Annotated in this window: 102 protein-coding genes and 1 riboswitch (1 of these 103 only partly in view); of the genes, 48 read left to right on the top strand and 54 right to left on the bottom strand. The window is 70.6% G+C overall.

Annotated elements, in window-relative coordinates:
- The 3 genes from J2Y69_RS04660 to manA all read right to left on the bottom strand — a co-directional run.
- Positions 1-2744: the 5' portion of a glycosyltransferase gene (locus J2Y69_RS04660; RefSeq protein ID WP_310018065.1), read on the bottom strand. Its footprint begins 592 nt before the window's first position; 2744 of the gene's 3336 nt are visible here — the first part of the coding sequence; the start codon lies at positions 2742-2744; its stop codon lies beyond the left edge, outside the window.
- An 86-nt stretch (positions 2745-2830) separates the two neighbouring features.
- Positions 2831-3148: a WhiB family transcriptional regulator gene (locus J2Y69_RS04655; RefSeq protein WP_310018063.1), complete on the bottom strand. Its 318-nt coding sequence runs from the start codon at positions 3146-3148 to the stop codon at positions 2831-2833.
- Between the two features lie 168 nt (positions 3149-3316).
- Positions 3317-4441, bottom strand: a complete 1125-nt coding sequence (gene manA / locus J2Y69_RS04650; protein WP_310018062.1) for a mannose-6-phosphate isomerase, class I — start codon at positions 4439-4441, stop codon at positions 3317-3319.
- Positions 4442-4486: 45 nt separating this feature from the next.
- On the opposite strand from manA, the gene J2Y69_RS04645 reads away from it, so the two are divergent.
- On the top strand, positions 4487-5902 hold the full coding sequence (locus J2Y69_RS04645) for an O-antigen ligase family protein (RefSeq protein ID WP_310018060.1): 1416 nt from the start codon (positions 4487-4489) through the stop codon (positions 5900-5902).
- Complete coding sequence (locus tag J2Y69_RS04640) at positions 5899-7200, top strand: O-antigen ligase family protein (protein ID WP_310018058.1); 1302 nt, start codon at positions 5899-5901, stop codon at positions 7198-7200. Before J2Y69_RS04645 ends, J2Y69_RS04640 begins: the two co-directional genes overlap by 4 nt.
- 9 nt (positions 7201-7209) lie before the next feature.
- On the opposite strand, the gene galE is transcribed toward J2Y69_RS04640, so the two are convergent.
- Positions 7210-8214: a UDP-glucose 4-epimerase GalE gene (gene galE, locus J2Y69_RS04635; protein WP_310018056.1), complete on the bottom strand. Its 1005-nt coding sequence runs from the start codon at positions 8212-8214 to the stop codon at positions 7210-7212.
- A 98-nt stretch (positions 8215-8312) separates the two neighbouring features.
- Here galE and J2Y69_RS04630 point away from each other — a divergent pair, with 98 nt between their 5' ends.
- From J2Y69_RS04630 to J2Y69_RS04620, 3 genes are read left to right on the top strand one after another with little or no spacing between them, the layout of a single operon-like run.
- A complete protein-coding gene (locus tag J2Y69_RS04630) occupies positions 8313-10277 on the top strand; it encodes a glycosyltransferase (RefSeq protein ID WP_310018055.1) in 1965 nt (654 codons plus the stop codon).
- Positions 10274-11236 carry a glycosyltransferase family 2 protein gene (locus tag J2Y69_RS04625; RefSeq protein WP_310018052.1) on the top strand — a complete coding sequence of 321 codons (963 nt, stop codon included), beginning with the start codon at positions 10274-10276 and terminating at the stop codon, positions 11234-11236. The genes J2Y69_RS04630 and J2Y69_RS04625 overlap by 4 nt, the downstream gene beginning before the upstream one ends.
- A gap of 2 nt (positions 11237-11238) precedes the next feature.
- A complete protein-coding gene (locus J2Y69_RS04620) occupies positions 11239-11877 on the top strand; it encodes a hypothetical protein (RefSeq protein ID WP_310018050.1) in 639 nt (212 codons plus the stop codon).
- 17 nt (positions 11878-11894) lie between these two features.
- Here the strand turns inward: J2Y69_RS04620 and J2Y69_RS04615 are convergent, their stop codons facing one another.
- Positions 11895-12557, bottom strand: coding sequence for a helix-turn-helix domain-containing protein (locus J2Y69_RS04615; RefSeq protein ID WP_310018047.1), 663 nt, complete (start codon positions 12555-12557; stop codon positions 11895-11897).
- Positions 12558-12710: 153 nt separating this feature from the next.
- Between J2Y69_RS04615 and J2Y69_RS04610 the strand changes: the two genes are divergently transcribed.
- The gene (locus J2Y69_RS04610; RefSeq protein WP_310018046.1) at positions 12711-13922 is read left to right on the top strand and encodes a globin domain-containing protein; all 1212 of its coding nucleotides are present in this window, start codon (positions 12711-12713) and stop codon (positions 13920-13922) included.
- A 100-nt stretch (positions 13923-14022) separates the two neighbouring features.
- Here the strand turns inward: J2Y69_RS04610 and J2Y69_RS04605 are convergent, their stop codons facing one another.
- Entirely contained in the window at positions 14023-14937 is a 915-nt protein-coding gene (locus tag J2Y69_RS04605) for a helix-turn-helix domain-containing protein (RefSeq protein ID WP_310018044.1), read from the bottom strand.
- A gap of 236 nt (positions 14938-15173) precedes the next feature.
- Here J2Y69_RS04605 and J2Y69_RS04600 point away from each other — a divergent pair, with 236 nt between their 5' ends.
- Complete coding sequence (locus tag J2Y69_RS04600; protein WP_310018042.1) at positions 15174-16493, top strand: SMP-30/gluconolactonase/LRE family protein; 1320 nt, start codon at positions 15174-15176, stop codon at positions 16491-16493.
- Positions 16494-16554: 61 nt separating this feature from the next.
- Here J2Y69_RS04600 and J2Y69_RS04595 read toward each other — a convergent pair whose 3' ends face one another.
- The 8 genes from J2Y69_RS04595 to J2Y69_RS04560 all read right to left on the bottom strand — a co-directional run bounded on the left by J2Y69_RS04595 (position 16555) and on the right by J2Y69_RS04560 (position 26198).
- Complete coding sequence (locus J2Y69_RS04595) at positions 16555-17328, bottom strand: ABC transporter ATP-binding protein (RefSeq protein ID WP_310018040.1); 774 nt, start codon at positions 17326-17328, stop codon at positions 16555-16557.
- The gene (locus tag J2Y69_RS04590) at positions 17328-18119 is read right to left on the bottom strand and encodes an ABC transporter permease (RefSeq protein ID WP_310018038.1); all 792 of its coding nucleotides are present in this window, start codon (positions 18117-18119) and stop codon (positions 17328-17330) included. The genes J2Y69_RS04595 and J2Y69_RS04590 overlap by 1 nt, the downstream gene beginning before the upstream one ends.
- Positions 18120-18207: 88 nt before the next feature.
- On the bottom strand, positions 18208-20232 hold the full coding sequence (locus J2Y69_RS04585) for an acyltransferase family protein (RefSeq protein ID WP_310018035.1): 2025 nt from the start codon (positions 20230-20232) through the stop codon (positions 18208-18210).
- Positions 20229-21365: a UDP-galactopyranose mutase gene (gene glf / locus J2Y69_RS04580; protein ID WP_310018033.1), complete on the bottom strand. Its 1137-nt coding sequence runs from the start codon at positions 21363-21365 to the stop codon at positions 20229-20231. Before glf ends, J2Y69_RS04585 begins: the two co-directional genes overlap by 4 nt.
- 45 nt (positions 21366-21410) lie before the next feature.
- The gene (locus J2Y69_RS04575; protein ID WP_310018030.1) at positions 21411-22715 is read right to left on the bottom strand and encodes a nucleotide sugar dehydrogenase; all 1305 of its coding nucleotides are present in this window, start codon (positions 22713-22715) and stop codon (positions 21411-21413) included.
- A gap of 49 nt (positions 22716-22764) precedes the next feature.
- Entirely contained in the window at positions 22765-23835 is a 1071-nt protein-coding gene (gene wecB / locus J2Y69_RS04570; RefSeq protein ID WP_310018028.1) for a non-hydrolyzing UDP-N-acetylglucosamine 2-epimerase, read from the bottom strand.
- A gap of 40 nt (positions 23836-23875) precedes the next feature.
- Positions 23876-25054, bottom strand: a complete 1179-nt coding sequence (locus tag J2Y69_RS04565) for a hypothetical protein (protein ID WP_310018027.1) — start codon at positions 25052-25054, stop codon at positions 23876-23878.
- Entirely contained in the window at positions 25044-26198 is a 1155-nt protein-coding gene (locus J2Y69_RS04560; protein ID WP_310018025.1) for a glycosyltransferase family protein, read from the bottom strand. The genes J2Y69_RS04565 and J2Y69_RS04560 overlap by 11 nt, the downstream gene beginning before the upstream one ends.
- Positions 26199-26331: 133 nt before the next feature.
- Here J2Y69_RS04560 and J2Y69_RS04555 point away from each other — a divergent pair, with 133 nt between their 5' ends.
- On the top strand, positions 26332-27393 hold the full coding sequence (locus J2Y69_RS04555; RefSeq protein ID WP_310018023.1) for a glycosyltransferase family A protein: 1062 nt from the start codon (positions 26332-26334) through the stop codon (positions 27391-27393).
- 32 nt (positions 27394-27425) lie between these two features.
- Here the strand turns inward: J2Y69_RS04555 and J2Y69_RS04550 are convergent, their stop codons facing one another.
- From J2Y69_RS04550 to J2Y69_RS04535, 4 genes are all read right to left on the bottom strand, one after another.
- Positions 27426-28433: a 3-oxoacyl-ACP synthase III family protein gene (locus tag J2Y69_RS04550; protein ID WP_310018020.1), complete on the bottom strand. Its 1008-nt coding sequence runs from the start codon at positions 28431-28433 to the stop codon at positions 27426-27428.
- A gap of 25 nt (positions 28434-28458) precedes the next feature.
- Positions 28459-29220 carry an SDR family NAD(P)-dependent oxidoreductase gene (locus J2Y69_RS04545; protein ID WP_310018019.1) on the bottom strand — a complete coding sequence of 254 codons (762 nt, stop codon included), beginning with the start codon at positions 29218-29220 and terminating at the stop codon, positions 28459-28461.
- Positions 29213-29434: an acyl carrier protein gene (locus J2Y69_RS04540; RefSeq protein ID WP_310018017.1), complete on the bottom strand. Its 222-nt coding sequence runs from the start codon at positions 29432-29434 to the stop codon at positions 29213-29215. The genes J2Y69_RS04545 and J2Y69_RS04540 overlap by 8 nt, the downstream gene beginning before the upstream one ends.
- Positions 29435-29517: 83 nt before the next feature.
- On the bottom strand, positions 29518-30207 hold the full coding sequence (locus J2Y69_RS04535) for a GCN5 family acetyltransferase (protein WP_310018015.1): 690 nt from the start codon (positions 30205-30207) through the stop codon (positions 29518-29520).
- A 114-nt stretch (positions 30208-30321) separates the two neighbouring features.
- Here J2Y69_RS04535 and J2Y69_RS04530 point away from each other — a divergent pair, with 114 nt between their 5' ends.
- Positions 30322-31230 carry an LpxD N-terminal domain-containing protein gene (locus J2Y69_RS04530; RefSeq protein ID WP_310018013.1) on the top strand — a complete coding sequence of 303 codons (909 nt, stop codon included), beginning with the start codon at positions 30322-30324 and terminating at the stop codon, positions 31228-31230.
- 53 nt (positions 31231-31283) lie between these two features.
- On the top strand, positions 31284-32441 hold the full coding sequence (locus J2Y69_RS04525) for an acyltransferase family protein (RefSeq protein WP_310018011.1): 1158 nt from the start codon (positions 31284-31286) through the stop codon (positions 32439-32441).
- 49 nt (positions 32442-32490) lie between these two features.
- Here J2Y69_RS04525 and J2Y69_RS04520 read toward each other — a convergent pair whose 3' ends face one another.
- The 6 genes from J2Y69_RS04520 to J2Y69_RS04495 form a co-directional block, all read right to left on the bottom strand.
- Complete coding sequence (locus J2Y69_RS04520) at positions 32491-33783, bottom strand: VCBS repeat domain-containing M23 family metallopeptidase (RefSeq protein ID WP_310018010.1); 1293 nt, start codon at positions 33781-33783, stop codon at positions 32491-32493.
- A 75-nt stretch (positions 33784-33858) separates the two neighbouring features.
- Positions 33859-34353: a hypothetical protein gene (locus J2Y69_RS04515; protein ID WP_310018008.1), complete on the bottom strand. Its 495-nt coding sequence runs from the start codon at positions 34351-34353 to the stop codon at positions 33859-33861.
- Positions 34354-34417: 64 nt separating this feature from the next.
- Positions 34418-35647: a glycosyltransferase gene (locus J2Y69_RS04510; protein ID WP_310018006.1), complete on the bottom strand. Its 1230-nt coding sequence runs from the start codon at positions 35645-35647 to the stop codon at positions 34418-34420.
- Positions 35644-36804: a glycosyltransferase family 4 protein gene (locus tag J2Y69_RS04505; protein ID WP_310018004.1), complete on the bottom strand. Its 1161-nt coding sequence runs from the start codon at positions 36802-36804 to the stop codon at positions 35644-35646. The genes J2Y69_RS04510 and J2Y69_RS04505 overlap by 4 nt, the downstream gene beginning before the upstream one ends.
- Entirely contained in the window at positions 36804-37982 is a 1179-nt protein-coding gene (locus J2Y69_RS04500; protein ID WP_310018002.1) for a glycosyltransferase family protein, read from the bottom strand. The genes J2Y69_RS04505 and J2Y69_RS04500 overlap by 1 nt, the downstream gene beginning before the upstream one ends.
- Entirely contained in the window at positions 37979-39208 is a 1230-nt protein-coding gene (locus J2Y69_RS04495; protein WP_310018001.1) for a hypothetical protein, read from the bottom strand. The genes J2Y69_RS04500 and J2Y69_RS04495 overlap by 4 nt, the downstream gene beginning before the upstream one ends.
- Before the next feature lie 168 nt (positions 39209-39376).
- Between J2Y69_RS04495 and J2Y69_RS04490 the strand changes: the two genes are divergently transcribed.
- Together J2Y69_RS04490 and J2Y69_RS04485 are read left to right on the top strand one after the other, a co-directional pair.
- The gene (locus tag J2Y69_RS04490) at positions 39377-40483 is read left to right on the top strand and encodes a glycosyltransferase (protein ID WP_310017998.1); all 1107 of its coding nucleotides are present in this window, start codon (positions 39377-39379) and stop codon (positions 40481-40483) included.
- Positions 40484-40497: 14 nt separating this feature from the next.
- Positions 40498-41580 carry a glycosyltransferase family A protein gene (locus tag J2Y69_RS04485; RefSeq protein ID WP_310017995.1) on the top strand — a complete coding sequence of 361 codons (1083 nt, stop codon included), beginning with the start codon at positions 40498-40500 and terminating at the stop codon, positions 41578-41580.
- Between the two features lie 62 nt (positions 41581-41642).
- Here the strand turns inward: J2Y69_RS04485 and J2Y69_RS04480 are convergent, their stop codons facing one another.
- From J2Y69_RS04480 to J2Y69_RS04465, 4 genes are read right to left on the bottom strand one after another with little or no spacing between them, the layout of a single operon-like run.
- Entirely contained in the window at positions 41643-43439 is a 1797-nt protein-coding gene (locus J2Y69_RS04480; RefSeq protein WP_310017993.1) for an ABC transporter ATP-binding protein, read from the bottom strand.
- Between the two features lie 13 nt (positions 43440-43452).
- Complete coding sequence (locus J2Y69_RS04475; RefSeq protein ID WP_310017990.1) at positions 43453-44439, bottom strand: Gfo/Idh/MocA family oxidoreductase; 987 nt, start codon at positions 44437-44439, stop codon at positions 43453-43455.
- Positions 44439-45536 (bottom strand): DegT/DnrJ/EryC1/StrS family aminotransferase, encoded by a 1098-nt coding sequence (locus J2Y69_RS04470; RefSeq protein ID WP_310017988.1) that lies wholly within the window; start codon positions 45534-45536, stop codon positions 44439-44441. The genes J2Y69_RS04475 and J2Y69_RS04470 overlap by 1 nt, the downstream gene beginning before the upstream one ends.
- Positions 45533-46144, bottom strand: coding sequence for an acyltransferase (locus J2Y69_RS04465; RefSeq protein ID WP_310017986.1), 612 nt, complete (start codon positions 46142-46144; stop codon positions 45533-45535). The genes J2Y69_RS04470 and J2Y69_RS04465 overlap by 4 nt, the downstream gene beginning before the upstream one ends.
- Positions 46145-46225: 81 nt before the next feature.
- Here J2Y69_RS04465 and J2Y69_RS04460 point away from each other — a divergent pair, with 81 nt between their 5' ends.
- Together J2Y69_RS04460 and J2Y69_RS04455 are read left to right on the top strand one after the other, a co-directional pair.
- On the top strand, positions 46226-46912 hold the full coding sequence (locus J2Y69_RS04460) for a glycosyltransferase family 2 protein (RefSeq protein ID WP_310017984.1): 687 nt from the start codon (positions 46226-46228) through the stop codon (positions 46910-46912).
- Between the two features lie 5 nt (positions 46913-46917).
- Positions 46918-47271 carry a DUF2304 domain-containing protein gene (locus J2Y69_RS04455; RefSeq protein ID WP_310018312.1) on the top strand — a complete coding sequence of 118 codons (354 nt, stop codon included), beginning with the start codon at positions 46918-46920 and terminating at the stop codon, positions 47269-47271.
- A gap of 56 nt (positions 47272-47327) precedes the next feature.
- On the opposite strand, the gene J2Y69_RS04450 is transcribed toward J2Y69_RS04455, so the two are convergent.
- From J2Y69_RS04450 to J2Y69_RS04405, 10 genes are all read right to left on the bottom strand, one after another.
- Positions 47328-49295, bottom strand: coding sequence for a DUF6541 family protein (locus tag J2Y69_RS04450; protein ID WP_310017982.1), 1968 nt, complete (start codon positions 49293-49295; stop codon positions 47328-47330).
- Positions 49292-50029 carry an ABC transporter ATP-binding protein gene (locus tag J2Y69_RS04445; RefSeq protein WP_310017980.1) on the bottom strand — a complete coding sequence of 246 codons (738 nt, stop codon included), beginning with the start codon at positions 50027-50029 and terminating at the stop codon, positions 49292-49294. Before J2Y69_RS04445 ends, J2Y69_RS04450 begins: the two co-directional genes overlap by 4 nt.
- Positions 50026-50928, bottom strand: a complete 903-nt coding sequence (locus tag J2Y69_RS04440) for an ABC transporter permease (RefSeq protein ID WP_310017978.1) — start codon at positions 50926-50928, stop codon at positions 50026-50028. Before J2Y69_RS04440 ends, J2Y69_RS04445 begins: the two co-directional genes overlap by 4 nt.
- Positions 50929-51076: 148 nt before the next feature.
- A complete protein-coding gene (locus J2Y69_RS04435) occupies positions 51077-53518 on the bottom strand; it encodes an FG-GAP repeat domain-containing protein (protein ID WP_310017976.1) in 2442 nt (813 codons plus the stop codon).
- Between the two features lie 122 nt (positions 53519-53640).
- Entirely contained in the window at positions 53641-54723 is a 1083-nt protein-coding gene (locus J2Y69_RS04430) for a glycosyltransferase (RefSeq protein ID WP_310017975.1), read from the bottom strand.
- A gap of 84 nt (positions 54724-54807) precedes the next feature.
- A complete protein-coding gene (locus J2Y69_RS04425; RefSeq protein WP_310018310.1) occupies positions 54808-56259 on the bottom strand; it encodes an LCP family protein in 1452 nt (483 codons plus the stop codon).
- Positions 56260-56264: 5 nt separating this feature from the next.
- Positions 56265-56732 carry a 5-(carboxyamino)imidazole ribonucleotide mutase gene (gene purE, locus J2Y69_RS04420; protein WP_310018308.1) on the bottom strand — a complete coding sequence of 156 codons (468 nt, stop codon included), beginning with the start codon at positions 56730-56732 and terminating at the stop codon, positions 56265-56267.
- 121 nt (positions 56733-56853) lie between these two features.
- Positions 56854-57978, bottom strand: coding sequence for a 5-(carboxyamino)imidazole ribonucleotide synthase (locus tag J2Y69_RS04415; protein WP_310017972.1), 1125 nt, complete (start codon positions 57976-57978; stop codon positions 56854-56856).
- Between the two features lie 117 nt (positions 57979-58095).
- Positions 58096-58647 (bottom strand): PH domain-containing protein, encoded by a 552-nt coding sequence (locus J2Y69_RS04410; RefSeq protein WP_310017970.1) that lies wholly within the window; start codon positions 58645-58647, stop codon positions 58096-58098.
- 103 nt (positions 58648-58750) lie between these two features.
- Complete coding sequence (locus tag J2Y69_RS04405) at positions 58751-59518, bottom strand: biotin--[acetyl-CoA-carboxylase] ligase (protein ID WP_310017969.1); 768 nt, start codon at positions 59516-59518, stop codon at positions 58751-58753.
- 73 nt (positions 59519-59591) lie between these two features.
- Between J2Y69_RS04405 and J2Y69_RS04400 the strand changes: the two genes are divergently transcribed.
- Positions 59592-61190, top strand: a complete 1599-nt coding sequence (locus J2Y69_RS04400) for an acyl-CoA carboxylase subunit beta (RefSeq protein WP_396653042.1) — start codon at positions 59592-59594, stop codon at positions 61188-61190.
- Positions 61187-61426, top strand: coding sequence for an acyl-CoA carboxylase epsilon subunit (locus tag J2Y69_RS04395; RefSeq protein WP_310017965.1), 240 nt, complete (start codon positions 61187-61189; stop codon positions 61424-61426). The genes J2Y69_RS04400 and J2Y69_RS04395 overlap by 4 nt, the downstream gene beginning before the upstream one ends.
- Positions 61427-61752: 326 nt before the next feature.
- On the opposite strand, the gene J2Y69_RS04390 is transcribed toward J2Y69_RS04395, so the two are convergent.
- From J2Y69_RS04390 to J2Y69_RS04370, 5 genes are all read right to left on the bottom strand, one after another.
- Positions 61753-64455, bottom strand: a complete 2703-nt coding sequence (locus tag J2Y69_RS04390) for a DEAD/DEAH box helicase (protein ID WP_310017963.1) — start codon at positions 64453-64455, stop codon at positions 61753-61755.
- Positions 64456-64520: 65 nt separating this feature from the next.
- Positions 64521-65546: a hypothetical protein gene (locus tag J2Y69_RS04385; RefSeq protein ID WP_310017960.1), complete on the bottom strand. Its 1026-nt coding sequence runs from the start codon at positions 65544-65546 to the stop codon at positions 64521-64523.
- Positions 65543-66769, bottom strand: coding sequence for an ATP-binding protein (locus J2Y69_RS04380; protein WP_310017959.1), 1227 nt, complete (start codon positions 66767-66769; stop codon positions 65543-65545). Before J2Y69_RS04380 ends, J2Y69_RS04385 begins: the two co-directional genes overlap by 4 nt.
- Complete coding sequence (locus J2Y69_RS04375) at positions 66759-67424, bottom strand: response regulator transcription factor (RefSeq protein ID WP_310017957.1); 666 nt, start codon at positions 67422-67424, stop codon at positions 66759-66761. Before J2Y69_RS04375 ends, J2Y69_RS04380 begins: the two co-directional genes overlap by 11 nt.
- 13 nt (positions 67425-67437) lie before the next feature.
- Entirely contained in the window at positions 67438-68733 is a 1296-nt protein-coding gene (locus tag J2Y69_RS04370) for a class I SAM-dependent RNA methyltransferase (RefSeq protein ID WP_396653037.1), read from the bottom strand.
- Positions 68734-68767: 34 nt separating this feature from the next.
- On the opposite strand from J2Y69_RS04370, the gene J2Y69_RS04365 reads away from it, so the two are divergent.
- Together J2Y69_RS04365 and J2Y69_RS04360 are read left to right on the top strand one after the other, a co-directional pair.
- Entirely contained in the window at positions 68768-69418 is a 651-nt protein-coding gene (locus tag J2Y69_RS04365) for a Maf family protein (protein WP_310017955.1), read from the top strand.
- 115 nt (positions 69419-69533) lie between these two features.
- Positions 69534-71300 carry an ATP-binding protein gene (locus tag J2Y69_RS04360; protein WP_310017954.1) on the top strand — a complete coding sequence of 589 codons (1767 nt, stop codon included), beginning with the start codon at positions 69534-69536 and terminating at the stop codon, positions 71298-71300.
- A gap of 360 nt (positions 71301-71660) precedes the next feature.
- On the opposite strand, the gene J2Y69_RS04355 is transcribed toward J2Y69_RS04360, so the two are convergent.
- Positions 71661-73097: an NAD(P)H-quinone dehydrogenase gene (locus J2Y69_RS04355; protein ID WP_310017952.1), complete on the bottom strand. Its 1437-nt coding sequence runs from the start codon at positions 73095-73097 to the stop codon at positions 71661-71663.
- Positions 73098-73155: 58 nt separating this feature from the next.
- Here J2Y69_RS04355 and J2Y69_RS04350 point away from each other — a divergent pair, with 58 nt between their 5' ends.
- The 3 genes from J2Y69_RS04350 to J2Y69_RS04340 are packed head-to-tail and all read left to right on the top strand — an operon-like array spanning position 73156 to position 75928.
- Positions 73156-73989 carry a purine-nucleoside phosphorylase gene (locus tag J2Y69_RS04350; protein WP_310017949.1) on the top strand — a complete coding sequence of 278 codons (834 nt, stop codon included), beginning with the start codon at positions 73156-73158 and terminating at the stop codon, positions 73987-73989.
- Entirely contained in the window at positions 73986-75671 is a 1686-nt protein-coding gene (locus J2Y69_RS04345) for a phospho-sugar mutase (RefSeq protein WP_310017947.1), read from the top strand. Before J2Y69_RS04350 ends, J2Y69_RS04345 begins: the two co-directional genes overlap by 4 nt.
- A gap of 2 nt (positions 75672-75673) precedes the next feature.
- Positions 75674-75928 carry an HPr family phosphocarrier protein gene (locus tag J2Y69_RS04340; protein WP_310017945.1) on the top strand — a complete coding sequence of 85 codons (255 nt, stop codon included), beginning with the start codon at positions 75674-75676 and terminating at the stop codon, positions 75926-75928.
- Between the two features lie 47 nt (positions 75929-75975).
- Here J2Y69_RS04340 and J2Y69_RS04335 read toward each other — a convergent pair whose 3' ends face one another.
- Positions 75976-77946: a BglG family transcription antiterminator gene (locus J2Y69_RS04335; protein ID WP_310017943.1), complete on the bottom strand. Its 1971-nt coding sequence runs from the start codon at positions 77944-77946 to the stop codon at positions 75976-75978.
- Between the two features lie 115 nt (positions 77947-78061).
- Here J2Y69_RS04335 and J2Y69_RS04330 point away from each other — a divergent pair, with 115 nt between their 5' ends.
- From J2Y69_RS04330 to J2Y69_RS04285, 10 genes are all read left to right on the top strand, one after another.
- On the top strand, positions 78062-78361 hold the full coding sequence (locus J2Y69_RS04330; protein ID WP_310017941.1) for a PTS sugar transporter subunit IIB: 300 nt from the start codon (positions 78062-78064) through the stop codon (positions 78359-78361).
- Positions 78358-78639 (top strand): HPr family phosphocarrier protein, encoded by a 282-nt coding sequence (locus J2Y69_RS04325; protein WP_310017939.1) that lies wholly within the window; start codon positions 78358-78360, stop codon positions 78637-78639. The genes J2Y69_RS04330 and J2Y69_RS04325 overlap by 4 nt, the downstream gene beginning before the upstream one ends.
- A complete protein-coding gene (ptsP, locus tag J2Y69_RS04320; protein ID WP_310017938.1) occupies positions 78636-80294 on the top strand; it encodes a phosphoenolpyruvate--protein phosphotransferase in 1659 nt (552 codons plus the stop codon). Before J2Y69_RS04325 ends, ptsP begins: the two co-directional genes overlap by 4 nt.
- Positions 80295-80333: 39 nt before the next feature.
- Positions 80334-81947 carry a PTS mannitol transporter subunit IICB gene (locus J2Y69_RS04315; protein WP_310017936.1) on the top strand — a complete coding sequence of 538 codons (1614 nt, stop codon included), beginning with the start codon at positions 80334-80336 and terminating at the stop codon, positions 81945-81947.
- Positions 81948-82019: 72 nt separating this feature from the next.
- Positions 82020-82451, top strand: coding sequence for a PTS sugar transporter subunit IIA (locus J2Y69_RS04310; RefSeq protein WP_310017934.1), 432 nt, complete (start codon positions 82020-82022; stop codon positions 82449-82451).
- Positions 82451-83602: a mannitol-1-phosphate 5-dehydrogenase gene (locus J2Y69_RS04305; protein WP_310017932.1), complete on the top strand. Its 1152-nt coding sequence runs from the start codon at positions 82451-82453 to the stop codon at positions 83600-83602. The genes J2Y69_RS04310 and J2Y69_RS04305 overlap by 1 nt, the downstream gene beginning before the upstream one ends.
- 153 nt (positions 83603-83755) lie before the next feature.
- Positions 83756-84349, top strand: coding sequence for a GNAT family N-acetyltransferase (locus J2Y69_RS04300; protein WP_310017929.1), 594 nt, complete (start codon positions 83756-83758; stop codon positions 84347-84349).
- Positions 84350-84477: 128 nt separating this feature from the next.
- Positions 84478-85782: a flavin-containing monooxygenase gene (locus J2Y69_RS04295; protein ID WP_310017927.1), complete on the top strand. Its 1305-nt coding sequence runs from the start codon at positions 84478-84480 to the stop codon at positions 85780-85782.
- Positions 85779-86768, top strand: coding sequence for a bile acid:sodium symporter family protein (locus tag J2Y69_RS04290; protein WP_310017925.1), 990 nt, complete (start codon positions 85779-85781; stop codon positions 86766-86768). Before J2Y69_RS04295 ends, J2Y69_RS04290 begins: the two co-directional genes overlap by 4 nt.
- Positions 86765-87709 (top strand): SDR family oxidoreductase, encoded by a 945-nt coding sequence (locus J2Y69_RS04285; RefSeq protein WP_310017923.1) that lies wholly within the window; start codon positions 86765-86767, stop codon positions 87707-87709. Before J2Y69_RS04290 ends, J2Y69_RS04285 begins: the two co-directional genes overlap by 4 nt.
- Before the next feature lie 75 nt (positions 87710-87784).
- Here the strand turns inward: J2Y69_RS04285 and J2Y69_RS04280 are convergent, their stop codons facing one another.
- From J2Y69_RS04280 to J2Y69_RS04245, 8 genes are all read right to left on the bottom strand, one after another.
- Positions 87785-88900 (bottom strand): adenosine deaminase, encoded by a 1116-nt coding sequence (locus J2Y69_RS04280; RefSeq protein ID WP_310017921.1) that lies wholly within the window; start codon positions 88898-88900, stop codon positions 87785-87787.
- 62 nt (positions 88901-88962) lie between these two features.
- The gene (locus tag J2Y69_RS04275; protein WP_310017919.1) at positions 88963-90258 is read right to left on the bottom strand and encodes a thymidine phosphorylase; all 1296 of its coding nucleotides are present in this window, start codon (positions 90256-90258) and stop codon (positions 88963-88965) included.
- Complete coding sequence (locus tag J2Y69_RS04270) at positions 90255-90653, bottom strand: cytidine deaminase (protein ID WP_310017918.1); 399 nt, start codon at positions 90651-90653, stop codon at positions 90255-90257. Before J2Y69_RS04270 ends, J2Y69_RS04275 begins: the two co-directional genes overlap by 4 nt.
- Before the next feature lie 7 nt (positions 90654-90660).
- Positions 90661-91938, bottom strand: coding sequence for an ABC transporter permease (locus J2Y69_RS04265; protein WP_310017916.1), 1278 nt, complete (start codon positions 91936-91938; stop codon positions 90661-90663).
- Positions 91935-93209, bottom strand: coding sequence for an ABC transporter permease (locus J2Y69_RS04260; protein WP_310017914.1), 1275 nt, complete (start codon positions 93207-93209; stop codon positions 91935-91937). Before J2Y69_RS04260 ends, J2Y69_RS04265 begins: the two co-directional genes overlap by 4 nt.
- Entirely contained in the window at positions 93206-94804 is a 1599-nt protein-coding gene (locus tag J2Y69_RS04255; protein WP_310017912.1) for an ABC transporter ATP-binding protein, read from the bottom strand. The genes J2Y69_RS04260 and J2Y69_RS04255 overlap by 4 nt, the downstream gene beginning before the upstream one ends.
- A 99-nt stretch (positions 94805-94903) precedes the next feature.
- Positions 94904-95995: a BMP family protein gene (locus J2Y69_RS04250; protein WP_396653041.1), complete on the bottom strand. Its 1092-nt coding sequence runs from the start codon at positions 95993-95995 to the stop codon at positions 94904-94906.
- Between the two features lie 177 nt (positions 95996-96172).
- On the bottom strand, positions 96173-97288 hold the full coding sequence (locus J2Y69_RS04245; RefSeq protein ID WP_310017908.1) for a mannose-1-phosphate guanylyltransferase: 1116 nt from the start codon (positions 97286-97288) through the stop codon (positions 96173-96175).
- A 318-nt stretch (positions 97289-97606) separates the two neighbouring features.
- Here J2Y69_RS04245 and J2Y69_RS04240 point away from each other — a divergent pair, with 318 nt between their 5' ends.
- The 16 genes from J2Y69_RS04240 (at position 97607) to J2Y69_RS04165 (ending at position 113483) form a co-directional block, all read left to right on the top strand.
- Positions 97607-98596 carry an endonuclease domain-containing protein gene (locus J2Y69_RS04240; protein WP_310017905.1) on the top strand — a complete coding sequence of 330 codons (990 nt, stop codon included), beginning with the start codon at positions 97607-97609 and terminating at the stop codon, positions 98594-98596.
- A 492-nt stretch (positions 98597-99088) separates the two neighbouring features.
- Positions 99089-99517 (top strand): succinate dehydrogenase, cytochrome b556 subunit, encoded by a 429-nt coding sequence (sdhC, locus tag J2Y69_RS04235; protein WP_310017903.1) that lies wholly within the window; start codon positions 99089-99091, stop codon positions 99515-99517.
- Positions 99517-99960: a succinate dehydrogenase hydrophobic membrane anchor subunit gene (locus J2Y69_RS04230; RefSeq protein ID WP_310017901.1), complete on the top strand. Its 444-nt coding sequence runs from the start codon at positions 99517-99519 to the stop codon at positions 99958-99960. Before sdhC ends, J2Y69_RS04230 begins: the two co-directional genes overlap by 1 nt.
- A 32-nt stretch (positions 99961-99992) precedes the next feature.
- The gene (gene sdhA, locus J2Y69_RS04225; RefSeq protein WP_310017899.1) at positions 99993-101819 is read left to right on the top strand and encodes a succinate dehydrogenase flavoprotein subunit; all 1827 of its coding nucleotides are present in this window, start codon (positions 99993-99995) and stop codon (positions 101817-101819) included.
- Positions 101819-102598, top strand: coding sequence for a succinate dehydrogenase iron-sulfur subunit (locus J2Y69_RS04220; RefSeq protein ID WP_310017897.1), 780 nt, complete (start codon positions 101819-101821; stop codon positions 102596-102598). The genes sdhA and J2Y69_RS04220 overlap by 1 nt, the downstream gene beginning before the upstream one ends.
- Before the next feature lie 79 nt (positions 102599-102677).
- Entirely contained in the window at positions 102678-103889 is a 1212-nt protein-coding gene (locus J2Y69_RS04215) for a YihY/virulence factor BrkB family protein (protein ID WP_310017895.1), read from the top strand.
- 80 nt (positions 103890-103969) lie between these two features.
- Entirely contained in the window at positions 103970-104809 is an 840-nt protein-coding gene (locus tag J2Y69_RS04210; RefSeq protein ID WP_310017892.1) for an exodeoxyribonuclease III, read from the top strand.
- 58 nt (positions 104810-104867) lie between these two features.
- Complete coding sequence (gene trpS / locus J2Y69_RS04205; RefSeq protein ID WP_310017891.1) at positions 104868-105872, top strand: tryptophan--tRNA ligase; 1005 nt, start codon at positions 104868-104870, stop codon at positions 105870-105872.
- Between the two features lie 40 nt (positions 105873-105912).
- Positions 105913-106485: a GNAT family N-acetyltransferase gene (locus tag J2Y69_RS04200; RefSeq protein WP_310017888.1), complete on the top strand. Its 573-nt coding sequence runs from the start codon at positions 105913-105915 to the stop codon at positions 106483-106485.
- A 243-nt stretch (positions 106486-106728) separates the two neighbouring features.
- Positions 106729-107601, top strand: a complete 873-nt coding sequence (locus J2Y69_RS04195) for an Fpg/Nei family DNA glycosylase (RefSeq protein WP_310017887.1) — start codon at positions 106729-106731, stop codon at positions 107599-107601.
- A gap of 66 nt (positions 107602-107667) precedes the next feature.
- Positions 107668-107826: riboswitch (FMN riboswitch) on the top strand.
- A gap of 61 nt (positions 107827-107887) precedes the next feature.
- Entirely contained in the window at positions 107888-108931 is a 1044-nt protein-coding gene (gene ribD, locus J2Y69_RS04190; protein WP_310017884.1) for a bifunctional diaminohydroxyphosphoribosylaminopyrimidine deaminase/5-amino-6-(5-phosphoribosylamino)uracil reductase RibD, read from the top strand.
- On the top strand, positions 108931-109596 hold the full coding sequence (locus J2Y69_RS04185; RefSeq protein ID WP_310017882.1) for a riboflavin synthase: 666 nt from the start codon (positions 108931-108933) through the stop codon (positions 109594-109596). The genes ribD and J2Y69_RS04185 overlap by 1 nt, the downstream gene beginning before the upstream one ends.
- Positions 109593-110897, top strand: coding sequence for a GTP cyclohydrolase II (gene ribA / locus J2Y69_RS04180; RefSeq protein ID WP_310017881.1), 1305 nt, complete (start codon positions 109593-109595; stop codon positions 110895-110897). The genes J2Y69_RS04185 and ribA overlap by 4 nt, the downstream gene beginning before the upstream one ends.
- Positions 110894-111373 (top strand): 6,7-dimethyl-8-ribityllumazine synthase, encoded by a 480-nt coding sequence (ribH, locus tag J2Y69_RS04175; protein ID WP_310017879.1) that lies wholly within the window; start codon positions 110894-110896, stop codon positions 111371-111373. The genes ribA and ribH overlap by 4 nt, the downstream gene beginning before the upstream one ends.
- A gap of 111 nt (positions 111374-111484) precedes the next feature.
- The gene (locus J2Y69_RS04170; RefSeq protein WP_310017877.1) at positions 111485-111838 is read left to right on the top strand and encodes a Fe-S protein; all 354 of its coding nucleotides are present in this window, start codon (positions 111485-111487) and stop codon (positions 111836-111838) included.
- Positions 111839-112004: 166 nt separating this feature from the next.
- On the top strand, positions 112005-113483 hold the full coding sequence (locus J2Y69_RS04165; RefSeq protein WP_310017876.1) for an MFS transporter: 1479 nt from the start codon (positions 112005-112007) through the stop codon (positions 113481-113483).
- A gap of 216 nt (positions 113484-113699) precedes the next feature.
- On the opposite strand, the gene J2Y69_RS04160 is transcribed toward J2Y69_RS04165, so the two are convergent.
- Complete coding sequence (locus J2Y69_RS04160; protein ID WP_310017873.1) at positions 113700-114743, bottom strand: S66 family peptidase; 1044 nt, start codon at positions 114741-114743, stop codon at positions 113700-113702.
- A gap of 281 nt (positions 114744-115024) precedes the next feature.
- On the opposite strand from J2Y69_RS04160, the gene J2Y69_RS04155 reads away from it, so the two are divergent.
- Complete coding sequence (locus J2Y69_RS04155) at positions 115025-115234, top strand: AsnC family protein (protein WP_310017871.1); 210 nt, start codon at positions 115025-115027, stop codon at positions 115232-115234.
- Positions 115235-115343: the final 109 nt, after the last annotated feature.

Here is a 115343-nt window from a genome sequence, read left to right as displayed (position 1 = left end):
CGACGCGACGCCCTGGTCGGGATCGCCAGCAGCAGCGCGGCGAGGAGGACGACGAGCTCGAGGACGATGAACAGGCGCGCCGTGTTGTGCTGGGCCATGCCCGGCTCCGCACGCGGCGCAGGCTCCGCCTCCAGACGCCAGAGCACGCCCTTCGCGGTCTCACCGACGCGGACGAAGCCCGCGCGCTGGTCGAGGGCGGTCACCGCGCCGAACCGGCGATCTCGTGCCGCGTCGCTCTCCTCGCCCTGCGTGGAGTCGAGGAGGACGTAGCGGATGCCGAGCTGGGAGAGCGCGCCAGGCGCGTCGAAGTCGCGCGCGGAGATCAGGTCCACCGTCAGCTCGGCGACGCCGTCGTCGCGGGGTGTCGTCGCGGTGCTCAGGATCGTCGCCTGTGCGCCGAGGGTCGCGCTCGCCCCCCACACCACCTGGGTGCCGAGGCCGCCGTCCTGCTGCGGCGTGAGCACGAGGGTTCCGAGGTCCCGGTCATCCCTGGCCTGCGCGTTCACATAGGCGGGGAGGGTGCTGAGCGGCCCGTTGGTCAGCGTCGAGGCGTCCCTGGCGACGGCGGTGAGCGACGGCACCGCGCAGACCGCGATCGCGAGGGCGACGACGATCGCGGCCACACGACGCAGCACCACGAGGGTCAGCACGCTGTCCAGCGTCACCAGCGCCGCGCCGACCGCGCCGATCCAGGCGAGGCTCAGGGCCGTCCCCGGCCAGATCGCGACCGCCTGGGACTGGGTGAAGCTCACGACGACCCCGACCGCGGCGAAGGCGGTGGCGAGTCCCGTCGCGGCGACGACGACGGAGAGGATTCCGGCGCTCCACCGAGGGGCGACCGGGGCGAGCAGCGCGAGGATCCCCAGCGGCGCGAGGAGCCACGGGACCCAGGGCGCAGGCGTCCCCAGCATGGCCGCCCATCCCGCGTCGTCCGCGGTGGGGATGCCCGAGGCCAGGGCGAGACGGCCGGCCGCGTCCGCGCCGGCCTGCGGAAGGACGGAGATCGCCCCGGGGTCCGCGAGGAGGGACCAGGGGCTGCCGTTGGCGATCTGCCACATCACGAGCGGGGCGAAGACCACCGCCGCCGGGATCAGGGTCCAGAGCATCCGGACGGCCCCGCGCACCGAGCGCCGGGCGAGGAGGATCACGATCGCCAGGAGCCAGAGGAGCACGAGCGCCGGGGCGAGGGACGGCGCGCACGCGAGCACGGCCGCGGCCAGCAGAGATGCGGCGCCGGCGGCGCCCCAGGACCGATGCGCGACCACGGCCGCGAAGAACAGCCAGGGCAGGAGCAGATGGGCGATGACCGCGGCGGGACGGCCCTGTGCGAGCGCGATGACGAACGTCGGCGCCAGCGCCCAGGCCGCGGCGGCGAAGATGCGCAGCGCCGGACGATCCGTGAGCCTCGTCGCGGCGAACCAGCCGCCCAGCGCCGCCAGCGGGAGGGCTGCGACCCAGAGCAGGACGAGGGCGAACGAGGGCGCGGCGGGCCACAGCGACCCGAGGACGGCGAGCACGCCGGCGAAGGGATCGGCGGGGCCGAACACGTCGACGCCGAGACCTCTCATGCCGTAGGCGGCGTCGCGCCAGAGCGCGGCGACGGTCTGGCGCATCGGAAGGAGCGCACCGCCGCCGAGGGCCGGCCACGCCAGCAGCGCGGTGAACGAGACCACGCTCACGATGAGCGCGGCCAGGACCGCCCAGGCGCCGCCGCCGGAGAAGAACCCGAGCTCCTGCACGGCTCCACCCTCGGCGCCGTGCCCGTCGTCGAGGCGCTGGCGGAGCTGCGTCCTGGTCACGCGCAACGGCGCGATGCTCGCCCATGATGCGGTCCGCCCGGCACGGATGCCCCGACGGGACTGTGCGACGGCCCCGCCGCTCACCATCGAGACGGCCGCGGCGCCCCATTCCGGCGCGACGGCGGCCGGGCGCTTCCCGATCAGATGGGTGATCGAGCGCCACAGCGCGAGCGGGAGGAGGGAGAGCCAGTGGAAGGGGACGGCGAGGGCGGGCGCATAGCTCAGCCGACGATGCAGCTGCGCCCTTCGCGCGGCGAAGGCGTAGCCGGCCGTCGTCTCGTCCGTGTGCCCGACCACCGCGACGCGCGCGGTCGCGGTGAGCACGACGCGACCGCCCGAGAGGCGCGCACGGACACCGAGGTCCAGCCCCTCGTCGGCGCCGCCGAGCCCCGGATCCGGGCGCAGCGCCTCGCGGTTCTCCGCACGGATCAGCACGCCGCGGACATCGGCGCCGAGAGCGTCGTCCTGCCCGTCGTGCTGCCCCTGGTCGAGCTCCCCGCGAGCCGGGTCGATCGCACGGCCGTATCGGGTCATGCTCTGCCCGAAGGAGACGATCCTGGTCGAGTCCTCGGCGTCGATGAGCTTGGGGGCGGCGAGCGCGGCCGACGGCGAGCGCTCGAGCGCTCCGACGAGGTGTTCCAGCGCCTCCGGCTCCGGGACGGTCTCGTCGGTGAGGATCCACGCCGAGGAGCCGTTCTGCAGCCGTGGAGCCGCCAGCGCGACGGCGGCGGCGAGCGTGGCGTTCGCCCTGGTCTCGACGACGGCCTCGGCAGCTGCCGCCACGGCCGCGCTCCCGCGGAACGGCGCGGACGAGCCGCGCACGACGATGGTGAGCGCGTCCGGGGGCAGGGTCTGCGCGGAGAGCGCGTCGAGGGCACGCTGCACCCGCGCGACGGAGGGCGCACTCGATCGGGTGACGAGGATGGCGTGTACTCGGGCAGGCATGACGTGGTCAGCCTAAGCGGCGAGGGGCGCCTTCGCCGGTTGCGGACGGGCGCGTCGAGGATTCATCCGCGCCCTGTCGGCCGCTCTCAGCTGGCTCGGCGCTTCAGCTTGCGGCGCTCACGCTCGGACAGGCCGCCCCAGATCCCGAAGCGCTCGTCGTTGTTCAGCGCGTACTCGAGGCACTCGCCGCGCACATCGCAGGATGTGCAGATCCGCTTGGCGTCACGGGTGGATCCGCCCTTCTCCGGGAAGAACGCCTCGGGGTCCGTCTGCGCGCACAGCGCATCGGTCTGCCAGGCGAGCGCGTTCTCCTCCTCCGCGGAGGGGCGGCGAACGCCGGGGACACCGAGGTTCACCGGATCGACGTACCAGTCCTCGGGGACCTCGGAACGGTATCCGGTCATGTCTTGCCCTCCCCTTCCGGCCCCCCTGGTCGCATCGCGGGCCGCGTGCACAACTAATTACACCCGTGTGATTCGCCCCGGTCAAGTCGCGGATCGTAAACCCTCAAGCGTGGATTGAAGCTTCAAGGGCCGCATCGGCGTGTCGCGACACGGCGTGTCGCACCGGTCTCACCCGCGCGGCGAGCCCGGCTCCGCCACGAACGCCTCCCCCTCGCCCGTGAGCAGGATCCGACCCTCATCGGGGGTCGCGTAGACCGCCGCGCCGACCCGGACACGGTGCGGGACGGCGTCCCGCCCTGACACGCTGACCGAGCCCGCCGTCGCGAGGACGATCGCGGGGCCCCGCACCTCCAGGTCGATCTCCCCGGCGAGCCGGACCCGCCGGAGCGCGAAGTCCGGGACCGGGACCGGGTACTCCTGCACGACGGCGTCCCGCTCCTCCCGAATCACGGGGACGTCCCCCGCGACGGTGTCGACGACGGCGAGGAGCTCGGCGACGTCGATGTGCTTGGGGGTCAGCCCGCCGCGGAGCACGTTGTCGCTGGCCGCCATGATCTCCACGCCGAGACCGCCGACGTACGCGTGCAGAAGGCCGGCGCGCAGGAACACCGCCTCCCCGCGGGACAGGACCACCCGGTTCATCAGCAGGGCGACGACGACACCGGGATCGCCCGGATTCCGCTCCGCGATCCGGGCGACGAGCCCGAGCGTCCCATCGCCCGTCGAGGCGGCTCCCTCGGCCACGGCGGAGATCACATCGTCGATCTCCTCCGGCGTCGCCTCGGCGAGCGTCCATCGGAGCACGGCACGGAGCGGGTCATCGGCGCCGTCGAGCAGGGTGCGCAGGCGCTCCACCCCCGCCGAGGAGCCGAGTCCCGCCACGATCCGCCTGGTCGCCTCGGGGTCGCGCAGCCCGCAGAGCGCCTCGAAGCGGTCGCTCAGGGCGACGATCAGCTCCGGCTTGTGGTTGTCGTCGCGATAGTTGCGGGCGGGGTCGTCCGCCGCGAGCGCGTCCTCGCGGGCATAGCCCTCCTGGGCCTGAGCGCGGGTGGGGTGCACCTGGATGGAGAGGGGCGCGTCGGCGGCGAGGAGCTTCAGCAGATATGGGAGCGTCCCGCCCGTCAGCGCGTCGAGGGTCCGCCCGTCGCCGAGATCGGCCGGGTCGCCGCCGTGGTCCCCGTACCAGACCTCGGCCTCGGGCGCCCCGGTCGCCGACCGCCCTTCGAGGGCGGCGAGAAGGGTCGTGGATCCCCAGGCGTAGTCGCGCGGCGTGTTCGAGAGCTCATGCAGCATGCCTCCAGCGTAGGAGAAGGACGGCGCAGGGTAGCCTGATCCACGATGGCGCAGCGTTCCCGAATCCCGGTCGCCCCCCCGCCGACACCGCCGGCGCGCGAGTCCACGGGGCGGCTGCTGCTGCGCGGGCAGATCACGCTGACGATGTTCGCCGTGCTCGCCCACACCGCGGTGTTCAACCTGTTCGGGGCGCCGGGCGCCGGCGTCGTCCTGGGGGTCCTGCTCATCGGCGCCCTCGCGACCGCGATCCCTGGCGTCGTCCGCGGCCGCCCGACCCGCTTCCCCTGGCGGCGGCTGCCCTGGGTGGCGCTCGCATACGTCGCCTTCGCGCTCCTCTCTCTGCTCTGGTCCCGCTGGCCGCAGGCCACCGCGATCACATGGGTCCTGCAGGCCGGGGTGACGGTGGTCGCGCTCTTCGCGGCCTCCGCCCTCAGCTGGCAGGAGATCGTGCGCTCCCTCTCCTCCGCCCTTAAGTGGATCCTCGGCCTCTCGCTCGCGCTCGAGCTGTGGGTGTCGTTGCGGGGGACGCCGCTGCTGCCGAACTTCGCGAGCGTCCCCACGGGAAAGATCGACCCGCAGTGGTACTGGGTCCGCGGCAACCTCTTCGACGGCGGGCGGCTTCAGGGCATCGTCGGGAACGCGAACACCCTCGCCTTCCTCTGCGTGCTCGCGCTCATCGTGTTCGGCGTGCTGTTCGTCGCCCGGGTGCGCCGCCGCGGAGCCCTGATCGGCTGGCTGATCGTCGCGGCGTTCCTGCTCCTCCGCGCCTCCTCGGCGACCGCCTACGCGTGCGCCGCGGCGGTCGCCGTCGTCCTGGTCATGACGCTGCTCATGCGCCGCACCCGGCGGCCCGGCGAACGCACCCGCCTGTACGTCGCGTTCGGCGGCCTCGGCCTCCTGGGCGCTGCCGCGCTGTGGTTCGGCCGGGATGCGGTCTTCGGCGCCCTCGGCCGCAGCTCGGACCTCACCGGGCGCCTCGGCATCTGGGGCGAGGTCGCCGCACGGGGGGCCGAGCGGCCGATCGCCGGGAACGGCTTCTCCTCGCCCTGGGTGCCGTGGGACCCCGCCTTCGACGGCTGGATCATCGACCACGGCATCACCGTCTTCCACGCACACGAGATGTGGCTCGACGTCTTCCTCCAGCTCGGCGCGATCGGGGTCGCGCTGATGGCCGTCGCGTTCCTGGCGATGACCTGGCGGGCCTGGTTCTTCGCCGTGGACCGCCCCCGCTGGGATCTGCGCGAGGAGCGCCCCTACGCCGCGATCGCCCTGCTCCCGATCCTCGTGACCACGATGCTCCTGGTGCAGGGGCTCGTCGAGTCCGGGCCCATCATGCTGTGGGGCTGGATGCTCGTCGTCCTGCTCTCCTTCAAGATGAAGGCGGTGCCGCTGGTGGGCCGCGGCCTCAGCGAGCGGGACCGCACCGTCGAGACAGGGACCCCGGCGAGGCGGGCTCCGTGACCTCTGCACGGCACGGGCTGGCACGGCTGCTCGCGTCCGTGGAGATGGCGCGGGCGTTCACGCTCGTGGTCCTGCTGACCGTGTTCGGATCCTTCACGGTCGCGCGGCTCTCCCACACCAACACCCTGGTCACGATCGTGACGGTGCTGTGCGTGATCGGCGCCGGGATCCTCTACGTCCGCCGGGAGGAGCTCTCGATCCTGCGGCTCGCGCCGTCGACCCTGCTCGTCTTCCTCGCCTGGACGCTGGCGAGCTCCCTGTGGTCCACGGACAACGCCCAGACCCTGCGCAGCTGGGCAGCCTTGATCGGCTTCGCCTTCCTCGCCGTCACGATCGGCCACATCCGCGACACCCTGCAGACCGTGCGCGCCCTGGGGGACGCGCTGCGGATCCTGCTGGCGGCGTCGCTCGCGGTGGAGATCCTCTCCGGCATCCTCATCGACATGCCCATCGCGTTCCTGGGCGTCCAGGGCAACATCGCTGAGGGCGGGCCCGCGCAGGGCCTGTTCGGCAGTCGCAACATGCTCGGCTTCGTGGCGATTGTCGCGCTCATCACCTTCGTGGTCGAGTGGCGCTCGCAGTCGGTCGCCACCCCCGTGGCGATCCCCTCGATCGTGCTCGCCGTCACCCTCGCCCTCTTCTCGGACTCCCCCACGGTCATCGTGCTGGCGATGGCGGTCGGGGCCGCGAGCCTCGCGCTCGCCCTGGTGCGCCACACCCGGCCGGAGCGCCGTACCGCGATGCAGTGGGCGCTCGGCGGGCTGGTGGCGGCGGGCCTGGTCGTGGCGTTCGTGTTCCGGCACCGGATCATCGCCGTCCTCAACGCCGGTTCCGACTTCAGCACGAGGGTGACGCTGTGGAACGTGATGCTCGACTACTGGAGGTCCCGCCCCGTCCACGGCTGGGGCTGGTTCGGTCCCTGGACCCGCTCGGACTACCCGTTCAACGCGATCAACTTCCTGACCGCCGATCATCACCGCGCAGGTCTCAACGCCTACTTCGACACGCTGCTCCAGGTCGGCGCCGCCGGTCTGGCGCTGTTCCTGCTCCTCGGCGGCGTGGCCCTCGTGCGCTCCTGGCTGGTCGCGAGCATCCGCCGCTCGATCGTGTACGCCTGGACGCCGCTGGTCCTGGTGACGCTCGCCGTCGACTCGATGTTCGAGAGCTTCACGCTCTCCGACGCGGGCTGGTTCCTGCTGGTGCTGTGCGCGCTCCGCGCCGGACAGTCGCGCTCCTGGCGCGAGAACATCGACGCCGCCCAGACCGGCTCGATGCCGACGCTGCCGACGCAGCGGTGACCGACGGCCTCAGCCGCGGGCGCTCCCCGGAGGGGTGGCATCGAGACGCACAGCCCACGCGATCGCGTCCCTGATCCCCTCGTCGACGGTGAGGCGGGAGGACCAGCCGAGGAGGGAGCCTGCCTTCTCCACGTTCGCGTGGCCGCCGGCCTGATCCCCCGGGCGCCGCGGCGCCTCGACGGTGAGGAGGCGCTCTCCGGTGACCCGCTCATAGGCCGCGACGAGCTCCCGGACCGTGACGCCGTCGCCCGTGCCGATGTTGATGGCGATGGCAGGCTGCTCCGCGGTCGCCTCATCGAACCGGAGCACCGCGGCCACATGGGCCTCCGCGAGATCCTGGACATGGATGTAGTCGCGCAGCCCCGAGCCGTCGCGCGTCGGCCAGTCCGTCCCGGTGATCGTGAACGCCTCGCCGTCGGCGTGCGCGCGCATGATGCGCCCGAGCGCATGCGCGGGATTGCGCTTCTGCTGCCCGGTGCGCAGAGTCGGATCCGCGCCGATCGGGTTGAAGTAGCGCAGGCTGATCGCGCGCAGGATCCCCGCGGTCGCCGCGTCCTCGAGGACCCTCTCGACCATGGCCTTCCCCGCGCCGTACGGATTGGTCGGAGCGATCTCGCCGCTCTCGTCGATCCCGCCGCCGTCGTCGCCCCGATAGATCGCGGCGGACGAGCTGAAGACGAACCGCCGGACGCCTGCGGCGGTGAGGTGGTGCAGCATCTCGATCGACTTCGCGACGTTGGCGTCGTAGTAGCCGAGAGGGTCCTGCACGGACTCCTCCACGACGATCCTCGCCGCGCAGTGCACGACGCAGTGGAGGTCGGGGTGCTCGGCCACGATCCGCCGCAGGAGGTCACCGTCGGCGATGTCCCCCTGGTAGAACGTGTGCAGCTCCCCGAAGGAGCGTCGGCCGGCGGAGAGGTCATCGATGATGAGGGGCGTGATCCCGGCATCCGCACAGGCGTTCGCGATCGTCGCGCCGATGTAGCCGGCTCCGCCCGTGATCAGCACCTTCATCGGGGCAAGCATAGACGACTCCGCCGAGCACGCACGGAGCCGCGCGCGGCGGGGGCGACGGCGACCGCGCTCACAGTTCTTCCTCCTCTCAGCCCGGTATGCTCTACTTCCGGCCCACGCCTCGTGCGCCGACGAACCCCGGAGTCCTCGCCGTGCCCCATGTCCTGCAGAACGTCGTCTTCCCCCTCGACCGGGATCCTGACCTCCTGCCGCTCTATGCCGATCCCGAAACCTGGACAGCGATCGAGGAGGAGCCGGTCCGTGTCTCCTCCCGCGCCCATCTGGGCAACATCCTGAGCCGCACCCGCGTGCGGATCGTCGCGGGTCGACGCGTCTCCTTCGGGACCTACTTCAACGCGTTCCCGGCGTCCTATTGGCAGCATTGGACGAGCGTCCGCGAGATCTCGCTGACCGTGCAGACCACGGGCCCCGCGACCATCCTCGTCTACCGCTCCAACGGCGGCGGCGTCCGCCAGCGGATCGACTCCCGCGAGGTGGAGGGGGAGTCGACGACGACGTTCCCGCTCTCGCTCACGCAGTACAGCGACGGCGGCTGGATCTGGTTCGACATCGTCGCCGACGAGAAGCCCGCGTTCCTGGAGCACGCCGTCTGGACGACCGAGCAGGAGCCCGCGCGCACCGGCAAGGCCTCGCTGGGCATCACGACGTACAACAAGCCCGACTACTGCGTCCGCACGCTCCAGGCCCTCGCCGACGCGCCGGGCGCGCTGGAGTTCGTGGACCGCGTCTTCCTGGTCGACCAGGGAACGCAGCTGGTCGAGGACGAGCCCGGCTTCACGGAGGCCGCCGAGACGCTCGGCGAGACGCTCGTCACGATCCGCCAGCCCAACCTCGGCGGCTCAGGAGGCTTCGCCCGCGCCATGCGGGAGACCCTGCGCCGACCCACGAGCGACTTCGTGCAGCTCCTCGACGACGACGTGGAGATCGAGCCGGAGTCGCTGCGCCGTTCGATCGTCTTCGGCCGGTACACGACGGACCCCGCCCTCGTCGGCGGTCACATGTTCGACCTCCTCGACCGGCCGAAGCTGCACGGGTGGGCCGAGGTCGTGGACGAGGTCCCCTTCATGTGGCGGAACCTCCACCAGGACTACATGCCGCACGACTTCGGCGCGACGAACCTGCGCCAGTCCCGCCTGCTCCATGCGCGCATGGACGCCGACTACAACGGCTGGTGGATGTGCCTCATCCCCGTCGAGACGATCCGCAGGGTCGGCCTGTCCCTCCCCGCCTTCATCAAGTGGGACGACGCGGAGTTCTGCCTCAGGGCGGGAGAGGCCGGCTTCCCGACCATCTCCATGCCCGGTGTCGCGCTCTGGCACATGTCCTGGGTGAACAAGGACGACAGCATCGACTGGCAGGCGTACTTCCACGCCCGCAACCGCATCGTCGCCGGCCTGCTGCACTCCAAGACCCCGCGGGGCGGACGTCTCCTCACGCACAGCCGCCGCGTGGACCTCAAGCACCTGATGATGATGCAGTACTACCCCGCGGCCCTGCGGGCGAAGGCGCTGCGCGACATCCTCTCGGGCCCGGAGCACATGCACCGCACGCTTCGCCGCGCCATGCCGGAGGCGCGGGCGATGGCTGCGGACTTCCCCGAGACCGTCGTGCACCGCGACGCCGATCGCATCCTCCGCTCCCGGTTCGGCCGCCGGGTGTACGCCCCGCGTCCGAGGAACGAGCCGGGCAACCCCACGGGAATCCCGCTGCGCTGGTTCACCCTAACGACGCTCCTCTCGCACTGGCTCCACCGCCCGGACCCGGCCAACGTGGCGCAGCCCGAGGTCGAGTTCGGCAAGGGCGACGCCGACTGGTGGCGCGTCCCCGCCTTCGACAGCGCACTGATCAGCGCCGCGGACGGCTCGGGCAAGAACGTGTACACGCGTGACCGCGCCCGGTTCCGGAAGATGCTGCGCGAGTCGCTGAGCCTGCACCGCCAGCTCGCGCGACGCTGGCCCGAGCTGCAGGAGTCCTACCGGAAGATGATGCCCGAGCTCGTGTCCGAGCAGGCGTGGGACGAGATCTTCGAGGAGAAGGAATGACCCCGCCTGCGGCGTCCTTCGATCCCGCCTCCGCGACGATCGTCATCGTCACCTTCAACCGCTCGCACCTGCTCCGTGGCCTCCTCGAGAGCATCGGGCGGATGGAGCCGAAGCCGGGTCGCGTCGTCGTGATCGACAACGCGTCGTCCGACGACACCACCGAGGTGGTGGAGGAGCTCCGCGCGACGGTCGGCACGGAGCTCGTCTACCGCAGGCTGGAGGAGAACACCGGCGGCTCCGGGGGCTTCAGCGAGGGCATGCGGACCGCGTACGAGCTCGGATCCGAGTGGATCTGGCTCATGGACGACGACGTCGAGGTGCTCCCCGACGGCCTTGCGCGCATGGGCCGATGGACACCGCGCTTCAAGAGCATCCAGGGTCGCCGCTACGACTACGACGGCAGCGCCTTCTACTGGCAGTACCGGATCGCCGAGCGGATGGGCATCCCGATCCCGTTCGCGCCGGCGGGCTTCGACTCCTCCGGATTCAAGGAGATGAACAGCGGCTGCTTCGAGGGGATGTTCATCCACCGCTCGATCGTGCAGCGGATCGGCCTCCCGGATCCCCGTTTCTTCATCTACTGGGACGACCAGGTCTACGGCTGGCTGGCCTCGCGCCAGACCACCGCCGTCGTCGTCGACGAGTTCGTGCTCCGGCGCACCCGCGAGATCAAGCAGTGGGACATGGGCATCAGGCACATGAACGCGTCCAGCGACGCCTACCGCTACTACATCATGCGCAACCGGGCATACATCAAGAAGTACTACCGCACCCACGGCGTATACACCCCGGCCGTGTTCGGCCTCGGCACTGCGATGACCTTCGCGAAGGAGATCATCCGCCTGCTGTTCGTGGAGCGCACGCTTCGCGGGACCAGCAACCTCTTCCGTGGCCTCCGCGACGGCGGGAGAATCGGACGAGACCGCACCTGGCGGCCGATGGCGCCCCTGGAGGAGTGACGATGAGCGAGCAGCAGCCACGGGCACAGTGGGTCATGCCCGAGGAACGTCCTCGGCGCGGCCGTCGTGTCGCGGTGATCGTCGCGGTGATCCTCGTCGTTCTCCTGGCAGCCGCCGTGCTCGCGTTCTTCCTCTTCCCCCGCGGCGACGCCGCCTCCCCGTCCCCGAGCTCCTCCCCGTCGCCGAGCGCATCCGCGAGCAGGACGCCGTCGCCGTCGACGACCCCCACGGCGAGCCCGACCACGGGCCCGCCGACGCCTCCTGCGGCGACACCGCTGCCGACGACCGCGCCGTCCGCGGCGCCAGTGCCGCCCGTCGCGGATCCGGAGGTCGCTGCCTTCCAGGAGCGGGTGTCCCCCCGACTGGCGGATGCAGCGACCGGTCTGAGCCTGGTCTCGACGCAGAACGACGAGGGCGCGCTGTCGGTCATCGACACGCTCCAGGGTGACGCCCAGCGGCTGGCGGACTCCGCGCCGCCCGCCCCGCTCGCCGACGCCTGGACCTCGGCGCTCACCGAGTACACCGCCACCCTCCAGTCGCTGCGCACGGCCGCGACCGCGACCGTGGAGAGCGACCTCTCCGCGCCGGCGTCCACCGCTCTCGGCGCTCTCAGCGCGCTGCGCGCCGCCGCCGGCCTCTGACCCGGTGCAGCGCGGCGTCAGCCGGAATCAGCCGGCGCCAGTCCCGAGATCTCCGGACTCCCCGATGACGGCGCAGCCCCCAGCGTGAGCCGGCAGCGATGGGGTGCGACGAAGGGCTCCACCCGGCGAAGGGCGAGCGGCCCTCCGGCCTGACGGAGGACATCGGTCGCCAGACGCGCGTGCACCGCGCAGACGACGGCACGGTCCTCGTCCAGCTGGTCGTAGTAGCGGCACGGCACGAGATCGACGACGAGCGACCGCTCGTCGATGGTGGGCTGAAGACCCGCGTCCTCGAAGTGCTCGTAGAGCACGTCGAGCTGTTCCCGCTGCGGACGCTCGGCGTCGGTCTCCTCCAACCGCTCGCCGGTGACCGCACGGAGGAGCTCGCCGCGCCGACGCGCGCCGTCGACCCGGGCCGCGGCCTCCGCGCTGGCCGTCACGTCGCGGACCGGGTGGTAGCCGAGCGGCGGCCGCCCCCGTGACGGGCGGTGCTCCGGCTCGGCGTGGACGAACCCCTCCTCGACGAGCACGCGCAGATGATCGCGCACCGTGTTCAGCGGCACGTCGATGGCCGTCGCGAGCTCATCCGCATGACGCCCGGGGTCCCGCTGGACCGCATGGAGCAGACGCATCCGCGTCGGCTGGGTGAGCGCACGGAAATCATGGGCTCTTCGAGGCACGCCCTTCACTCTACGCGGCGCCCAGGGACGGCGGCCGGGAGAGAGGCCGCGGGCGCCGGGCCCGGAATAGAACCGGTGGAAGGCGCTGCATCGATCCCCCCGATCGAGGACGCTCGGAGAGCCCTCAACGGGTGCTTCGAAGGAAAGGCAATCATGCAGCTCTCACCGGATTCCGCGACCGTCGTCCGCGCCACGGCCCCGCTCGTCGCCCAGCACGCAGACGAGATCACACGGATCTTCTATCCCGCGATGTTCGCAGAGCACCCCGCGCTCCTGAACGTCTTCAACCGGGCCAGTCAGGCGATCGGCGAGCAGCCCCGAGCTCTCGCGGCGTCGATCGTCGCGTTCGCGGTGCACCTCATCGACGACGGGGCGCCCGACTTCTCCCCGGTCCTGCGCCGCATCGCGCACAAGCACGTCTCCCTCGGGATCGGCGCCGCGGACTACACGATCGTCAGGCGCCACCTCCTCGCGGCCGTCGGCACCGTGCTCGGCGATGCCGTGACCCCGGCCGTCCGCTCCGCCTGGGACGAGGTCTACTGGCTCTTCGCCACCTCGCTGATCGCCGAGGAGGCCCGGCTCTACACCCTCGGCGGCGTATCGGCCGAGCTCCCCTGGCGCGCGTATCGGGTGGTCGAGCGGGTCGAGGAGTCCGCGGACATCGTCTCCCTCCTGCTCGCGCCGGTCACCGGCGCCGTCCCCGCGCACCGGGCCGGTCAGTACGTGTCGATCGCGGTCGACCTCGCGGACGGCACCCGGCAGGCGCGCCAGTACACGATCTCCTCCGGACCGCGCGGCGACGCGCTCCGGGTGACCCTGAAGCGCGTCCGCGGCGTCGACGGCGCCCCCGACGGCCAGGTCTCGGGCTGGATCCACGAGCATGCGGCACCCGGCACGCTGCTCGACGTCTCCGCGCCGTCCGGCGACGTGGTCCTGGAGGACTCCCAGGACCCGCTCGTGCTGATCTCGGCCGGGATCGGGATCACTCCCGTGGCCGCGATCCTCGAGGACCTGTCCCGGCGTCAGCCCGATCGGACGATCCGCCTGTTCCACGCCGACCGCTCGCACGACACCCACGCGCTCTATGCGTCCCTGCGCCGCCAGGTGCTCTCGATGCGCGATGCGCGCGCACAGAATTGGTACCAGGACGACGCGCATCGCGCGCCGACCCTGCACCCGGCGCGCGCGGGGCGGATGGAGCTCGACGATGTCGAGCTGCCGGCGCAGGCGCTGTTCTTCCTGTGCGGCCCGCTCCCCTTCATGCAGGCCGTGCGCTCCTCGCTCCTTGGCCGGGGGATTCCTGCGGAGCGGATCCACTACGAGGTCTTCGGACCCGACCTCTGGGCGCAGAACCCCGACCTCTGAGCGCAGACACCCGGCACCGCACCGGCACCGCCCTCCACGGTGCGGTGCCGGTGTGGTGCGGTGTCGGTGTGGTGCGGTGTCGGTGTGGTGCCGGTGCCGGTCAACCGATTCCGTCCGGGCCGAGCTCCCGCCTGATGGTCCGGCGCATGGTCCTGGCGTTCGCGAACCCGGTCTGACGGGCGACCGCCTCGTACTCGTCCATCCGCGTGAACGGCGCGGCGCGCAGCAACGCCGCGGCGTTCGCGGCCCGCACCGTCTTCAGGTGCCGGATCGGCGTCGTCTCCGATCCGTGGAACGCACGGATGAGATGCGGCTTCGAGACGGCGAGCGCCTCGGCGAGCGAGTCGAGGGTGAGCGAGGGGTCATCGGCGCGCGCGGCGATGAGCGCGGTGGCCCGGAGGAAGAGCTCGCGTTCCGCCGAGGACGCGCCGACGTAGCGGGGCGCATGACGACGCTGGAGCAGGAGGGCGGACAGCATCGCCTCGATGGCCCGCCGGATCGCGGAGAAGGAGACCGAGGTGGGATCGACGGAGGCGTTCAGCAGCGAGGTCACCAGCGACACGAAGGACTCCGCCACCGCAGGATCCGCCTCGAAGGACTCCCCGCCCACCACGTCGAGCTCCACACCGCCCAGAAGGCGGTCGCGCTCCGACTCGATCTGGATGAACGCGGACGGGCGTGCGGTCCTGATCGTCGCCCTGCGGCTCCGCTGCCGGACGAGCAGGGAGCCCGGGCCCACGATCACCGGGAGAAGCCCGTCCTCGTGGACGGTGAGCTCGCCCTCGACGCAGAACATCGCCGAGAACTCCTCCGATCGCCCGTCATCGGCCTCGGAGCGGGCGAAGAGCGCAGATGACCAGACGCGCCGCAGGGCGAAGGCGCCGAAGACGACCTCGTCCGCGAAGAGGTGGAACGGACGGGAGCGCTCGCCCACGGCCAGCCCGCGGCGCTCGAGCCACGCGACCGCCTCCGCCCCCTGGAGATGGACGTCCCATTCGGCCGAGTACAACGACAAAGAAGAAGCTCCCTGGAGGTCGGCCCTGGGCGGGCGCGGACAATCGGCCTTCCGTCACCCTGCCGACTGGCGGGGTCAGGACGCCCTAGGGAACACGAGATGATCGGAAAGAGGGCGCAAAATGCTCGAATCTCACGGTTTTCGCCATCTTCGGCGGGGAAGACACGGCAGTCTCGGTGAGGCTTCGCGAAATGCGCGGAGACGAGAACGTGGGGAAGAGAACCATGGGGGAACAGATGTCCTCAGCAGACAACGTCACCGAGAACCACCCGGTGGGTAGGGTCGCTCGACGTACCGTGCTCCAGGGCGCCGCGTGGTCGATCCCGGTCATCGCGGCGGCCGTCGCACTGCCCGGCGCATCCGCGTCCGGTGATCTGAAGGTCGTGATCGGGATCCCCGGCAGCGGCGGATGCTCCCCGGCGGGCACCGTGCTCACCGACGCCCTGTCCGTGGACGTGACCGACGCGACGGGCCCGGTCAGCGGCGCGACGGTGACGGTGACCTTCACCAGCGCCGACGGCGGGAAGGTGGAGTACGGCGGGCAGACGTATCCGGGCTCGGCCGTCCCGGTGGTCGTCACCACCGACGCGAACGGCCACGCCGCGCTGTCGAACCTGACGCTAGTGACCCCCACCACGATCACGGCCCAGGCCACGGTGACCACGCCGGACGGGCGCACGGCCGTCTCGAACATCGAGACCTACAGCGTCTGCGCACCCTGCCAGCAGGAGGTCTTCGCAGGCCCCTTCTCGGGCCAGCGCGACGCCATCGTGGACGGCGCCGGGAACCTCTACGTCACCGGCTACAACTACAACTCCCAGTCCGACTTCAGCCTCAAGAAGATCACCCCCGACGGCACCGTCGCCTGGACCCGGGTCTGGAACGATGGCTCGCTCGGCGTCGAGATCGGCCCCGACGGCGCGCTCTATGCGTCTCACGGCTGGAGTGGCAACAGCGAGCCCGCCGGGATCTACCAGATCGACCCCGCCGACGGCACGACGATCCGCGAGGTGATCGACTGGGCCTGGATCCTCGCCAACACCAGCGGCGGAAGGCTCTATCCCTATGGAATGACGTTCTCCCCCGATGGCTCGACCATCTATCTCACGGACTTCCGCGACGCCGCCGTCGGGCAGATCATCGCCATCGACCTTGCCACGGGCGTGCACAGCACCTTCGCGGGCAAGAAGAACTTCCAGTCCCTCGTCGACATCGTCAGCGACGGCGCCGGAGGCTTCTACGGCGCGCACTGGGCGACGGGCACTCTCACGCACATCGCGGCCAACGGCGTCGAGACCACCATCACCACCTTCCCCGGCGACGGTGTCATCAACTACTTCAACGTCTACGACGGCTACGCCTACGTCGGCACCGAGAACGGGAGAAGCTACCGCGTCAACCTCGCCACCGGCGTGAGGACGCTCCTCCCCTGCATCAATGCGACCTACGTCACTCAGATCGTTCGCATCCCCGGGACCAACGACGCATACGTGACCCAGTACACGGGCGGCGGCACGGGCAGGGAGATCCTGAAGGTGAAGAACCTCTTCGTCTGAGCACGGCCCTAAACGAGAGGGGCTCGATCCGGCATCGCCCGGATCGAGCCCCTCTTCCCGTTCAGGACTCAGGTGTCTCTGGCAGCTCGGGCGTCTCGTGCGACTCGGAATGGTCGGCGTTGTAGCGGTCCAGGACGTCGCCGATCGGGCCGTCGAGCACCAGCGCGCCGCGGTCGAGATAGAGGCCTCGCGTGCAGAAGCGGCGGAGGTCCCGTTCGTTGTGCGAGACGAAGAAGAGCGTGCGGTCGTCCGCGAGCAGCTCGTCGATCCGGCGGTAGCACTTGTCCCGGAACGCCTTGTCGCCGACCGCGAGGACCTCATCCACGAGCAGGATCGGCTCATCGAGCTGCGAGACCACGGAGAACGCGAGGCGGACCTTCATCCCGTTCGAGAGGTGCTTGTACGGGGTGTCCTGGAAGTCCTCGAGCTCGGCGAAGGCGATGATCCCGTCGTACCGGCGGGTGATCTCGGCCTTCGTCATCCCGTGCAGGCCTGCGGTCAGCCGCACGTTCTCCCGGACGGTGAGGTCGCCAACGAACCCGCCGGTGATCTCGATGAGGGGCGCGACGCCGCCGTGGACGGCGACCTCGCCCTCATCCGGCAGCAGGACCCCTGCCACGAGCCTCAGCAGGGTCGACTTGCCCTGACCGTTGCGTCCGACGACGCCGATCGCCTCGCCCTGCCTCACCGTGAAGGAGACGTCCCGCAGCGCCCAGAACTCACCAGGGAGCGCACGTCGCGAGGCGCCGCCGAAGAGGTCCTTGATGCTGCGCCGGCCCCGCCTCCCCCTCCGGAACCGGACGCCGAGTCCGGAGACCTCGATCGCACTGTCCATCACAGCTCCTTCAGGACCGATGACTCGAGGCGGCGGAACACGTAGGCGCCGAGCGCGAGCAGAGCGAGGCAGATCCCGGCGCTGGACAGGACCGGCTCCCAGTGCCACTGGTCGGGGAAGAACCCGACGCGGTACAGCGTGAAGATCCCCGAGAGCGGGTTGACCAGGCCGAGGAACTGGAACGGGTGCGGGAGGTTGGCGAACCCGTAGATCACGGGCGACGCGTAGAAGAGCGCCCTCAGGATGAGTGCCGTCGTGCGCTCGAGGTCCGAGTAGAGGACGCAGAGCGGGGCGATCAGCAGGCCGAGGCCGACCAGGAGGACGATCTGCATGAGCATCGCGACCGGGAACAGCAGCAGTCCCCAGCTCAGCTCGGCCCCGCCGACGATCGCGAACAGCACGAGGACGGGCACCGAGCAGAGGAACTCGATCCCCTTGCTCAGCACGATCCGGGTCACCCAGATCGTGCGGGGGATCGCCGTGGACCGCACCAGGCGCGAGTCCTTGCGGAACGCCCGGGTGAAATCGCCCATCGAGGAGTTGAACCACACCCAGGGCAGCAGGGCCGAGATCAGGAAGACGATGTACGGCTCCTCCCCCACGTTCCGATGGAACACCTGGGTGAAGACGAACCAGTAGATCACGCTCATCACGAGCGGGTCCAGGATCGACCAGAGATAGCCGAGGAAGCTGGTGGCGTAGCGGACCTTCAGGTCGCGCGCCGAAAGAAGCCACAACGAGTGGAGATAGCGCCGGGAGCTCCCCTGTGCGCCGACAATCGACCTGCTCATCGAGCCCCCGAACATGATGCACCCAGGCTATCGGCGATCGGCCGGATCACCGTGCTGTCGACGGCCGTGCCGCGAACCTCGCCCGCCCTCATTGGGCGTACTCGCCCAGCTGGGAGCGCATCGCCGGGGCGAGCGTCTTCGTGAATGCGTGCGTGAGGTGGTTGTCATCGAGATAGACCGCCACGTTCCCGATCTCCGTCCGGCAGATCCCGCCCGGGCAGAGCCAGGGGGTGAAGTCGAGGAGGGTCATCCGGTCCGAGAGGGCCTCCGCCGGGTTGACCTCCTGCAGGACCTCGCCCTGCGGACGGTCGCAGTCCAGCTCCTCCAGCGCGCAGGTGTAGAGGTCGTTCGCCGAGCGCGGGTTGTCCCGCATGCCGAACACACGGATCCCCGCGCCCGTGAACAGGTCAGCCACGTCCCCGATCCCCTCCAGCACCCGCTCGTCGGCACTGTCCGGCGAGGAGCGGGTGACCATCGTGAACACCGAGTCCGGGCTCATCGCGAGGGCATGGGCGAGCGCGTCCTGCTGCCATCGCGCGCATTCGTCCGGCTCGACGGGCTCCCCGTTCTCATCCGTCCCGGGGGCGCGGTACTCCAGCGAGCACCCGCCCAGGAGCAGGGACATCACGCCCCACCCCTTCTTCTCGGCCACCGGCAGCAGCGCCCCCGTCATCTGCTCCGCGTGGGAGTCGCCGATGACGACGATCAGCTTCTCCGCACGATCCGCCCCCGAGGTCTGCGTGCAGGTGTCGCGCAGGGAGGACGCTGCGGGCGCCAGGCGCCCGGAGCAGTAGTCCGGCAACGACACCCACTCGTCCTCGAGGTCGATCGGCTGCGGGAGGAGCGGTGCGTCGGTGTCGCCGACCCTGGTCGCATCCCCGTCGTCGATCGCCCCCGCGCCGAGATAGTCCTCGGCGTGCGCCTCGGCGTAGGCCTGCGCCTGGGCCCTGGCGCTCACCTGCCAGGGCACGGACACCGCGGCGACCAGCGCGACGCAGGCGGCGATCACGCCGAGGTTGCGCGGCAGGCTCCCGCGCTCGCCCGCGGGGAGGCGCAGCGGCCGCTCCACGAACATCGTCAGCAGCCGGGCAAGGAGGAGGGAGATCGCGATGATCGCCGCCCCGTCCAGGAAGCTCGCGTGCGTCTCCCGGCGCACGGTGAGCCAGAGGATGAGCACGGGCCAGTGCACGAGGTAGAGCGCGTAGGCGTCGCGCCCCGCCGCCCGCACCGGCCGTGCGGCGAGGAACCGCGCAGGGCCGCCGGCGGTCTCCTGCGCGCCGGACAGGATCACCAGCGCCGTAGCGATGACCGGCCACAGGGCGAGGTATCCGGGGAACCCTCCGCGCACGTCGATCACCATGCCACAGGCGACGATCGCGGCGAGCCCGACCCAGCCGAGGATCGCGCCCAGCACCCGGTTCAGTCGGATGTGCGGCACCATCAGGGCGACCAGGGAGCCGGCCGCGAACTCCCAGAGACGCGTCCTCGTGTCGAAGTACGCGAAGCTCTGCAGGCTCTGCGTCTCCACGATCGAGAACGCCAGGGAGGCGGCGAAGAGGATGCCGAAGAGCACGGCGAGGATGACCGTCGCCGAGCGCCGCGTCCACCGGACCAGGAGCGCGCCGAGCAGGAAGATCACGGGCCAGAGGACGAAGACCTGTCCCTGCACGGACAACGACCAGAAGTGCTGGAGCGGCGAGGCCAGGACGCTGTCGCGTGCGTAGTAGTCGACGCCCTCCCCCGCCAGCACCCAGTTCTGGAAGTAGCCGAGAGACGCCCACCCCTCGCGCCACAGCGAGGGCCATGCCGTCGCCGGCATGAGAAGCCAGCCCGCACCGAGGGTCAGGGCGATCGCGACGGCCGCCGCGGGCAGCAGCCGACGGAACCGCCCGGCGAGGAACGAGACGATCCGCAGCGGGGAACCGGACTCGATCCGCCGCACGAAGGACAGCGTCAGGAAGAACGCCGAGATCATCAGGAAGACGTCGACGCCGCCGGACACACGCCCGATCCAGACGTGATAGACGACGACCAGCAGGATCGCGACGGCCCGCAGCCCGTCGATGTCGTGCCGGTAGAGCGCCCGGGGTGGTGTGGCTTCGGGCGCGCTCACGCCAGTTGGTTGTTCCACATCGACAACGCCGAGCCGATCGCCATGTGCATGTCGAGGTACTGGTACGTGCCGAGGCGTCCGCCGAAGTGCACGTCCTGCTCCCCCTTGGCCAGATCGCGATAGGCGAGGAGCCCCTCGCGGTCGGCCGAGGTGTTCACGGGGTAGTACGGCTCGTCGCCGCGCTCGGCGAAGCGCGAGAACTCGCGCATGATGACGGTCTTGTCATTCGGGTAGCGGTCGGCGCGCTCGGGGTGGAAGTGCTTGAACTCGTGGATGCGCGTGAACGGCACATCCGCATCCGGGTAGTTCATCACCGAGGTGCCCTGGAAGTCGCCGATGTCGAGGACCTCCTCCTCGAGGTCGATCGTGCGCCAGCTGAGCTCCCCGGCGGTGTAGTCGAAGTACCGGTCGACGGGGCCGGTGTAGATGATCGGGGTCTGCCCGACGGTCGCCTTCTTGTTCAGCGGCTGCGACTCGTCGAAGAAGTCCACGTTGAGCTGGACCTCGATGTTCGGGTGGTCGGCCATGCGCTCGAGCCAGGCGGTGTACCCGTCGGTCGGCAGCCCTTCCCACGTGTCGTTGAAGTAGCGGTTGTCGTAGGTGTACCGCACCGGCAGCCGGCTGATGATCGACGCGGGCAGCTCCCGCGCATCCGTCTGCCACTGCTTCGCGGTGTAGTCGCGGATGAAGGCCTCGAAGAGCGGACGGCCGATGAGGCCGATGCCGCGCTCCTCGAGGTTCTTCGCCTCGTGCGCGTCGAACTCGCCCGCCTGCCCGGCGATGAGCGCGCGGGCCTCGTCCGGCGTGTAGGCGGCCTGGAAGAACTGGTTGATCGTGCCGAGGTTGATCGGCAGCGGGTAGACGACGCCCTTGTGCGTCGAGTAGACGCGGTGGACGTAGTCGGTGAACGTGGTGAACCGGTTCACGTACTCCCACACCGTCGGGTTGGAGGTGTGGAACAGGTGCGCACCGTAGCGGTGGACCTCGATGCCCGTGGTCGGCTCGTCCTCGCTGTACGCGTTGCCGCCGATATGATGGCGGCGATCGATCACGGTGACCTTGCGCCCCGCGGCTGCGGCGCGCTCAGCGATGGTGAGGCCGAAGAAACCCGACCCGACGACGAGGAGATCCATGGCTCTATCGTACGGTGCGCGGGCCGGGCCTCTGAAAGGCGGCGCTCAGACGCCGGTCGCCGGAGCGCCGACGACCAGCCGCGCGACCCCGGTCCACCGCTGCGGATCGGTGGCGTCGCGACCGTCGACCAGGAGCCGGACCCCGGGGATGTCGGCGGGCGCCAGGGCACGGTACTCGGCGTGGTCGGTCTGCAGCACGGCGACGTCGGCCGTGTCGCCCATCGTGAACGGCTCGAGGCCGAGGCCGCGCAGCTCGTCGTCCGTGTACAGGGGGTCGTGCACCGACACCTCGGCGCCCCGCGCCCGAAGCGCTGCCACCGTGGGGAACACGCCGGAGAACGCGGTCTCCTTCACACCCCCGCGGTAGGCGGCCCCCAGCACGACCGCACGAAGGCCGGCCAGCGAGCCGAACAGCGCCTCCGCTTGCGCGACCATGCGCTCGGGCATCGCGGCGTTCACCGCCCGCGCCGTGCGCACGATGTCGGCGTCGGGGTCCGTGGAGAGGTATAGGCGCGGATAGACCGGGATGCAGTGCCCGCCGACGGCGATGCCCGGCTGATGGATGTGGCTGAACGGCTGGGTGTTGCAGGCCGCGATCACCGCGTGCACGTCGATGCCGTGCGCCGCGCCGTAGAGGGCGAACTGGTTCGCGAGTCCGATGTTCACATCGCGATAGGTCGTCTCCGCGAGCTTCGCCATCTCCGCGGCCTCGGCCGACCCCAGGTCCCACACGCCGTTGGGCTTGGGGAGGTCGTCGCGCTCGTCGAACTGCAGCACGGCCTCGTAGAAGGCCCTGGCCCGGCGGCCGCCCTCCTCGGACAGGGCGCCGATGAGCTTGGGGTACTTGCGCAGGTCCGCGAAGATCCGGCCGGAGTACACCCGCTCCGGCGAGAAGACCAGATGGAAGTCCCGTCCCTCGACGAGGCCCGATCCCTCGGCGAGCATGGGGGCGAAGCGCTCCCTGGTGGTCCCCACCGGCAGCGTGGTCTCGTAGCTGACCAGGGTCCCCGTCCGGAGGTGCGCGGCGAGCGAGCGCGTCGCCGCGTCCATCCAGGTGAAGTCCGGGAGGCTCGTCTCCTCGTCCACGACGAGGGGCACGACGACCACGACGGCGTCGGCCTCGGGGATCGCCTCCGCGTAGTCGGTCGTCGCCCTGAGACGCCCCGCCGCCACGACCGCCGCGTGCTTCTCGGCCAGGTGCGCCTCGCCGGGGAAGTGCGGCACTCCCGCGTTCACGGAGCGGACGGTCTCCGCACTGACGTCGACGCCGATGACATCGTGCCCGGAGTCGGCGAACTGGACGGCGAGGGGGAGCCCGATCTTGCCGAGGGCCACGACGGCGATACGCATGGATTCCATCCTAAATCCCCGGGCGGCCGACGGCCCGGCCACGCGCGGCTCAGGAGCCGAGTCGGCGCGACAGCTCCGCGACCACCCGCTGGGCGGCGTGGCCGTCGCCGTAGGGCGCGGCGTCGGTGTCGGCCGGCCGCGGACGGGAGGCCGCCGCGGCGATCTCGGCCCCCGTGCGCGCGAGCACGTTCCAGCCGAGGTCGATCGTCTCGGTCCACTCGGTCTCCGTCCTGACCGTGGTGCAGGGGACGCGGAGCAGGAACGCCTCCTTCTGGAGCCCGCCGGAGTCGGTGATCACCCCGCCGCTGGACAGCGTGGTCGCGACCAGGTCGGCATAGCCCAGCGGCGCGTGGGCGCGCAGCGCGCCGCGGGTGACCTCCAGCCCGTGCTCGGCCGCCTTCGCGATCAGCCGGGGGTGGGCGAGCAGCAGCACGGGCTCGTCGAGGGCGGCAAGGGCGTCGAGGATCTCGGCGAGGCGCGCGGGATCGTCGGTGTTCTCCGCGCGATGGATCGTCGCGAGACGGAAGGCGCCCCGTTCGAGCCCCAGCGTCTCGAGCAGCGGGACGGTGCCGCCTGCCACGCGGTCGCGCTCGGCGAGGAGGACGTCCGTCATCACGTCCCCCACCAGCACCGACCGGCCGGCCAGCCCTTCGCTTTCGAGGTGCGCCATGGCGACCTCGGTCGGGGCGAGCAGCAGGTCGGAGGCGTGGTCGGTCAGCACCCGGTTGTGCTCTTCCGGCATGCGGCGGTTGAAGCTGCGCAGCCCCGCTTCGAGGTGCGCCACCGGCAGATGCATCTTCACCGCGCTGAGAGCCGCGGCCACCGTCGAGTTGGTGTCGCCGTACACCAGGACCCAGTCGGGACGGTGCTCGTCGAGCACGCCGTCCAGGGCCGCGAGCATGGCGCCGGTCTGAACGCCGTGCGATCCGCTGCCGATCCCGAGGTGCACGTCGGGCTCTCCGATGCCGAGCTCGGAGAAGAACACGTCGGAGAGCATCGGGTCGTAGTGCTGGCCGGTGTGCACGATCGTGTGCTCCGCCCCGGCCTCCCTCATCGCCTGGTGGATGGGTGCGAGCTTGACGAACTGCGGGCGGGCTCCGACGACGCTGAGTACCTTCACGATGCTCCATCCTACGGAGGGCGGTGCATCCTCCGTGGGATCAGGAGTCGAGGAAGCCCTGCAGCACGCCTGCGGCGAGCGCGCCGTCGTGCACGCGCCGGACGAATGCCGGCCCTCGGGCGGCGAGGGACGCCGATCCGGCGCGGTCCGCGACGATCCGCCGCAGCGCCTCCTCGATCCCGCCGGCGCGGGACTGCACGACCGGCAGCTCCTGCCCCGATCGACGCCGGACCGTCTCGCGCACCTCGTCTCGGATGTGGCCGACCACGAGACGCCCCGCGGCCATCGCCTCGACCGTCGCGACGCCGTAGCTGCCCACCACGAACTGGTCGAGCACCACGTCGGCGTCGCCGTAGAGGTCGGGCATCCGCGCCGAGGGGACGCCGTGCACCTCGCGGTACTCGATCAGTCCCTCCTCGTGCAGGCGTCCCATCGCGGCGGCGATCCCGGCGGTGCCCTTCAGCCCGGCGCTGCTGGGCGCGTGCACCACGACCGGCCGCTCCCGGGCGAAGGCCGGCTTCGCCCCCGCCACCGCCCACGCGTCCGCGTCGACGACGAGCGGCAGCCACTCCGCGCCCCGTGGGGCGTCGACCAGGAGGTCCGGCGTGGAGACGAAGACCGGCACATCGGCGGCGTCGGCGAGAGCACGGTTGGCCGCGGCGATGCGTTCGAGCGCCGCCGTGTCCGGATAGCCGTGCGCGAACGGCGAGTCCGGCTCCCGCGCGGCATGCGCGCTCGGGAGACGGATGTCGCTGCCGTGCCAGAGGAGGGCGACCCGGATCCCGCGCTCCTGGAGGAGGCGGATCTGCGCCAGCACGTCCTCCTCGCGCCCGAGCAGGGGACGCCCGGACTCGACGATCGCGTGCGTGAACCCGGTGAGGACCGCCTCCCGCTGCGCGGCGCGCCAGCGGCCGTTGGAGATCAGGGCACCGACCGGGATCACATGGTCCGCGGTGAACCCGAAGACGTCGTCCGCCCCGCGATACATGAAGCTGGCCGCGGCGACGTCCGGCAGGCGTTCCGCCGCGCGCGCCCAGGCGTATCCCTGCCCCGCCGAGTTCACCGGTCCGATCACGAGACGGCGACGGGCGTCTCGAGCGCGTGTCACTCCGGTCTCGCGGAACTCCCGCCGCCGGCCCGGCAGCACCCGGTCCGCCACCGGCCCCGGGAGGAGACGGGCGATGACCCCGTAGGCGCTCTCGACGGCGCTAGGAGGCATCGCGTCCCCGGCGCACGATCGCGGCGACGGCCTCCGCCCAGGTCTCCACCTGCCGCTCGGCGGACAGGGCATCGGCGGCGGCCCCTGCCGCCTGCTTGTACGCGTTCACCGCCTCGGGCGTCAGCGCGTCGACGGCCCGCTGGATGGCCGCCTCGTCGAACCCGTCCGCCACGACGCCCAGACCGTGCTCGTGGACCAGGCGCTCCATCTCCACCGACGGGCCGATGACGATGCCGAGACGGGCCTGGACGTAGTCGAAGAACTTGTTCGGCAGCGCCATGATGTTGTTGGCGCTGACCGGCTGGAGGATGTGGATCCCGAGGTCGTGCCGGTTCAGCGTCTCGATCAGGATCGACTGGGACACCGGGTCGTGCACGGTGATGCGCTCCCCGAGCTCGTCGGCGAGCGCGACGAACTCGGCCCGCTCCTTCTCCGGCGCCGCGGTGAGGTAGAGATCGAACGTCACGTCGACCGGCGAGGAGGCGACCGCCCGCATGATCTCCCCGAGGCTGCGCTCGTGGAAGGGGTTCCCGCTGTGGACCAGCCGGATCGGCCCGTCCACGGGCCGCACGGGCAGGTCGCGCAGGTGCGTGGAGTTGGTGACGACCCCGGGATGCACGCCGTACTCGTGGTAGCGCTCGGCGATGGTGCCGGCGACGGTCGTGGACGAGACGGCCTGGGACACGAGCTCCCGCGTCATCCACACCCAGTAGCGCCGCTGGCGCTGCCCCAGCTTCGAGTCGTCGAAGCCCATGTCCGGGAAGAACTCGTGCAGGTCGGCGTGCACCCGCTCACCGCCGAACAGACGGCACGCGACCCCGACGGTCTCCGCGTCGTTGGCGATCACCGCGTCGAACTCGCGCCCGCCCAGCAGCGCCTCCACCTGAAGGACGCCGGCCGATCCGAAGTACAGCGGCCCGAATCGCTCCGTGCGCCGGGCGAGCTCGCCGACGGCCCGCTCGGCGAGCGAGCGCTCGGCGACGAAGTCGTCGCGCAGCGACACGTGCTCGACGCCCGGGTGCGGCGACGGCCCGGGCGAGCAGGTGGTCACGGCGTACTCGTCGACGAATCGGCGGACCTGCTTGATGACGCGGGGGTCGCCGTCGATCGGGACGAACGAGAGGATGAGAAGCCGTGGTTTCATCGAGGGTCTCCGGGGACGACTAAGGGGAACTACGGTGGGCCTGGCCCGCCGCGCCTCAACGATACCGGGGTTGTCGCGGGTATCGACCCCTCTCCGGACCGGCTCCTCTGCTCCCCTGACTAGACTCGGCGCCGTGACCGAGTACGACGTCGACGTGGTTATTCCCGTCCATGCCGCGACCCGCCCGATCCGACGGGCAGCCTCGTCGATCCTCGACCACAACACCCGCTCCGTGCAGGTGACGGTGGTCGCCCACAACATCGACCCGCAGATCATCCGCGACAACCTCGGCGAGTACGCCGAGCACCCCGATCTGCAGCTGCTGCACCTGGCGGACGGGATCCACTCCCCCGCGGGGCCGCTGAACCATGGGATCGCGGAGTCCACGGCCCGCTACTTCGCCGTGCTCGGCTCCGACGACGAGTTCGAGCCCGGAGCGGTGGACTCCTGGCTCGCCCTGGCGGACGACACGGACGCCGACGCCGTCCTCGCCCGGGTCCGCCGCGGCATCCAGGGCCCCGATCCGATGCCGCCGGCGCGCCGCGGGCGCACCCGTGGCCTCGACGGCGACCACGACCGCCTCTCCTATCGCTGCGTGCCGCAGGGACTGGTCAGCCGCACGCGCTTCGGCCACCTCCGCTTCACGCCGGGGCTCGCCTCGGGCGAGGATCAGGAGTTCACGGCGCAGCTCTGGTTCACCGGGAAGCACCTCGCCTACGACCGCACGGGCCCTGCCTACGTGCTCCACGAGGACGGCGAGGATCGCGTCACCTCCGCCATCCGCTCGGTGGAGGAGGACTTCCGGTTCCTCGGCGTCATCGCCGCCACCGACTGGTTCCCGGCACTGAGCGCCGCGCAGAAGCGGGCCTGGGGCGTGAAGAACCTCCGCATGCATCTCATGGACGCGATCGCGGCGCGCCTCTCCGCCCCGGAGGGCTTCGGGGCGCACGCCCCCGACCTCGTGCGGGTCGCGGACGAGATCGAGCGCCTCTCCCCCGGCGCGACCGCGCTGCTGGCGCGCTGCGACCGCGACGTCCTGGACGAGATCCACAAGCCCTCGCCCGACCCCGAGCGGATCCGCGAGGCGTTCGGGAAACGATGGGGTCTGAACGCGGACTCGACGCTCACGCGCAACCCCTTCCTGAGTCTGCACCGACAGGCCCCGTTCCGCACGCTCCGGAACATGGTCGCCTGAGCCGACGCACCGTCACCAGGTGGTGAGCAGAGTCACCAGGTGGTGATCAGACCGCCCCAGGAGAGCCCGACGCCGAATCCGAGCAGCATGACCCTCATGCCCGGCTTGAGCGTGCCCTGCCGCTCAGCCTCGGCGAGCGCGATGGGGATGGTCGAGGAGACGGTGTTGCCGAACTCCCCCATCCCGACGAAGAACTTCTCCTCGGGGACGCCGAGCTTCTTGCGCAGATGCTCGAGCATGAACGCATTGGCCTGGTGGAAGACGAAGAGGTCGACGTCATCGAGCCCGAGGCCGGCCTTGCCGAGGATCGACTCCACCGAGGACGGCACGACCCGCAGCGTGAAGTTGAAGATCTCGGGACCGTCCATGAAGAGGTCGTAGGACCCCTCCTCCAGCTCGCGGGCGCCCGCATCCGCCTTGGGCTGCAGAGCGGTCCCGGCACGCAGCCCGCCGTGCGGGACGATCAGGCTCTTGGCCCCGGAGCCGTCGGTCCCGTAGGTGATGGCAGTGATCGCCTCGTCGCCGCCGTCATCGGTCACGAGCGTCGCCGACCCGCCGTCGCCGAAGATCGTGCGGACGCTCTTGTCCGCCGGATTGAGGAACTTCGTGTAGGTGTCCGCCGTGAGGACGAGCACTCGGGAGGCCTGCCCCGAGGCGATGAGCCCCTTGGCGAGCCCCAGCGCGTAGATGTAGCCGGAGCAGCCGAGCGTGATGTCGGTCGCGCCGGCCGACGTCGGGATCCCCAGCGCGTCCTGGACGATGCAGGCGGTGGACGGCAGGAAGTAGTCCGGGCTCTGGGTGCAGACGATCACATAGTCGATGCCCGCCGGATCGATGTCATGCCGCGCGAACAGCGAACGGGCGGCAGCGATCGCGATGTCGGAGGAGAACTCATCCGCGGCGGCGATGTGCCGGCGATGGATCCCCGTCTTCGCGGCGATCTTGTCGACGCTCCACTCCGGGAACTGCTCGGCCAGGTCCTCATTGCTGAGGACGGCCTCCGGCACGTAGTAGTCGACGGCGGCGATCCGTGCGTTCATGCAGCGAGTCTACGGCGCCGTGCCGTCACTGGGCCGTGTACCCGCCGTCGACCACGAGTGTCGTGCCGGTCACCCAGGCGGATGCGGAGGAGACCAGGTAGAGGGCCGCCCTGGCGACATCCTCCGGGAGGCCCGTGCCGAGGGGATGCATCGCCTCTATGCGCTCCCAGCCTGCCTCGCCCACCCGCTCGCGGATGCCGCGGGTCAGCGCGGTCTCCACGATCCCCGCCGCGATGCTGTTGACCCTGATCCGCTCACGGGAGAGCTCGAGGGCGAGCGAACGTCCGATCGCGGCGACCGCGGCCTTCGAGGCCGCATACGCACTGACGCCGGCCTCGCCCACCATCCCCGCGACGGAGGACATCAGCACGACGGCCGGGTCCTCGCCGCGCACCTGCCGGTGCCGGAAGGCCTTGACCAGCATCAGCGTGTCGGTCACGTTCGTCTCCAGCACCGTCGAGACCTGCTCCGCGGTGATCGTGCGCAGCGGGGTCGTCGCGTGGATCCCCGCCGCATGGATCAGCCCGTCCAGCGCACCCTGCTCCACCGCTGTCTCACGCAGCGCCGCGGTGACGGCGACGTGATCGGAGAGGTCGCAGGGGACGATCCGATGGCCATCCCCCGCCATCGCGGCCCGCGTCTCCTGCAGCGCCTCTTCACGGCGTGCGATCAGCGTGACACGCGCGCCCTGCCTGCTCGCGAGCACCGCGGACGCCCGACCGATGCCCGAGGAGGCGCCGGTGACGACGAGCGAGCGTCCGTCGAGCCCGAGGAAGTCCTCAGGCACGGGCGGCGTCGACGAGCGCCTTGAGGTCGGCCACGGTCTTGGCCTCGGTGAGCTGGTCGGCGTCGATGGTGAGTCCTGCGGCGTCGTCGACCTCCGCGATGAAGGACAGATTCGACAGGGAGTCCCAGCCGAGGTCCTCCAGATCAGTGTCCAGGCTGACCTCGTCGACCTCGAGGATCTCGGCGACGGTCTTCAGCAGTGCCTTTTCATCCATGCGCTCATCCTATCCGCGAGGCCTATCCGTACGGCCGGTCCGTGGGGCCGGGGCGCGGTGTCGGTGCCGCGACCTGACCGAAGTCAGTAGTTCTCGGCCGGGACCTTCTCGAACCACCAGAACGGGTGGGTCAGCACCTGCAGCACGGGGACCTTGTCGACCCAGAGCGCGAAGTGGCCCTCGCGCCAGTTGCCACTGCTGTCGCTGAGATACTTCATGCTCGGCATCATGAAGCGCGGCTCATAAGAGTGATAGGCGACCGTGTCCGACCATCGCTCGACCAGGCGCGAGGCGAACTCGTAACCGCCCATGCGGGCCGGCTCGTGCAGGCTCAGCCCGCCCAGGGGCCGTCCGACCGCCGTCTCGAAGACCCGCCGCTGACGTTCCGCCCACTCGTCGTTGTCGTGCCCGAGCACCTCGTTGATGCCGCCTTCGAGATGCAGCTGCACCTCGTGCCCCAGCTCCTCCATCTCACGGATGATCAGCAGGGAGGGCAGGCTCATGAGGTTGTAGCCACGTGCGTGCACCCGGAGGAAGAAGGTGGAGGTGCAGCCGGCCTCCGCGTCCACCCTGGCGACTCTCAGCGCCTGCTCGATGCTGTTGTCGATGTCGTGCCGAAGGATGAGGTGCTTGTCCTGGGGCGCTGCGAGGAAATCCTGGAACCCGGTCACGGCGTATCCGGCGCCGCGATAGGCCTTCAACGCCGACGAGTACGAGTCCAGCGAGAAGTCGGTGCGGGGCCCGGTCGGCGCGGGCTGCGAGGCAGTCGTCATGTATCAGCCATCTCTGTGTTCGGACGTGCACAGGCGGATGGCACGCGATTGACATCCTATCGGCGCGGCGCTCGCTCCCCGGAGGACGCGGAGGCTCGGAGTACAGTCGAGCCCATGTCTTCTTCCGCTCTCGAAGCCGCAACCGTCGCTGCGGGCCTCGACGCCGAGCTGATCGGCGCCGGGTCGGCGATCACCGCGCCGGCCGCCATCCAGTCCGCCGGCGCCGGATCGCTGACCTTCGCCGTCGACGTGATCCGGTATGCAGAGGCCCTGGAACGCGCCCTGCACGCCGGGGCCGTGGTCATCGCCCCCGCAGGCACCGCACTCCCCCAGGGCAGTCGCGGCGCGCTCATCCTGACCGACAACCCCCGCGCGGCGTTCGCCCTCGCCATCGCCAGGCATTTCACCGAGGCGCCGGAGCCGGGCATCGCCGACACGGCCCGCGTCCATCCCTCCGCGATCGTGCACGAGTCCGCGACCGTCGGCGAGTTCACCGTGATCCGCGCCGGGGCGGTGATCGGCGCCCGTTCCGTGATCCGCGACCACGTCGTCGTCGGCACGGGCGTCCGGATCGGCGAGGACGTGCTCGTCAAGAGCCACGCGGTCATCGGCGAGGAGGGCTTCGGTATCGAGAAGGACGCCGCGGGCGACAACTTCCGCATCCCGCACATCGGCGGGGTGGAGGTCGGAGACCACGTGGAGATCGGCTGCTTCACGACGGTGTGCGCAGGAACGATCTCGCCTACGACGATCGGGGACCACACGAAGGTCGACGATCACGTCCACATCGCGCACAACTGCCTCATCGGCCGGAACGTGATCGTCACCGCGTGCGCCGAGATCTCCGGCAGCGTGATCGTCGAGGACGAGGTCTGGATCGGCCCGAACGCCTCGGTCATCGACGGCATCGTGGTCGGCAGGGGCGCGCTGCTCGGCATCGGGGCGACGGCTATCCGTGCGATCCCTGAGTACGATGTGCGCGCAGGGAACCCGGCCAAGCGGATCGGCACGACGAAGCGCTGATCGCGGGGCAACGGGGCTATGGCGGAACCGCCCGGTAAAGTGGCCGGAGTCCTGTGACGGAAGGAACCGCCCTGCACGCCTCTGCCACGCTCGCCGAGCCCACCGGCCGGCTCGACGCACTGACCGGACTCCGGTGGTGGGCGGCGTTCGTCGTCTTCTTCTTCCACATGCGCGAGTTCGCGCCGCTCCCCGGGGCGATCTCCGCGATCTTCGACTTCGGCTACCTGGGCGTCACCTTCTTCTTCGTCCTGTCCGGCTTCGTGCTCACCTGGTCGGCGCGCCCCAGGGTGCCGGAGTCGACGTTCTACTGGCGCCGCTTCGCACGCATCTGGCCGTCGCACATGGTCGCGCTGGTCATCGCCGTGCCCGTGTTCTACACCATGGCCACCATCCAGGAGGGTAGCTTCCTCAAGCCCTTCGACCTTGGGATCCTCCTGCTCTCGGTGGTCCTGCTGCAGGGGTGGTTCCTGAGCCCGACGGTCCTGTACTCCGGCAACCCGGCGGCGTGGACGCTCACCTGCGAGGCGTTCTTCTATGCGCTCCACCCCTGGATCTCCCGCGTGCTGGTGCCACTGTCCAAGCGCGGCGCGCTGCTCCTCGCGGGTGGCGCCATCGCCTACGCCTTCGCCTATCGAGCCGGCGTCCTCGCCTGGCCCGATTCCTGGCTCTCCGCCGTCCCGCTCCCCGTTCAGCGCCTGCCTGAGTTCGTCCTCGGCATGGCGCTCGCCTGGGCGATGCGCTCCGGATGGCGGCCCCGCGTTCATCCGCTGATCGGGATCGCCTCACTCGGAGCGGTGATCCTCGCCGTGCTGCTCAGCTATCGCGTCGCCCTTCCGCCCGTGCTCGGCGCCCTTCCCACCTTCACGAACGAGATGTTCACCGTCGCCTGCGGACTGGCCATCATCGCCCTCGCCTCGCACACACTTCGCGGACGACGGTCGCTGTTCGAGTCACGGCTCCAAGTGCGTCTCGGCGAGTGGTCCTTCGCCTTCTACCTGGTCCACGCCACGTTCATCTACCTCTTCATCAGGCTCTTCGGCCACCAGGAGGCGCGGTGGGCGAACCTCGGCTGGTTCGCCGTGCTCCTCGCCATCGACCTCACCGCAGCCTGGGCGCTGCACAGCTTCGTCGAGAAGCCGCTGGAGAAGCGCATGCGCCGCTGGAAGGACCGCCGCGATCAGGCGCGGCTGCCCGCGGCAGCCGCGGCCTGACCCGCGTGAGACCCCGCTCAGAGTCCCCTGCTCAGAGCGGGTTCCCCGGTCAGACGATCAGGACGAAAGCTCCCCACCCCGAGCCGATCTGGGTCGGGCTGCCGAACGCTCCCGCGCCGTTTCCCGGATACAGCCAGAGCGTCTGGTCCGACATCCGCCTTCCGATGAGATCCGCCCGTCCGTCACCGTTGTAGTCGCCTCCGCCGATGACGGTGAAGCCGGACCAGCCAGGCCCGAGGACGGTCGGCGCACCCAGTGCCCCAGGACCGGAACCTCGGTAGAGGTAGAGGGACCCGTTGGACGCCCTGCCGATCAGGTCGCCCCTCCCGTCCTGGTCGAAGTCCCCCGCGATCAGGGCATTGATGCCCGTCCAGTTCATGCTGAGAAGCTGCGGGCTCTGGAACCCGCCCTGACCGTTGCCCGGATACAGATAGAGGTTTCCGTCCGTGGCCCGCGCCACGAGGTCGGCCTTGCCGTCACCGGAGAAGTCGGAGCCTCCTGTCAGAAGGCCGTAACCCGCCCATCCCGATCCGGTGACGCGATGCGTGAACGTGCCGCCACCATTGCCCTCGTAGAAGTGATAGCTGCCGTCCGACCGGATCTGCACCACGTCGTCTGCGCCGTCGCTGGTGTAGTCGCCGTGCGCGAGCATCGTCGTCGTGTCCCAGCCCTGTCCGAGCAGGTGCCCGGAGAAGCTCGCCCCATCGCCGAGGAAAGCGGCGAGATATCCGTCGTTCCGCACGGCGAGGAGATCCGAGTTGCCGTCCTGATCGACATCGAAGGGCACCGTTCCGAGGCCAGGGAACGAGTAGGGGATCCCCGCCCCCTGGGACACGTTCAGCCCGCAGGAGTACCCCAGCGACGCGGCGATGTTCTCCCCGTACCTGTGCACCTCGAAGTGCAGGTGGCTGCCGAAGCTCTGCCCCGTGTTCCCGACGTTGCCGATCACGCTGCCCTTGCCGACGGTGTCGCCGATCGAGACGTTCGGCGCGGACACCATGTGCCCGTAGAGCGTCTCGTAGCCGGCGGGGTGGACGATCTCCACGGCGTTGCCGTATCCGCTATACCACCCGGCGATCGTCACCGTGCCGCCGTACGCCGCCTTGATCGGGGCGCCATGGATGCTGCCGCCGGTGATGTCGATCCCCTGATGGCCATCCGCCCCGGGGCAGCGATTCCCGACCACGCTGCTGACCCAGCCGGTCACGGGCTGGATCATCGAGCCGTAGGCGGCCTCTGCCGTGGTCGGCGCGGCCCCCAGGGAGAGGGTCGCTCCGAGGGCGACGGTGAGGCCGGCGACCAGTCCGAGGCGCCAGCGGCGCCGGTGTCGATACGAGGGCATTGTCATCCTTCCCCGCCCGCCGCCGACGCGTCCGGGCTCGATCATGATGGCGCCGAGGCCGTAGGTGCTCTCGGGCTACTCCGCGAGCCTGAAGAACGGCTCGTTCGAGACGAGGACGTGCTGGAACTGCTTCTCGGTCAGCGGCAGGGACGCGACGGCGATGTAGACGTCGGGCACGTCCGGCGTGCCGCCGATGACGCAGAGCGCGGCGACCTCGGGAGCCTTGCTCCCCGTTCCCGGGATGTGCACCATCCACGGCGGGTCGATCTCGCGCCGGAGCACCTGGGCCTCCTCGGTCCGCAGGTTCAGCTCCGGATCCTTGAAGTACGGCACGGTCCTCTCCACGCAGAGCTCCACCAGCTGGTCGGCGGTGAACTCGACGGGAGGAGCCGTCGGCGTCCCCGTCGGCTGCGGCGAGGCGGGAGCGGTGGAGGTAGGCGTGGCGGAGGGCGTCGTGGAGGGCGTCGGGCCCTCCGCGGCATCGGTCGGCAGCGGGACGGCGCCCGGCGCGCCCGCGCATCCGGAGAGCAGGAGGACCGTCAGGGCGAGCGGAGCAGCGAGTCTGCGCATGCTCTGACCATAGCGGTTCCTGAACGTTTCATGTGAGCATGAAAGCGTGGGCTTCAATACCCGGTCAAGAGCGGTCGGACCGCCTGATCCAACCGTCGATGAGCGCGCTCGCACTGGCTCGGCCGTCGTGGACCGCGGCCACGAAACCGGGCCCTGCCGCGGCGATCCCCCGGGCACGCTCCCGGTCATCGGAGAGCTCCATGAGCACGTCCTGCACGGTGTCGGGGGTCGCCTCGACGATCGGCAGCTCCACGCCGTGATCCGCGCGGACACGCTCCCGCACGGATGGCAGGACGTGTCCCACCACCACGCGACCCGCGGCCATCGCCTCGCAGGCGGCGACCCCGTAGGAGCCGAGCCGGAACTGATCGAGCACGATGTCCGCCGCCGCGTAGACGCCCGGCATCTCCGAGGACGCCGCCCCTGTCACCAGGCGGTAGTCGATAACGCCTCGGGACCGAAGCGCGGAGACGGCCGGCTCGATCAGATGGCTCCCCTTCTGGACCGTCGAGCTCGAGACGTGCACGACTCGCGGGACGGCGCCGGAGAAGGGGGCGTCGTCCGTCGCGAAGGGCGTGCCGTCCACGACGACAGGGCACCACCGCGCCCAGGGCACGTCATCGATGAGGTCGGGCGTGGAGACGAACGTCGGACGCCGCAGCTCGGTGAGCAGGCGGAGGTTCACCCTCGCGTCCTCTCCCAACGACGAGGTCCGGGGGTCCTCCGGATAGGGGGACCAGGGAGTGCGCCGCGCATGCGCTTCCGGGTCGCGGATGTCCGTGCCGTGGCACAGATACGCGACGGCGACCCCCGCGTCCTCCAGGGCTGCGATCTCGGCACGCAGATCCCGCGAGAACCGACGTCCGAACATCGAGCGCTCGGCCTCGACCAGGACGTGCGTGAAGCGGCGAGCCGACTGCCACTCCGCCTCGGCCCACTCCGCGGACGCGTTCACCGTGGCGATCGGCACCGTCGTGTCGGCAGAGAAGCCATAGCCCCCCGGAAGCTCCACCGCGACGTTGCGCGCACCGACGCCCTGGTCGGCCCGCTCCACGGCCCTGGCCCAGGCGTACCCCTGCCCCGAGTAGTTGGTCGGCGCGATGTAGAGACGCAAGGGGGCGCTCGGGACCGTGGTCGGCGCGACGTCCTCGCCCCGCAGCAGCCGGCCGGCGAGACGCCCCAGCAGGCCGTCCGGGTTGCGCGCGACCGACTCCATCGCGCGGTTCATCCAGCCGGGGAGGGAGGAACGGCGACGCATGAGCCATTCGGTCAGCCGGCCGAGGAGGGCGCTCATCGGCCGCGCCCCGCGACGACCCGGCGGAGGACGTCGACGACCCGGCGTGCCACGGCGGCCATCGAATGCTCGCGGGCGGTCCAGGCCGAAAGGGCGGCCCGCTGCTCCGGGGTGGCCCGGCGGTCGGCGAGGTCGCGCATCGCGTCGGCGATCGCCACCGGGTCATAGGCGCAGGCGATGCCGGCCCGGATGTCGGGATCCGCGCCCTCGAGGAGGTCGATCGTGGGACCGGGACCGGCGAAGAGCACCGGGCAGCCGGCCGCGAGCGAGGAGAAGGCCTTGGACGCGTAGGAGTAGTCGTAGACGGTGCCCGGCTTGATGGTCGCGAGGCTCGCGGACGCTGCCCCCAGGTGCGCGAGCAGCTCGGCGGGCGGGACCGGCTCCAGGTACTCGATGCTCTCGGCGACGCCCAGCTCGGCCGCCCTGGCCTGAACACGGGGCTGCTCGCTGCCGTTCCCGATGAACCGCAGCCGATAGCCGGGATGCGTCTCCAGGAACCGGGCGAAGCCGTCGACCAGGATGTCGGCGCCGTGATAGGGCGAGTAGCTGCCGGCGTAGACGAAGAGCGGCTGCGGCTCCGCGATCGCCAGAGGGAACTCCTGCGTGTCGGCGCCGAACCCCGTGATCGTCACCGGATTGCGGACCCCCAGCGCACGGGTCCGGGCGACGACGCCCTGGGACACCGTCACCACGTGCGCCGCACCCCGCAGGGCGAATCCCTCCAACCCCCGCAGCACACGCACGACCAGGGACGACACGGGCTCGAGCTGCGATGCGTCGGACCAGATGTCCGCGGCGTCGTAGACATAGGGGATCCGCCGGATCCCGCAGACCACGCGCACGACGACGCCGGTGGTGGGCGGCGGCTCCATGAAGACCACGTCGGGTCGTCGGGCGAAGAGGAGCCGGAACGCGAGGGGGATGTCGAAGCTCATGTAGGGCACATAGCCCCGCACATACCCCTTGGCATCGCGGAGGACGGGGGAAGTTCGCACCCGCTCGCCGCGCGACGGCGCCCGCATCCCCTTCGGAGGTGCGGCGGTGAGCACGTCGACCTCATGGCCGTCCGCCAGGAGCGCGTCGGCCACAGCACCCAGGTAGATCGAGGCGGCGGAGGGCTCGGGGCGATAGATCCGCGAGACGATGGCGACGCGCATCAGGCCTCCAGGAACTCACGCATCAGGACGTCGCGGGAGAACCGGCCGTCGTGCAGCCGGCGGACGAACTCCGGCCCCTGCGCGGCGATCTCCCGGTAGTGCTCACGGCGGGCGGCGATGTCGCGCAGGACGTCCTCCAGGGTGTCCACCGTGACCTCGGGGATGGGGATCGGCATGCCCGCCTGTCGATCGACCTCGCGACGGACGGCATCGGTCAGATACGTGAGGACGATCCGCCCCGAGGCCATCGTCTCGCACGCGCCGACCCCGTAGTCACCGATCCGGAACTGGTCCAGCACCACGTCCGCGCTCGCGAAGGTCTCCGGCATCTCGGAGTTCGGGACGCCGGTCAGCTCCACGTACTCGATCAGCCCCTCCGCGACGAGGCGATCCACGATCGGCCGGATGAGGGCCGTGCCCTTGACATGGGTCTGCGTGGGGGCGTGCACCACCCTCAGCCGGTCGCGGACGAGCGTCGGCGTCGTGTTCGCCCACTTCTCGACGTCGATGACGACCCCGAGGAGATGCGCGTCCGGCAGGTCGTCCAGAAGACCGGGGGTGGACACAAAAGTCGGCACGCCGAGGTCGGCGACCAGCTCCAGGTTGTCCGCGATGGCCCGTTCCATCTTGTCCAGCGGCACCCACTTCTCGACGTCGTCTCCGAAGTGGGAGTATGGCACGTTCCGCGCATGCCGCGAGGGCAGCCGCACGTCCGTCCCGTGCCCGACGATGCCGACCTTCACCCCGGCATCCTGGATCAGCGCGACCTGTCGACGCACGTCTCCGCGGAACATCCCCCCCAGGATCGGGAAGCATGCCTCGATGAGTACGTGCGTGTAGCTTCCTCGGATCTCGGCGAGCATCGCGTTCTGCCAGGCGCGGGAATGCTCGGAAGTGCGCCAGGAGACGAGGTGATCGGCATCGTACCCGAGCGGGTTGTTCCCGGTGTGGACGTAGTTCCGCGCCGAGACCAGGCCGCTGCTCTCCGCCGCTCGGGACCAGCGATAGCCCTGCCCCGCGTAGTTCACCGGGCCGACGAGCATCCGGTACGGCTTCGTCATGTCCGGCACCGGGACCGGCGGCGGGGATATGCCCTGCGCACGATCGACCCCTGCGGCGATCGCATCCTGCAGTCGCTTGGGCACGAGGTGCCAGGCGCGCTCAGCGAGAGGATTCATCGGGGAGTGCCCTTTCCGTCTTCGAGACCGTGTCCACGGTCGATCCACTGCGTCCGGAGGACGGTCGCGGCGAGGCGTCCGTCGTGGACGTCCTCCACGAACGCCCTCCCCTCATCGCGGAGGGAAGGGAGGTCGGCGCGCGCCGCGAGATCGCGCAGGACGGCCTCGATCGTGTCGACCGTCGCCTCCAGGATCGGAAGCTCTCGCCCCACGCGCTCGCCGATCATCGTCCGGATCGGCGCCGTCACATGACCGACGACGACGGCTCCGGCCGCCATCGCCTCGCACGCGGCCACTCCATAGGACCCGATCCGCAGCTGGTCGATGACGACGTCGGCCCGTGCGAACGCCTCCGGCATCCGTGCGGAGGGGACCCCTTGGATGAGCTCGAACTCGATGATCCCCTCGTCGACCAGCTCGGTGAGGATCGGGAGGATCAGCTCGGTCCCCTTCACCGCCGAGACCGAAGGGGCGTGCGCGACACGGAGCGGGCGTCCCGCGGGCCGCTCCGTGCGGTCGACGTGCCAACGTCGGGGATCGACCACGACCGGGCACCACGCGGCCTCCGGAACGTCGGCGAGCAGGTCGGGGGTCGAGACGAACAGAGGCCGGCCGCTCGCTTCCAGCAGTGCGATGTTGCGCGCGGCGACCACCTCGAGACGGGGAGCATAGATCGACTCGTCCGAGAAGTGAGACCAGGGGTGGTCCTGCCGGTGCCGTGAGGGGAGGCGGACGTCCGTGCCGTGTGCGAGGTAGGCGACGTCGACGCCCCGCCGCAGGAGCGCTTCCGCCTGCGCCTGCACCGAACGCCCCAGCATCCGCCCGAACGGCGGCTCCTCCGCCTCGATGAGGACGTGGGTGGCGCCGGCCGCTGCCTCGAACTCCCGTCGCTGCCAGTCCCGGTCGTTGTGGAAGGTCGCCACCGGAACGACCACGTCCGCGTCGAAGGAGAACCCGCCTGGTACGTCCATCGCCATGTTCCGCGCCGAGACCGACGGGTCAGCCGCCTCCAGGGCCCGTGCCCATTCCCGCGCCTGGCCCGAGTAGTTCACCGGCGCGATCAGCACTCGGATCGGTCGATCCTCGAAGGTCGTCGCCGGGACGGAGCCACGCGGTCCCGGACGGCCGATCCGAAGGGCGGCAAGACGGCCCGCGACGCTGTTCGGGTGATCCGCGATCCAATCGATGGCGGCGTTCGCCCATCGCGGCAACCTGTAACGATCCATCGTGCCTTTCTCCGGAGCGGGGGCTCGGGCTCGGGCCTGACGCCTCGCCACGTCGATCCTATCGATCCCCTCTGAGAAGAGCCCGACGAGGGCTCCGAAGGGCGCCGACGAGGACCCAGATGATCGCATGGTGCGTTTTCCCGGATCACGGGAGTACGATCCCGTCTCGTGTCTTCTCCCGCCATCGACGTCACGATCGCCGTTCACTCCGCGAGTCGTCCGATCGCCCGCGCCGTCGCGTCGATCATCGACCACACCGAGGCCCCCGTCCGCGTGAACGTCGTCGCCCACAACATCGACCCGGACATCATCCGCACACACCTCGGCCCCTACGCCGACCACCCCCAGGTCCGCCTCCTCTCCCTCCAAGACGGCATCCACTCCCCCGCCGGCCCCATGAACCACGGCCTGGATCACTCCACCGCCCCGTTCGTCTCCGTGATGGGCTCCGACGACGAGCTCGCCCCCGGCGCGCTCGACTCCTGGCTCGCCCTCCAACGCCAGACCGGCGCCGACGCCGTGATCGCGAAGATCCGTCTCGTCACCGGCGGCGTCGATCCCTATCCGCCGGTGCGCGACGGGCGCCGTCTTCGTGATCTCGACGGCACGAGAGATCGGCTCTCCTATCGCAGCGCACCCCTCGGGCTGATCAGCCGGGACCGCTTCGGCGATCTGCGCTTCACCGCCGGACTCGCCTCCGGCGAGGACCTCGCCTACACCGCGACGGTCTGGTTCACCGGTCGGCACCTCGCCTACGATCTCGAGGGTCCTCCCTATGTCGGCCACGACGACGCAGAGGACCGGGTCACCTCAGATCCGCGCCCGCTGCTGGAGGACTTCCGGTTCCTCTACGCGATCGAGGCGATGCCCTGGCTGCGTGCCGCGACCCGGGCGCAGCGGGAGGCCCTCGTCGTGAAGCTCCTTCGCATCCATGTCTTCGACGGCATCGCCGCGCGCATCTCGACCGCGTCGGATCGCGAGGCGCTCTCCCGGGATCTCGCCTCCGTGCTCTCCCGCCTGCATTCCCTCGCGCCCTTCGCGCTCCGGCTCCTGTCGCGCGCCGACCGCAGGGTTCTGGATGCCGTGCTCGCGGGCGGCTTCACGGAGGAGCGGATGACAGCGCTCCTCGCCGCGCGATGGAACTACCGTACGATCGGTGCGATGCTCCCTCGCAACCCGGCTCTCGCGCTGCACCCCCAGGCCCCGTTCCGCACGCTCCGGGCAGGTTCAAGAGCGGCGATGCTCGGCGAGTCCCGATCCGCACAGCACCGATGAACCCCGCGGCACCGATGAGCCCCGGAGATCCGCTCGTCGATGCGACGATCGCGGTTCACTCCGCGAGTCGTCCGATCGCCCGCGCCGTCGCGTCGATCGTCGACCACACCAAGGCCCCCGTCCGCGTGAACGTCGTCGCCCACAACATCGACCCGGACATCATCCGCACACACCTCGGCCCCTACGCCGACCACCCCCAGGTCCGCCTCCTCTCCCTCCAAGACGGCATCCACTCCCCCGCCGGACCCATGAACCACGGCTTCGAGCACTCGACCGCCCCGTTCCTGACCCTGCTCGGATCCGACGACGAGCTCGCCCCCGGCGCACTCGACTCCTGGCTCGCCCTCCAACGCCAGACCCACGCCGACGCCGTGCTCCCCAGGATCGTGATCCTGGGGCGGCCGACGACGCCACTCCCTCCGATCCGCACGCGCACGGGCGCCCGCGCCGTGCTTCTCAGCGCACGGCGCGATCGGCTCTCCTACCGCAGTGCGCCGCTCGCCCTGATCGACCGCGCCCGGTTCGGGCATCTTCGCTTCACCGAGGGCATCGGGAGCGGTGAGGACATCGCGGTCTCCGCCGAGCTCTGGTTCGCGAGTCGCAGGATCGCCGTCGACCGGAAGGGGCCCGCCTACCTCGGCCACGAAGATGCCGGCGACCGCGTCACCTCCGCGCTGCGCACCGTCCCGGAGGACTTCGCCTTCCTCGACGCGGTCGACGAGGCGCCGTGGTTCAGGAGGATGAGCCGCGCGGACCGGACGGCCCTGGTGAGCAAGCTCCTGCGGATCCAGTTCCTCGGTGCGATCACCGCTCGACGCGAGACCATCGCCGAGCACACGGACGACCTGCGCCGCGTCCTCACGCGGCTGCGAAGGATGGCCCCGCGGGCGCTCAGCGTCCTCTCGCGCGTCGACCGAAAGATCATCGATGAGGCGCTCTCATCCGCACCCGATCCCGGCCGGATCCTCGAGCTCGCGCAGGAGCGGTGGAACAGTCGATCGCTCGGTGTGCTGCTCACCCGGAACCCGCTGTTCTCCCTGCATGCGCAGGCCATGCTGCGGCTGCTCCGGGACGCCGACCGGATCGGCGAGGAATAGGAAGATCCCCTGTCTCTCACCGGACCGCCGACGCCGTCAGGTGAGAGACAGGGGATCTCGCCTCAGAGTCGGATCTCCCCGGCGAGGCCGGCCAGCGCGACCTGCTCGGCGAACGCCGGGTGCGCTCCTGCGACCTCGGAGAAGGTGCCCTGTGCGGCGATCACTCCGCCGTCCAGATAGCAGACCCGGTCGTAGTTCTTGATCGTGGACAGTCGATGCGCCACCGAGATGAGGGTGACCTCGCCCTTGAGCCGGTGGATCGCCTTGGTGACCTCATCCTCGGTCTTGGTGTCCAGGGAGCTGGTCGCCTCGTCCAGCACCAGCACCAGCGGGTCCGTGTAGAGAGCGCGGGCGATGCCCAGACGCTGCTGCTGCCCGCCGGAGAGCGAGACGCCCCGTTCGCCGATCCGCTCGTCGAGACCGCCGACACGCGAGGAGACGAGGTCGGCGAGCTGAGCCCGCTCCAGCGCGTGCATCACGCGGTCCCGGTCGATCTCCTCGGTCCAGGTGAGAGCAACGTTCTGGGCGAGGGAGCCGTCGAACAGCGCCACACGCTGCGGGACGTACCCCACGCGGCTCCGCCACTGCCGCAGGACTGTGCGGAGCGGCTCGCCGTCGATCGCGATCTCGCCGGAGGTGGGCTGACTCAGTCCGAGAAGCAGGTCGATCAGCGTCGACTTGCCGGCACCGGACGGGCCCACGATGCCCAGCGAGCTGCCCAGGGGGATGTCCAGGGACAGCCCCTTGATCACGTCCTCCTCGGCGTTGGGATAGCGGAAGCGCACGTCCCGGAGACGCAGGAGCTGAGGACTCTCGGCGATCTCGGCCGTGTCGACCGGGGTCTGCGAGAGCTTCATGTCCTTCTCGGCCGCATTGAGGTCGCCGATCACGTCCGTCGCCGACGGGATGCTCGCCACCGCCTGGACGATGCCGCCCTGGATCCCGGTGATGGCGGGGATCAGCCGGAAGCCCGTCGCGGTGAACAGGGCCACGGACGACAACGCCGCCGTGATCCCGCCCTGCGCGAAGGCGACGCCGCCGATCAGGATCACCCCGCCGATCAGCGCCGATTCGAAGGCGAACGCGGGAACGACGCCGAGGAAGGAGCTGTTCGCCCGCGCCCGCACCGAATGGTGCCTGCTGTCGCTCACGAGCTGAGCCACGTCGGCCAGACGGTTCCGGAGGCTCAGCTCCTTGAGCGCCTCCATCATCTCCGTCATCAGGATCGCGACGCGGTAGCTGTAGTTGCGGTTGACGGTCGCCGCCTCCAACGCGCGCTTGGTGACGACCTGGTGGACCAGGAAGGCGACCAGCGAGAGGTAGACGAGCGCGATCACCGACGTCATGGGGTCAACGACCAGGAGCACGCCGATGATCAGGAGGAACGTGAAGAGCGAGCTCGGGACGCGCATCAGCGGCAGCAGGAAGCCCGACATCGTGTTGGCGATGCCGCCGTCGGCGATGCGGGTGATCTCGGCGACGGAGCGCTTGGACCGTTCCTCCCAGGAGGAGTTGATGTACGCCTTGAACATCCGGTCGCCGATCTCCAGCTCGTATCGCGCGAAACGACGCGTCGCGAACCAGTGCAGCACCACCGAGAGCACCGACTTCAAGATGATCAGCAGACAGGCCGCGAGGGCGAGCAGCGGAAGGACCTCTGGCTTCACCTCTCCGACCACCGGCAGGACCAGCTTCCCACCGGCGAGGGCAGGGCCGATGATGACCGCGAGCAGCGACATCGCGACGACGTCGAGGGCGGTGATCAGCGTGGTGGCGATCATGTAGCCCATGAAGTACCGCTGCGCGCCCTGCGGCAGCAGCGGGAGGAGATCTTTGAGGACCGGCCAGATGCGTTTCATCGACTCGCCGCGCTCAGAACGCCACGGAGGCGCCGGCGGAGGCGGAGTCCAGCGCGCCCTCGACGACGGCGAGCGTGTGCTGGCCCTGCGCCATGGTCACGACGTCGCTCGGCTTGCCGAGCACCGCGTCGCGGAACGCCTCGTGCTCCACCCGCAGCGGCTCGCGCTTGGCGAAGGCGTAGCGGGTGATGTCCCCCTCGGAGACCCCGCGGAACGGCCGCATGGACTCCCACTCGAGCGGGATCGTGCCGTTGGCGTAGAAGGTCAGGTCTCCGGTGGCGGTGTCCGCGATGAACGTGCCGCGATCGCCGGTGACGACAGTGATCCGCTCCTTCATGGGGCTCAGCCAGTTGACGAGGTGGTTCACGATGATGCCGTTCGCGAGGCGTCCGGTGATCGTGATCATGTCCTCGTGCTCGCGGCCGCTCTTGAACGCGGTCTGCGCGAACACCGCGGCGTAGTCGGACTGGGCGACCCAGGACGTGAGGTCGATGTCGTGGGACGCGAGGTCCTTGCCAACGCCGACATCGGCGATGCGGGCCGGGAACGTGCTCTGCCGGCGGGTGGCGATCTGGTAGACGTCGCCGAGCTCCCCGGCCTCCAGACGTCGCCGCAGCTCCTGCACCGCGGGGTTGAAGCGCTCGACGTGGCCGACCGCGCCCACCAGGCCTCGCGACTCGAAGGCCTCGACCATGCGCGCACCCGCATCCAGGCTGTGCGCGATCGGCTTCTCGACGAGCGTGTGCACGCCGGCGGCGGCGAGCTTCAGCGCGGCGTCCTCGTGGAACCGGGTCGGCACCGCGACGACGGCCATGTCCAGCCCGACCTCGATCAGCGCCTCGATGTCCGGAAGGACGCCGAGGTCGCCGCCGACGCCGTGCGGGTCGCCGCCGGGGTCGGCGATCGCGACGAGCTCGACGCCGTCGATCTCACGCAGCACACGGGCGTGGTGACGCCCCATCATGCCGACGCCGAGCAGGCCGACGCGAAGCGCGGCCATCAGGCGCCCGCCCCCGAGACCGCGTTCACGGCCGCGACGATGCGCTCGAGGTCGTCCTGCGACAGCGAGGGGTGCACGGGCAGCGAGACCACCTCGCGGGCCGCGCGCTCGGTCTCCGGGAGGTCGAGGCCAGGAGCGAAGTGCGCGAGCGAGGGGAGGCGGTGGTTCGGGATCGGGTAGTACACGCCGGCGCCGACGTTGTGCTCGGCCTTCAGGGCGGCGACGAAGCCGTCGCGGTCTTCCGTCACACGGATGGTGTACTGGTGGTAGACGTGCTCGGCGCCGTCGGCGACCGGCGGCACGATCACGCCGCGCAGGTTCGCGTCGAGGAAGGCGGCGTTCCGCTGGCGGGTCTTCGTCCAGGCGTCGACCTTGGTCAGCTGCACCCGGCCGATCGCCGCGTGGATGTCGGTCATGCGGGCGTTGAAGCCGATGACCTCGTTCTCGTACTGGCGCTCCATGCCCTGGTTGCGCAGCAGCTTGACCATGCGGGCCAGCTCCGCGTTCGCGACGGTGACCATGCCGCCCTCGCCGCTGGTCATGTTCTTCGTCGGGTAGAGGCTGAACATGGCGATCTCGCCGAACGTCCCCACAGGGCGGCCGTCGAGCGCGGCGCCGTGCGCCTGTGCGGCGTCCTCGTACAGCGCGATCCCGCGGTCGGCGGTCAGCTGGACGAGCTCGCGCATCCGCGCGGGGTGCCCGTAGAGGTGCACCGGCAGCACACCCTTGGTCCGGGGCGTGATCGCCGCAGCCACGGCGGCGGGGTCCAGCGAGAAGGTCTCCGGCTCGATGTCGACGAACACGGGGGTCGCACCGGTCAGCGCGACAGAGTTGCCGGTCGCGGCGAACGTGAACGACGGGACGATGACCTCGTCGCCGGGGCCGACGCCTGCGGCGAGGAGGCCGAGATGCAGGCCGGCGGTGCCGGAGTTGACGGCGACGGACGGGAGACCCTGCACGAAGTGAGCGGAGAACTCCTGCTCGAACGCCGCGACCTCCGGGCCCTGCGCCATCATCCCGCTGCGCAGGACACGATCGACCGCCTCCCGCTCCTCGTCACCGATGATGGGCTTGGCGGGGGGAATGAACTCGCTCACGCGATCTCCTTACTCAGAATTCCATCCTGCTCCACGTAGCGGTCTCCGCTTCGGGGGCAGATCCAGCTTCCCTGCTCGTCACCCGCGGCGAGGGGCACTCCGGCCTCCCCCACCCAGGCGATGCGCTTGGCCGGCACCCCGGCCACGAGCGCATACGCGGGGACGTCCTTGACGACGACGGCGCCCGCGGCGACCGTCGCCCAGGCGCCGATCGTCACCGGGGCGACACAGGTCGCCCGCGCGCCGATCGCGGCGCCGGTCTCGATGGTGACACCGACCGGCTCCCAGTCGTGCGCGCTCTTGAGCGTGCCGTCCGGGTTGATGGCCCGCGGGTAGGTGTCGTTGGTCAGCACCACGGCCGGTCCGATGAACACGCCGTCGCCGAGGCGGGCCGGCTCGTAGACGAGCGCGTAGTTCTGCACCTTGCAGTTGTCGCCCATGACGACACCGGTGCCGATGTAGGCGCCACGGCCGACGATGCAGTTCCGGCCCAGCTGCGCGTCCTCGCGGACCTGGGCGAGATGCCAGATGGAGCTTCCTTCACCGACCGTCGCCGTGGGCGACACCTCGGCGGAATCGACGATACGCACACCGGACGGTGAGCTCATGCGGGTCTCTCCTCGCAGGACGATGCTGGATACTCGGCCATCCTATCGGGCAGGCCCGCCCATTCCTGAGAGGATGGAGGCGTGACTACCCCCGCCAGCCCCGATCCGCGCACCTGGATCGTCGTGCCGCTCTACAACGAGGAGTCGGTGATCGCGGACGTGATCGCCGACCTCCTGCCGGCGTTCCCGAACATCGTCTGCGTCGACGACGGGTCGACGGACCGATCCGCCGCGGTGGCCAAGGCCGCAGGCGCCCATCTCGTCCGGCACCCGATCAACCTCGGGCAGGGGGCGGCTCTCCAGACCGGTCTCGAGTACGCGCTCGCCGACCCCGACTGCGAGTACATCGTCACCTTCGACGCCGACGGCCAGCACCGCGTCGTGGACGCCGCCGGCATGGTCCGCACGGCGCGTGAGAAGAACGTCGCGATCGTGTTCGGCTCCCGCTTCCTCGACGACCGCACGAAGCCGGGGTGGATCAAACGGGTGATCCTGAAGACGGCGGTGTGGGTGACCAACCTGACCACCAGCGTCAAGCTCACCGACGCCCACAACGGCCTCCGCGCCATCCGCCGCGACGCCGCGGAGCAGATCCACCTCAAGCAGGACCGGATGGCGCACGCGACCGAGATCGTCCTGCAGCTCGGCCACACGGGCCTCCCGTGGACCGAGTACCCCGTCGAGCTTCTCTACACCGACTATTCGAAGGCGAAGGGGCAATCCGTGCTGAACTCCGTCAACATCCTCGTCGACCTGATCGTGCGGTGACCGCCATGTGGATCCAGATCCTGCTCATCGTCGGCGTCGTCGCCATCGGCGCCGTCTTCATGCGCCGCACCGGGGCCGACAGCCATCTGGCGATCCGGCGCATGCTGTACGGCGTGTTCGTGCTCGTCGCGATCCTGTCGATCCTGTTCCCCGAGTGGCTGACGTGGGCCGCCAACCTCATCGGCGTCGGGCGCGGCACCGACCTGCTGCTCTACGTGCTGGTGCTGATGTTCCTGGTGTTCGTGTACACGCAGTCGCGGCGCAACGCCGCCGATCAGCGCCGGCTGACGATGCTCGCCCGCCAGGTCGCGCTCATGGAGGCGCTCGACCAGGACCGGCCGCGCTCGCCCGAGGCCTGACCCGGTCCCTGCCACCCCGTCCCGTCCCGCCGGTCCAACCGGCCCGGTCAAGCGGCTCAGCGGCAGGCGGTGATGCGCCAGAGGCTCGCGTCGCCCTCGTGGTCGACCTGCTCGAAGCCGGGACGATCCTCGAAGTCGGTCATCCCCTTCATCACGTAGAGCCCAGGGCCTTCCTTGCCCGGGCCGAAGTCGAGCACGTATCCGGGGCTGCCGTAGGCGGCAAGCGCCGCGCACACCGCCGGATCGGTCCCGGCGTCGCGCAGCCGGGAGGCGATGACCTCCCACGCCTCGGTCATCGGCGGGGACCAGGTCCGCACCACCATGTTCCGATCGGCGAGCAGATACGCGAAGCTCGATCCGGTGGACGGATTGCCGAGGATCACCGCATCGGCCGGCGTCGTCTCGGGCAGGCGGCGGATCAGCGCGTACTCGTCGCTGCTGAGGTAGCTGCGATCGTTGATCGCATAGCGCGACTGCGGATCGGTCTCCGCCGCGATCCGCAGCTGGACCACCGGCATCGCCGCGATCCACACCGCGCCGACCGCGGCGATCCCCACGAGCGCCACGGCGGGGATCGCCCGTCGGACGGCGGGGGACGTGAGGATGCGCTCCGCTCGCCCCACCACCCAGGCGAGGCCGAGGGCGGCGAGCGGCACCACCGCGAGCGGCACCACCGCGGCGAGGCGGAACGAGTCGCCGTACCAGGGGCCGGTCAGCGCGCGCTTCACGAACGGGAGGTCGGTCGCGACCGCGACCACGTAGGCGATCGACAGCAGCGCCCACATGAGCACCAGCCATCGCCACTGCGGCGCGCGGAGCGCCACGACGATCCCGATCAGCATCAGCACGCTCATCCCGAGGGCCATGGGCACCTGGGAGTGAGCGTTCAGCAGCACGTCGGCACCGGCGCCTAGCGGCGAGCGGTACGACCGCCAGGTGACGGGGCCCGTCAACCAGGTGAAGATCGCCCACAGCACCGCGAGCACCGCCCAGCCCGCGACCAGCAGCGCCCACCGCCATGCCTTCCGGCGGATCGCCGGCGAGGAGGCGAGCGACACCGTCGCCCACACCAGGACGAAGATCCCCCACAGCAGCACGGAGGACGGCTGCGCGATCCCGATGGCGGCCACACCGCTCAGGGCGGCAAGGCCCGGGCCGATCGCCGAACGCCAGGAGCGGGACCATCCGTTCAGCGCATCGATGGTGAGGGCGATCGCTGCGGGCACGAGGGAGAGGGAGAGCGCGTACGGGTAGAGCACGCCCCACTCGAACATGAGCTGCGGGAACACCAGCAGACCGCCGGACAGTGCGGCGGCGAAGGCCGCGGCGCGCGAGCCCGATCCGCCCAGCACGCTGCGGACGAGGGCCGCGATGCCCAGCGGCCAGATGAGCGCGGCGATCACCAGAGCGACCGCGTTCGCCGCGACGGGCGCGGCGGACGGGTCCATCTCGGCGAGGGAGGCCACCGCATGCCAGGCCCCCGGGTAGAAGCCCGAGCCGCCGAGGAACCCGGTGAGGTCGAACGAGGACGCGGAGCCGCTCTCGGCGATCCAGCGCAGGGCGTTCAGATGGAAGACCGCGTCGTTGGTCTGCGAGATCGCCTCGGGCCGCCCGACGTAGGTCATCAGACGAGCGGCGTTGAGCACCGCCCCGATGGCGAGCCCGCAGACCAGCAGCAGCGTTCCCCGCCGCGACGACGGCAACGACGGTGACGGTGACGGTGATGGTGATGGCGCGGTCGGGGCCGCGGCGCGGCCCCCCCGTCGCACCAGGGCGGCGACGAGCCAGACCAGGCCAGCCACCACCGCCGTCGCTATCCCGACGGGCAGCAGCCCCCATCGGATGCCGGCGACGGGCAGCAGGATCGCGAGCACGGAGAGCAGCGCGACCGAGACCCCGGGGGCCGCCGACCAGAGCCGCAGTCCGCGCAGTCCGAGACCGGAGCCGATCAGCAGGCCGGGCACGAAGACCACCAGCACGGCGAGACCGATCGGTCCCGCCTGTGCGACCCACTCCCCGATCATGCCTCGACCAGGCCCAATGCCCCCTCGACCGGGCCGTCGTAGATCACGGAGCCCTTCTCGATCACCACGCCGCGCGTGCAGAGCTCGCGCACCATGTCCAGATCGTGGCTGACGACCACGAGCGTCTTGCCCTCGGCGATCAGCTCCTCGAACTTCAGCCGGCACTTCTCCCGGAACGGCGCGTCGCCGACGGAGAGGATCTCGTCGACGAGCAGGACGTCCAGCTCGACGTGGATCGCGACCGAGAACGCCAGGCGCATGAACATGCCCGAGGAGTAGTGCTTGACCTCCTGGTCGATGAAGGCCTCGATCTCGCTGAACGCCACGATCTCGTCGTAGCGCTCCTCGATCTCCTTGCGCTTCATCCCCAGGATGGCGGCGTTGAGGAACACGTTCTCGCGGCCGGAGAGCTCAGGATGAAACCCTGCGCCGACCTCGATGAGGCCCGCGACCCGGCCGCGGGTTAGGAGGGTCCCTGAGTCCGGCTCCATCACCCCGGAGACGAGCTTGAGCAGTGTCGACTTGCCCGAGCCGTTCAGGCCCAGCACTGCGACGGACTCCCCCTCGTCCACGACGAGGTCGATGCCCTTGAGCGCCTCGAACGTGCTCGTGGTCTTGCGCCCGCGTACCCAGGACACCAGGGTGTCCTTGAACGAGAAGGCGTGGTTGAGCGTGAATGTCTTGCGGACGTCCTCGACGATGATCGTGGGGCGTCTGGCGGCTGCGGTGCTCATAGATCCTGGGCGAACCTTCCTTCGAGGCGCTGGAAGACGAACTGCCCGATCAGGAGCGCGGCGATCGCGATCAGGAAGGTCCACAGCGTGTTCCAGCCGAGCCCCGGCGGGATCGCGACGTCCGTCACGGTCACCGGGCGCCAGATCGCGTAGTGGAACAGCTCGACCGCGTGCGTGATCGGGTTGAGCAGGTACACCTCCAGCAGCCACCCCGGCCAGTCCAGCGTCTTCAGGGCCGCCTGCACCATCGTCCACGCGTAGAGCACGGGCGAGGCCCAGGTCGCGAGCAGCAGGAGCAGCTCGACGATGTTCTCCGAGTCGCGGTAGCGGACGTTCAGCGCGCCGAAGAACAGCCCGATCCCGAGCGCGAACAGCATGACGATCACCAGCGCCGCGATGATCGCGAGGAGCCCGAGCCAGGTCATGTGCGCGAAGAGGCCGAGGATCGCGCAGACGATCACCAGCAGCGCGAGCTGCGGCAGGAAGTGGACGAAGGCCACCACCACCGCCGACACCGCGAACAGCTGTCGCGGGAGGAACACCTTGCGCACGAGCGGGGCGTTGTTCACGATCGACGTCGTCGCGTTCTTGAACGCCTCGGAGAAGAGGTTGATGATCACGATCCCCGAGAACAGGTAGATCGGATAGTTCGGCACGCGATCGCCGAGGTTCATGAACAGGCCGAGGACGACCCAGAAGACGAGGAACTGCGCCGCGGGTCGGACGTAGGACCAGGTCCAGCCGAGGATCGAGTTCCGGTAGCGGGTCGACACCCCGGTGCGCACCAGGAGGTTCAGCAGGTAGCGCCACCGGATGACGTCGGACAGGCCGCGGCTGCGTCCTGGGACGTCGAAGGAGGAACGCGGGACGTTCTCGAAGAGGTTGGTAGACGTGCTCACAGGCTCTCTCACACTCGGGCAGGCATCCGCGGATGCCTCGAACAGTCTAGGGGACGGCCTGCGCGGAGCCCGGGAGCCCGGTGGGAGCCGCCCCGGGATTCAAGCCGGGATTCGGGCCGGACTCCGACCCTGGTTCGGCCCCCTGGCATCAGGTGAGCGCGGAGACGATGGTCCACCCGTTGCCGATCGCCCGGGAACCCCGCCATCCGCCGGAGCCGTCGCCGGAGAACAGGATGAGATCGCCGTTGGATGCGCGCCCGATCACGTCGGTGTGCCCGTCGCGGTCGAAGTCGCCGGGACTGGTCAGCAGGGAGAGCCCGCTCCAGCCGTTGCCGACCTGCCGCGGCGTGCCCCAGCTTCCGGCGCCGTCGGTCGGATACAGCCAGAGGTCGCCGTTGGAGCGACGCATGAGGAGGTCGGCGTGGCCGTCGCCGTCGAAGTCCCCGGCGGCGAAGCCCGCGGTGAAGTCCGACCATCCGTTGCCGATCTGGATCCCGGTCTCCGCCCAGCTGCCGCGGCCGTCACCGCGATAGAGCAGCATCCGGCCGGCGCCGTCGCGGGCGATGATGTCCGGATTCCGATCGCCGTCGTAGTCGATGCCGGCGATGACCATGTTCAGCGTCTGCCAGCCGTTGCCGATTTGGCGCGGCTCGCCCAGGCCGGACGCCCCTCCGCCCGGGTAGAGCAGAAGGCGGCCCTGCTGATCGATCCGGCCGATGTCGCGCTGGCCGTCGCCGGTGAAGTCGCCGAGACCGAGGATCCGGTCCCGGCGGTCCCACTCGGACCGCAGCTGCGCCGTACCGCGCCATCCTCCGAGCCCGTCGCCGCGGTAGGCCTTCACCGTGCCGTCGACGAGGAGCCCCACGAGGTCCGGCGCACCGTCCGCGTCGATGTCGCCGGCGCCGGGACGGAGCGCCCTGGGCTGCTCGGCGGCGGGCCCTGCCCCATCGATCGTGGTCATGATCTGCCAGCCGTTGCCGACCTTGGTGCCGCCCGTGAGGATGCCGGGCGCCGCGCCGTCATACCTCCAGAGATCGCCGTTCGCCGTGCGGGCGAAGACGTCCGCCGTGCCGTTGCGGTCGTAGTCGCCGGGCGAGAGGATCGCCGTCATGCCGCCCCAGCCCTGCCCGATCTGCCTGCTGCCCACCCAGTTGCGGGCGCCGTCGCCGTAGTAGACGAAGAGCTGACCGGCGGTGTCGCGCCCGATGAGGTCGACGTTGCCGTCGCCGGAGAGGTCGATGCCTCCCACCAGGGCGTTCATGCCGCCCCATCCCCAGCCCACGCGCACGGCAGGCCGGAGGCCGCCGGCGTCGTCGCCGGCCCAGAGCATCAGGTTCCCCGCCGTGTCGACGGTGAGCACGTCTGGCACACCGTCGCTGTCGAAGTCTCCCGCCGCCGTCGACATCCGGACGGGCCGCCAGTCCACGCCGAGGGACACGGGAGAGGAGAACCCGCTGCCCGTGCCGTACATCGCGTAGGCGGTGCCGCCGGTGCGGATCAGGAGGTCCCGGTGCCCGTCGCCGTTCAGATCGCCGGGCATGAGGACCGGCGCCTTCGGGTCGAGGCCCGTGGCCAGCGCGACCCTGACGCCCCACCGCTCCTCGCGGAAGGGATAGCCCCAGAGCGTGCCGCTGCCGTCGACGGCCGTGACGTACGAGGACGTGTCGAGGGAGTCGAGCCGTGGGACGGTCGACTCCCTCGTCGACCCGAACCAGTCGGTGAAGTAGTTGTAGAAGTTGCGGTTCCCGTACGCCGAGCAGGAGTCCCCCTCGCCGTAGCCGGCGCGGAGGGCGGCGGCGTTGGGCTGATAGGGGGTGTAGTAGTAGAGCGCCGCGGTCGCGGCGTTCTCGATGAAGACCGGGCCCGATCCGCAGCGTGTGTCGGGGTTGTACTGGACGTTCCAGGTGTTGCCGGGGGCGAACCAGGTGAACCAACGCCCCTCGGTGTACATCTTCATCTGTCGGCCGGCGCCGTAGATCTGGTAGAAGAAGCCGGAGAACTGCGGATCGCAGGGCGCGTCATCGGGGCATCCCTGACCGAGCGCCATGTCGTACCGCCACGAGCTCGGCCAGGTGTGGGTGACGAGGCCCTGCTCCTTCTGCAGCATCACGATGAACACCTGCGGGTTGATGCCGCAGGAGCGCGCCACCTTCGCGATGATCGTCGCCGCCGACTCGTTCGCGCCGCCCGTGTAGCCGGAGCAGTACTGATCGCCCTGCCGGTTCGGGGTGTTCTGCCGATAGTCCTTCAGGCAGGTGTAGCCGGGGAGGCAGGAGGCCACCTTGCCCCGGAAGAAGGCGTCGATCTGATCGGCGGTCATGGTCGCGGAGTCGAAGAACACCGCGTCCGACATGATGTTGCCCGCGCGGAACCCGTCCAGAGACGCCGGCCGGATGCCAGAGGCTTCAGCCGATCCAGCAGCAGAGGCCTCGGCCGATCCGGCGACGGCGGACGCCGGCGGCGGGGCGGCGCTCGCGGGCGGCGTCGTCAGGGGGACGAGCACGGCCGCGAGCACGACGAAGGCCGCGGCGACCGCGATCCATCGGGTAGGCGCGATCAACTGGCGAGGACTCGGGGGGCGTCCGGGCATGGGGACAGTGTGACGGATGAGAATTGGCCGAAGGCGATGACACGCACGGATGTGCGCAATCCCGCACCGCAGCGGCGCCGCCCTTTCGGGTGGGACGCGCCGCTCTTTCGGGTGAGGTGCGCTCAGAGGTCGGCGTGCAGTGCCCAGACCTGCTCGGCGGCCCCCGACCAGGAGAACGCACGGCCACGATCGGCGGCGAGCACCGAGAGCCGTCGCCGCGACGTCTCCTCCAGCGCGTCGACGAGGGCGGCGGAGAGCTCGGCCCCCGGCACGATCCGACCTCCGTCGGCCACGACGTCCCGATGCACGGCGGACTCGATCGCGACGACGGGGATGCCGAGCGTCAGGGCCTCCAGAAGCCGCCACGGCCAGGTCTCCGCGGTGTCCGCCGCGACGAACGCGGACGCCCCCGCGAGGACCGCCGCCCGGTCATCGACGTCCATCCGCTCCCGGACGTGCACCCGGGCGGCGGGAACCCCCGACGCCGCGGCGATCTCCGCGATCGCCGGCTCCGTCCCCTCCGCGGCATCGACGACCACGACGTCCGTGTTCGCCGTGGCGACGGCGGCGAACGCAGGAGCCAGCGCGTCCGGCGCACCCTGCGGCCCGTCGAGCACGAGGTAGCTCGCCGGGAGCGAGGCCTCCGCACGACGGTCTGCGGCGTCCGCGGGCACCCGCACCCGCGGATCGGGCGCGCCGGCGATCACCCGGATCCGGTCTCCGAGCGGCGCAAGTCCCGCGAGTCGCTCGGCGATGGCGTGGGAGGGCACCACCACGGCGTCGGCGTACCGGGCCGCACGGCGGAGCATGCCGCGCTGCCAGGCGACGACGCCTCGCGGCAGCGACCCCGGCGAGACCCAGGCGCGCAGATCCCAGAACGTCGGCACCGTCTGGTCGTGGTCGTTCAGCCGATCGTGCCGGACGAGGGGCGCGAGGGGCGTCGGCGAATGGATCATCCCGCCGCCGACGCCGGGGGCGACCCCGAGCTGCCAGGCCGCGGCGAGCTCCCGCCGGGCGAGGGCGAGCCGACGGACGGACGCCACGCCCTCGATCGGCTCATCGACGCCCGCGGGGACGATCGCCTCCAGGGTGCACCCTCGCGGCGCCGTCTCGGCCAGCCCGGCGAGGAGCGCGCGCGAGGCGTCCGCGAGGTCCGGCGTCGCCGAGGGCCCGAGCTGATCGAGAACCACACGCAGCTGAGCCATGCGCCGAGCCTATCCGCGTGATCCTGGCTTTCCGCTGAGGCACGGCGCTGAGGCACGGTGTCTCGGTCGGCGCCCGTGGGGCGCTCAGCCCGCGGGATCCGGGGCGGTGCTCGGCGGGTGCAGCTTGTCCTGGATCATCTGGCGGATGGCCCCGAAATCCGGTTCCCGCTCATCGACTCCGCCCTCGGGCGTCAGCTCGACGGTGGTCACCTGCTGCTCCTTCGCCTTGAGCATGAGGTCGAAGAACTCCGGCAGCTTGCCCTGCGGCAGATCCGTCTGGACGATCGCCGTCCCCGCCGCCGCGACGTCGTTGAAGCGGCCCAGGACGTTCTGCGGCGTGAACTGCGCGAGGATGGCCTCCTGCAGCTGACGCTGCCGCAGCATCCGGTCGAAGTCGCTCGTCGTGTAGCGCGACCGCGCGTACCACTGGGCGGTATCGCCGTCCATGTGCTGCTGCCCCGGCTCGATCCATCCGATCGCCCAGTCCTCGGCGGGCTCGCCCTCGTAGGAGGGCCCTCCCCCCTTCGGGAGCCGCTCGGCGACGGTGATGTCCACGCCGCCGAGGGCGTCGATCATCGCCGCGAAGCCGTGCATGTCGATGAAGACGTAGTAGGGGATGGAGATGCCGAGGATCCCCTCGGCCGCATCCTTGGTGGCCTCGATGCCCGGCTCCGAGCCGTGGGCCTTCGCATCGGGGTACAGGCTCTCGCCGTCGCCGGCGTTGCGGCAGTTCTCGACCTCGGGGTAGAGCTGGTTGATGCCGCTCCCCCAGCCGCAGTCCTCGTCGGACCGCCCCTCGTGCCCGTCCGGGTACAGGTCCTTCATCGGCCCATCCGCGAAGGGGAAGCCGGGCATGTCACGCGGGATGCCGGTGATGGTCACGGCGCCCGTCTCGGCGTTCAGCGAGACGACCGAGATGCTGTCGAAGCGCATCGAGTCACGGCCCTCCCCGCTGTCGGCGCCGAGCAGGAGGATGTTGTAGTAGCCGTCGCTGGGCGGAAGGCTCGGGCCGCCCGCGCCGAACAGCGTGGTGAGCGCGCCGCGGCTCGACCCCACGACCGTCGCGCCGTAGGCGGCGCCGCCGCCGAGGACGCCCAGGACCAGCACGGCGACGAGCGGCAGCGCGATCCTGGCGTAGGGACGGACCTTGACCAGACGGACGAGACGGAGCGCGTCCATGGTCAGCACGACCCACAGCACCGCGTAGCCGACCAGGAGCACCTGGATCAGGGTCAGCACGAGCCAGGAGACCCAGCCCCCGCCGACGGTCAGCCACAGGAGCCCCTGACGCCACAGCAGGCCCATCAGGAGGCCGACCACGATCAGCGCCCAGAGCGTGAGGGTGGCGCCGAGGCCGAACCGGCCGAGCCTGCGGTTGCCCGCGAGGGTCTGCGCGGATCCGGGGACGAGGATGTTGAGCGCCACGAGCCACCAGCCGCGCTTGGTCATCGCCGCCTCCGAGGAGACGTCCGGGTTGCGCATCGGACGCGTCTCGATCACCGGGCCGCGGGCGGGCCGAGCGATCGGCTCACGCATCAAGGTCACAGGGAGCCCTTCAGCCGGCGGTTCTTCTCCTCGACCTGCGCCTCGAGGGAGGCGGCATACGCCTCGACCTGATCGGCGAGCACGGCGTCGGCCGTGCCGAGGATCCGTGCGGCGAGGATCCCGGCGTTGCGCGCGCCGCCGATCGACACCGTCGCCACGGGGATCCCCGCGGGCATCTGCACGATGGAGAGGAGGGAGTCCATGCCGTCCAGATACGCCAGCGGCACGGGGACGCCGATCACCGGGAGCGCGGTCACGGAGGCGAGCATTCCGGGGAGGTGGGCGGCACCGCCCGCCCCGGCGATGATGACGCGGAGCCCGCGCTCGCGTGCCTCACGGCCGTAGCGGATGAGCTTGTCGGGCGTGCGGTGCGCCGAGACGACCTCCACCTCGTGCGGGATGCCGAAGTCGGTGAGCGCCTGGGAGGCGTCGGTCATGACGCGCCAGTCCGAGTCGGAGCCCATCACGACGCCGACGAGCGGCGCGCCGGAGGAAGGAGAAGTCGGGGTCACCCGTCAAGGCTACGGGCGGGGGCTGTGAGTTCCCCGTCGCGGCACGCCCGCCGGGGGATGCCGGCGGCGCACCTCAGGCGAAGCGCGCCGCCGCGGACCGCGCCTCGTACACGGCGTCGTCGAGGTCGTCGCCGACGACGTTGACGTGGCCGACCTTGCGTCCAGGACGCGGGGCCTTCCCGTAGGTGTGCACCTTGACGGACGGATGCGCGGCGAGCACCTCCGGCAGCCGCTCGACCATCCCGCCCTCGACCGGCCCGCCGAGGATGTTGACCATCACGGCCCAGGGCGTCCTCAGAGCGGCGTCCCCGAGCGGCAGATCCGCGACGGCCCGCAGATGCTGTTCGAACTGACCGGTCACCGCGCCGTCCTGGCTCCAGTGGCCGCTGTTGTGCGGGCGCATCGCCAGCTCGTTCACCAGGATCCGCTCGTCATCGGTCTCGAAGAGCTCCACCGCGAGCATCCCGGTCACCCCGAGCCCCTCCGCGATCAGCACGCCGATCCGCGCGGCGACCTCGATCAGCTTCTCGCTCGCGCCGGGCGCCGGGGCGATCACCTCGGCGCAGACGCCGTCGCGCTGGACGGTCTCCACGACCGGATAGACCACGGCGTCGCCGGACGGACGACGAGCCACCTGCTGGGCGAGCTCGCGCACGAACGGCACCAGCTCCTCGACGAGCAGCGCGCCGCCCGGCTCGAGGGCCGCGAACCAGTCCGCCGCCTCCGCGGCGCCGGACACCATCCGCACGCCCTTGCCGTCGTACCCGCCCCGAGGGGTCTTCACCACGCCGCGGCCGCCGTGGGCGTCGAGGAAGTCACGGAGCTGCGCCTCGTCGGCGACCCTTGCCCAGTCCGGCTGCGGCACCCCGAGCTCCTCCAGCCGTGCGCGCATGGCCAGCTTGTCCTGGGCGAAGCGCAGGGCGTCCGGCCCCGGGTGCACCGGGACCCCCGCCTCCACGAGCATGCGCAGCACCTCCTGCGGCACGTGCTCGTGATCGAAGGTCACCACGTCCACATCCGCCGCGAACCGGCGGACGGTCTCGACGTCGCGGTAGTCGCCCACCGCGGTCGCCGCCAGCTGGGCGGCCATGCCGTCGTCCTCGGCGAGCACGCGGATCTCCAGCCCCAGCTCGACCGCCGGGGCGATCATCATCCTGGCCAGCTGTCCGCCGCCGATCACTCCCACGCGCAAGGTCATCGCGATCTCCGTTCGTCCTCGTCCATTCTCCCGCACCTCGGCCCCGTCGGAGACGGAAGGCGCGGACCGGGACGGCGAGGCGTGTGGCGGGTCAGGCCACGGATCGAGAGCGGCGGGTCAGAGCTCGGCCGTCGAGGAGGACTGCGCGTCGCGGTGGGCGAGGATCTGACCGACCTCGACCTGGTCGGCGAGCGTCTCGTGCAGCAGCGCCGCATAGGGCACGCCCGCGAGCCGCAGCGGGGCGTCGACGCCGTTCGTGAGCACGACGGTCCCGGCGCCCGACATCCGCTGCAGGAGGCCGCGGCGGACCGCGATCGTGTACCCCCTGGCGTGAGACATCTCCCGTCGGTTGCGCGTCCCGACGCCGTGTTTGACGATCACCCGACGGGTGGTGACGACGTAGCTGCGGGAGAGCCAGACCGCGAACGGCACGATGACGACGAGGATGATGAGGGCACCGGCGGCGGCCAGCAGCATCCAGTCGGCGAACGGGGCGGGGAGGTTGCCGAAGAAGTAGGCGGTGGCCCCGGCGACCGCGATCAGCACGAGCGCCGACCAGAAGAGATGCCTGGCGCTGCCGTGGAAGCGGGCGATCAGCCGTTCCTCCGCGGGCGGCGCCCCGGGCGGGGGCATCATCGGCCGCCCGCCGAGACCCACCGGTTGCGTCATGCGTCCATTCTGGCCCGCAACCCGCCATCCCGGGGGAGAATCCCGGGTGTGTCCCGGGTCGCGCGCCCGCGGCGGCGCGGGCGCGCTGCGCGACGGCCTCCGGTCAGAGCGCGCGGAGGTGCACGATGTCGCCCGCTGCGATCGCCCGCTCCCCCGTGGCGTCCACGACGCGGATGCGGCCGTCCTCGGCCAGTCCCGTCGCCCGGCCGAGGATCTCCCCGCCGCCGGGGAGGGAGACCCGCACCTCCTGGCCGACGGTGAGGCAGCGGGCGGCGACGCGGTCCCGGAGCCCGCTCGCGACCGCCGACCCGTACTCTGCGAGAGCGGCGAGGAGCCCGTCCAGCCGCGCGATGTAGCCGGCCACGAGGAGATCCCGATCGCAGGACGCCCCCTCGACCGCGAACGACGTCGCCGTCGGCACCGGGAGCTGCTCGGCCGTCATCGCCGTGTTCACGCCCGCGCCGACGACCACGACGTCGGCGCCTGCCGCCTCGGCCAGGATGCCGCAGATCTTCCGCCCGCCGACCAGGACGTCGTTGGGCCACTTCACGCCGACGGCGGCCCGCGGGAGCTGGGCGGACACCGCCTCGGCCATCGCCAGTCCTGCCGCGAGCGGGATCCAGCCCCGCTCGGCGAGCGGCACGTCGGACACGCGCAGCAGCACGGAGACGGCGAGCGCCGACCCCGCGGGCGCCACCCAGCTGCGCTCCAGACGCCCGCGCCCCGCCCGCTGGTCCTCGGTCAGCAGCACCGAGAGGTGGGGCCACTCATCCGCGTCCGCCGCCCGCGCCAGGAGGTCGGCGTTGGTGGATCCGGTCGAGGGGATCTCCTCGAGACGGGAGGCCGCGGCAGAGGAGTGCGGATAGCTCATCCCGACACCCTACAGAGGATCGGCGATCCCCTTGTGCGAGGCATCCAACGGCCTCGTGGAGCCCGGCGCTAGGGTGGGATCCGTGACGGATACGCCTGACCTCTCCACGACCGCCGGCAAGATCGCCGACCTCCGCGCCCGCTACGACGAGGCCGTGGTCGCGCCCGAGGCGACGGCGAAGGAGAAGCAGCACGCGAAGGGCAAGATGACCGCCCGCGAGCGCATCGACCTGCTCGTCGACCCCGGGAGCTTCGTCGAGTTCGACGAGTACGTCCGGCACCGCACCACGGCCTTCGGGATGGACAAGTCCCGCCCCTACGGCGACTCCGTCGTGACCGGGATCGCCACGATCCACGGCCGGACGGTGGCGGTCTACTCCCAGGACTTCTCGACCTTCGGCGGCTCCCTCGGCGAGGTCTCGGGCGAGAAGATCATCAAGATCATGGAGTTCGCGCTGGGCAGCGGCGTGCCGATCATCGGCATCCTCGACTCCGGCGGCGCGCGCATCCAGGAGGGCGTGCTGGCGCTCAGCAAGTACGGCGAGATCTTCCGTCTGAACACTCGTTCCTCCGGTGTCATCCCGCAGATCTCGATCATCATGGGCCCGGCGGCCGGCGGCGCCGTCTACGGCCCGGCGCTCACCGACTTCGTGATCATGGTCGACAAGACCAGCCAGATGTTCGTCACCGGCCCCGACGTCATCAAGACGGTCACCGGCGAGGACGTCGGGATGGAGGAGCTGGGCGGGGCCTACACCCACAACACCCGCTCCGGCGTCGCGCACTATCTCGCCGAGGACGAGGACGACGCGATCGACTACGCGCGCACCCTCCTCGGCTTCCTCCCCGACAACAACATGGCGGAGCTGCCCACGTACGCCTCCGCGTTCGCGTTCGAGACGACCGACGCCGACCGCGTGCTGAACACGATCGTCCCGGACTCCCCCAACCAGCCGTACGACATCCACACGGTCATCGAGCACGTGGTGGACGACGGCGAGTTCCTGGAGGTCCAGCCGCTGTTCGCCCCGAACATCGTGATCGGGTTCGGGCGCGTCGAGGGCCGGTCGGTGGGCGTCATCGCCAACCAGCCATCGCAGATGGCGGGAACCCTGAACATCGAGGCCGGCGAGAAGGCCAGCCGCTTCGTCCGGTTCTGCGATGCGTTCTCGATCCCGATCGTCACCCTCGTCGACGTCCCCGGCTACCTCCCCGGGACCGACCAGGAGTGGACGGGAGTGATCCGCCGCGGCGCGAAGCTCATCTACGCCTACGCCGAGGCGACCGTGCCGCTGGTCACGGTGATCCTGCGGAAGGCATACGGCGGCGCCTACATCGTGATGGGCTCGAAGCAGCTGGGCGCCGACGTGAACCTCGCGTGGCCGACCGCCGAGATCGCCGTCATGGGCGGCCAGGGCGCGGTGAACATCCTCTATCGCGGGGAGATCAAGCGCGCGGAGGAGGCCGGGGAGGACGTCGCGGCGGTCCGCACGCGCCTGGCCAACGAGTACACCTACAACGTGACCTCCCCCTTCCTCGCCGCCGAGCGGGGCGAGCTGGACGGCATCATCGAGCCGGCGAACACGCGCGTGTCGATCGCGAAGGCGCTCCGCGCGCTCCGCGGGAAGCGTGCGGAGCTGCCTCCCAAGAAGCACGGGAACATTCCCCTGTGAGCGTCCAGGACCAGCCGGACGACTCCGCCGCCGCACCGGTCGACTTCCAGGTGCTCCGGGGAGCCGCGTCCGAGGAGGAGTTCGGGGCGCTGATCGCGGTCCTCTCGGAGGCGTTCACCGCCGAGGAGGCCGAGGCCGTGGCCGCGGAACCGCGGGTCTCGGCGTGGACGCGCACGCAGCGCCCGCTGCGGCGTCCGCTGCGACGGGACATCCCCTGGGGTCGTTTCTCGGGCTGACAGCCGGGCGCTCCGGCGCCTCCTGCACGTCCGGGACCCGTCGCGCATCATCCCAGAGAGGGATTCGCCGGGGCGATCTCCTCGAAAATGTCCCCCAAAGTACCTACAGACAGGACCTTGGCGAACAGCGAGACTTGTTCTTGCAACGCTTCGCGTTCGGCCGGTCCTCTGTCACAGGGTAGATAGACGATCACCGGTCTCCGCGGACGGTTTTCGGGTAACTGTTCCGCACCGGCGAGGGGCAGGCGGCTTCGCCGCCCCTCGCCCTCAAAGCGTCCGCCCCGGGATCCTCCTCCCTCACCGGGGCAGACGTTCGCCCCCGATGGTCAGGCTCGCTCAATGCGGAAGAGCGGATGACCTTCGAGCATCGCGATGGCCTGCATTCCCGGTGAGCTTTGCGATCGAACAAATTCCCAGTTACCGATGAGGAAGATCCGATCCTTCGCGCGTGTCAGCGCTACATTCAGCAGTTTTGCGGCGCTGTTCGCGCGTCGACCCGCGCGAAGGTCAGCGCCAGCGATCCAGCGCGGCTTGTCGTCTTGCATAAGGTCAAAGATGACAGTTTCGTACTCCTGCCCCTGGAATCGGTGAGCGGTTCCGGCGGGAAGGACAAGGCCACGGGCAGCAGCCTTGCTGGCGACCAGCTTGGCTTGGCCCACATATGGAGTGACGAACCCTGTGCTGCCCGTGGACAGCGCGGCGTAGTCGATCGCGATGTTCGCGGTGGCCTCGCAAGACCAGGACTCCCCGGCCTTCTTGAAACGAAGGCCAGTGACCCGTGACGTATCGATGAAGGTCATGACGGCGACGCCGTCCTCAGGATCAGATCTGGCGCTGTCGAGGAGCCCGTCATAGCAGAATCTGTTGACGACACTCGCAATGATCGGCGGGTACCGGTACTGCGTCGACAGCGCGATGCAACGTGGGTGCTCGTCCGCGCTCTTCCTGTCGGCGATCCCGACCAACTCGAAGACGTCGGAGGTGCGCCATGCCGCGATTCGACTCTCCTCCTCAGTGCGGGGGTCCTCGATCTCGTTGATAGGCGCATTCTGGAGGAAGTCCCCGACCACGGCGAGGGTGCGATCCGCCCGAGAACCGGCGTACACGACAGACGCCGCGGACGCACCCGCAGCTTCGTCGATGATGACGACATCGAACCTTCGAGCGAGAAGAGTCGGATTGAAGGTCAACGCCGTCAACGTGCACGCAACGACCGGCGCTTTCGCGAGAAGCTCTTCCTTGGTCTTGCGGTACTCGTCTTCCAGCACAGTCCGTGCGGACTCGAGATCCTCCAATGTGGCATCCAGCTCAGCGACTCGTTCTAGAAGGTTGCGATACTCGATGACGCGCTTCATCGACCCGTCCTGAACAGCGGCATTGATGAGCGAGGAATGAACATCGATGTCACCCACCTCCTCCTCAAGCTCGGAGATACGAGTGGCGATCTCGCGCCTGCGCTCCGTGACAGCCCTAACGATGTCGGCAGCGTCGTGGGCCGTCCGGGCGGCGACGACCTCCGCCCTCGCAGAGATAAGAAGAGCATCGCGTTCATCGTTCATATGATCGACTCGCACCGCTGCCTCTCGGAGCCGTCGTACCGCCTCGTCCCGGCGCGCACGTGCATCTTCGACGTTGAGCATGGCCGCCTGCTCACCCCGAAAAGCCTCCTCGTGAAGCAGTTCGTGACGACGGCGAATCCAGGGAAATACGCCACGCCAGCCGGATCGGAGAGATATCTCCGCTGTCCGAAGGTTTGAGGACGCAATCTTCAGCATCCTCTCCCGCGCGCGCACTTCGTCATGAAGGTGGTCTAAGGCGACCTTGTGCTCTGCGTGTCCATGAGTGACCCGTGCCAGTATCTCCTCGTGGGCACGAAGCCGATCGCCGGAGCCAGCAAATTCGGCGTAGGCACGATAGACCCTGCGGTGCTCCTCTTCTGCCTTTTGCTGCTCTTCGACGACGAGCGAAATGTCATCGCGAAGCCTCGATAAAGCTGTTAATTCGGCTTCTGCATCGACCGCGCGAATGAGTATCGTCACAGCGATCTCGGCCGCATCGAGCTCCCGTCTGATTCGGAGCTCAAGCACCCGGTCCTGATGACTCCTGTTCTCACCAATCGCCCCGTCGATGACAGCCCGACGCTGCTCAACGTTCGTAATGAGCGCAGCAGCCTTCTCCACAAGCAGGTATCGGTGCTCGGCGATTGCCGGCAGTACTTTCTGATCATCACCCGCATGTCGTACCAAGCGACCAGGCTCAGTCAATCCGAGACCGTACTTGACGTCGTCTTCGATGATGCCTCGAAGAACGTTGTCGACGGCGACGTTCGTGTGCGAGGCGATGAGCACGGACCGATCCGCGCGTAAAGCGTCGACGACGGCGCTGGTGATGACGGTCGTCTTCCCCGTCCCCGGAGGCCCCCATACGAGAAACCCGCCGGGAGAGGTCATTGCTGAGAGAGCCCGTAACTGTCCTTCATTCATCGCCCGATCGGGGGGCAGATAGTCAGGATTCTTCGCCACATGCGACGGGCCGGCGCCGACACGACTCCAGAGCGAGGCGAGCACGTCGCCACGGCTGGATTGACCGAGTGCTGACTGCAGCCCTTCCTTGATCTTCAGCTCTGTGTCGTCCGAACGGAACACGCGCACCTTGACGGCCTGAGCCAACCTGGCCCGACTCTGCGGAGGGATGGAAAGAGTCAGAAGCCCCTTGGATGGGAAGTACCGCTCATACTCCAGAGGCTGCCGGTTCTCCACCCGCTTCGGATCGAGGTCAGCATCGACTGCGAAGAACTTCGTTTGCTTCCACAGCACGCCTTGTCGGGAACCGACGACGATCTCTATTCTTCTCGCATCGCTGTTCCAGCCACACGGCATCGACGGCAACTCTACAGCGCTGCCGTGTAGCAACGCGTGCTGAACATCCCCCTCGATCGCCTCGGAGGCAAGCTCATGTATGCCCTTCCAGCCGAGTCCGAAAGCCCTCTCCCGCGCGGCCTGAACCGGGTCCTTGTCTCTATGACTCACTCGTGCTCCCCCCAGAGCTTGCTCTCACCTAACCATGGCATGACAAGACGCTGTATCGAAGTTGCTCAGCCCTTCTCGGCGCGGGGATCCCGTGCACTCCGGCGGATCTCCCGCCACAGCTCCACCGAGTCCTCGTCGGACGACTCTCCCGCAGCGGTGCGTCCCACGACCGTGACCGCGATCTCCGCGTCGCGGGCCGCGCGGATGATCAGCCGTGCGGAGTCGGCGTCGCGGAGCACCGCCGCCAGCTCCGCCCTGATCCGGTCCCGCGCGTCCTCGTCCAGCTCGTCGAGGCCGCCCTCGTCGAAGACCGTCACGGTCACACCCCGCCGGCGCGCCGCCGCGATCGATGCCCGCGCGTCCTCGTTGAGGAGGTTCGCACCGCGGATCTCGTCGCGCAGACGCCCCTCCGCGAGCCGCGCCTCGAGACGCTCCTCCTGGCCGAGGTCGCCCGTCGACTCGATCACCCGGGAGAGCACAGGACCCGCCACGGCGAGCGCGTACTGCACGCGCACCCGACGCTCCCGCTGCCGCACCGCCTGCGTCGTGTGCCAGGCGGACGCCGCCTGCTGGATCCCCACGAGCCGGTCGGTGTCGCGCACCGCCCGGTCCCAGAAGGCCGAGAGCAGCTGGGCGATGACCATCCACACCGCGGAGCCGACGAGACCGAGGTCCAGCGCGCCGTCCATGCCGATCCAGACGCTCGTCGTCGCCGTGAGCGCGACGAGCACGAGCCAGCCGAGGAGCGATCGCCGGCGGACGATGCAGATCACGCCGATGAGTCCCACCCCGCCGATGTACCAGGTGGCGTACGGTGCCCGGAGGGCCGCCGGGTCCAGGGCGAGGTTGGCCAGCACCGGGATCACCGCACCTGCGGCCAGCGCGATCGCCGCGAACGGCATCGGCATGCGCAGCCGCCGCCCCGCGCCGACGATCACGGTCAGCGCGATCACCGCGAGGAAGAGCAGGACCGAGGCGACCAGCAGCCACGGGACCCGAGGCGGGACCGTCCACCACAGCCCCCGGAAGGCGAGGTAGAGGGCGAACCCGATCGCCAGGATCGTGGCGACGCTGCGGACCGTGAGCCTCACGAGACGGACCATCCCAGCGTCACGCTCGTGCCCCGCCGATCCGACTCGATCGTCGCGGTCCCGCCGACCGCCGCCATCCTCGCCAGGATCGAGGCGCGGATGCCGAGCCGGTCGGCCCCGACCGCCTCGGGGTCGAATCCGCCGCCGGTGTCGCTGACCTTCACGGTCAGGCCGGTCTCGCCGTGCCCCTCGACGACGATCACGAGCCCCCGCCCCGCGGCGTGCACGATGGCGTTGCCGATCGCCTGGCGCGCGGCGAGCGCGACGGCGCGCGCCACCCGGTCGGGCACCGCGCCGTGGCCGAAGCAGTCGACGATCGCGGTCGTGTCCATCTCGGCGACGACGCGCTCGAGGTCCTCGGCGATGCGCGCGATCTCGACGGGCTCCTCGCTCCCCTCCTGCGCGCTGGACGCCTCGGCGTTGGCGAGGCGGGTGAGGGCCTCCCGTGCCATCGCGACGGCGAGGTCCTTCTCACGGTCGGTGCGCGCGCGCTCCGCCGCGATGAGGGCCGCGAGCACGCTGTCGTGCATGAGGGCCGCCACCGCGACCCGTTCCTCCTCCGCCGCGGCAGCCGCAGCGGCGGCGGCATACGAGGCGACGGCCCTGCCCCTGGCATCGTCCACGCCCGCGGCGACGGAGCGGAACATCCATGCGAGCGCGACCAGGACGCATCCGAGGATCAGGGTGAAGGAGACGTCGAAGGCGATGGTCTCCCAGAAGCCGGCGGCGAAGCCGCCCTGCGCGAGACGGACGAAGCCGTACAGGAAGGGACCGAGCAGCGCCCACAGCAGTTGGAGCACGATCGGGAAGGCCACGACCGCCGCCACTCCGGCGACGTTCACGAGGAAGAAAATCCAGGGCTGGCTCGTCGGAGAGCCGCCGTGCAGCGCGACGAACGGCCACAGCGCGAGGACGAGGGCGTAGGCGATCGTGAACGAACCGGCAGCGACCCGCACGCCGCGCCCGATCACGCAGGCGACGAGCATGATCGCCAACGGGACGAAGGCCAGGAGGATCAGCGCGACGTGGGGCACGTCGATGCGCGACACCTTGCCGATCGCGGAGATGAACGCCTGGACGCCGAGGGCGAGCGCGCCGACGCCGACGACGATCGCGATGATGCGCTCCATCCGCTTCCCGGCGAAACGCTCCAGCTCCCGGCCCACCTCCCCCGGCGACGGGATCTTCTCCCAGGCCGCCCGAAGGGTCGTGTCAGGGGACAATCGAGTGATCCTCCTGCGGCGGGTTGAGGATACCGTCCTCCATCGCCCGTCGCAGCAGATCGATCTTCGTCGGCGCGGGACGCCCCACATCGACGTACTTCACGCGGATGCGCGTGATGTTCTCCTTCGCCGTGGAGTACGCGACCCCCAGCCGCTCGGCGACCGCCTTCAGCGGCAGCCCGGTCGCGTACAGGCGGAGGACCTCGCGCTCGCGCACCGAGAGCTGGGCGTCGGCGAAGGCGCGATCGCCCTCGACGGCGCTGGCCCACTCGACGTTGTTCAGCGCCTCTCCCTGCGCGACGGTGCGCACGGCGGCGATGACGTCGTCGATCGGCGAGGACTTGCTGATGATGCCGGCAGCGCCGGCCGCGAGCGCCTCGCGCACCGCCGCCGGGCGGTCGGCCACGCTGTGGATCACGACGCTGGATCCGTCGGCCACGAGCCGCATCACGTTCTCGGTCACCGTCGTGCCGTCGCCGAGGGTCAGGTCGAGCACCACGACATCGGCCGGCGGCATCCCCGTCGTCCTCCGCCGATCGAGGTACTCCCCGACGCCGCCGCCGGCGAAGACGAGCGCGAACCCCGCCCCTTCCAAGGTCGCCGAGAGCCCGAGCCGAACGGACTCGTGATCGTCGATGAGGGCTACGCTGCTCATCCCGTCAGCCTACTCAGGCGCCGCCGCGGCGACCGGCGGGGGTGAGCAGCGCGATCGCCTCGAAGTGGTGGGAGTGCGGGAAGAGATCGAGAGCGCGGAGCTCCTCGGCCTCGTAGCCGAGACCCCGGAACGTCCCGAGGTCCCTCGCGAGCGCCACGGGATCGCAGGCGACATACGCGATCGAGGCGGGCCCGAGCCCCGCGACCGCCTCGACCACCGCGCGGCCGGCGCCGGCGCGCGGTGGATCCAGGACCACGGCTCCCCCGGCGACGGCGGCGCCATCGTCGCCCTCGCGGAGGGCGGCGAGGAAGCGGTCGGCGCGTGCGGTCACGGCCTCGACCCCGAGGTCCTCGAGGTTCGCCCGCGCGTGCTGGGTGGCGCGGGCGCTCGCCTCCACCGTGGTGATCCGCCGGGCGCCGAGGCGTCCGAGCGTGGCAGCGAAGAGCCCGACGCCGCCGTAGAGGTCCAGATGCGCCGCGTCGGGATCGACCCGTCCCGCCAGGAGGTCGGCCACCACAGCGTCGAGCGTCGCGGCGGCGCCGGCGTGCACCTGCCAGAACCCGTTGACGTCGAGGAGGAACTCCCGGTCGCCGACCCGCTCGCGGATGACCTCCGGCACGGGGCGGGCGGGACGGCGGCTCCGGCGTCCTCCGCCGCTCTGCGCCTTCGTCGCGGGGCGGGGCCGGTCGTCCGCCCGTTCCAGGACGCGCACGCGCCCGTCCGCCGGCTCGACGAGCTCGATCCGGCCCTCATGACGACGTCCCGCCGTTCCCGCCAGCTCGCGCGCGGCCTCGGCGACGGCGGGACGGGCGAGCGGATGGTCGGCGACCGGGACGACCCGATGGCTGCGGGCGGCGAACGGGCCGACGCGGCCGTCGGCGTCCACATGCAGAGTGACCCGGGTGCGCCAACCCTCCTCCGCGCCCCCGATGTCCTCGATCTCCGGCGCCTCGATGCCCCCTCCGGCGAAGCGGTCCAGCGCCTCGGCGAGCACTCGGCGCTTGAGGGCGCGCTGATGCCCGATCTCGATGTGGCCGAGGTCCGCGCCGCCCGGTCGGGACGACGGCGCGATCCGCACGTCCGCCTCCGCCCAGACGTGCGCGCGACGGTGCGGCGATGCGGCGAGCACCTCGACGGTCTCGGCCCGCCAGAAGGCGTCCTTCGACGCGTCGCTCACCTGCGCGCGGACCCGTTCGCCGGGGATGGCGTCGGCGACGAACACGACCCGGCCCTCGTGCCGAGCCACCATGACCCCGCCGTGTGCGATGCCGGTCACGTCGAGCTCGAGGATGTCGCCAGGGGTAGTCACCTACCGATGATCCCACGGCGGATAGCGTGGACGCATGCGCGTCTGCCTCGCCTCCACCTCCCCCGCCCGCCTCGCCCTGCTGCGGCAGAGCGGCATCGAGCCGCTCACGATGGCCCCCGACGTCGACGAGGACGCCGTCGCCCGCGCGGAGGAGGAACGCCGGGGCGCGCCGCTGGAGCCGGCCGAGATCGTCCTGCTGCTCGGCAGGGCGAAGGCCGCGGACGTCGCGGCGCGCCTGAGCGCGGAGGATCCCGCCTTCGAGGGGATCGTGATCGGCGGCGACTCGATGTTCGCGATCGACGGCCGGGTGTACGGCAAGCCGCATCGCGCCGACGAGGCGATCCGCCGCTGGGAGGAGATGCGCGGTCGCACCGGCGTGCTGCACTCCGGGCACAGCGTCTTCCTGATCCGGCCGGGCGGTGAGCCCGTCGAGGCGTGGGCGTCCGCCGAGGCATCCGTCTCGTTCGCCGCCGACGTCACGGCCGAGGAGATCCGCGCCTACGTCGCCTCCCGCGAGCCGCTCCAGGTCGCGGGGGCCTTCACCGTGGACGGTCTCGGCGGGGCGTTCATCGAGCGGGTCGAGGGGGATCCTTCGACCGTCGTCGGCATGTCGCTGTCGATGCTGCGGCGGCTCGCCGGTGAGCTCGGCGTGCGGTGGACCGACCTGTGGAATCGGGTCGGCTGACCGTCCCATCCCCGGGGGAGCCGAGACCGGCTCGTAGAGTCTCGCCCACGTCTGGCAGAGATTCTTGTGGAGAGTCGTCAAAAGGATCGGGCCGACGGTCGATAGGCTGACGTTCATGCCTGAAATCGCCAAGGTGCTCGTCGCCAACCGCGGCGAGATCGCCGTCCGCATCATCCGCGCCGCGCGCGACTCCGGTCTCTCCTCCGTCGCCGTCTACGCGGATCAGGACCGGGACGCCCTGCACGCGAGGCTCGCCGACGAGGCCTACGCGCTCGACGGCGCCACCAGCGCCGACACCTACCTGCAGATCGACAAGATCCTCTCCGTCGCACGCCGCGCCGGAGCAGACGCCGTGCACCCCGGGTACGGCTTCCTCGCCGAGAACGCCGACTTCGCCCGCGCGGTGATCGGCGCAGGAATGGTCTGGATCGGCCCGTCGCCCGAGGCGATCGAGTCGCTCGGCGACAAGGTGACGGCCCGCCACGTCGCCGAGAAGGTCGGCGCCCCCCTCGCGCCCGGCACCCCCGGTCCCGTCGAGACCGCCGAGGAGGTCGTGGCGTTCGCCGAGCAGGTGGGTCTTCCCATCGCGATCAAGGCGGCCTACGGCGGCGGCGGACGCGGCCTGAAGGTCGCCCGCGAGCTGGGCGAGGTCGCGGAGATGTTCGAGTCCGCCACCCGCGAGGCCATCGCCGCGTTCGGTCGCGGCGAGTGCTTCGTCGAGAAGTACCTCGACAAGCCGCGCCACGTCGAGACCCAGTGCCTCGCGGACGCCGCGGGCAACGTCGTCGTCATCTCCACCCGCGACTGCTCACTGCAGCGCCGTCACCAGAAGCTCGTCGAGGAGGCGCCGGCGCCGTTCCTCACGGAGGAGCAGAACCGCATCCTCTACGAGGCGTCCAAGGCGATCCTGCGCGAGGTCGGCTACGTCGGAGCAGGCACGTGCGAGTTCCTGATCGGCGCCGACGGCACGATCTCCTTCCTCGAGGTCAACACCCGCCTCCAGGTGGAGCACCCGGTCTCCGAGGAGGTCACCGGGATCGACCTCGTCCGCGAGCAGTTCCGGATCGCCGCCGGCGGCACGATCGACTACGAGGATCCCGCCCCTCAGGGCCACTCGTTCGAGTTCCGCATCAACGGCGAGGACCCAGGACGCGGCTTCCTCCCGCAGCCGGGCCCGATCCAGGTGTTCAAGACCTTCGGCGGCCCGGGCATCCGACTCGACTCCGGCGTGACCGCGGGCGACGAGGTCTCGGGCGCGTTCGACTCGCTGCTGGCGAAGATCATCGTCACCGGCAAGGATCGTGCGGAGGCGCTGGAGCGCTCCCGACGCGCTCTCGACGAGTTCGAGGTCGCGGGCCTGCCCACGGTCCTCCCCTTCCACCGCAAGGTCGTCCGTGACCCCGCGTTCGTCGCGGAGGACGGCGTCTTCGGCGTGTTCACGCGCTGGATCGAGACCGAGTTCGTGAACGACATCCCCGCCTGGGACGGAGAGCTGGAGGCCCCTGCGGCCTCAGCCGGCCGCCACACCGTGGTCGTCGAGGTCGGGGGCAAGCGCCTCGAGGTGAGCCTCCCCGACCGGGTGGCAGCCGCAGCGGGCAGCGCAGGGCGCCCCGCCGCCGTGCCGCCGTCGCGCCGCAGCCACGCCACAAGCGCGTCGGCCGGGGCATCGGGCGACGCCGTGAAGTCCCCGATGCAGGCGACGATCGTGAAGGTCGCCGTCGAGGAGGGGCAACAGGTCGTGAAGGGCGACCTCGTCGTGGTCCTCGAGGCCATGAAGATGGAGCAGCCCCTCCAGGCCCACAAGGACGGCGTGGTCGGCGCGATCAACGCCGCCCCCGGCGAGACCGTCACCGCGGGCCATCAGCTCCTCACGATCAGCTGACCCCCGCTCTCGCGCCTCGCTCTCACACCTCGCACTCGCGTCGAGCGCTGGCACCCCGCGCTCGCACCTCGCACTCGCGTCCAGCGCTGGCACCCCGCGCTGGCGTCGAGCGCTGTCGTTCCCGTCGCGATTTCGGCCGCTCCGGCCGCGCACGGACGGCCGAAATCGCGACCGGAGCGAACACCCGCACCACACTCGTACCACGGACGGGCCGGGGACGGTTCGAAGGCACAGGCCGCGAGACTGCATCTGCGTCTCGAGACTGCGCGATTTTCGCGCAGTCTCGAGCGGGAGATGCAGTCTCGGAAGGCGGATGCTGTCTCGCGGGGAGCGGAGCGAGCGGACGCGGGAGCGGGAGCGCTACATGTTGCCGAGGTGCATCGCCCTGGTCGCGTCGGTGATGCTGCCGGACAGCGAGGGGTAGGCCGCGAACACCCGGGACACCTGGTCCACGGTGAGGCGACGCTCCACCGCGACCGCGATCGGGTAGATCAGCTCGGACGCCTTGGGCGCCACGATCACGCCTCCGATCACGGTGCCCGATCCCTTGCGAGCGATGATCTTGACGAAGCCGTCCTTGATGCCCATCATCTTCGCGCGGGGGTTGGCGGCCAGCGGCAGCTTGTAGACGAAGCCGTCGGCCGCGCCGTTCTGCACGTCCTGCTCCGAGTACCCGACGGTCGCGATCTCCGGGGCGGTGAAGATGTTCGCGGTGATCTTGCGCTGCTCGATCGGGATCACGATGTCGCCGAGGGCGTGGAAGACCGCGGTGCGCCCCTGCATCGCGGCAACCGAGGCGAGCGGGAAGAAGTTCGTGCAGTCGCCGGCCGCGTAGACGTTGGACACGGACGTGCGCGCGACGCGGTTGACGCGGATGTGACCGGACTCGGTCAGCTCGATCCCGGCCTCCTCCAGCCCGATCCCCGTCGTGTTCGGGATCGACCCGACCGCCATGAGGCAGTGGCTGCCCTCGACGGTGCGGCCGTCGGCGAGCGTGACCAGGACGCCGTCGTCGGTGCGCTCCACGCTCTCCGCTCTGGACTTGGAGAGCACCTGCATGCCGCCCCGCTTGAAGACCTTCTCCAGGACCTTCGCCGCGTCCTCGTCCTCGCCGGGGAGCACCTGGTCGCGGCTGGAGACGAGGGTGACCTTGCCCCCGAGGTTCATGTAGGCCGAGGCGAACTCGGCGCCGGTGACGCCCGAGCCGACGACGATCAGGTGCTCCGGCAGCGCCTTCATGCCGTAGAGCTGGGTCCAGGTGAGGATCCGGTCGCCGTCGGGCTTGGCGGAGTCGAGCTCGCGCGGCGATGCACCGACCGCGACGACGAGGGTGCCGGCCTCGACGCGGTCGAAGTCCGTCCCGCCCGGGCCCGTGGACACGACGATCCCGCCGGGACCGTCCAGGCGTCCGTGGCCGGACAGGATGCGCACGCCCGCCTCGACCAGCGCCGAGCGCATGTCGTCGGACTGCTGACGCGCGAGGGTCAGGAGCCGGTTGTTCACGGCGGCGAGGTTGATCGCGACGCGGGGCTTCAGGGGCTTCCCCTCGGCGCCCTTCGCGTAGAACTGCACGCCGAGGTCGGACGCCTCGGTGATCGCGACGGCGGCGTCGGCCGTCGCGATCAGGCTCTTCGACGGGACGACATCGGTGAGGACCGCGGATCCGCCCACGCCGACGCGCTCGACCAGCGTCACCTCCGCCCCGAGCTGGGCGGCAGCGAGCGCCGCCTCGTAGCCGCCGGGACCGCCGCCGAGGACGGCGACGCTCTGCCTGATCGCGAAGGGAGCCTGAGACATGAAAACCATTCTCCCGCATATCTGGCACCCTCACGGGCACAGTTCCTAGAGTGGATCCATGCCAGAGATCCATGACAACCCCCTCGACGCCCCCTCCGCCGATCCGTTCGCGATCGCCGCCGAGGCCGCCGCCGACATCCACCGGCTCACCGGGGTCGAGACCCACGACGTCGCCGTCACCCTCGGCTCGGGCTGGGGGAAGGCCGCCGAGCTCATCGGCGAGACCGTCGCCACCATCCCCGCCACCGAGGTCGCCGGCTTCTCCAAGCCCGCGCTGGAGGGTCACGTCGGGACTCTGCGCAGCATCCGCACGCCCGGAGGCGCGCACGTGCTGGTCATCGGCGCGCGCACCCACTACTACGAGGGGCACGGCGTCCGCCGCGTCGTGCACAGCGTCCGCACGGCCGCAGCGACCGGCGCCAAGACCATGGTGCTCACCAACGGCGCCGGCGGCGTCCGCGAGTCCTGGAGCCCCGGCCAGCCCGTGCTGATCAGCGACCACATCAACCTCACCGCGGACTCCCCGCTCGAGGGGGCGACCTTCATCGACCTCACCGACCTCTACTCCTCGCGTCTGCGCGACCTCGCCCACACGATCGACCCCTCGCTCGACGAGGGCGTCTACTGCCAGTTCCGCGGACCGCACTACGAGACCCCCGCCGAGGTGCGGATGGCCAAGGCCATCGGCGGCGACATCGTCGGCATGTCCACCGCCCTGGAGGCGATCGCCGCCCGCGAGGCGGGCATGGAGGTGCTCGGGTTCTCGCTCATCACGAACCTCGCCGCCGGAATCCAGAAGACGCCCCTCAGCCACGCCGAGGTGATCGAGGCCGGTCGCGAGGCCGAGCCCGTGATCTCCTCGCTCCTGGCCCGTGTGATCGGGGCGCTGTGAGCGAGCAGCCGGCACAGGACCGGCTCTCCCAGGCCCGCGCTTGGCTCCGGCAGGATCCGGATCCGCAGACCCGTGACGAGCTCGCCGGGATCATCACCCGCGCCTCGGCCGGCGAGGCGACCGCCCTCGCCGAGCTCGAGGACCGCTTCGGGTCGCGGCTCGCCTTCGGGACCGCGGGACTGCGCGGAGAGCTCGCCGCCGGGAGCAACCGCATGAACCGGGTGCTCGTCGCGCAGGCGGCCGCCGGATTCGCGGCGTTCCTCGCCGACCGGGCGGAGGCCGGAGTCGTCCCCACCGTCGTGATCGGCTACGACGGACGCAGGAACTCCCGGGTCTTCGCGCAGGACTCCGCCGAGATCTTCGCCGGTGCCGGGCTCCGCGCGATCCTCCTCCCCCGTCTCCTGCCGACCCCGGTGCTCGCGTTCGCCGTGCGCCACCTGGCCGCCGACGCCGGCGTCATGGTCACGGCCAGCCACAACCCGCCGAACGACAACGGCTACAAGGTGTACCTCGGCGGGGCCGACCACGGGTCGCAGATCGTCTCGCCCGCCGACGCCGAGATCGCCGCCCGCATCGAGCAGGTCGCAGCCCTCGGGGACGTCGGGGCGCTCCCGCGCTCCTCGGCGTACGAGACCGCCGGGGAGGACGTCGTCGAGGCGTACGTCCAGGCGACCGCCGCCGTGGCCCCCGCGCCGGAGACGGCGGCCGGGCTCCGGTGGGTGTATACGGCGATGCACGGCGTGGGCTGGGAGACCTTCTCCCGGATCGTGGAGGCCGCGGGCTACCCCGCGCCGCGCACCGTGGACGCCCAGCTCCACCCCGATCCCGCTTTCCGCACCGTCTCCTTCCCCAATCCCGAGGAGCCCGGCGCGATGGACCTGTCCTTCGCACGGGCGCGGAACACGGGTGCCGAGCTCGTGATCGCGAACGACCCTGATGCGGACCGTCTCGCCGTGGCCGTCCCCGACGCCACCGCCGCCGGCGGCTGGCGCCGTCTCTCCGGCAACGAGGTCGGCCTGCTGCTCGGCCGCCGCGCGGCACGGGCAGCGGCCGGACGCGATGGCGCATCGCTGGCGTGCTCCCTCGTCTCCTCGCCCGGTCTCGGCGCGATCGCCGAACGCCACGGCCTCGCCTTCCACGAGACGCTCACGGGCTTCAAGTGGATCTCCCGCGCCCCCGGCATGGTGTTCGGCTACGAGGAGGCCCTGGGCTACCTCGTGAATCCGGGCACGGTGCGGGACAAGGACGGCATCTCCGCGGCCCTCGCGCTGCTGGAGCTCGCCGCTGAGGCACGAGGCCGCGGTGCGACGGTGCTCGACCTGCTGGACGAGCTCGCCGCCGAGATCGGTCACTTCGCGAGCGACCAGGTCTCGATCAGGGTCCAGGACGTCGCCGTCATCGGCAGGATCATGACGGCGCTCCGCGAGCGTCCGCCCGTCGCCTTCGGGGAGACCGCCGTGGAATCCGCCGAGGACCTCCTCACCGTCGGCGGAGACGCCCCGGCGGGCGACGTGCTGCGCTACCGCCTCGCCGACGGGTCGCGCGTGATCGTGCGTCCCAGCGGAACGGAGCCGAAGCTCAAGGTGTACATCGACGCCCGCGCCGAGTCCGCCGAGTCCGCGCGCACGGCGATCGGCCGTCTCAGCGACGCGGTGCGCGCCCTCCTGGACGAGCTGGGCTGAGGATGCCCTCCCGACGCGTCGTGATCCGGACCGCGGGCGGGGCGCATGCGCGCCCCGTCGCGGAGCTCGCGCGTCTGGCCCTGGCCCACCCGGGACCGGTCACCCTGACCGGCCCCGACGGGGCCAGGGTCGATCTCCGCAGCGTCCTCGCGGTGATGGACCTGGCGCTGCTCCCCGGGGACGAGGTCGAGCTCACCGCCGACGGAGCAGGCGCCGACACGCTGCTGGAGGAGATGGGCCGCGTCCTCGACGGCTGAGGCGCGACGTCTGAGCGGGCAGGCGCCGGCCGGGCGATGGCTCCCGCTCAGCCGTCGATCACCGCGACCAGCTCGTCCAGGAACGCGGCGAACGTCGTGCCGCGGCGGACGATCCGCTGCACGCTCTCCCCCTCGCCGAACACCTCGACGAGCTGCTCGAAGACGGTCTGGAACGCCGCGCGGTCCTTCTCGCTGAACGCCGCCAGCGCCACGACCTGGACCCGTCCCGTCCCCCAGGCGACGGAGCCGGCGGCCACCCCCACGGCGATCGCGGTCCGCTCGGCGGTCATCTGCAAGGCGTGGGGCACGGCGAGCGCGTCGCTGAACGCGGTGGAGGAGAGCCGCTCGCGCTGGATCGTGTTCTCCACGTAGTCCTCGCCGATGATGCCGCCGTCGACGAGGAGGGAGCCGAGCCGGCGGATGATCGCCTCCTCGCCCTCGTCGGGGATCGGATGGACGAACGCCTCCGCGGAGAAGTAGCGGGAGAGCTCCTCGCGGAGCCGGGTCAGGCGCCGTGAGCGCCGCAGCCGGGCCGCCGACTGCTGCACCCGCTCCACGTCGGCGTCGGTGAGGAACGGCTGGATCCGCACCACCCGGTCGGCGCTCGCCGGCGGATCGATCGTGCTCAGCACCAGATCGGTGCCGATGGCCGCCCAGTCGGGATCGATCTGGGTCACCACCCGGACCACCTCGATCTCCGGGCCCAGCGACCGGTCCACCCGCGATCGCAGCACCTCGTGCAGCTCGTAGTATCCGGGGCAGACGATGGTGGCCGTCAGCATCGAGTCGGCACGGCGGCTGCGCTCGAGCCGTCCGCCGATATGCATCGCGACGTAGGCGATCTCGTCGTCGTCGACCCGCAGTCCCAGCCTGTCGTGGAGGCCGCTGACGATCGAGACGGCCACCTCGAAGATCATCGGGTAGGCGGACTTCAGCGACCGGGTCAGCGGGTTTCTGGTCCGCGTCTCCTCCCGCGCCCGGCGGCGCAGGTTCTGCACGTGCAGCGCGAGGCGGAGGATGAAGGCGTCGTCGACGAGATCGACCTGATAGTCGGCCGCCGCCTGCACGACCTCCGCGCGCACCGCCTCCTCCACCGCGGGCTCGAGCCCTGCCCGGGCGACCGCGGCGGGATCGGCGGAACCCGGGGCCACGACCCTGGTGAGCACGAGCCGGGCCAGGTGTGTCCTGTCGCCGACCCCCAGCTCCACGCCCAGCCGGTCCCGGGACAGGCGTCCGATCACCTCGCCGACCGCGACCGGCTCGTCGTCGTGGGGGTCCGCCGCCCGGTCGATCGCGCGCCCCGCGGCGACCCGGTCGGCGGCGATCGCGATGTGCAGCAGCACGTCCGAGATCGCCAGCTCGTTCACGTAGTACCCGAGACGCCCGAGCTCGGCGACGAGATCCGCCTTGAACGGGGCGACGGCGCCCGGCTCCACGACGCTGCCCTCCAGCGCCAGGCGGAAGGGGTCGACGGGGAAGCCCGCCGTCTCGATCTCGTCGTGCGCGAGCCTGCTCAGAAGCCTCCGCTGGGCCTGCTCCGGCCCTCGGAGGCGCACGATCTCACGATCCCGCTCCAGGGAGAGCCCCGTGCCGTCGAGCAGGGCGCGCACCCGGCCGAGGTCCGCCTCCAGGGTCGCCTCGCTCACGTGCAGCCGCTCCGCGGTCGCGAACACGTCCACCCCCGCCTGATCGGCCAGAAGAGCGCGCACCAGCCGGTGCAGGCGCGCCCGCGGCGTCGACTGCGCGGAGCCGCGCGCCCGCAGCGCATCCCGCGCCGACGGGCCGGCCCGGTATCCGGCCGGGCCCGACTCGATCGCGTCCCCGCGTCCGACGCGGGCGTTCGCCGCGGCGACGTAGGTGCGCACGCTCCGCGGGGTGACGCCGAGGATGTCGGCGAGGCGGGCCGCCGTCGCCCAGGACCCCTCGCGCAGCAGGGTGCTCAGCAGCTGGTCCTGACGCCGAATCGACACGCTCTCTCCGCTCGCCTCTCCCCCGCGTCGCGCACGGGTCATCCTCATGATGTCAGCATCCTCGCGCGCCGGGGGCGCGGAGCCGTGTTCCGGAGGGGCGGAAGAGAACCTGGTGGCCGCTGCGGCGCCGGCGGAAAAGAATGGCACCGAAGGGATGGCATCGATGAGGATCCAAGTGGTGTGCGGCGCCGGCGCGTCGAGCACGTTCGTGGCGGCAAGGCTGCGACGCACCGCCCTCGCCGCCGGGCGGGACTGGGAGGTCGCCGCCGCGGCGATCGACGCGGTCGACCCGTTCGCCGATGTCGTCCTGGTCGGACCGCACGTCGCCGATCGCCGAGAGGAGATCGCGCACCGCGCATCCAGGGCCCGCATCGTCGTGCTGCCCGAAGACGCTTTCGCCGACCTCGACGGAACGCGGGCATACGCCCTCGTCGAGGCCACTGCCCCGGAAGGAACGCCATGACCACCTCCACCCGCACCGTCCGCATCGGCTCGTCGCACGGGCTGCACGCCCGTCCCGCGAAGCTCTTCGCCCAGGCGGCGAAGGAGAGCGGACTCGCCGTCACCCTCGCCAAGGACGCAGGGAAGGCCGTGAACGCGTCGAGCATCCTCGGCGTCATCGCGCTCGGGCTCGAGCAGGGCGACTACGTGACGCTCTCCGCCGACGGCGAGGGCGCGGAGGCGGTCCTGGACCGCCTCGCCGAGCTGCTGACGACCGATCACGACGAGGACGCGCGATGAGGACCCTCCGCGGGGTGGGCATCGGGCAGGGCATCGCCCAGGGCCCGGTCGTCCGCATGGCGGAGCCCCTGCCCGCCCCGGACTCCACGCCGAGCGCCCTCGGCGCCGACGCGGAGCGCGCACGGGCTCGCGAGGCCGTCGCGAGCGTCGCCGCCGAGCTGCAGCGACGCGGCGAGCAGGCCGGGGGCGCCGCGCAGGAGGTGCTCGAGGCCCAGGCGATGATCGCCGAGGACCCCACCCTCGAGGAGGAGCTCGACGCCCGCATCGCCGCCGGGAGCACCGCGGAGTGGGCCGTGCACGACGCGTTCGCCGGCTTCCGCGCCACCCTGGAGGCCGTCGGCGGCTACCTCGGCGAGCGCGCGGCGGACCTCGACGACATCTCGCAGCGCGTCCAGGCCCACCTGCTCGGACGCCCGGCCCCCGGCGTGCCCGACCCCGGGCACCCCTTCGTGCTCGTCGCCCGCGACCTCGCCCCCGCCGACACGGCGCTCCTGGACCTCGAGAAGGTCCTCGCGCTGGTCACGTTCGAGGGCGGGCCCACCTCGCACACCGCGATCCTCGCCCGCGAGAAGGGCATCGTCGCCGTCGTCGGGGCGGCCGACGCGCAGAGCCTCGCCACCGGGACCCTCGCGATCGTCGACGCCTCCTCGGGCACGGTGACCGCGGATCCGGGGCAGGACGAACAGGACCGTGCAGCGCAGCGGATCGCCGACCGGCGCTCCGCCGACGCCGCGCCACTGACTCCCGGCGCCCTCGCCGACGGCACGCCCATCGCGCTGCTGGCGAATCTGGGGAGACCCGCAGACGCGGCCGATGCCGTCGACCGGGGTGCTGAGGGCGTCGGGCTCTTCCGTACGGAGTTCCTCTTCCTCTCGGCGTCCCAGGCCCCGACGGTCTCGCAGCAGCGCGAGGCGTATCGGGAGCTGCTGTCCGCCTTCCCGGGGAAGAAGGTCGTCGTGCGCGTCCTCGACGCCGGCGCGGACAAGCCGCTGCCGTTCCTCAACGACGCGCATGAGGAGAACCCCGCCCTGGGGCTCCGGGGACTCCGCGCCCTCCGCGCGAGCGAGGACATCCTCCGCGAGCAGCTCACCGCCCTCGCCGAGGCCGATGCGGAGACCGAGGCCGACCTGTGGGTCATGGCCCCGATGATCGCCACGGTCGAGGAGACGACATACTTCACCGCGCTCGCCGGGGAGTATGGACTGCGGACGGCCGGCGTCATGGTCGAGGTCCCCGCGGCGGCCCTCCTCGCGGACCGGATCCTGGCGCACGCCGACTTCGCCTCCATCGGGACGAACGACCTGACCCAGTACACGATGGCCGCCGACCGGCTCCTGGGCTCCGTCGCCTCGTTCCAGGACCCCTGGCACCCCGCCGTGCTCCGCCTCGTCGCCGAGGTCGGCGCCGCCGGCCGGCGTCTCGGCAAGCCCGTCGGGGTCTGCGGCGAGGCCGCGGCCGACCCGCTCCTCGCCGTCGTGCTGGCGGGGCTCGGCGTCGGATCGCTCTCGATGGCGCCCTCCGCTCTCGCCGACGTGCGCCGCGCCCTCGCAGCGCACACGCTCGACGACGCCCGCCGCCTCGCGGAGGCCGCCCTCGCGGCGGACGACGCGGCCGGCGCCCGCGCCGCCGCCACCGCGGCGCGGAACCCCTCCTGACACCCGATTCAGACACCCGACACAGAAAGCGACGACCTCATGACGACGACGTCAGCCCCCGCCGCGCAGCCCGGATCCGTGCGCGTCGCGATCCAGCGCTTCGGCACGTTCCTCTCCGGCATGATCATGCCCAACATCCCGGCGCTGATCGCCTGGGGCATCTTCACCGCCTTCTTCATCGACGTGGGATGGACCCCCAACCCGGGCCTCTCCTCCCTCGTCGGCCCGATGATCCACTACCTCCTCCCGCTCCTCATCGCCTACACCGGCGGATCGATGGTCTACCGCGTGCGCGGCGGCGTCGTCGCGGCGATCGCCACCTTCGGCGTGATCGCGGGCTCCGATCTCCTGATCGCGAACTTCAACGCCGAGCTCCTCGCCGCGGACCCGGAGGCGAAGCCCCTCGGCCAGGTGCACATGTTCATCGGCGCGATGATCATAGCCCCGATCGCCGCGTACACGATGAAGTGGCTCGACCGCCTGTGGGAGGGCCGGGTCCGCGCCGGCTTCGAGATGCTCGTGAACATGTTCTCCGCCGGCATCTGGGGCTTCGCGATGGCGATCCTGGGCTTCTACCCCGTGGCCTGGCTGGTCAACGGCCTCATGAGCGTGCTGAGCTCCGCGGTCAACTGGCTCGTGGAGAACAACCTGCTCCCGCTCACGAGCATCCTCATCGAGCCGGCCAAGGTGTTCTTCCTGAACAACGCGATCAACCACGGCGTGCTCACCCCGCTCGGGACCCAGCAGGCGACCGAGTCCGGGAAGTCGATCCTCTTCCTGCTCGAGGCCAACCCCGGTCCCGGCCTCGGCCTGCTCCTGGCCTTCACGCTGCTCGGCGTCGGCGCCGCGCGTGCGACCGCCCCCGGCGCCGCGATCATCCAGTTCTTCGGCGGCATCCACGAGGTCTACTTCCCGTACGCCCTGATGAAGCCGACGCTGATCCTCGCCCTCATCGCCGGTGGCATGACCGGTGTCACCACGAACATGCTCCTGGGCGGCGCGCTGCGAGCGCCCGCGGCGCCGGGCAGCATCATCGCGGTCCTCGCGCAGACGGCCAACGGGGCCTACTTCGCGGTGATCCTGTCGGTGGTGCTCTCCGCGGCCGTCACCTTCCTCGTCGCCGCCGTGATCCTGCGCGCCTCGCGCAAGCGCGACCTCGCCGCCGAGGCGCTGAGCGGCGACGCGTTCGCGGAGGCCATCCGCCGCACCGAGACGAACAAGGGGAAGTCCTCCAGCGCGCTCTCCGACCTCGCCGCCTCCGCCGGCACGGACGACGCCACGGCCCCGGCCGGCGCCGCCGCGGGTGCCGCAGGTGCCGCGCCCGCCGCGGCGGCCGCTGGTCTCGTCGCCGAGGCCCCCATCTCCCACATCGTGTTCGCCTGCGATGCCGGGATGGGCTCCTCCGCGATGGGCGCGAGCGTGCTGCGGAACAAGTTCAAGAAGGCCGGGATCGAAGGGGTGACGGTGATCAACCAGGCCATCGCGAACCTCGACGGCACCGCCGACCTCGTGATCACCCAGCAGCAGCTCACCGACCGCGCCAGGGCGCAGTCGCCGGACTCCCTGCACGTCTCGGTGGACAACTTCATGAACTCCCCGAAGTACGAGGAGGTCGTCGAGCTGGTCCGCCGGCAGCACGACTCCCAAGCTTGAGCCCGTGGGGTGGGAGGGGCACGCCCTCCCACCCCACGCACCATTGCGTCCACCCCAGAGAGGAACACACCGATGAGCATCCTGAACCGCGACCAGATCCGCATCCATCCCGGCTCCGCCACGCAGGACGAGGCGTTGCGCGAGGTCGCCGGCCTCCTCGTGTCCGCCGGATCCGTGACGCCCGCCTACCTCGACGCGATGCGTCAGCGCGAGCAGACCGTGTCCACCTTCATGGGCAACGGCCTGGCCATCCCGCACGGCACGAACGAGGCGAAGGACGAGATCCTCGCCTCCGCGCTCTCGGTCGTGCGCTACGACGACGGCGTCGACTGGGCGGGCGACCCCGTCACCTTCGTGATCGGCATCGCCGGCCGCGGCGACGAGCACCTCGAGATCCTGTCGCAGATCGCGATCCTCTTCTCCGAGGAGGACGACGTCGCCCGTCTCGCCGCCGCGACCACGCCGGACGAGCTGTTCGAGCTCCTCTCGGAGGTGAACGGCTGATGCCCACGGCGGTCCACTTCGGCGCGGGGAACATCGGCCGGGGGTTCGTCGGCCTGCTCCTGCACGAGGGCGGCTACGAGGTAGTCTTCTCCGACGTCGCCTCCGCGCTCGTCGACGCGATCAACGCGACGGACCGCTACACGGTGCACGAGGCCGGCCCCGGAGGGCGCGATCACGAGGTCACCGGCTTCCGCGCCGTGGACAGCGGCCGGGATCCGGAGGCGGTGGCCGCGGAGATCGCGACCGCGGACGTCGTGACCACGGCGGTCGGGCCGACCGTGCTCCGCTTCGTCGCCCCGGCGATCGTCGCGGGCCTCGCCCGCCGATCCCCGGACGCTGCCCCCGTCCAGATCATGGCGTGCGAGAACGCGATCGGCGCGACGGACCTCCTCCGCGCCGAGGTCGAGAAGGCCGCGGGAGAGCGCGCCCAGGAGCTCCTCGCGCGGGCGGTCTTCGCGAACACCGCCGTGGACCGGATCGTGCCGGCGGCCCAGCCCGCGACCGGGATCGACGTGACGGTCGAGCCCTACGTCGAGTGGGCGATCGAGAGCGGGCCGTTCGGCGAGCACCGCCCCCGCATCCCCGGCGCGCACTTCGTCGACGACCTCGCGCCGTACATCGAGCGCAAGCTGTTCACCGTCAACACCGGGCACGCGGCGACCGCCTACTTCGGCGCACGGGCCGGATACGCGACGATCGCGGAGTCGCTCGCCGACGAGTCGATCGTCCGCGCGGTGGCCGCGACCCTGGAGGAGACCTCCGCCGTGCTCGTCGCCACGCGCGGGCTGGACCCCGCCGACCTCGCCGCCTACCGCGCGACCATCCTCCAGCGGTTCCGCAACCCCGAGCTCCCCGACACCGTCCAGCGCGTGGGACGGCAGCCGCTGCGCAAGCTCGCCCGGCACGAGCGCTTCGTCGGCCCCGCCGCCCTCGCCGCGGAGCGCGGGCTCGCGACCGAGGCGCTCGTCGGCGCGATGTCGGCGGCGCTGGCGTTCGCGGAGCCGGAGGACCCGGAGGCCGTCGCGCTGCAGGAGCTGCTGCGGACCAGGGGCGCGGACGCCCTCACCGTCGAGGTGACGGGGCTCGACGACTCCCATCCGCTCTTCCCCGCGGTGCGGGACGCGGTCGCCCTCCGTCAGACACAGCTCTGACGCACTCCGCCTGTCGGACCATTGCACTCCTGTCGGACTCCTGGCCCTGGCCGGGCCGACAGGAGTGCATTGATCCGACAGGCGCGCGCCCTGTCATCAGGAGCGCGCCCCTGATGACGGCATGCGGAGACCCACGCGGGTTAGGCTCGTGGCATGGATTTCGCCTCGGTCGTGACCCTGGAAGACGAGTTCGTACGCCTCGAGCCGCTGAGCCCCGATCATGCGGCCGGCCTCGCCGAGACGGCCGCCGACATGGAGCGCCCCTGGTACACGGTCGTCCCCGCGCCCGATGAGGTGCCGGACGAGATCTCCCGCCGGCTCGCGCTCCGGGATGCCGGATCGATGAACCCGTTCGCCATCCGCCGCCTCGCGACCGGCCGTCTGGTCGGCATGACGACCTTCTGCAACATCGACCAGTCCCACCGCCGCACCGAGCTCGGCTACACCTGGCTCGGTCGCGAGGCGCAGGGCACCGAGGTCAACCCCGCGGTCAAGCGCCTCCTCCTCGCGCACGCGTTCGAGGCCTGCGACGCGATCTCGGTGCAGCTGTTCACGCACGTGATGAACCACCAGTCCCGCGCCGCGATCGAGCGCCTCGGCGCGAAGCTCGACGGCGTGCTGCGCAGTCACCGGATCATGGCCGACGGATCGCTCCGCGACACGGCGGTCTACTCGATCCTCCCCCACGAGTGGCCCGCCGTCCGCAACGGTCTCGACGCCCGGCTGGCGCGCCGCAGCGTCCGCTGAGCCGCAGCGCCGGAGACCACAGCAACGGGGACCACGGGCGATCCCTTACTCCTCACGGCGCCGCGGCACCGACCGGACTACGATCGGATCGCGGCACCCACGACCCGAACGGGGCGCCGGAGGAGAGCATGACGATGAAGTCATATGCGGTGATCGGCGCGGGCCCATCCGGCCTCGCCGTCGCGCGTGCGCTGCAGAGGCAGGGCATCAGCGTGGACGGGTACGAGTCCTCGCACGACGTGGGCGGGCTCTGGGACATCACCAACCCCCGCAGCACGATGTACGAGTCCGCGCACCTCATCTCCTCGCGGACGACGACGGAGTTCACGGAGTTCCCGATGGACTCCGACGTCGACTACCCCGGGCACCGGGTCCTCAAGCGGTACTTCGACCAGTACGCCGACACCTTCGCGCTGCGCGACCTGTTCCGCTTCGACACGCGAGTGGAGCGGGTCGCGCCGACGGATCGCGGCTGGACGCTGCGCGCAACCGGCCCCGACGGCACACGGGAGCACGGCTACGACGGCGTCATCCTCGCGAACGGCACGCTCGCCGAGCCCCAGCGTCCCGCCTTCCCCGGGGAGTTCTCCGGGGAGATCATGCACACCAGCGCCTACAAGCATCCGTCCCAGCTCGCAGGTCGCCGGGTGCTCATCATCGGCGCGGGCAACTCCGGCTGCGACATCGCGGTGGACGCGGTCCATCACGCGGCATCCGTCGACATGAGCGTGCGGCGCGGCTACTACTTCGTCCCGCGCTACCTGTTCGGCCGCCCGAGCGACACCCTCAACCAGGGGCGTCCGCTCCCCGCACGGATCAAGCAGGCGATCGACTCCCGGGTCCTTCGGGCCTTCACCGGGGACCCGGTGCGCTTCGGGTTCCCGAAGCCCGACTACCGCATCTACGAGTCCCATCCGATCGTGAACACCCTGATCCTGAACCACCTGGGCCAGGGCGATCTGCGCATCCGCGCCGACGTCGAGCGGTTCGACGGCTCGTCCGTGCACTTCCGCGACGGCTCGTCCGGGGACTACGACCTCATCCTCCTCGCCACCGGGTACTCCCTCGACTACCCGTTCGTGGATCGGGCGCACCTGCACTGGAGCGGGGCGTCGCCGCAGCTCTTCCTCAACGTGTTCCCGCCGTCGTTCAACGGGCTGTACGTCATGGGGATGATCGAAGCGAGCGGCATCGGCTGGCAGGGCCGCTACGAGCAGGCCGAGCTGATCGCCGCCTACCTCGCCGCGGAGGAGGCCGACCCCGCGCGTGCCGCCCGGTTCCGCACCAGGGTCACCTCGATGCCGTGGCCGGACCTCTCCGGCGGATACCGCTACCTGGGCCTTGACCGTATGGCGTACTACGTCAACAAGGACGCCTACCGGCGCGCTGTTCGTACCGAGAAGGCGACGCTCGCCGCGGGGACCGGCTCGTGAACGTCGACGACGTCGCCCTCAGCTTCACGCCCGGGACGCTCCTGATCCTCAACGTCGTGCTCGGGCTCATCATGCTGGGGATCGCCCTGGACACCGCGCCGCGGGACTTCCGGGTCGTGGCGACGCATCCGAAGCCCTTCGCGATCGGCATCCTCGCCCAGCTCCTGCTCCTTCCCGTCGTCACCTTCCTCCTCACCCTCGTGCTGCCGGTGACCCCATCGATGGCGCTGGGCATGATCCTGGTGGCGTGCTGCCCGCCGGGCAACATCTCCCAGGTCCTCACCCATCGCTCGGGAGGGAACGTCGCGCTGTCGGTCTCGATGACCGCCGTCGGCAACCTGATCTACATCCTGGCGATGCCGTTGAGCATCGCGTTCTGGGGCTCGCTCCACCCCACCGCACGGACCCTGCTGCGGGAGGTGGCGCTGAGCCCCTGGCAGATGCTGCTGGAGATCCTCCTGATCGTCGGGCTCCCGTTCGCCGCCGGCCTGCTCCTGCGCGCCCGCCTGCCCCGTCTCGCCGCACGCGTCCAGCCCTTCGTGCGCTGGTTCAGCCTCATCGCGCTGTTCGGCTTCATCGTCGGCGCGCTGGCGGGCAACTGGTCGGTCTTCATCGCCGTGATCGGCACCGTCCTCCTCGTCGTCGCCGTGCACGACGCGGTCGCCCTCGCGCTGGGCTACGGCACCGCGGTGCTCGGCGGCCTCGGCACGCGGGAGCGCAAGGCGATGACGTTCGAGGTCGGGATCCGCAACGCCGGCCTCGGGCTCGGGCTGGTCTTCGCGTTCTTCGGCGGCCTCGGGGGCATGGCGGTCGTCGCCGGCTGGTGGGGGATCTGGGACATCTGCGCCGGCCTCCTCGTCGCGACCCTCTGGGCCCGCCACACGCGTCGCCGCACCGGCTCGGCCTCCGGGGACGCCTCTCGTCACGCCCGCCGGGTGGAGGCGCAGCGCGCCGGGACCGCGGACGACCAGGCCAGTGCACGATGACGCGCGTCCTCGTCACCGGCGGCGCCGGGTTCCTCGGCACCAGGGTCGCGCGGATGCTCGCGGAGCGGGAGGACGTCGAGCTCGTCGTCAGCGGCGACGTCCGTCCCGCGGAGACGCCCGGCATGGAGTCGGTGCTCCTGGACGTGACCGACGCCGCGGGCATCGCCGCGACCCTGGAGCGGCTCCGGATCGACGTGGTGGTCCACCTCGCCGCGATCGTGAACCCGGGCCGCGACCCCGATCTGGAGTACCGGGTGGACGTCGACGGATCGGCAAACGTGCTCGCGGCCTGTCTGGAGGCGGGGGTTCGTCGCCTCGTGGTGTCCAGCTCCGGAGCCGCCTACGGCTATCACCCCGACAGTCCGGAGTGGATCGACGAGACGACACCGCTGCGGGGCAACGACGAGTTCCCCTACTCCCGGCACAAACGGCTCGTCGAGGAGATGCTCGCCGAGGCCCGGCGCGAGCATCCCGAGCTGGAACAGGTGGTCTTCCGGATCGGGACGATCCTGGGCCCCGCGGTGCAGAACCAGATCACCGCGCTCTGGGACGGCCGGCGGATCCTGCGGATCGCGGGATCCGACTCGCCCTTCGTCTTCGTCTGGGTCGACGACGTCGCCCGCGCCTTCGCGTACGCCGCGACCGGCGGCCCCGCCGGGGTCTACAACGTGGCGGGCAGTGGCGCGATGGGCGTGCCGGAGATCGCACGGCGTCTGCGCAAGCCGCTGCTCACGGTGCCCGCGGGACTCCTGAGCCTCGCCCTCCGCATCGGCCATGCGCTGCATCTCACCGAGCACGGCCCGGAGAAGGTGCGCTTCCTGCGGTATCGGCCCGTGCTGGCCAACGATCGTCTGATCCGCGAGTTCGGCATCGTCCCCGCGATGACGACCCGGGAGGCCTTCGAGGAGTACCTGCGCACGCACCCTGGCGTCGCCCGCTAGACCGCTCGGCGCTGCGCTATCCGACGCTGCGCGAACCGGCGCAGTGCGAACCCGGCGCTGCGCCGTCCTGGGTGGCTAGGAGTCGAAGCCCTCGGCGATCATCTCGACCAGCTCCTCGCGCTCCTCCACGGGGAGGAAGGCGCCGGAGGCGGCGTTGAACTGGAAGGACTCGAGGTCCTCCAGGTCGTAGCCGAAGGCATCGACCAGCAGCGCCAGCTCGCGCGTGAGCGATGTGGCGCTCATCGTGCGGTTGTCGACGTTCACGGTCACCGCGAAGCCGAGCTGGTAGAGCAGGTCGAACGGATGGTCGGCGAGCTCCGTCCCCCAGGCCGACACCGCGCCGGTCTGCAGGTTCGACGAGGGCGAGAGCTCGAGCGGGATCTCACGGTCGCGGACCCAGCGCGACACGTCGCCGAACCTCACCTGGACCTCCTCGCCGTCGCGTCCCATGATCTGGAGGTCCTCGGCGATGCGCACGCCGTGGCCGAGCCGGAGGGCCCGTCCGTCGATGAGCGCGGAGCGGATCGAGTCGACCCCCGCTGCCTCGCCGGCGTGCACGGTCACCGGGAAGAGGTGGTCGGCGAGGTAGTCGAACGCCGCGCGGTGCTGGGAGGCGGGGAACCCGTCCTCCGGACCCGCGATGTCGAAGCCCACGACGCCGCGACCACGGAAGGACACGGCAAGCTCGGCGATCTCGCGGGAGCGGTCGGTGTGCCTCATCGCGGCCAGGAGCTGCCCCACGCGGATGCTGCGCCCCGTACGGTCCACCGCGTCCTCGCCCTCCTCGATGCCGAGCTGGACCGCCGCCACGGCCTGCTCCAGGCTGAGCCCGGCGGAGAGGTGCTGCTCGGGCGCCCAGCGCACTTCGCCGTAGATGACGCCGTCGTCCGCCAGGTCCTCGACGAACTCGCGGGCCACGCGCTGCAGTCCCTCGGCGGTCTGCATGACCGAGACCGTGGCATCAAAGGTCTTCAGGTACTCCACCAGCGATCCGGAGTCGCTCTGCGCGGAGAACCAGGCGCCGAGGGCGGCAGGGTCCGCGGCCGGCGGCGTGAGGCCGATCGCGTCGGCCAGCTCGATCACGGTCGACGGGCGCAGCGCGCCGTCGAGGTGGTCGTGCAGCGAGACCTTCGGCAGGCTCCGCAGGGAGATGCCCTCAATGGTGACATCGCCGTTCGCGTCGATCGACATATCGGACCCTCTCGGTCAGGGGGTGAGAGACGGACGGGAACGCGGAGCGGCCCGGGATCAGCCTATGCGGTGATCCGCTCCCGCACGAGTGGCGCGGCCTCCGGCGCCTCGGCGCCGATCGACCACGATCCGGCGAGCGCCTCGAGCGCCCGCGGGAACCGCGCGTCGTCCTGCGCCGAGAGCGTGAAGAGCACGTCCCCCGCCTTGACCCGGTCGCCCGGCTTCACGCGGAGATCGATGCCCGCCTCGTGCACGACGGCGTCCTCGGCCCGCGCACGGCCGGCGCCGAGACGCCAGGCGGCGACGCCGAAGGGCAGCGCGTCCATCCGCGTCACGAAGCCGTCCGCGTCGGCGGTGACCGCGTGCGTCTCGCGCGCCGTCGGGAGGGGGGCCTCCGGGTCGCCGTCCTGCGCACGGATCATCGCGTTCCAGACGTCCATCGCGCGCCCGCCGTCCAGCGCGCCCTCCACGTCCGCGTCCGGCAGACCACCGAGCGCGAGCATCTCCCTGGCGAGGGCGATCGTCAGCTCGCGCACGTCGGCGGGCCCGCCGCCGGCGAGCACCTCCACCGACTCCCTGACCTCGTTGGCGTTGCCGATCGCGAGCCCGAGCGGGACGTTCATGTCGGTCAGCAGCGCGGTCGTAGAGACGCCGGAGTCCGTGCCGAGCGCGACCATCGTCCGCGCCAGCTCCCGCGCTCGGTCGATGTCCTGCATGAAGGCCCCGGAGCCGAACTTCACGTCCAGCACCAGCGCGTCGGTGCCCTCAGCGATCTTCTTGGACATGATGCTCGACGCGATCAGCGGGATGGCCTCGACCGTCCCTGTCACGTCCCGGAGCGCATAGAGCTTCTTGTCGGCGGGGGCGAGCCCCGAGCCCGCCGCGCAGATGACCGCGCCGACGTCGCCCTTCATCTGGGCGAACATCTCCTCGTTCGACAGCGCCGCACGCCATCCGGGGATCGACTCCAGCTTGTCGAGTGTTCCGCCCGTGTGCCCGAGCCCCCGACCGGAGAGCTGCGGGACCGCGATGCCGAAGGAGGCGACCAGCGGCGCGAGCGGCAGCGTGATCTTGTCGCCGACGCCGCCCGTCGAGTGCTTGTCGACGGTCTTCTTCCCGAGGGCTGCGAAGCTCATCCGCTCGCCGGTGGCGATCATCGCGTCGGTGAGCACGCGGATCTCGTCGCGCTGCATGCCGCGCTGGAACACCGCCATCGCGAAGGAGGCCATCTGCGCGTCCGAGACGTAGCCGCGCGTGTACGCGTCCACCATCCAGCGCAGCGCGTCCTCGGCCACTGCTCCCCCGTCGCGCTTGGCACGGATGACGTCGACGGCGTCGAACGGTTCGATGGCGGTCATCGGGCTTCCTCCAGGTCGCGCGGCCCGAACGCGTCGGGCAGCACCTCGTCGATCGTGCGGATCCCGGAGACGGTCTCCAGGAGCATTCCGGGCATCGCGTGCTCGAACAGCAGCTGACGGCAGCGGCCGCACGGCATGATCGTCTCGCCGTCGCCGTTCACGCAGACGAACGCCACCAGCCGCCCGCCGCCGGACATGTGCAGGTCGCCGACGAGGGTGCACTCCGCGCACAGGGTGACCCCGTACGAGGCGTTCTCCACGTTGCAGCCGGCGACGATCCGTCCGTCGTCGGCGAGGGCCGCCGCCCCGACGCGATAGCGCGAGTACGGCGCGTAGGCCCGGCCCATCGCGTCGGTCGCGACCTGTCGCAGCTCGTCCCAGTCGATGTCGGTCATCTCGTCCTCAGGCCTTGATGTACGGTTCGCCGTCGGCGGCCGGTGGACGCGAGCGTCCGACGAGACCGGCAACCGCGAAGATCGTCACGACGTACGGCAGCATGAGCATGAACTGGCTGGGCACCGGCGATCCGATGACGCTCAGCACGCCCTGGAGGTTCGACGCGAACCCGAACAGCAGGGCGGCGAACGTCGCCTTCAGCGGATCCCACTTGCCGAAGATCACCGCCGCCAGGGCGATGAAGCCCGCGCCCGCCGTCATCTCGCGGTTGAACGACGGCACCGAGACGAGCGTGTAGAACGCGCCGCCGAGGCCGGCGATCGCGCCGGCGAGCAGCAGGTTCAGGTAGCGCGTGCGCTGCACCTTGATGCCCACGGTATCGGCGGCCTGCGGGTGCTCGCCGACCGCGCGGAGGCGCAGTCCCCAGCGGGTCCGGTACATCCCCCACCACACGAGGAACACGACCACGTACATCAGGTAGACGACGATGGTCTGCCGGAACAGGATCGGGCCCAGCACCGGGATCTCGCTCAGCAGCGGGATCGGCAGCGGCGTGAACGGCACGGGGCTGTTCAGCAGCTCCTTGTTCGGCGCCAGTACCTGGCGGAACAGGAAGGTGGTCAGGCCGATCACCAGCACGTTCAGCACGACGCCGACGATCACCTGGTTCACGTAATAGGTGATCGCGAACACGCCGAGCACCAGGGCCACGAGGACGCCTGCGACCATCGCCGCGACGAGCCCCGCCCATGGCGTTCCCGTGAGGCTCGCAGCGATCGCGGCGCAGAACGCGCCGGCGAGCAGCTGACCCTCGATCGCGATGTTGACGACGCCGGCCCGCTCCCCCACGACGCCGCCGAGGGCGCCGAAGATGAGCGGGGTGGCGAGGGCCAGGGCGCCGGCGAGCAGTCCGATCATCGGCAGCGTGCCGCCGGCCGATGCCCAGGAGAGGAATCCGACCAGGAGCACGACGATGTAGGCCGCGACGATCCACAGCGGGATCCTGCGGCGACGGCTCGCGAGCGCGACCGTGATCGCGGCGAGCACGATCAGCAGGACGACCGCGACCCAGGCCGTGCCGGTCGAGGGGAGCACCAGGTCGGGCAGGGCGAGGATCTCGTGACCGGCGGTGAGGCGGAAGGTGCTCACGCCCTCGCGCGGGGCGAGGAGGGGCAGGAGGGCGAAGAGCATGGCGAAGATCCCGAGGATCACCGGCGTCTTCCAGGAGACGACCGTGATCGTGCGCGGCGTGCCGATCTCCGGCGCTGCGACCGATGCGCTCATGCCGACACCTCCTTCTTCGCGGCGCGGCGTTGCCGGCGCGTGGGCTTGCCGGGCTGCGGGATGCCGAACATCGCGCGCACGAGCGGGGGCGCGGCGATGAAGAGCACGATCAGCGACTGGACGACGAGGATGATCTCGACCGGGACCTGCTGCGAGGCCTGCATCGCGAACCCGCCCGCCTTGAACGCGCCGAAGAGGATGCCGGCGCCGAGGATCCCGAGCGGGGTGGAGCGGCCGAGCAGCGCGACCGTGATCGCGTCGAAGCCGATGCCGGCGTCGATGCCGCCGCTGAAGCCGTTGGTCTCGGTGCCGAGCACCTGGCTGACGCCGGCCAGGCCCACCAGGGCACCGGCGATCACCATGACGAGGAAGTACATCCGGCCCACGCTGATGCCGGCGACCTTGGCCGCCGCGGGGTTCTCCCCCACGGCGCGGAAGCGGAATCCGAGGCTCGAGCGCTCCAGCAGCCACCAGGTGAACCCGACGGCGACGAGCGCGAGGATGAAGCCGACGTGCAGTTTGTAGGACGGACCGAGCAGCTGCGGCAGCACCGCGCTCTCGGCCATCGGCGCGGTCTTGGGGTTGTTCGACCCCGGTGCCTGCAGCACGCCCTGCGTCGCGAGCATCCAGGCCAGGAGATAGAACGCGACGTGGTTGAGCATGATCGTCACGATCACCTCGTGCGCGCCGGTGCGCGCCTTGAGGAGGCCGGCGATCCCCGCCCACAGCGCGCCGGCGACGATGCCGGCGATGATGGCGAGCGCCATGTGCAGCGGGAAGGGCAGGTCCATCGAGGTCGCGACCCAGCCCGCGGCGGCGGCCGCCATGAGCATCTGGCCCTGGCCGCCGATGTTGAACAGGCCGGCGCGGAACGCGAGGCCGACGCCGAGGCCCGCGGCGATCAGCGGCGTCGCGAACTTGAGCGTCTCGGTGAGCGGGCGGATGCCCACGAGGAACCCGTCGGCGCGGAAGTTGTAGACCGAGCCCTGGAAGAGGGCGACGTAGGCACCGGACACGGCCTGCCAGATCGCCGAGAAGGTGTCGCCGGGGCGCTGGAAGAAGTACCCGGCCGCGGCCTGGACCTCGGGATCGGTGAACGCGATCATGATCGATCCGACGATCACCGCGGCGAGCACGGCGAGGAAGGAGACGAGGCCGTTTCCCGTGATCACCCGCTGCCAGGCGAGATGCCACTTCGACGGCTCGGCGACGTCGTCCCCGAGCGGCGGGACGGGCGGTGCGCCCGGGGTCTGGGTCTGCGCGGCGGTCATGCCCTGTCCTCCTCGACCTGGTCGTCTTCGACGACGACGACGGCCGGCGACGGCACGTCGGCGTGCGGGGCGGCCGGCCCCTCGGGCACGGTGACCGCGTCGGTCACGCCCGCCATCATCAGGCCGAGCTGATCGCGCGGAGTGTCCCCGGGGACGATGCCGACGATGCGACCGCGGTACATGACGAGGATGCGGTCCGCGAGAGCGGTGACCTCGTCGAGCTCGGTGGAGATGACGACGACGGGGACGCCGGCGTCCCGCGTCTCGATGACCCTCTTGTGGATGAACTCGATCGAGCCGACGTCCACGCCTCGCGTCGGCTGGGCGGCGACGAACAGCGACAGCTCCCTGCTGAGCTCGCGCGCCAGGACGACCTTCTGCTGGTTTCCGCCGGAGAGGCGTCCGACGGCCTGCTTGGGCCCCTGGGTCCGGATGTCGAACTCGGTGATCTTCTCCCGCGCGAACGCCTCGAGGGCCTTCTGCTGCACGGTTCCCGCACGGACGAACGGCGCGCCCTCCGAGCGGTCGAGCATCAGGTTCTCGGAGATCGAGAACTCCTTGACGAGCCCGTCGACGCTGCGGTCCTCGGGGACGAAGCCGACCCCGCTGTCGAGGATCTGACGCACCGAGCGGCCGACCAGCTCCTCGCCGTTGAGCCGGATGCTGCCCCGGACCTTCTCCTGGAGCCCGACCAGGGCCTCGGTGAGCTCGGTCTGGCCGTTCCCCTGCACACCGGCGACGGCCAGCACCTCTCCGCCTCGCACCTCGAACGACGCGTCGTCCACGAGCACGGTCCCCACAGGATCCGTGACGGTGAGGTGCTCGACCACGAGCGCGCGGTCGTTGAGGGAGGGCTGCTCCTTGTGGACGGTCAGCTCGACGGCGCGGCCGACCATGAGGGAGGCCAGCTCCTCGTTCGTGGCGGTGGGCGATGCCTCGCCGACGACCTTGCCGAGGCGGATGACCGTGATCTTGTCGGCCACCTCCCGCACCTCGCGCAGCTTGTGGGTGATGAAGACGATGGAGGTGCCGAGGTCCCGGAGCTGGCGCATCGTCGACATCAGCTCATCGGTCTCCTGCGGGGTGAGCACGGCGGTCGGCTCGTCGAACACGAGGACCTTCGCGTCCCGGGACAGGGCCTTGATGATCTCCACGCGCTGCTGCACGCCGACCGGCAGGTCCTCGACGATCGCGTTCGGGTCGACATCGAACCCGAAGCGCTCGGAGATCTCGCGCACCTTCTTGCGGGCGGCGGCGACATCGAGCCGTCCGCCGAACGTCGTCTGCTCATGGCCGAGCATGACGTTCTCGGCCACCGAGAACACCGGCACGAGCATGAAGTGCTGGTGGACCATCCCGATGCCCGCGGCCATCGCGTCGCCGGGGCCGGCGAAGCGCTGCACCTCGTCGTCGATGAGGATGGCTCCCTCGTCGGCCTGGTAGAGGCCGTAGAGGACGTTCATCAGGGTGGACTTGCCCGCGCCGTTCTCGCCGAGGAGGCAGTGGATCTCACCCGGTTCGACGGTGAGATCGATGTGGTCGTTGGCCGTCAGCGTGCCGAATCTCTTCGTGATGCCACGCAGCTCGAGCTTCATGTGTCGATCCTATTCAGGCGCATCGGCGCGCCAGGGACGAGAGCGGAACAAGGGGAGGCCGGCCGAAGCCGACCTCCCCCGTGGTGTGATCCGAGGATCTTACTTCGTGAGGTAGGACGTGACGGTGATCTTGCCGTCGATGATCTGCTGCTTCACGTCGTCGACCTTCTTGACGAGCGCGGCGTCGACCTTGCTCTCGTAGTCGTGCAGCGGCGCGATGCCGACGCCCTTGTTCTCCAGGGTGCCGATGTACGGCGTCGCGTCGAACTTCCCCTCGGCGCTGGCCTTGACGGCCTCCTCCGCGGAGATGTCCATGCCCTTGAGGACCGAGGTCAGCACGTGGTCGGCCGTGGTCGGGTCCGTCTGGAACAGGTCGGCGTCGACGCCGACGAGCGCGACGTCCTTGCCGGTCTCCTTGATCGCCTGGAGAGCCGACTGGTAGATCGGGCCGCCGACGGGCATGAGCACGTCGACACCCTGGTCGAGGATGTTCGTGGCGACCGACTTGGCCTCCTGGTTGGCCTCGAAGCCTCCGGTGAAGGAGCCGGTCGTGCCGTCCCAGCCGACGACGGAGACGGTCTTGCTGTTCTCCTTGTTGTAGTAGTCGACGCCCTGCTTGAAGCCGTCCATGAAGATCGTGACGGTCGGGAACTCCATGCCCCCGAACGTGCCGACCTTGCCGGTCTTCGAGTAGCCCGCGGAGAGGTAGCCGGCGAGGAACGCCGCCTCGGCGGTGTTGTAGAGCAGGGGCTTCACGTTCGGCGCATCGGCCTTGCCGTCGTGGTCGTTGTCCGCGGCGTCGTCGACGAGGATGAAGTCCGTCTCCGGGCTGGCCTTGGCGGCGTCGATCGTGGCGGCCGAGAGCGCGAAGCCGACGGCGACGATGGCGGAGCAGCCCTGAGAGACGAGGCTCTCCACGTTCGGCGCGTAGTCCGTCTCGGCGTTGGACTCGACCTGGGTCAGCTTCACGCTGAGCGAGTCGGCGGCCTTGGTCGCGCCCTCGAACGAGAGCTGGTTGAACGACTTGTCATCGAAGCCGCCCATGTCCGAGACGATGCACGGCATGAAGTCGGAGGCTGCGGGCTTGCCGGTGCCTGCGGGCTTGTCGGTCGGTGCCTGGCCGCAGCCGGCCAGTGCGACGGCGACGGCTGCGACGACGGTCGCGCCGAGCAGCTTCTTGGTGGTTGAGATGGTCACTCACGCCTCCCCTGAACGGACCCGCGGCCATCGCGGGTCGATCAAAGTTACCTAGTGTGACACCGTTCCCGCACCTTCAGCCGGGCGGCGGGAGGCCAATGGTTACCAAGCTGAAACCATATGAGCGGACCCACTGCTCATATGAGCAGAAACCCCGCGCGCATACCGGATTCAGAGCACGTCGCCGCGCCCGGTGAGCTTGAGCGACTCGACGACGCCCTTCACCCGCTGGGCGTGCTTCGTCGTCGTGACGAGCAGGGCATCCGGGGTGTCGACGACCACGATGTCCTGCACGCCGACGAGGCTGATCACGCGGGAGGTCTGGCTGACGAGGATGCCGCTGGCCGCGTCCGAGAGCACCCGCGCCGAGGGGCCGAGCACGGCGAGGTCGTTCTTCCGGCCGTTCGTGATGAGCTTGGAGAGCGAGGCGAAGTCGCCCACGTCGTCCCAGTCGAAGTGCCCTGGCACAACGGCCAGACGCCCCCGCTCGGCCGCGGGCTCGGCGACCGCGTAGTCGATGGCGATCTTGGGCAGCGTCGGCCAGATGCGGTCCACCGCGGGGCCCCGCCGCTCCCGGTCGTCCCACGCCTCGGCGAGCTCCATGACCCCGGCGTGCAGCGCGGGCTGGTGCAGGGCGAGCTCCTCCAGGAGGACGCCGGCCTTGGTGATGAACATGCCGGCATTCCACAGGTAGGCGCGGTCGGCGACGTACTCCGTGGCGGTGGCGAGGTCCGGCTTCTCCACGAAACGCTCGACGAGCGCCGCCTCGCGCGCGCCCTCGATGATGAGCTCTGCGCCCTGCTTGATGTAGCCGAAGCCGACGGCGGGCTCGGTCGGCATGATCCCGATCGTGCAGATGTAGCCCTGACGGGCGACCTCGACCGCATCGCGCACGGCGAACTCGAACACCCGGGTCCCGCGGATCACGTGGTCGGCGCTGAACGAGCCGATGATCACGTCGGGGTCGCGCCGGTGCAGGATCGCGGCGGCCAGCCCGATCGCCGCAGCGGACTCGCGCGGCTCGGACTCCAGGATGACGTTCGCGTCCGGGATCCCCGGCAGCTGCGCCTCGACGGCGGCCCGGTGGGCGCGCCCGGTCACGACCGCGATCCGGTCGTGACCGGTCAGCGGCTCCAGTCGATCCCAGGTGTCGCGGAGGAGCGACTGCCCCGAGCCGGTCAGGTCGTGCAGGAACTTCGGCGCGTCCGCACGGGACAGCGGCCACAGCCGGCTTCCGATGCCTCCGGCGGGGATGACGGCATAGAAGTCCTTGATCGGATCGCGCATGCGCCCACCCTATACAGCGCTCCTCGCCGTGGGCCGGGAGCGTCCCCCGCCCTCGGTGCCTGCCGCCCGCCCGGTACGTGGCCCACCCTGTTGGCTTGCCCCGCCGTGGCTGGCCTTGCCCCGCACGAACTGCCCCGCCGTGGCACTTCTTGTGGGTTGGCGAGGGGCTGAACCCGCAAGAACTGCCACGGCGGGGCAGAAACTGTTCGGCCAAACCGCGCCGCCCATCTCCCCTGCACCACAGGTCTGTGGTTCGACATATCCACCGAACCCGCCGAGGCCGCACACCTGAACGCCCGGCACGATGAAGGTGGAGACATGCCGAACCCGCCGCTCCCCCTGCCGAAAGGACTCGGCGTCGCCTTCTCCGTCGCGGAGGCGCTTCGGGAAGGGGCCTCGCCCGCCCGCCTCCGTGCGCTCGATCTCGATGCGCCGTTCCGCGGCGTGCGGATCACGGCGGCACGCCCGCTCGACCACGCCGACCAGCAGGATGAAGAAGACCCGGGGTGGCGCGACCGTGCCGAGCGTCGGCGGATCGAACGGCTGGCCCGCGGCTACGCGCAGATCATGGAGGCGCACGCGTTCTTCGCCGGACGCACCGCCGCGGTCCTGCACGGGCTCCCCGTCGCCCATGGCCGCGAGCTCGACATCGCCGTCCGCGCGCCCCGACGCGCACCGAGACGACGGGGAGTCCGCGGGCGCAAGATCAAGCCGAGGCTCGTGAGGGTCCAGAACCGGGACGGCCTCATGCTCGCCAGCCCCGCCTCGGCCTGGGCGATGCTCGGGATGGAGTGCACGATCCGCGATCTCGTCGTGATCGGCGATGCGATCGCCCGGATCCCGAGGGATCGGACGGGGACGCCTCGGCCCGAGCACGCCCACGGGACCATCGGCCAGCTCCGTGCCGCGGTGGACGCGGGGCCTCGCCCCGGACGCGCGCGGCTCCGCGCCGCCCTCGACGAGATCGTGGTGGGAAGCTCCTCACCGCTCGAGACCGAGTTCCGCCTCGATGCCGCGGAGTCCCCTCTCCCCGCCCCTGCCCTGGACGTGGAGATCCGTGACGCGGAGGGGCGCCTGCTCGGGATCTCTGAGTTCGCGTTCGCGGAGTATCGCCTCGTCGTCGAGGTCGAAGGGGATCATCACCGGACCTCGCGGACCCAGTGGAACCGGGACATCCAGAAGTACAACGCGTACGCCGCCGAGGGGTGGGAGGTCATCCGGCTGACCTCCAGCCACATCAGATCGACGCCGTCCCGTGCCGTCGCCATGGTCGCGGACGCGCTCCGCGGTCGGGGCTGGCACCCCTAGGCTGCGGCCGCCGCCTTTCCTCCCTCGCACGCTGCCTCTCCCGCGCGTCGCCGTCCTTACGTGCGCGTCGCCGTCCTTACGTACGCGTCGCCCTCGTCCCGAACGCTCGACCCGGGTCCCTCGCTCGCACGAACTGCCCCGCCGTGGCACAAATTGTGGGTTGACATGCTCTCCAACCCGCAAGAACTGCCACGGCGGGGCAGTTCTTGCGGGTTGCCCGGCGTCCGAGAAGCATGAACGCTCCGAGAGCCCCGAGCCGGACCGTTCCTGCCACGGCGGGGCAAGAACGGTGGGTTGAGCGCCCTCCCAACCCACAAGAACTGCCACGGCGGGGCAGAAAGCGCGCGCGGCCGTCCCCACACGCAAACCCGCCGCGGAACCGTTGATAAGGGTGACCTTCGTCGCTCCCAGCTTCCTGACAGCAATAGGATGGAAGCGATCGGGCGTGCCCAGAGGCGCGCACCGACCTCGCTTCGACCAGGGAGGACGACCGTGTCCGCAGGCACTCGCTTGACACCGTCGATTTCGGAAACCACGTCCAAGACCCCCCGCGGAACGCTGTACCGCGGACGCGAGGGCATGTGGTCGTGGGTGCTTCACCGCATCACCGGGATCGCCATCTTCTTCTTCCTTCTGGTGCACGTGCTCGACACGGCACTGATCCGCGTCTCCCCCGAGGCGTACAACGCGGTGCTGGGCACCTACAAGAACCCCCTGATGGGCGTGGGCGAGGTGGTGCTGGTCGCGGCGATCGCGTTCCACGCGCTCAACGGCCTGCGCATCATCCTGGTCGACCTGTGGTCCAAGGGCGCCCGCTACCAGCGGCAGATGTTCTGGTGCGTCATCGGCGTCTGGCTGGTGCTCCTGGCCGGCTTCGTGCCGCGGCACCTCATCAACGTCTTCTCGGGAGGATCGCACTGATGTCCGCGCAGGCACAGCTCGTCGCCCCCCGCCGTCAGCGCGGCGTCAACCTCGAGAAGTGGGGCTGGGTGTTCATGCGCGCCTCCGGCGTGCTGCTCGTGGTGCTGATCTTCGGCCACCTGTTCGTCAACCTCATGCTCGGCGAGGGCATCCACGCGCTGGACTTCGCGTTCGTCGCGGGCAAGTTCGCCTCGCCGTTCTGGCAGTGGTGGGACGTCCTCATGCTCTGGCTCGCGCTCATCCACGGCGCCAACGGCATGCGCACCGTCGTGAACGACTACGTCACCCGCCCGACCGTGCGCACCGCGCTCGTCTGGGCGCTGGGCCTCGCGGCCGCACTTCTGATCATCCTCGGCACCCTCGTGGTGTTCACCTTCGACCCGTGCAACGGCGTCTTCGAGGACGGCACGATGTGGGCGGCCTGCCAGGCCATGGGCAACTGAGCGTCGCAAGAGACAGATAGAGGCATACGAGAGTGACCACGCAGACTCAGGATTCCGTCGTCAAGGGCGGGGTGCACCACCACCAGTTCGACATCGTCATCGTCGGCGCCGGCGGCGCGGGCATGCGCGCGGCGATCGAGGCCGGCCCCGGCGCGAAGACCGCCGTCATCTCCAAGCTCTACCCCACGCGCTCGCACACCGGTGCGGCGCAGGGCGGCATGGCGGCGGCCCTCGCCAACGTCGAAGAGGACTCCTGGGAGTGGCACACCTTCGACACCGTCAAGGGCGGCGACTACCTCGTCGACCAGGACGCGGCGGAGATCCTCGCCAAGGAGGCCATCGACGCGGTCATCGACCTGGAGAACATGGGCCTGCCGTTCAACCGCACGCCCGAGGGCAAGATCGACCAGCGCCGCTTCGGCGGCCACACGGCCGAGCACGGGAAGACCCCGGTCCGCCGCGCCTGCTACGCCGCCGACCGCACCGGCCACATGATCCTGCAGACGCTGTTCCAGAACTGCGTCAAGCTCGGCATCAACTTCTTCAACGAGTTCTACGTCCTTGATCTCATCACCGTTCAGGACGACGAGGGCAAGCCCGGCATCGCCGGCGTCGTCGCATACGAGCTCGCCACCGGCGAGCTGCACGTCTTCCACGCCAAGGCCGTCATCTTCGCCACCGGCGGCTTCGGCAAGGTCTTCAAGACCACCTCGAACGCGCACACGCTCACCGGGGACGGCGTCGGCATCGTCTGGCGCAAGGGCCTGCCGCTCGAGGACCTGGAGTTCTTCCAGTTCCACCCGACGGGCCTCGCCGGTCTCGGCATCCTCCTCACAGAGGGCGCCCGCGGCGAGGGCGCGATCCTCCGCAACGCCTCCGGCGAGCGGTTCATGGAACGCTATGCCCCGACGATCAAGGACCTCGCGCCGCGCGACATCGTCGCCCGCTGCATGGTGCAGGAGGTCGCGGAAGGCCGCGGCGCCGGCCCGCACAAGGACTACGTGCTCCTGGACTGCACCCACCTCGGCGCGGAGGTCCTGGAGACCAAGCTCCCCGACATCACCGAGTTCGCCCGCACCTACCTGGGCGTGGACCCGGTGGTCGAGCCGGTCCCGGTCATGCCGACCGCGCACTACGCGATGGGCGGCATCCCCACCAACAACGCCGCCGAGGTCCTGGCCGACAACACCACGGTGGTCGCCGGGCTCTACGCCGCCGGCGAGTGCGCCTGCGTCTCGGTGCACGGCGCGAACCGCCTCGGCACCAACTCGCTGCTGGACATCAACGTCTTCGGCAAGCGCGCGGGCCGCAACGCGGTCGAGTACGTCAAGACCGCCGAGTTCCAGCCCCTCCCCGAGGACCCGGCGAAGGAGGTGCGCGAGATGCTCGAGGGCCTGCGCACCGGCACCGGCACCGAGCGGATCGCGGTCCTGCGCAAGAAGCTCCAGGAGGAGATGGACCGCGGAGCCCAGGTGTTCCGCACCGAGGAGTCGCTGACCCACGTCCTCGGCGTCATCGAGGAGCTGCGCGAGCGCTTCAAGAACATCCACGTCGACGACAAGGGCCGCCGCTTCAACACCGACCTGCTCGAGGCGGTCGAGCTCGGCTTCCTCCTCGACATCGCCGAGGTCGTCGTCTACGCCGCCCGCAACCGCAACGAGAGCCGCGGCGGGCACATGCGCGACGACTACCCGAAGCGCGACGACGAGAACTTCATGCAGCACACGATGGCCTATCTCGTCGGCGATCCGCACTCCTCCGACGCGACCGACCACATCCGGCTGGACTGGAAACCGGTCGTCTTCACGAAGAACGAGCAGGGCGAGTTCAACTACCCGCCGATGGAGAGGAAGTACTGATGTCCACCGCCCTCGTCGATCCGGACGCCATCGCCGACCTGCAGGCCGACGACGACAACGGCGTGCAGTCGTACCTGGTCACGTTCATCATCCGGCGCTTCGACCCCGAGGTCGATGCCGAGCCGCACTGGGTCGACTACGACGTCGAGATGTACTCGACCGACCGGGTGCTCGACGCGCTGCACAAGATCAAGTGGGAGGTCGACGGGTCCCTCACGTTCCGCCGCTCCTGTGCCCACGGCATCTGCGGGTCCGATGCGATGCGCATCAACGGCCGCAACCGCCTCGCCTGCAAGACGCTGATCAAGGACCTGGACATCTCCAAGCCGATCTACGTCGAGGCCATCAAGGGCCTGCCGCTGGAGAAGGACCTCGTCGTGGACATGGAGCCGTTCTTCGCCTCCTACCGCGAGGTCCAGCCGTTCCTCATCGCCAGCTCCACGCCGGAGAAGGGCAAGGAGCGGGTGCAGTCGATCACCGACCGCGAGCGCTTCGACGACACGACCAAGTGCATCCTCTGCGCCGCGTGCACCTCGTCCTGCCCGGTCTTCTGGACCGACGGGCAGTACTTCGGCCCCGCTGCGATCGTGAACGCGCACCGCTTCATCTTCGACTCGCGCGACGACGCGGGAGACGCGCGTCTGGACATCCTCAACGACAAGGAGGGCGTGTGGCGCTGCCGGACGACCTTCAACTGCACCGAGGCCTGCCCGCGAGGCATCGAGGTGACCAAGGCCATCGCCGAGGTGAAACAGGCGGTCCTGCGCGGCGGACGCTGACCTGACGGATTCGACGGAGGCGGCGGTGCATCGGCACCGCCGCCTCCGTCGTCCCGGCACGAATCGATACGCTGGAACGGTGACCACCCGCGCCGACGATCCGGACGTCTCCGACGCCCCCTCGGCGGACGCGGACGCGGACGCGCGAGCGCTCCACGCCCTCCCCGCACCGCTCACGCAGTGGGAGGCGCCGCTGGGCCGTGCGGTGCAGATCACCCGCCGGACGCTCGCGTGGTTCCCCATCCGCGTGTGGCGGCACTTCCTGCAGCACAACGGGTTCCTCCTCGCCGCCGGAGTGAGCTACCAGGCGCTGTTCAGCATGTTCGCGCTGATCTACGTCTCCTTCGCCGGAGCCGGGCTCTGGCTGGGCGGAAGCCCGGACGCGGTGCAGCGTCTGATCGGCATGATCAACGACTACATCCCCGGGCTCATCGCCGACGACGGCGGGCTGTTCACCACCGCACAGGTGACCCAGATCACCGAGCAGAGCGTCGGCGTGCTGGCCGCCACCGGAATCGCCGCGCTCCTCGCCGCGATCTGGACCTCGATCGGCTTCATCACCTTCGCACGGCGGGCGGTGCGCGACGTCCTCGGCGTCCCGCCCGATCGACGGAACTACCTCCTGCTGAAGGCCAGGGACCTCGTGGCTGCGGTCGTCTTCGCCGTCCTGCTGGTCGTCGGATCCGCGCTCGTCTCGACCGGCACCTGGGCGATCGGCATCGTCTTCGACCTGTTCTCCTGGGACACCGCGTCGGCCTGGTACACCCTGAGCGCGCAGCTCGGGTCGATCGCGATCTCCTTCGCCGTCTTCTCGATCGCGATCGGCGTCCTCCTGCGCTTCCTCGTGGGGATATCGATCCCGCTCCGTGGGATCCTCCCCGGCGCGATGATCGGCGGCGGCGCCCTGACGGTGCTCCAGATCGGTGCAGGGCTGCTCCTCAGCCACACGCCGTCGAACCCGCTGCTGGCCACGTTCGCGATCTTCGTCGGTCTCCTGCTGTGGTTCCGGCTGGTGGGCGTCGTCCTCCTCGTCGCCTCGTCCTGGGTCGCCGTCGCCGCGGTCGACGACGACGTCCCCCTCACCCCCGAGGAGCTCCGCGCCCAGGAGCATCGCATCCGGGTCGAGACGGCCCAGGAACGGCTGCGGGCGGCGGTCTCCGCGCGCAGGAACGCACCGTGGTGGCGTCGGCGCGGCGTACAGCACGAGGTCCAGGAGGCCTGGGACGAGCTGACGGCGCTGACCTCGGGCGACTCCGCCGGCATGGGCCCGGCACCCAGGGACGTGCGCTGAAAGCTCACGCCCGTGGTCTGCGCTTGTAGCGTGCGCGATCCCGGCACCTCGATGTCGGTGGCCGTCGATACGCTGGATCCATGCCTCATCTGCGCGTCGCCTCTGTCAACGTCAACGGGATCCGTGCCGCCGTGCGCAACGGGATGCACGGGTGGCTCGACACCGCGGGCGTCGACGTGCTCACCGTGCAGGAGGTGCGCGCACAGGACGAGCATCTCGAGGCTGCCTTCCCCGGATGGTCGATCCTGCACGACGAGGCGACCGCCAAGGGGCGTGCCGGGGTCGCGGTGGTCAGCCGCGAGCCCGCCCTCACCTCACGCACGGCGCTGGGCGCCGACGACTTCGACTCCAAGGGTCGCTGGCTCGAGGCCGACTTCCTGCTCGGCGACACGCCGCTGACGGTGGTGAGCGCCTATGTGCACAGCGGCGAGGCCGACACCCCGAAGCAGGACGAGAAGTGGAAGTTCCTCGACGCGATGACGACGCGGATGGGCGAGCTCGCCGACGACGACGCCCTCGCACTGGTCACCGGAGACCTCAACGTCGGCCACCGCGAGCTCGACATCAAGAACTGGCGGGGCAACCGGACGAAGGCCGGGTTCCTCCCCCGCGAGCGCGCGTACTTCGACCGCCTCCTCGGCGCGTCGGGTGAGACGATCACCGGTGTCGACGGCACCACGGGTCCGGGACTCGGCTGGATCGACGTCGGCCGCGCGACCCACGGCGAGGTCGAAGGGCCGTACACCTGGTGGACCATGCGCGGTCAGGCCTTCGACAACGACAGCGGCTGGCGCATCGACTACCACCTGGCGACCCCGGCGCTGGCGGCGCTCGCGGGCGGCTATCACGTCGCGCGGGCGGCGACCTACGCCGAGCGGTGGAGCGACCACGCACCGGTCGTCGTGGACTACGCCTACTGACGCCCCGCCCTCGCGGCGCGACGGCATCGCCGCCCTCGGGCACCCATAGGATTGACCTGTGACGAAGCCTCGCCTCTACTCAGGAATGCAGCCCTCCGCCGACTCCCTCCAGGCCGGCAACTACATCGGGGCGCTTCTGCAGTGGCGGGAGCTGCAGGGCTCCTACGACGCGTTCTTCTCGGTGGTCGATCTGCACGCGCTCACCGTGGCACAGGACCCGGCCGAGCTCCGCGAGAAGACGCGCCGCACGGCCGCGCAGTACATCGCCGCAGGCATCGAGCCCTCGCAGTCCACGCTGTACGTGCAGTCCCATGTCCGCGCGCACGCCGAGCTCGCCTGGATCCTCAGCACCATCACCGGCTTCGGCGAGGCGGGGCGGATGACGCAGTTCAAGGACAAGTCGTCGCGGTACGGCGCGGACGCCACCTCGGTGGGCCTGTTCACCTACCCCGTGCTGATGGCCGCGGACATCCTGCTCTACCAGACCGAGATCGTGCCCGTGGGTGATGATCAAAAGCAGCACGTCGAGCTCACCCGCGACCTCGCCGAGCGCTTCAACTCCCGCTTCGGCGAGACCTTCACGGTGCCGCTGCCGGTGATCCAGAAGGACACCGCCCGCATCTACGACCTGCAGAACCCCACCGCGAAGATGTCCAAGTCGGCCGAGAGCGACGCGGGGGTCCTGTGGCTCCTCGACGACCCCGCGGCCTCGGCGAAGAAGGTCATGCGCGCGGTGACCGACAACGAGGGCTCGGTCCGCTACGACCGCGAGAGCAAGCCCGGCGTCTCCAATCTGCTGACGATCTATGCCGCGCTCACCGGGCGCCAGGTCGCCTCGATCGAGGACGAGTATGCGGGCCGCGGCTACGGCGACTTCAAGAAGGGGCTGGCCGAGATCGTGGTCGCCGAGTTCGGACCGGTGCGCGAGCGGGCGACGGAGCTGCTGTCGGATCCCGCCGAGCTCGACCGCATCCTGGCCGCGAACGCCGCACGCGCGGACGAGGTCGCCGATGCCACCCTCGCCGACGTCTACGACAAGGTCGGCCTCCTCCGCCGCGTCTGAGCCGCGCAAGCGGGTGCACGCCGTCGCCTAGGCTGTCGGGATGCAGCCCGTCGTACTCACCACCGACCGCCTGATCCTGCGCGCCCCGACGGCCGCGGACGTCGACGCGATCACCGCGGCGTGCCAGGATCCGGAGATCCCCCGCTGGACGACCGTCCCGAGCCCATACTCCCGCGAGGACGCCGTGGGTTTCGTCGCGCAGGTCGCGCAGTGGTGGGCGACGGACGTCGAGACCGTGTGGGGCATCTTCGCGGAGGACAGGCTGGTCGGCTGCATCGGCCTGCACGACATCGCGGCGCACTCCTCGGGCGGGGACGCGGAGCTCGGCTACTGGATGATCGCGTCGGCCCGAGGCCGTGGCCTCCTCACCGAGGCCGCGACGAAGGTGCTCGACTGGGCGTTCGCCGATCTGGGCCTTGCCCGCATCGGCTGGCGCGCCGTCGTCGGCAACATCCCCTCGGCCCGTTCGGCTCGCGCGCTCGGCTTCCGCTTCGAGGGGACGCTTCGCCAGGCGCTCACCTCGCCGCGCGGCCGGGACGACGGATGGTTCGCCGGACTCCTCCGCACCGACGACCGCACGCCGGTCGCCTGGCCGATCCCGCTCGACGGCTGAGCCCGCCCGACCCTGCCCCTCCTTGGGCGACCTCGCGCTGCCCTTCCCTGCACGCGCGGCGCAAATCGGCGCAGCGCCGGCAGGAAACCGCAGCTCGTGCAGGGAACCGAGCAGCGCAAGCAGGGAACCGCAGCGTCGCCACAAGACCGCAGCCTCAACAGAGAGCGACAGCGCGTGCGGGGAACGGCAGCGTGGGCGGGAGACGACGGTGCCGATGTCGATGCCGAGTGGCAGGATGGGCGCATGCCCGAGATGCCGGAAGTACAGGGGCTCGTCGACTACCTCGCCACGAGGACGGCCGGACACGCCGTCACCCGCGCCGCCGTGTCGGCCATCTCCGCGCTGAAGACCTTCGACCCGCCGCTCACGGCGCTGACCGGCGCGACCGTGGAGACGGTGCGGCGACACGGCAAGTTCGTCGACATCGTGCTCCGGAAGGACGGCGACGGGCTGCACCTGATCTTCCATCTCGCCAAGGCGGGCTGGCTGCGCTGGTACGAGGAGGTCCCGACGGCACCGGTGCGACCGGGGAAGTCGCCGATCGCGCTGCGGGTCGCCTTCGACGACGGGAGCGGATTCGACCTCACCGAGGCCGGGACGAAGAAGTCGCTCGCCGTCTACGTGGCTCGCGACCCCGCCGATGTGCCGGGGATCGCACGCCTCGGCCCCGACCCGCTCGACCCCGCCTTCACCAGAGCGGCCTTCGCGGCACTCCTCGAAGGTCGCCGGATGCAGATCAAGGGCCTTCTGCGCGATCAGAGCACCATCGCGGGGATCGGCAACGCGTACTCCGACGAGATCCTGCACGCCGCGCACATGTCGCCGTACGCCCCGGCGGGCGGCCTCGGCGATGAAGGGGCGGATCGACTGTACGAGGCGATGCAGACGACGCTCCGCGAGGCGATCGCCGAAGCGTCGGGGAAGCCGCCGGCCGACCTCAAGGACGCCAAGAGACGCGGGATGCAGGTGCACGGACGCCGCGACCAGCCGTGCCCGGTCTGCGGCGACACCGTCCGCAGTGTGTTCTTCGCCGATCGATCGCTCGAGTACTGCCCGACGTGTCAGACCGGGGGCAAGCCGCTCGCCGACCGACGGCTCTCCCGGCTGCTGAAGTGACGCCCGTCATGTCGGCGGATGTCTCGGAATGAAATCGATGGGCGTGCGTTGAGTAGGCTGAGTGCATAACGTGCTCCGGGGTCGGTGAGAATCCGAACCGGCGGTGACAGTCCGCGAGCCGGCGTCGCATCGAAAGATACGACTCCGGTCGACCCGGTGGAATTCCGGGACCGACGGTGATGCGAGGTGAGAGCCTCGTCAGTCCGGATGGGAGGCAGCACGCACGCTTGGCGTGCTCACCGACCCCGGAACCGTATCGACGACGGAAAGGGACGGAGGACGGCACATGGCCGCGAGCACGGCTGAGCGGGATGCGATGGCCCGCGCCCTCGATCTCGCACGCCGCGGACCCCGCGGGGTGAACCCGCAGGTCGGGGCCGTGATCCTCTCCCCCGCAGGCGACGTCCTCGCCGAGGGATGGCACCGGGGCGCCGGCACCCCGCACGCCGAGGTCGATGCGCTCTCCCGGCTCGCCGCAGGCGATGCCGCAGGCGCCACCGCCGTCGTCACACTCGAGCCCTGCAACCACACCGGCCGCACCGGCCCGTGCGCCCTCGCGCTGATCGAGGCCGGTGTCGCGCGCGTCGTCTACGCGCTCGACGATCCAGGGGCCACTTCCGGCGGCGGCGCGGAACGCCTGCGCCAGGCGGGCGTCGAGATCGAGGGCGGCGTGCTCGCCGATGAGGCGAAGGCGCTGATCAGCGACTGGCTCGAGGTCCAGCGGCTCGGACGGCCGCACGTCACCGTGAAGTGGGCGCAGAGCATCGACGGACGCGCCGCCGCGGCGGACGGGTCCAGCCAGTGGATCACCGGCCCCGAGGCGCGTGCGGACGTGCATCGGCGCCGTGCGGACGCGGACGCGATCGTGGTCGGCACCGGAACGCTCCTCGCCGACGACCCCGCCCTCACCGCCCGCGACGGCGATGCCCTCTTCGACCGCCAGCCCATCCCCGTCGTCGTCGGCGCCAGGGGCATTCCGGCTGACGCCGCCGTTCGCCGTCATCCGAGGCCGGTGCTGCATCACCCCGAGCACGACCTCCACGCCCTGCTCGCCGATCTCCGCGACCGCGGTGTACAGCGCGTGTTCGTCGAGGGCGGTCCGACGCTGGCCAGCGCCTTCATCGCCGCCGGCCTCGCCGACACGGTGCTGGCCTATCTCGCCCCCGTCCTCCTGGGCGGCCCCCGGCTGGCCCTCACGGACATCGGGGTCACCACCATCGGCGAGGCGCGGCGCCTCCGCGTCCACGAGTGGCTGACGCTCGGCCCCGATCTGCTGGCCGTCGCGCACCCGCTCACCCCCACGGAACGCTCGGAAGAAGGAGAGAGCTGATGTTCACCGGGATCATCGAGGAAGTCGGCGAGATCACCGCCATCACACCGTCCGGCGACGGCTGGCGCCTGACCGTGCGCGCTCCCCGTGCCGCCGCGGACGCCGTGCACGGCGAGTCGATCGCGGTGGGCGGCGTGTGCCTGACGGTCGTCGGCTCGACGACGGAGACCTTCGACGCCGACGTCATGAAGCAGACCATCGACGTCTCCGCGATCGCGGGCGCCGAGGTCGGCACGCGCGTCAACATCGAGAAGGCGATGCCGGTCGGCGCGCGCCTCGGCGGGCACATCGTGCAGGGGCACGTCGACGGCATCGGCGTCGTGCAGGAGGTCCGCCCCGGAGCCGAGTGGAGCGTGCTCCGGATCTCGCTCCCCCGGGATGCGGCGCCGCTCGTCGTCGACAAGGGCTCGATCTCGGTCGACGGCACCTCCCTCACCGTCAGCGCGGTGAGCGCGCCGACCCCGGTCGATTCGGGAGACGGCGACTGGTTCGAGGTCTCCCTGATCCCCGAGACTCTCGCCGCGACGACCCTCGGCTCCCTCTCGGTCGGCGACAGGGTGAACCTGGAGACCGACATCCTCGCCCGGCACGTCGAGCGCCTGCTCGCGTTCCGTCCCGACATTCCCGGCGCCCGCGGCGCCCGAACGGAAGGAGGCTCGCGATGAGCCTTGCCACCATCCCCGAGGCGCTCGACTCCCTCCGCGCCGGCCGTCCCGTCATCGTCGCGGACGATGAGAACCGCGAGAACGAGGGCGACGCGATCCTCTCCGCGGAGCTCGCGACGCCGGAGTGGGTCGCGTGGACCGTCCGCTGGTCGTCCGGCCTCGTCTGCGCGCCGATGCCCGCCGACATCGCCGACCAGCTGAACCTCCCCCCGATGGTGGCGGTCAACGAGGATGCCCGGTCCACGGCTTACACGATCACGGTCGACGCCGCGAGCGGTGTCACCACCGGGATCAGCGCCGCCGATCGCGCCCGCACGCTGAACGTGCTGGCCGACCCGGAGTCCACCCCGACGAGCGTCATCCGCCCCGGCCACATCCTGCCGCTGCGCGCGGTCGAGGGGGGCGTGCGCGAGCGGAGCGGCCACACCGAGGCCGCCGTCGAGCTCATGCGTCTCGCGGGACTCCGCCCGGTCGGCGCGATCGCCGAGATCGTGGCCGAGGACGGCAGCATGATGCGCCTGCCCGGGCTGCTGGAGCTGGGCGAGCGGGACGACATCCCCGTGATCACCATCGAGCAGCTCATCGCCTACCTCGAGGAGCACGAGCCGCTCACCGCCGCCGCCCCCGCCCGCCGGCGGGTGAGCCTCCGGGCGAGCGCCACGGTGCCCACCACGCACGGGACCTTCCGCTTCCTGGCCTACAAGGACCGCGTCACCGGCACCGACCACCTCGCCGTGGTCTCCGGCGAGCCCTCAGAGACGGCGCTGGTGCGCGTGCACTCCGAGTGCCTGACCGGCGAGGCCTTCGGCTCGCTGAAGTGCGAGTGCGGCCCCCAGCTCGACGCGGCGCTCGACGCGATCGCGGAGGAGGGCGGCGTCGTCATCTACATGCGCGGGCACGAGGGCCGCGGCATCGGCCTCATCAACAAGCTGCGCGCCTACAGCCTGCAGGAGGAGGGGCTGGACACCGTGGACGCGAACCTCGCGCTGGGGCTTCCCGCCGATGCCAGGGACTACGCCGCGGCCGCCGGCATCCTCGCCGATCTCGGCATCACCCAGGTCCGCCTCCTGACCAACAACACCGACAAGGCCACCCAGCTGCGCGAGCTCGGTCTCGACGTCGTGGAGCAGGTCCCGCTGATCGTCGGCGTCGGCCCCAACAACCACCAGTACCTCGAGACCAAGCGCGATCGCATGGGCCACATCATCGGCGAGGCCGAGCTCGCGGCGGCCCTCGCCGCCGGCGAGCAGCACGGACACGGACGAGACGCTCAGGCGTCGGACGGGAAGGAGAACGCATGAGCGGTGCAGGAGCGCCCCAGACCGGAGGGATCGACGCGAGCGGGCTGGACGTCGTCGTCGTCGCGGGGACCTGGCATGACGTCATCACGGACGGCCTGATCGCCGGTGCCCGCCGCGTCCTCGACGAGTCGGGGGCATCGGTGCGGCTCGTCCGCGTGCCCGGCTCCTTCGAGCTCGCGGTCGCCGCCCAGGCCGCCTTCGCCGGCGGGGCGGACGCCGTCGTCGCGCTGGGCGTCATCATCCGCGGCGGGACTCCGCACTTCGAGTACGTGTCGTCGGCGGCGACCGACGGCCTGACCCGTGTCTCCCTCGACGCCGGCAAGCCGGTGGGCTTCGGCCTGCTCACGCTCGACGACGAGCAGCAGGGGCTGGACCGCGCGGGCCTCGCAGGCTCGAAGGAGGACAAGGGCGCCGAGGCGGCGGACGCCGCGCTGCGCACCGCTCTCGTCATCCGCGAACTCCGGCAGAACGGCTGACCGGCTGACCGGCTGACCGGCAGCTGACAGCCCCTTGCCAGGAGCGGCCAGGAGGGCGGGTGAGGCCCGCCTTCCTAGCGCTGCCATAGCGCCTCGGCGTACCGTGAGGCCATGGAGATCCTGCGTCACGTCGTCGTGTTCGTCCACCTGATCGGCTTCGCCACGCTGTTCGGTGCCTGGGCCGTCGAGGCGTTCGGCGGACGCAAGCAGGTCACCCGGCTGATGAGCATCGGCATGACGATCGCCGCGGTCGCGGGCCTCGCGCTCGCCGCCCCCTGGGGCATCGACGGGACGATGAACTACGCCAAGATCGGCACGAAGCTCGTCGTCCTCCTCATCATCGGCGCCTTCCTCGGCATCGGATCCGCCCGTCAGCGCAAGGACGGCTCCGTGCCCTCCCTCCTCTTCTGGGGCATCGGCGCCCTCACCCTCGTCAACGCCGGGATCGCCGTCATCTGGCGCTGACCTGGCACTGACCTGGCACTGGTCGACTGAACTCCGCACACGCGCCGGGCTGAGACCCGGCGCGTGTCGTTTCCCCGGGCGACCGGGGGCGGAAGCGTAGAATCCACCGTGCTCCCGGGAGGCCCGGGAGGCCTCGAGGGGGAGGCCGGAGCGCACCGGAGGAAACATGAGCAACGTCGCCGCACCCGCCAACCCACGATCCCGCGTCATCATGGCGAGCCTCATCGGCACGACCATCGAGTTCTACGACTTCTACGTCTATGCGACCGCGGCGGTCCTCGTCTTCCCGGTCCTGTTCTTCCCCACCGGGAACGACACGACCTCGCTCCTGGCGTCGTTCGGGGTGTTCGGCGCCGCGATGGTCGCCCGACCGATCGGCGCCGTCGTGTTCGGGCACTTCGGCGACAAGTTCGGCCGCAAGGCGACCCTCGTCGCATCGCTCCTGACGATGGGGATCGCGACCTTCCTCATCGGGCTGCTCCCCACGTTCCAGCAGATCAACTGGTGGGCAGCGCTCCTGCTCCTCCTGCTGCGGCTGGCTCAGGGCTTCGCGCTTGGCGGCGAGTGGTCGGGGGCGGCACTCGTCGCGACCGAGAATGCACCGGCGGGAAAGCGTGCCTGGTACGGATCGTTCCCGCAGCTCGGCGCCCCGCTGGGCTTCATCATCGCGAACGGCATCTTCCTCGCGATCAACACGCTGCTGCCGCACGAGTCGAACCCGGCGATGAAGTCCGAGGCGTTCCTCAGCTGGGGCTGGCGCGTGCCCTTCCTGTTCTCCGCCGTCATGGTGATCATCGGCCTCTGGGTGCGGCTGAGGCTGGTCGAGTCCCAGACCTTCACCCGTGCCGCCGACACCGGACGCATCAGCAAGCTCCCGATCGCGACCGTGTTCCAGCACCACTGGCGTCGGCTGATCCTCGGCACGTTCATCATGCTCGCCACCTACGTGCTGTTCTACCTGATGACGAACTTCACGCTCGCCTACGGCACCAAGGCGGCATCGCTGGAGACGGCATCGGCCGCCGCCCAGGCCGTCGCCGAGAGCGCGGGGAAGACCTTCGATGCCGCGGCGTTCGCCGCGCAGTTCTACCCGGGCCTCGGCTTCGGCTACACGCAGTTCGTGATCATGCAGATCGTCGGCGTCGTGTTCTTCGGCGTCTTCACCCTGGTCTCCGGCCCGTGGGCGGACCGGATCGGACGGCGGAAGCTCCTCCTCTGGGTGACCGCGGGCATCATCGTGTTCGGGTGCACGTTCAACCTGTTCCTCCTCCCCCAGGCGAGCCCGGAGCTCACGACCGCCGTCACGCAGGGCTTCCTCGTCCTCGGCTTCCTGCTGATGGGATTGACGTTCGGACCGATGGGGGCCCTCCTGCCCGAACTGTTCCCCACGAACGTGCGGTACTCGGGATCGGCCATCGCCTACAACGTCTCCTCGATCCTCGGCGCGGCGGTCGCGCCCCTGATCGCCGTGGAGCTGTGGCGGATCGGCGGCGGCGCCCCATGGCTCGTGGGCCTCTACCTCTCTGCGATGGCGGTGCTCACGTTCATCGCCCTGCTCCTGACGCCCGAGACGAAGGACCACGACTACGACGACGACCTGGGCGAGCCGTCGACGAAGGATGCGCCCGCGTCCCGGAGGTCCTGACCGCCCGGCACGCGTGGCTGTCCAGCCGGCGCATGTCCCACTTTCGGTTCCTGGATGGGCCGGGAGCAACAGAAATCGGGACACGGTGCGTCAGAAGTGGGACATGGCGGCCGAGCGGACTCGGTGATGCCGTGCGGGTGGGTGGGGTGCGGGTCGGACCGTTCCGGCGTAACGCGAAGGTCGGGCGCGGCGAACCGTTCCGGCGTTGCGCGCAGGTCAGGCGTAGGAGGCGGTGACGGTGCGGGCCGCGCCGTCCAACACGACCTCGCCGCCGTACGGCAGGATCCACTGGGGGCGGGTGTGTCCGAAGGGGACCCCGACGCACACCACGGCCTCGGGGTTGTACCGCGCGACCTCGGCGATCATCGCGTCCCGCTGCGCCGCGCGCCGTCGTCCGCCCTCCTCGGCGGAGGGGATCGTCTCGAAGGTGCTCACCGGTGGTCGGGCCACGAGGACGCCGGCGACCTCGGCGAGCACGCCCCGCTCTCCGAGCGCGCGGATCCAGGAGGCGACGGTTCCGACCGGGGTGAGCCGCTCGCTCGCCTCCAGCAGCAGCACGGCTCCGGCAAGTGCTCCCGTCTCCGGCAGCCGATCGGCCAGCGCGAGCTGATCGAGCACCTCCAGGCATCCGCCCCAGGTCCGTCCGGACACCCGGCGTGCCGGTCCCGACCAGGTCCACGGCTCGGTGGGCATCCGATCGCCGAGCTCGTGGAGAGCCCGGGGGTCGGCCCATCGGCGGCCGAAGTCCTCGGACTCCCCCGGTTCGGTCAGCTCGATCTCGCCGCCGTCGAGCACGGCCGCCCGCAGCGAGCGGGCATGGATCTCGTCGACCGCGGGCCCTGCGCCGAGATGGATCTGCGTCGAGCCGCCGTGGAAGGCGGCCATACCGTGCTGCCAGAGCCAGGTGAGGATGTTGGTGTTGTCGCTGTAGCCGAGGAACGGCTTCGGATCGGCACGAGCCGCCGCGGGATCCAGGTGCGGGGTGACGAGGATCTGATCATCGCCGCCGATGGTCGCGAGGATCGCGCGGATATCCGGATCGGCGAACGCCGCGTTGACGTCGTCGGCCCTCGCCACCGGGGATGCATCCAGCATCCTCGTCGTCGCATACTCCACGGGCACCAGGCCCGTCAGCTCCCGGAGCCGCGCCATCGCCTGCTCATGCACGGCCTCGGAGGCGGCGGGGGCCGCGAACGCCGGCGAGAGCACGGCAACACGGTCACCTGGCCTGGCCTTGGGCGGGAGGATCATGCCCTCCATCCAACCAGCCTCGACTGCATCCCCCACCTGAGCCGCCCTCGCGGTTCCGCCCGGCGCATGTCCCACTTTCGGCTCTTGGATGGGCCGGGAGCAACAGAAATCGGGACACGATCCACCAGAAGTGGGACACGGTCGGCCAGAAGTGGGACACGGTGCACGCAGGCAGGGCAGGGCATAGCAGGGCAGAGCAGGTGTCAACCATCATTGACAATCTCACACCTGTCAACGTAGATTGACAGGGCGTCCGAATCACGGATGCAGAGCAGGAGAAGGAGGCCGAGATGTCCGCACCCCTCATCGGCGCCGCGATGGACCCGCTCGGGGAGCCACTCGCCGAGCTGCATCGCCTCGCCGAGATCCGCGCCCAGATCGCCCGGGCCGAGGAGGCGCAGGTTCGGCGCGCCCGCGTCGCCGGATACTCGTGGCAGGCGGTCGCCAGCGCCCTGGGCGTGAGCAGACAGGCCGTGCACAAGAAGTACGGCAGGCGGTGACGGCGACCGCCCCCGAGCCAGCACACCCCTCGACACCCGAGAACGAACCCGAGCAACAAACCCGAGTAACAAGCCGAGCAGCAAAGGCTGAGAAACAAAGGCCGAGCAA

It is taken from the genome of Microbacterium resistens (assembly GCF_031456305.1).
Lineage (GTDB): Bacteria > Actinomycetota > Actinomycetes > Actinomycetales > Microbacteriaceae > Microbacterium > Microbacterium resistens_A.
This window is presented reverse-complemented; position numbering and strand designations above follow the sequence as displayed.

Coding starts and splice junctions, on each gene's coding strand:
- J2Y69_RS04655 (WP_310018063.1), bottom strand. CDS start 3,148: ATGACCGGATACCGTTCCGAGGTCCCCGAGGACTGGTACGTCGATCCG.
- manA (WP_310018062.1), bottom strand. CDS start 4,441: ATGCTGCATGAGCTCTCGAACACGCCGCGCGACTACGCCTGGGGATCC.
- J2Y69_RS04645 (WP_310018060.1), top strand. CDS start 4,487: ATGGCGCAGCGTTCCCGAATCCCGGTCGCCCCCCCGCCGACACCGCCG.
- galE (WP_310018056.1), bottom strand. CDS start 8,214: ATGAAGGTGCTGATCACGGGCGGAGCCGGCTACATCGGCGCGACGATC.
- J2Y69_RS04630 (WP_310018055.1), top strand. CDS start 8,313: ATGCTCTACTTCCGGCCCACGCCTCGTGCGCCGACGAACCCCGGAGTC.
- J2Y69_RS04625 (WP_310018052.1), top strand. CDS start 10,274: ATGACCCCGCCTGCGGCGTCCTTCGATCCCGCCTCCGCGACGATCGTC.
- J2Y69_RS04620 (WP_310018050.1), top strand. CDS start 11,239: ATGAGCGAGCAGCAGCCACGGGCACAGTGGGTCATGCCCGAGGAACGT.
- J2Y69_RS04610 (WP_310018046.1), top strand. CDS start 12,711: ATGCAGCTCTCACCGGATTCCGCGACCGTCGTCCGCGCCACGGCCCCG.
- J2Y69_RS04600 (WP_310018042.1), top strand. CDS start 15,174: ATGTCCTCAGCAGACAACGTCACCGAGAACCACCCGGTGGGTAGGGTC.
- J2Y69_RS04595 (WP_310018040.1), bottom strand. CDS start 17,328: ATGGACAGTGCGATCGAGGTCTCCGGACTCGGCGTCCGGTTCCGGAGG.
- J2Y69_RS04590 (WP_310018038.1), bottom strand. CDS start 18,119: ATGAGCAGGTCGATTGTCGGCGCACAGGGGAGCTCCCGGCGCTATCTC.
- glf (WP_310018033.1), bottom strand. CDS start 21,365: ATGGATCTCCTCGTCGTCGGGTCGGGTTTCTTCGGCCTCACCATCGCT.
- J2Y69_RS04575 (WP_310018030.1), bottom strand. CDS start 22,715: ATGCGTATCGCCGTCGTGGCCCTCGGCAAGATCGGGCTCCCCCTCGCC.
- J2Y69_RS04565 (WP_310018027.1), bottom strand. CDS start 25,054: ATGCCTCCTAGCGCCGTCGAGAGCGCCTACGGGGTCATCGCCCGTCTC.
- J2Y69_RS04560 (WP_310018025.1), bottom strand. CDS start 26,198: ATGAAACCACGGCTTCTCATCCTCTCGTTCGTCCCGATCGACGGCGAC.
- J2Y69_RS04550 (WP_310018020.1), bottom strand. CDS start 28,433: ATGAACGCACGGATCGCCGCCGTCGACTACTACGTGCCGGAGGCCGTC.
- J2Y69_RS04540 (WP_310018017.1), bottom strand. CDS start 29,434: ATGGATGAAAAGGCACTGCTGAAGACCGTCGCCGAGATCCTCGAGGTC.
- J2Y69_RS04535 (WP_310018015.1), bottom strand. CDS start 30,207: ATGACGACTGCCTCGCAGCCCGCGCCGACCGGGCCCCGCACCGACTTC.
- J2Y69_RS04530 (WP_310018013.1), top strand. CDS start 30,322: ATGTCTTCTTCCGCTCTCGAAGCCGCAACCGTCGCTGCGGGCCTCGAC.
- J2Y69_RS04520 (WP_310018010.1), bottom strand. CDS start 33,783: ATGCCCTCGTATCGACACCGGCGCCGCTGGCGCCTCGGACTGGTCGCC.
- J2Y69_RS04515 (WP_310018008.1), bottom strand. CDS start 34,353: ATGCGCAGACTCGCTGCTCCGCTCGCCCTGACGGTCCTCCTGCTCTCC.
- J2Y69_RS04510 (WP_310018006.1), bottom strand. CDS start 35,647: ATGAGCGCCCTCCTCGGCCGGCTGACCGAATGGCTCATGCGTCGCCGT.
- J2Y69_RS04505 (WP_310018004.1), bottom strand. CDS start 36,804: ATGCGCGTCGCCATCGTCTCGCGGATCTATCGCCCCGAGCCCTCCGCC.
- J2Y69_RS04500 (WP_310018002.1), bottom strand. CDS start 37,982: ATGAATCCTCTCGCTGAGCGCGCCTGGCACCTCGTGCCCAAGCGACTG.
- J2Y69_RS04495 (WP_310018001.1), bottom strand. CDS start 39,208: ATGGATCGTTACAGGTTGCCGCGATGGGCGAACGCCGCCATCGATTGG.
- J2Y69_RS04485 (WP_310017995.1), top strand. CDS start 40,498: ATGAGCCCCGGAGATCCGCTCGTCGATGCGACGATCGCGGTTCACTCC.
- J2Y69_RS04480 (WP_310017993.1), bottom strand. CDS start 43,439: ATGAAACGCATCTGGCCGGTCCTCAAAGATCTCCTCCCGCTGCTGCCG.
- J2Y69_RS04475 (WP_310017990.1), bottom strand. CDS start 44,439: ATGGCCGCGCTTCGCGTCGGCCTGCTCGGCGTCGGCATGATGGGGCGT.
- J2Y69_RS04465 (WP_310017986.1), bottom strand. CDS start 46,144: ATGAGCTCACCGTCCGGTGTGCGTATCGTCGATTCCGCCGAGGTGTCG.
- J2Y69_RS04455 (WP_310018312.1), top strand. CDS start 46,918: ATGTGGATCCAGATCCTGCTCATCGTCGGCGTCGTCGCCATCGGCGCC.
- J2Y69_RS04450 (WP_310017982.1), bottom strand. CDS start 49,295: ATGATCGGGGAGTGGGTCGCACAGGCGGGACCGATCGGTCTCGCCGTG.
- J2Y69_RS04445 (WP_310017980.1), bottom strand. CDS start 50,029: ATGAGCACCGCAGCCGCCAGACGCCCCACGATCATCGTCGAGGACGTC.
- J2Y69_RS04435 (WP_310017976.1), bottom strand. CDS start 53,518: ATGCCCGGACGCCCCCCGAGTCCTCGCCAGTTGATCGCGCCTACCCGA.
- J2Y69_RS04430 (WP_310017975.1), bottom strand. CDS start 54,723: ATGGCTCAGCTGCGTGTGGTTCTCGATCAGCTCGGGCCCTCGGCGACG.
- J2Y69_RS04425 (WP_310018310.1), bottom strand. CDS start 56,259: ATGCGTGAGCCGATCGCTCGGCCCGCCCGCGGCCCGGTGATCGAGACG.
- purE (WP_310018308.1), bottom strand. CDS start 56,732: ATGGGCTCCGACTCGGACTGGCGCGTCATGACCGACGCCTCCCAGGCG.
- J2Y69_RS04415 (WP_310017972.1), bottom strand. CDS start 57,978: ATGACCTTGCGCGTGGGAGTGATCGGCGGCGGACAGCTGGCCAGGATG.
- J2Y69_RS04410 (WP_310017970.1), bottom strand. CDS start 58,647: ATGACGCAACCGGTGGGTCTCGGCGGGCGGCCGATGATGCCCCCGCCC.
- J2Y69_RS04405 (WP_310017969.1), bottom strand. CDS start 59,518: ATGAGCTATCCGCACTCCTCTGCCGCGGCCTCCCGTCTCGAGGAGATC.
- J2Y69_RS04375 (WP_310017957.1), bottom strand. CDS start 67,424: ATGAGCAGCGTAGCCCTCATCGACGATCACGAGTCCGTTCGGCTCGGG.
- J2Y69_RS04365 (WP_310017955.1), top strand. CDS start 68,768: ATGCGCGTCTGCCTCGCCTCCACCTCCCCCGCCCGCCTCGCCCTGCTG.
- J2Y69_RS04360 (WP_310017954.1), top strand. CDS start 69,534: ATGCCTGAAATCGCCAAGGTGCTCGTCGCCAACCGCGGCGAGATCGCC.
- J2Y69_RS04355 (WP_310017952.1), bottom strand. CDS start 73,097: ATGTCTCAGGCTCCCTTCGCGATCAGGCAGAGCGTCGCCGTCCTCGGC.
- J2Y69_RS04350 (WP_310017949.1), top strand. CDS start 73,156: ATGCCAGAGATCCATGACAACCCCCTCGACGCCCCCTCCGCCGATCCG.
- J2Y69_RS04340 (WP_310017945.1), top strand. CDS start 75,674: ATGCCCTCCCGACGCGTCGTGATCCGGACCGCGGGCGGGGCGCATGCG.
- J2Y69_RS04335 (WP_310017943.1), bottom strand. CDS start 77,946: ATGAGGATGACCCGTGCGCGACGCGGGGGAGAGGCGAGCGGAGAGAGC.
- J2Y69_RS04330 (WP_310017941.1), top strand. CDS start 78,062: ATGAGGATCCAAGTGGTGTGCGGCGCCGGCGCGTCGAGCACGTTCGTG.
- J2Y69_RS04325 (WP_310017939.1), top strand. CDS start 78,358: ATGACCACCTCCACCCGCACCGTCCGCATCGGCTCGTCGCACGGGCTG.
- ptsP (WP_310017938.1), top strand. CDS start 78,636: ATGAGGACCCTCCGCGGGGTGGGCATCGGGCAGGGCATCGCCCAGGGC.
- J2Y69_RS04315 (WP_310017936.1), top strand. CDS start 80,334: ATGACGACGACGTCAGCCCCCGCCGCGCAGCCCGGATCCGTGCGCGTC.
- J2Y69_RS04310 (WP_310017934.1), top strand. CDS start 82,020: ATGAGCATCCTGAACCGCGACCAGATCCGCATCCATCCCGGCTCCGCC.
- J2Y69_RS04305 (WP_310017932.1), top strand. CDS start 82,451: ATGCCCACGGCGGTCCACTTCGGCGCGGGGAACATCGGCCGGGGGTTC.
- J2Y69_RS04300 (WP_310017929.1), top strand. CDS start 83,756: ATGGATTTCGCCTCGGTCGTGACCCTGGAAGACGAGTTCGTACGCCTC.
- J2Y69_RS04295 (WP_310017927.1), top strand. CDS start 84,478: ATGACGATGAAGTCATATGCGGTGATCGGCGCGGGCCCATCCGGCCTC.
- J2Y69_RS04285 (WP_310017923.1), top strand. CDS start 86,765: ATGACGCGCGTCCTCGTCACCGGCGGCGCCGGGTTCCTCGGCACCAGG.
- J2Y69_RS04280 (WP_310017921.1), bottom strand. CDS start 88,900: ATGTCGATCGACGCGAACGGCGATGTCACCATTGAGGGCATCTCCCTG.
- J2Y69_RS04275 (WP_310017919.1), bottom strand. CDS start 90,258: ATGACCGCCATCGAACCGTTCGACGCCGTCGACGTCATCCGTGCCAAG.
- J2Y69_RS04270 (WP_310017918.1), bottom strand. CDS start 90,653: ATGACCGACATCGACTGGGACGAGCTGCGACAGGTCGCGACCGACGCG.
- J2Y69_RS04265 (WP_310017916.1), bottom strand. CDS start 91,938: ATGAGCGCATCGGTCGCAGCGCCGGAGATCGGCACGCCGCGCACGATC.
- J2Y69_RS04260 (WP_310017914.1), bottom strand. CDS start 93,209: ATGACCGCCGCGCAGACCCAGACCCCGGGCGCACCGCCCGTCCCGCCG.
- J2Y69_RS04255 (WP_310017912.1), bottom strand. CDS start 94,804: ATGAAGCTCGAGCTGCGTGGCATCACGAAGAGATTCGGCACGCTGACG.
- J2Y69_RS04245 (WP_310017908.1), bottom strand. CDS start 97,288: ATGCGCGATCCGATCAAGGACTTCTATGCCGTCATCCCCGCCGGAGGC.
- J2Y69_RS04240 (WP_310017905.1), top strand. CDS start 97,607: ATGCCGAACCCGCCGCTCCCCCTGCCGAAAGGACTCGGCGTCGCCTTC.
- J2Y69_RS04230 (WP_310017901.1), top strand. CDS start 99,517: ATGTCCGCGCAGGCACAGCTCGTCGCCCCCCGCCGTCAGCGCGGCGTC.
- J2Y69_RS04220 (WP_310017897.1), top strand. CDS start 101,819: ATGTCCACCGCCCTCGTCGATCCGGACGCCATCGCCGACCTGCAGGCC.
- J2Y69_RS04210 (WP_310017892.1), top strand. CDS start 103,970: ATGCCTCATCTGCGCGTCGCCTCTGTCAACGTCAACGGGATCCGTGCC.
- J2Y69_RS04200 (WP_310017888.1), top strand. CDS start 105,913: ATGCAGCCCGTCGTACTCACCACCGACCGCCTGATCCTGCGCGCCCCG.
- J2Y69_RS04195 (WP_310017887.1), top strand. CDS start 106,729: ATGCCCGAGATGCCGGAAGTACAGGGGCTCGTCGACTACCTCGCCACG.
- ribD (WP_310017884.1), top strand. CDS start 107,888: ATGGCCGCGAGCACGGCTGAGCGGGATGCGATGGCCCGCGCCCTCGAT.
- J2Y69_RS04185 (WP_310017882.1), top strand. CDS start 108,931: ATGTTCACCGGGATCATCGAGGAAGTCGGCGAGATCACCGCCATCACA.
- ribA (WP_310017881.1), top strand. CDS start 109,593: ATGAGCCTTGCCACCATCCCCGAGGCGCTCGACTCCCTCCGCGCCGGC.
- ribH (WP_310017879.1), top strand. CDS start 110,894: ATGAGCGGTGCAGGAGCGCCCCAGACCGGAGGGATCGACGCGAGCGGG.
- J2Y69_RS04170 (WP_310017877.1), top strand. CDS start 111,485: ATGGAGATCCTGCGTCACGTCGTCGTGTTCGTCCACCTGATCGGCTTC.
- J2Y69_RS04165 (WP_310017876.1), top strand. CDS start 112,005: ATGAGCAACGTCGCCGCACCCGCCAACCCACGATCCCGCGTCATCATG.
- J2Y69_RS04160 (WP_310017873.1), bottom strand. CDS start 114,743: ATGGAGGGCATGATCCTCCCGCCCAAGGCCAGGCCAGGTGACCGTGTT.
- J2Y69_RS04155 (WP_310017871.1), top strand. CDS start 115,025: ATGTCCGCACCCCTCATCGGCGCCGCGATGGACCCGCTCGGGGAGCCA.